Genomic DNA, 115343 nt, shown 5'->3' with positions numbered 1-115343 from the left:
CTTTAAGCAAGGCATCGGTGTACGGGTGCTTGGGTGCCGCAATGATTTTACTGGTATCGGCAGACTCCACCGACTGACCACAATACATTACCGTAATACGTCCTGCCCACTGTGTTATGGTCGCTAAGTCGTGGCCGATAAGCAGAATGGTTGTGTTATTAAGTTGGTTCATGCGGCTCAACAGACGCAAAATTTGCGATTGGGTAATCGGGTCTAAGTCGTTGGTTGGCTCATCTGCGATCAGCAACTTTGGTTTGGTCGCTATCGCCATGGCAATCATGACTTTTTGACACTCACCATCAGTCAGTTCATAAGGATAGCTACCCATTAAACGCTTGTGATCTTTAATACCCACTTTATGCAAAAGCGCGATGGCCTGTTTTTTACGCCATTTAAATCGCTCCCACCATTTCCCTTCAAATGCGCGAGATGGAATGGATTCAATCAATTGACGCCCGACTTCCTCTGAAGGGTCAAGACAAGTTGAAGGTTCTTGGAAAATCATCGCAATATCACGAGCAATGACGCGCCGACGCTCTTTTGGTGTAAGCTGAAGCAAGTCAATATTGCCAAGGCGCATACGGTCTGCGGTGATGCGCCAGTTATCTTTACTTACCCCGACAATCGCTTTTGCAACTAAGCTTTTCCCTGAACCAGACTCACCTACAAGACCACGAATTTCGCCTTCGTTCAAAGTTAGGCTCATTCGGTCAACGGCTTTGACCAACCCTTGAGGTGTTTCGATCTCAATGGTCAAATGTCGAATATCTAACAACGGCATTATTCGATCCCCGCATTAAGCGCTTGACGTACACCTTCACCTACTAAGTTTAGGGTAATAACAGTAAACATGATGGTCAGGCCGGGTAGGGTCACTGTCCAAGGTGCAATATAAATAAGCTCGACAGAGTCACCTAATATTGCTCCCCACTCGGTGCTTGGGGCCTGTGCGCCTAGGCCAAGAAAACCCAGTGCCGTAATATCTAAAATCGCAGCAGAGAGCGCGAGTGTGATTTCAGCGGCAATGACCGTCAGAATGTTAGGAAGAATTGAACTCCACAGTAAGTAGAAATCATTAGCGCCATCAAGGCGTGCTGCCATTATGTAGTCTTTTTCAACTTCGGTGTGGACTGCGATATAAACGGAGCGAATAAAACGCGGAATCAAAGCCAAGCAGATTGCGAGTAAAATATTGAACCCACCAAAGCCTAGAAATGCCACAAAAATGATTGCTAATAAGAGCGACGGGATCGACATGACGGTATCGAGCAAGTGGTTGAGAGTACTCGACAGTAAGCCTTTCGTCATACCTGCTAATACGCCAATTAAACAGCCTACAACGGCAGCAATTGCGGTGATGGCGACAGCAGCGCCAAATGTCAGCTGAGAGCCCATAATCAGGCGCGAAAGAATATCTCTACCTAAGTCATCGGTCCCCAAAAAGTAATCAACCGTTCCTGCTGGGGCCCATGACGGCGGCACAAGCAATTCACCAGACTGTGCTTGGGCGTCAAATGGTGCAAGTAGGGGGGCAAAAATGGTAATAAGGACGATAAACACCAAGCACCACAAGCCAAACATGGCTAGTCCGTTGGCGCGGTAGCTTCGCCAAAAACGCTCAAACTGTGTTGGAATGCGCTCTTCCTGATAAACGTTATTTGTTAGCATACCATTCCTTTCGAACTAAAGGGTTAATCATCGCGCCAATCAAATCCGAGAGAATGTTAGCGGTAAGAACCAAAGTCGCAAGTACCATCACGCCAGCTTGGATAGATGCATAGTCTTGGCTTGCTAGCGCATCTAAAAGCCAACGACCAATACCTGGCCAGTTAAAAATAGACTCCGTGATGATAGCTAAGGTAATCATACTCGAAAGTTGAACACCAACTTTGGGAATGATAGGCGGTATCGCATTCCGCAATACATGTTGAGTTACGATTTCGCGGTTAGAAAGACCTTTGATTCTCGCTGCACGGATGTAGTTTTGGCTCATCACTTCCGCTACCGAGGAACGCATTAGTCCGACAACCTGGGTGGTTGGAGCCAAAGCGAGCACCAAACATGGCAGCACCATATGCTCAATAACGCTTTGCAGTGCATGAGCGCGGTATTCGCCTTTCGCCATGAATGCGTCGATAATGGCAAACCCGGTTACATGATCAATTTCGTAAAGTAAATCATACCGTCCCGCAACGGGAAAGAGTTGGTATTCCAATGAAAAGACCATGATAAGTAACAGAGCTACCCAAAAGATTGGGGCGGAATAACCAGACATTGACATGAATGAAATGCTGGTATCGAGCCATTTACCTTGCTTCATCCCAGCCACGGTTCCAAGTGGAATGCCGATCAAAAGGGACACCAAAAAGGCAAAGAAACACAATTCCAAAGTGGCTGGGAATACAACGGCGAGCTCGTCGTAAATCGCATTGCCGTTTTTACTTATGCCAAAATCGAGTTGAGATAGGTTGATTAAGTAAGTTTGCCAACCAGACCAAAAATCAACGTTTGCCCAGTGCGAGAGAGGGTCAAGGCGAAGCAGAGAAAAACCCACTAATGTAAGGATCATCAAAGTGATGATAAATAGGTTAAAGCGTCGAACGGTATACCAAAACATCAGTGAATTCTCTCAACTCTATCAAACGGTTGGGCATTGAAAGGGCTTGATTTGAAGCCTGTCAGCGATTTGTCGTGCACACGGAACTGCACGCCATGCGCCAGAGGAATAACCGGGAACTCTTGATTCAAAATGTTCTGTGCTTGGCGATATAGGTTCAAACGGTAACGCGGTTCTTGAGTTTCTAACGCCAAATCGAGCAAGAAATCGAAGTCATCGTTACACCACATGGACACGTTAAGGCCAACGCGATCAGACTCGCAAGATAATAAAGGGCGGAAAAAGTTGTCAGGATCCCCGGTATCACCAATCCAACCTGTTAAAAGTAAATCGATATCGTTGATGTTCTCCAAATCCACACGTTCAAACCTATCATCGGTAAGTAGCGTTAATTTAACCCCAATATCGGCAAAATTCGCTTGGATTAGCTCCGCGGTCTTGCGAGGGCTTGGGTTAAAAGCACGTGGTTCAAGTGGTACCCACATGGTCAATTCTAGGCCGTCTTCGTAGCCTGCATCTCGAAGTAGTGCCAATGCATAATTCCGGTCATAACGAATTTTTACGCTGTCTTTTTGATAAGCCCATGAATTAGGTGGTAGCAAGGTATAAGCTTGGGAGCCAGTTCCGTAGTAAACCGAATCTAAAATATTTTGACGGTTGATCGCTAAGTTAAGAGCTTGGCGAACTCGAGCATCACTCAGCGCGGTGGTTTCTGTGTTTATCGCAATAAAGGAAACGTTGTTAGCTGGTGTAGCCGTCAGCTCAAGGTTGTCATTTTCTTGAATGACAGGTATTTGGCTCGAAATAGGTGAAGAGAGTACGTCACACTCGTTTCTTAAAAGTTTAGCTAATGTACCCGTCCCTCTGTGAGAGATATCGAACACCACTTGTTCCATTTTTGCTGGTGACTTCCAGTAATTTGAATGACGCTCTAATCGAATCAAGTCGTTCACTTGGTACTCTTTTAATTGATAAGGGCCGGTACCGATAGGAAGTTGGTCGATTTCTTCTTTATGATCTTTTGCAGCCAATTGCTGTCCATACTCCGAAGACAAGATAACCGCATGGCTGGTGGCAATATTGGCCAAGAAAGAAAAGTTTGGCTGAGATAACGTAAACCTTACCGTATGCTCATCTATTGCAACCACGTCTTGGAGTAGGTTTTGAAAATCTAACCCTGCAAACCATGGATAAAAACCACCACCTACTTGGTGAAAAGGATGGTCTACATCGATGATTCGCTTGAAGCTAAATACCACATCTTTTGCATTCAATGGGCGAGTGGGTGTGAACCAAGGTGTGGTTTGGAATTTAACACCACGTTTAAGCTTAAACGTGTATTCCGTCCCTGATTCATTTACTGACCAACTCTCGGCGATGCTTGCCACGGGCTGATGTGATTTAGGATCGAGCGTGAGCAGCGTATCGTACAGCTGCGGGCTCAGAGCCTCTGCGGTAATACCGCTATCAATAAGCTGAGGGTTAAACGTGGTCGGCTTACCTTGTCCGCAAAACACAAAGCCAGCTTTGCGAATATCATTGTGGTCAATTTCATCGCCACAAGCGGTCAGTAGGCTAATCCCAATAAGGCTCAGCGATAATCTTATAAAAGCATTCATAATATGAAATGTTCATTGGATCTTGCTCGTTTCGTTTGATCTTACTCTTTCAAAGCTAACAAGCGAAAATGATCTCGCTAATTTATCACCTTTGTGAACTCGCTCCAAACATAAAATCCATACACTGTAAGGTGTTATGCCATAAATGCATGCGAATTAGAGCGCAGTCACGAGCTCGTGTATTGATTGAGTACTCTCGGTCAAGTTAGCTTTGTCCGACCAAACCATATTTTCTAACCATCCCTCGTAATTGGTGATAGCTCAAGCCAAGTAGCTCGGCTGCTTGTCGTTGATTAAACTTGGCTTCTTCCAACGCACGATTGAGTAAATGGATATCTTGTTCCTCTTGCCATTGTTTATAGTCTAGAGGGAATTGGATGGTGTTGCTTGATGCTTCCTCTTCTTGTTGTTCTGCTTGTGTTGCACTATGGCCAAGCGCGCTGTGCCAAACCGTTTCAAAAGGATTGAAAACCAGTTCATCAATTGGGTGAGCATTCAGACCATGTTGGTAAATCGCACGTTCAATCACGTTTTTTAGTTCGCGGACGTTACCGGGCCATTCATATTCAATAAGCGACTGCTGCGCTTTTGGCGTAAAACCGACAAAGTATTCCAGTTGCAGTTCACGACACATTTTCATCGCGTAGTGCTCTGCTAAAGAGAGAATGTCCTCTTTGCGCTCGCGAAGAGGCGGTAACATAATGACATCGAAGGCTAGCCTGTCGAGCAGATCTGCACGAAAATCACCTTGCTCTGCCAATTTTGGTAGGTCGGCATTGGTTGCACAAACAAGTCGAACATCCGCATTTAGAGCGGTATGACCGCCAACTCGCTCATATTCACCATATTCAATGACACGTAATAGCTTTTCTTGAACCCAAAGTGGTGCGGTTGCCAGTTCGTCAAGAAACAAAGTACCGCCCTCGGCACGCTCGAAACGCCCTTTATGCTTACCTTTAGAGCCCGTGAAGGAGCCGGATTCATGTCCAAACAATTCGGAATCTATTAGCCCTTCGCTTAATGTCGCACAGTTGAGTGATAGTAGTGGTTTATCCCAACGTCTTGATAAATAATGCAAACGCTGAGCGATGAGTTCTTTACCCGTACCTCGTTCACCAATGATGAGGACAGGGCGCTCAATGGGTGCAAGTTGTGATACTTTATCTAGTACAGCGAGAAAAGCAGGTGATTCACCAATCAGGTTTTGCTTCATAAAGTCCTTCTTATTTAACAGCCGAGCCATGATTCAGGGATAGAGTTGGTAAATTTCACCAACAGTTGGTGAAAAACATCATAGCACAATAGTGTGTAACGACAACAAAATGAATAATACTCTGATTTAAAAGAAAATTATAAGTTGGCACGTTACTTGTTATATATTCAGGGAGACACAAGGTTAATCACCACCTTGTCGAGTTTTAATAGGAAAAAAGAGGAGTTCCGTTATGGGTATTTTTTCTCGATTTGCAGATATCGTTAACTCAAACATCAGTGCATTACTGGACAAGGCGGAAGATCCTGAAAAAATGATCCGTCTTATCATCCAAGAAATGGAAGACACACTTGTTGAAGTGCGTACTAACTCGGCTAAAGCGATTGCAGACAAGAAAGAGTTGGCTCGTAAGGTTGAAACGTTAGAAGAGCAAATTGGCGAATGGGGCCAAAAAGCGAGCTTAGCATTAGTGAAAGAGCGTGAAGATCTAGCTCGTGCAGCGTTAATTGAAAAGCAAAAGCTAGAGCAAGTGATTAAAGGCCTCCACACTGAGCAAACCTTAGTGGAAGAAACGATCGATAAGCTTACTGGCGAGATTGGTAAGTTGGAAAGCAAAATTGCCGAAACGCGCGCAAAACAGCAAGCACTAGCAATTCGTAACCAAACTGCATCTAACCGTCGTGATGTGCAAAAACACCTGCACACTAGCCGCACTAATGAAGCGATGGCGAAATTTGAGCAGTACTCACGTAAAGTGGATGAAATGGAAGCGGAAGCAGACCTGTATGCTCAAACTGGTAATGCTAAATCGCTAGAACAAGAGTTTGCAGAGTTGCAGGCACAAGACGAAATTGAAAAAGAGTTGGCAAAACTGAAAGAACAGATGTCATCGAAAGATAAATAAGAAAGGAGCCATTTATGTCGGCATTTTTTATAGCAGGACCAGTGATTGTCTTTTTAATCTTTGTCGCTCCACTATGGCTCTTCTTACACTATCGCAGCAAACGCAAAACAGATAGTGCACTGTCGAGCCAAGATTTAGAGCGCCTTCAGGTACTATCTGAAAAAGCGGAAGCGATGCAGTCCCGAGTTGATACATTGGAGCGCATCTTGGATGCTGAGTCACCAACATGGAGACGAAAGTATGAATAATCGAGAACTGTATCGTGACCCAGTAAATGGCAAAATCTCCGGTGTTTGCGCCGGAATTGCCAACTACTTTGGTGCAGAAGTTTGGTTGATTCGTATTGTAGTGATTTCTGCAGCGCTGTTAGGTGGTACGTTTTTGGTATTGTTAGCGTACATCGCGATGGCGTTTATGTTAGAAAAGCAACCAGTAACGTATTCTGAAAATATCAGAGCGCAGCAAGAGCATACGCTCAAAAGTAAGCCTTGGCAGAAAGGGCAAAGCCCTGATCAACTGCTCAGTGTGTTGGAAAGGGATTTTGACCGTCTTGATGTCAAAATTCGTAACATGGAAGCTTATGTTACGTCTGATACATATAGGGTGAACAGAGAATTCAGTAAGCTCTAGGCATTTTGTATCCAAAGAAGATTTAACTGAAGCAGGCATAAAGCCTGCTTTTTTATCACAAATTACTAATTTTAAAGCACTATTAATCTTTTCCGCTCTGGAAGTTCGTTCAAAATTCATCTACTTTAAAAATAATCCCCCAATTTTTATGGATGAATGTAATGAGAAGATTGCTCATTCCTATTGCCATCTCGGCTGTCTTGTCGGGGTGCGGTAAAGAACTTCCTCCTGTTCCTGAACCTGAATCGCGCCCTGCGAAGCTATTTACAGTATCTGTTGGCAATGCCCAGTTTGAGCGACATTTTCCTGCCACGACGGAAGCTGGCGATAGAGCAGTACTGACATTTCGAGTTCCTGGGCTTCTTCAAACGATAGAAGTGAATGAAGGTCAAGTCGTCAGTAAAGGTGATGTTTTGGCGTCATTAAACCCAGATGAATATTCTCTGCTCGAACAGCAAGCTCGGGCAAATTTTTTGCTCGCAGATGTGCAATACAAGCGATACCAAAAGCTACGTAAAGACCAAGTAGTATCTGAGCAAGATTTTGATGAGGCAAAAGCGAACCACAACTCGGCAAAAGCTCAATGGAATCAAGCAAAGGCAAACTTAAGGTATACCAAACTTGTCGCGCCATATGATGGAACCATTTCGTACATTCCAGCAGAAAACCATGAATATGTTGCCGCGAAAGAAGGGGTGATGAATATTCAGTCCAACCAACTCCTCAAAGTGATATTCCAAATCCCAGACTATCTTCTAAATCGTTACACGCAGGGGAGCGATGTCTCTGCCAGAATGATATTTGATGCGTTCCCCGAGCGAGCCTTTGATTTAACCTTTCAGGAAATCGATACAGAGGCCGATCCTAAAACGGGCAGTTACAAAGTCACGATGGTCATGGAGCGACCAGCAGAAATAGGCCTTTTGCCGGGAATGTCTGGCAATGCTTACCTCCTGTCCAAAAGTGCAGGAGCGACAAAGATTCCTAACTCCGCGTTGCTAGAAGAGAACGGCAAAACATACGTTTGGCGTGTCGATGAGCAAGGCATTGTGTCCAAAGCCGCAATTGAGATGAATGACAAAAATCAAGTGTTAGCTGGGCTTAACGATGGCGACCAAATCATTATCTCGGGTGTCAGTGTAATTGAACCCGGAATTAAGGTAAGAGCGTGGATTAAGGAAAGAGGGTTGTAATATGAAAGGAATCATCTCTCTAGCGACTTTACTTTCAACGCTTTTTCTCGTTGGCTGTGGGGATAAGGCGCCAGAAAAAGAGCTCGAAACGCCACGAGTTAGAGTTACGTCATTAGCGGGAAGCAAGGTGGATGACAACTTGTACTTCCCTGCGGTTGCGAATGCAGCGGATCGCTCTCATTTGAGCTTCAGAGTGGCAGGAGAAGTCAGCAGCATCATGGTAAAAGAGGGCGACAAAGTCACGAAGGGTGATGTTATTGCAACACTAGATCCCACTGACTATGAGTTGGATGTAGATAATGCGAGTGCGCGTTTTTCTGTTGTCGACAGTCAGTATCGCCGCTCACGCCCTTTGGTCGATAAAGGCCTATTAGCTAAGTCTCAGTTTGATGAAATTGCAGCACAACGACAAATCGCCTTAGCTGAGCTTCAGTTAGCCAAACTTCGTCTATCATTTACTGCCTTAAAAGCGCCCGTGGATGGGATTATTTCGCGAGTTAATATCGACCAATTCGAAAATGTTCAAGTCGGACAGCATATCGTTAATATTCACAGCTTGGAGCGAGTCGAAGTGTTGATTCAGCTTCCTGACCGACTCTATGTGAACCAACCGCCAACGGAAGAAAGGCTTACCGCGATCAAAGCATTAGTGCGCGTGCCCAGTGGTAACGAATATAACGCGACGGTAAAAGAATTTACAACCGAACCCGACCCAACAACAGGTACGTTTACTGTCACACTGTCGCTTCCTATGCCGGAAGAAGAGTACATCCTAGATGGGATGGCTGTTGAAGTAACGTCTAAAGACGAGAATGTTGGGCTTGATCTCAACCTAGGAATTAATGTCCCTATCGAAGCCATTTTTAATGCGGATGGTGACGAGCTGGGGCGCGAAAACAAATTTGTTTGGGTACTGAATGACGACAATACGGTATCGCGCAAACAGGTGCGAGCAGGTAAGGCATCTAAAACGTCCATTCAAATCCTTGATGGTCTCATGCTCAAAGACAAAGTTGTGATTGCCGGTGTTTCTCGATTAAGGGATGGCATGAAAGTGGAAGTGATACAGGAAATGGCTACGCAGGAGGCCGGTCTATGAGCGATCTTAATAAATCAGCGCCTCAAAGTGATGATGATGTGACCGGTATTGCTGCGTACTTCATCCGAAATCGCGTCATCAGTTGGATGTTCGCACTGATATTTTTGATTGGTGGTATCGCCGCATTCTTTGGTTTAGGGCGTCTTGAGGACCCTGCTTTTACTATTAAAGATGCGATGGTAGTGACCTCTTACCCTGGTGCGACACCGCAACAAGTCGAAGAAGAAGTGACGTACCCAATCGAAAAAGCGATTCAGCAGCTTACTTATGTTGATGAAGTAAATTCGATTTCTAGCCGAGGCTTATCTCAAATCACGGTCACGATGAAGAACAATTATGGCCCTGATGATCTACCACAAATTTGGGATGAGTTGCGCCGTAAAGTGAACGACCTTAAAGGGACGTTGCCTCCAGGTGTGAATGAACCTCAAGTGATCGATGATTTTGGTGATGTTTACGGGATTTTGTTAGCGGTGACTGGCGACGGTTATAGCTATAAAGAGCTACTGGATTACGTCGATTACTTACGCCGAGAGCTCGAACTGGTTGATGGTGTGAGTAAAGTTTCGGTATCCGGGCAACAGCAAGAACAAGTTTTCATCGAAGTATCGATGAAAAAGCTGAGCAGTATAGGTCTTGCTCCGGATACCGTGTTTAATCTTCTTTCGACGCAAAACGTGGTTTCTGACGCAGGAGCGATCAGAATTGGTGACGAGTACATCAGAATTCAGCCGACTGGCGAGTTCCAGAGTGTGGAGGAGCTGGGTGATTTGTTGATTACTGAGTCGGGTGCTCAGGGGCTCATCTTCTTGAAAGATGTGGCGGAAATAAAACGCGGGTATGTAGAAGTCCCGAATAATATTATTAATTTTAACGGCAGCCTCGCACTAAACGTGGGTGTTTCTTTTGCTGAAGGCGTCAACGTCGTTGAAGTCGGAAAAGCGTTTGATCATCGCCTTGCAGAGCTAAAGTACCAACAACCTGTTGGTATCGAAATCTCGGAAATTTACAGTCAGCCTAAAGAGGTGGATAAATCGGTTAGCGGTTTTGTTGTCAGCTTGGCTCAAGCTGTCGGTATCGTCATTATCGTACTTCTGTTCTTTATGGGGCTACGTTCAGGTCTGCTTATCGGTTTAATTTTACTGCTGACGGTGTTAGGTACGTTCATTTTCATGAAGTATCTCGCGATAGATTTGCAGCGGATTTCATTAGGTGCCTTGGTTATCGCGTTAGGTATGTTGGTGGACAATGCAATCGTCGTGGTTGAGGGGATTTTGATTGGTACGCAAAAAGGGCGAACTCGACTCCAAGCGGCGACTGACATCGTTACCCAAACCAAGTGGCCATTACTTGGGGCAACTGTGATTGCGGTAACTGCATTTGCGCCCATTGGACTGTCTGAAGACTCGACGGGCGAATACTGTGGCACTTTATTTACGGTTCTGCTGATCTCTTTAATGTTGAGCTGGTTTACCGCTATCTCGTTGACACCATTCTTTGCTGACATCTTCTTTAAAGGCCAGAAGATTAAACAAGGTGAAGGGGAAGAAAATGATCCATATAACGGGGTTATTTTCGTTATTTATAAAAAGTTTCTTCAGTTTTGTATGCGTCGTGCTTGGTTTACCGTTGTGGTGCTGATTGCGGGATTAGCGGCAAGTGTTTACGGGTTCACCTTTGTGAAGCAAGCGTTTTTCCCATCTTCGACAACGCCGATTTTTCAGTTAGATGTATGGATGCCAGAAGGAACTGATATTCGAGCAACTAACACAACGCTTAAAGAGTTAGAAAGTTGGTTAGCTAAGCAAGAGCATGTTGACCATATCACGACGACCGCGGGTAAAGGCTTACAGCGCTTCATGTTAACGTACGCGCCAGAGAAAAGTTATGCGGCTTATGGTGAGATAACCACTCGTATGGAAAACTACGAAGCGTTAAAACCATTAATGGCGAAGTTTCGAGAGTATTTAAAAGCCAACTACCCAGAAATCAATTACAAGCTCAAACAGATTGAGTTAGGCCCTGGTGGTGGTGCAAAAATTGAAGCGCGCATTATTGGTTCAGATCCAACCGTCCTTCGAACGATAGCCGCTCAGGTCAAGGACATCATGTACGCCGACCCTCAGGCAACAAATATCAGGCATGATTGGCGTGAACGAACCCAAGTTCTTGAACCTCAGTTTAACGAGAGTCAGGCTCGTCGCTATGGCATTACCAAATCGGACGTCGATGATTTCTTGTCCATGTCATTCTCTGGAATGACGATAGGCTTATACCGAGACGGCACTACGCTCATGCCTATCGTGGCTCGCTTACCTGAAGATGAACGTATTGATATTCGTAACATTGAAGGCATGAAAATATGGAGTCCAGCACAGAGTGAGTTTATTCCACTTCAACAAGTCACAATGGGTTACGACATGCGTTGGGAGGATCCTATTATTGTGCGTAAAAACCGTAAGCGTATGCTCACTGTGATGGCAGACCCTGATATTCTAGGTGAAGAAACCGCATCGACGTTGCAAAAACGTTTACAGCCCCAAATCGAAGCGATTCAAATGCCTCCTGGCTATTCACTAGAGTGGGGTGGTGAATACGAATCTTCAGGTGATGCTCAAGAGTCACTGTTTACTACTATGCCAATGGGGTACTTGTTCATGTTCTTGATCACTGTATTCCTATTTAACTCTATCAAAGAGCCACTCATTGTTTGGCTTACCGTGCCGCTGGCGTTAATTGGTGTCACTACCGGTTTGTTGGCACTCAACACGCCGTTTGGTTTTATGGCATTGCTCGGCTTCTTAAGCTTATCGGGAATGGTGCTCAAAAATGGCATCGTATTACTGGACCAAATTGAAATTGAAATGAAGTCCGGTAAAGAGGCTTATGACGCGGTCGTTGATGCTGCGGTAAGTCGCGTCCGTCCCGTTTGTATGGCTGCTATCACGACGATCCTTGGTATGATCCCACTGTTGCCAGATATTTTCTTCAAACCAATGGCGGTTACGATTATGTTTGGTTTGGGTTTTGCGACAGTCCTGACACTGATTGTCGTGCCAGTGTTGTATCGTTTGTTCCATAAAGTGGCAGTACCGAAACAGGCTTAGTGCTACTGATATAACGATGAAAAATATCGCGCCTCTAGCTCATCAGTTAGAGGCGCTTTTTAAGGAAGAATAATGACAGAACAAAAAACGTGTGCGTGGGCGATGAATCACCCATTAGAGCGCGAATATCATGATTCCGAATGGGGCGTGCCAGTATATGACGACCAAGTCCTGTTTGAATTTATTACGTTGGAAGGTGCGCAAGCTGGCCTTAGTTGGATCACCATCCTTAAAAAGCGCGAAGGTTACAGAGAAGCGTTCGAGAATTACGATCTAGATGCGTTGGAACAAAGAAATGAAGAACGCGCTGAATACATCGTGGAAAACTTCGATGTTGTGAGACATCGCGGAAAGATTAACTCGGTATTCAGTAATGCCAAAGCGGCCAAAGCGTTAATTGCTGAATACGGGAGTTTATCAGACGCGTTGTGGCAGTTCGTGGATGGCGAACCAATCGTCAATCAATGGCAACATATGAGTGACGTACCAGCTTCGACAGAGCAATCCAAAGCCATGAGTAAATTCCTAAAAAAGAAAGGCTTCAAGTTTGTCGGTGAAACCATCTGTTATGCTTTCATGCAAGCCGTCGGCATGGTGGATGACCATATCGTTGGATGTCCTAAAAAGCAGAATAAGTAACGTTTGGCTATTAAGCTAATGTTGTTAGTTCTGGCTATCATGAATACGTTCCAAAGCTTCGATTCGACGCCATTGAGTGGCATCGAAGCTTTGTTTTCTTAAAGCAATGATTTCTGCCTGTTTTTCGTCTTGCCCTAGAAAATCTCTATTCAGAATATTTTGACGCTGCTTTAAGTAAGTGGCGAGTTGAGTCTCAAATGATGCTCTTTTCTCATCAAGCTTTTGCAGCCTCTGCGCTCCGGCATCTCCTACCAGAGCAACACGGGCGATGTACTTGTCTTGTGAACCAAGCTGAGAAGCTTGCTCGAGCTGCTTTGCTAATGCGTTATTGCGTTCACTTTCTCGTATGTAATCCGGTTGTTCTGATAACGCTTGATTAAGAAGGTGTGTTTGACTCTCGATATCCGATGCCTGTGTTTTAATCGTCAGCTTTTCTAAAGCAAGTTGGCGAAGTCGGTTTTCTTCGTCAAACAATAGGGTTATCTGCACCTCGTTAAAGTATTGAAGCTGTAAGTTCAGTATTGCTTCATTCAGCATGGTTAACTGTTCAAGCGTTAGGTGGTTGTGCTGAAAAGGCTCTAATGCAGAGAGTGCTTGCTTGTAGGAAAGGTAGGTTTGAAAAAGTTGGGCATCAATATTCAGAGTTTGCTTTGCTAAAGTGTCATCATTAACTTCCGCTTTGATCGTATCGAGATCTTCTTCGCCCAGCCGGCTAAGAGAATATTCGAAGAAATCTTTTGGGGAAGAGACATCGGCGGCTATATCTTGCTGAGATGGCGAATGGTTAGAGGTTATCTCTTGTTGTTTGTCGCTTTGCAACAGAGAAAGCGCTCCCACGCCAAATATCGAGAGCAGGATAAAAGTGGTGAGAGCGACTTTCTTCATTGTGATGACCTCTTATAAACCTTGAAGTTTGAGACGATTTGCATGTTGGCGATAAAGCGTGACTGGATCGGTTTCAAAAAGATGATGAATACCGAGCAGGCCGTTAATTTCATCCAAATGGTTCATTTGATAATCATCACGTATGACTTTGCCCAAATGTGTGCTGCACGCACCAACTAAGCCATCATTTGGCCCATCAAAGGCTAAGCCAAGTACCATCATGGCAGCGTCGGTCGGATCGAAAACGTTTGTAAAAGTGGATGATCCGGTCCATGAGTAGTAATAAACGCCATTTGAAGCCAGCAAGTCACCATTACCACATTCACTGGTAGGGACCCCCTCCGGGTAGTGTTGGTTAAACGCTAATGATCCTTCCGTGGTTAATGCTGCTAGTGAGGCTAAAGGGTCTTGGTCGAGATCAGAACCACCTGATAGAAGATTAATAAGAGTAGTTAAGCCTTGCGCCAGTTTTACCGCGAGCTGCTCACTACCCGAACCCTCAGATACGGTGCCACGAACTAAATCTGCCACTTTAGACCCTTTATTAACGCCTCCTATACTCGTAACTGATGCGACTAGGTCAGGACGGACAGAGGCAACATAGCGCGTTGTTGGACCACCATGACTGTGACCAATGAGATTGACTTTCTCTGCGCCTGTTGCTGCAAGTAAGGTTTCTACTTGAGCAAGCAGTTGCTCCCCTCGAACTTCGCTGCTATTGGTCGCGGATACCTGTGCAACATAAACCGTAGCGCCATCTTTTGTTAAGGAATGTGGTATTCCGAAAAAGTAATCAACGCCTGCCAGGGTATCAAAACCAAACAAACCGTGAACCAAGACAATCGGATACTTGGTTTGGGTATAACCTGTTGCAGCGTATACGGAGGTTATTGGGACGGTAACTAAGGTAAAAAGCATTAGCGCTATAAATTTGAGTTTCAAAACTATCTCCTTGTGGTATGACCTCTTATGAATGATAAAAAGTAGGAGAGAAACTCTAAATTTGAAAAGCCTATTTATGGCACATTATTTCATTCTGTGACTGCTCAATTGAAAAACAACACAAATGATTAACATTAATTAATGGTTCGGGCGAATGTTAGTTAATTCTAATTAAGTCAGAGGGTTATAAAAACGCCCCGCAATGCAGGGCGATTCAATCATTGTTATAGGGAGGCTTCTTTTTCAAGCATTAAGGCATTATAACGCGCAAAACCAGCCTCTAAATCAGCGATCAAGTCATTTACGTCTTCTAAGCCAATATGAATACGAACCAAAGTACCTTCAAAGTGTGGGTGAGCTACGGTTCTCAGGCTGTTAAAGCTCTTAGGTTCGTTAGCTAGAATGAGGCTTTCATAACCGCCCCAAGAGTAACCCATACTGAAGTGTTTCATACCATCAAGCAGAGCCGTCGTCGCTTTTGGATAAGACGTTTTGAGAACAAATGAAAACAAGCCGTTTCCACCTGTGAAGTCTCGTTTGAAAAACTCATGGCCAGGGCTTGTTTCTAAAGCTGGATGGCGGACATGATCAACTTCTGGGCGAGAAGCGAGCCACTGAGCGACTTTTAAACTGCTTTCTGCGTGCTGTCTTAGGCGAACATCCAACGTGCGAATACCTCGAAGACCTAGGTATGCGTCGTCAGGAGAAACGCACTGACCCATCAGGTAGCTTTGTTCACGAAGCTGATCCCAATACTTTTCAGAAGCCACAGCAGTACCTAGCATGACATCTGAATGTCCAACGATATACTTAGTCGCCGCTTGAATGGAAATGTCTACGCCATGCTCGAAAGGAGAGAAGTTCACGCCAGCTCCCCATGTGTTGTCAAGCATCACAATGATATCTTGCTCGTGGGCAATGCGCGCTAATGTAGGTACATCTTGGACTTCCATGGTTATTGAACCAGGAGATTCCAAGAAAAGGACTTTGGTATTCGGCTGAATCAAGTCTCGGATACCTTCACCGATCATTGGGTCATAATAGGTGGTTTCGATGCCCATCTTTTTCATGATGGTGTTACAAAAGTCACGAGTTGGTTCGTAACAAGTGTCCACCATTAGAATGTGATCGCCAGTTTCAACGAAAGAGAGGATGGCATTTGAAATTGCTGCCGTTCCACAAGGGTAAAGCGCGCAACCAGCTCCACCTTCAATCTCAACCATTGCGTCTTGGAAAGCAAAGTGCGTGTTGGTGCCTCGGCGACCATAAAACAACGTTTTGTTTGCACGATTAATGGTGGCTTGGTTCTTTTCTGCAACTGTATTGAATACCACAGTTGAAGCGCGTTGAACGGGTGGGTTTACAACACCATTTGTCCACTTTTTATCGCGGCCAGCGGTAATGAGTTTGGTTTTTTTTCCCTCTGACATAAAAGTTCCCTGTCTTAAATATTGCGGTTTGGAATATTTAAAACATGGACGACGTAGGTTATGCAAGGGAAAAGTCAACTATCAGCCAATAACAGCCAAGATGAACAGGTAATGATGTCGAGAGGTATCGTGTAGATAGGGAGCTAAAAGAACAAACCTCCAGCAGGATGCATGTAGCGCTGGAGGTTTTTTAGCCTGTGTATTTGAGGTATTAGAGGAGTGGGTTGAAGAGATAGAACACTCGCTCTAAGAACCGAGAAAATAGGCTCCTTTTCTCCCATTCTTCCAATACAACAGTGTGAGATTGCTTAATATAGCTATCTTGTAACCAAGACATTTGCTTGGTGAACTCTTCGTCATCAACGGCGAGGGTCACTTCGAAGTTCAGCCACAAGCTGCGCATATCCATGTTTACGGTGCCAACTAAACAGAATTGGTCGTCAATTACGACAGATTTTGTATGCAGTAAACCACCATAAAACTCATAAATCTTGACCCCTGCACTCAAGAGCTCACTATAAAAAGCGCGTGACGCCCATTGCACCATCATAGAGTCATTTTTATGGGGAATAATGAGTTCAACGTCAATGCCTCGTTGTGCTGTCATCTTTAACGTTTCGAGTAAATCAGCATTGGGCACGAAATATGGTGTTGTGATTCGTACCGAGCGATTGGCTTGGTTTATTGCCAATGTTAATACTTGATAGATCAGATATTCCGGCATACCTGGGCCAGAAGGCACAACCTGAATAGGGTGTTGGAATTCACTCTCATCGATCTTGCATTCAGGTAGTCTTGGTAAATGACGCTCGCCAGTTTCGACTTCCCAATCCCAACAGTGGATGGCACTCAATACGTTTACCGTTGGTCCTGTAATGCGAACCATGATATCCACCCAATGCCCGACGCCACTGTTTTGCTTGAAGTAAGCCGGGTCAACCAAGTTCATTGAACCTGTATAAGCAATTTCATCATCAATTACGATGATCTTGCGATGTTGGCGAAGATCAAGACGACGTAAGAAAATACGCCACATCTTCACTTCTAGCGCTTGAATAACTTCAATTCCAGCATCCTGCATCATTCGATACCAAGGGCTTCTGAAAAAACGCGGACTACCTGCTGAATCGAGCAATAGCTTGACATCTACGCCGCGTTTAGCCGCTTGGATAAGTGCAGAAGCGACAGAGTCAGCCAAACCACCTGGATGCCAAATGTAGAATACCATTCGAATACTGCTCTGCGCGTTTTCGATGTCTTCAATAATGGAATGCAAAATCTCATTAGGTGACTGTTGCAGCGACAATGTATTACCGCTCAATGCGGGAAGACCAAGGCGGTTGTTACAAAGTTCATCAATTCGGTAGATGTGCCTTCCCATCGTTTCTGGGTTGTGCGCGTTACAGTCGTTCAACTGACTGAACCACTTCTCGAATGGTGTAAACATCTCTTTCGCACGTTCGGCTCGCTTTCTGCCTAAGTTCAGTTCACCGAAGAGGAAATAACATGCGACACCCAGAACGGGAAGGATATAAATGATCATTAGCCAAGCTAAAGACACGCTCACTGCACGGCGCTTTAAAACGACACGAATGGTCACACCTGCGACCAGTAACCAATATAGCCCGATGCCAGCTAAAGTAAGAAAGTGATAAAACTTGTCCATATACGCTCAGAGTAATATGCCCTTCTAGGATATTAAGCATAAAAGTGGGTTGGGGGAATAGATTTCCCATTCAGACGTGGGATTGACCTTATATGAGGAACGAATTTCATAACAGCTGATTCTGTTATTTTAATGTGAAAAATAAGGTCATTCTTTAACTTTTGAACAAAAAAACAGCATTTAACCTGCGTAACTCGACACTTGTGCGATAAATGTACTTTTTTGGGGTTCCAATTTTAAAGGGGAGCTGCTTTACTTTCTAGACATAGTGCGTCGAACGCTTATTTTATAAGTGTACAATAATTTTTACATAAACTTTTTAGACGCCTATCTCTATGCATACACAACAAACTAATTTTGGAGAAAAAGCGTGGCTACAACTAATACAGCAGCACCACGTGATACGTGGGGGTCTAAACTAGGCTTCGTAATGGCAGCAGCGGGTTCCGCTGTCGGTTTAGGCAATATATGGAAATTCCCTTACACAGCAGGTGAGAGTGGCGGCGGTGCATTCGTTGCTATCTATCTTATCTTTGTAATTTTTATCGGCTTTAGCGTGATGCTGACAGAGTTCGCTATTGGTCGTAAGACAGGTCTTTCTGCCGTAGGTGCATTCAAAACAACTGACCGACGCTGGACGTTCACTGGCGTTATGGGAGTCTTCAGTGGTCTTTTGATCATGGGCTTCTACCCTGTGGTTGGTGGTTGGGCATTGGCCTACATCTTTAAAGTGGGTGGTGGTCTACTCAGCGCGCCAGAAGCAATTGGCGACAGTTTTGGCGGTTTCATCTCAGATCCGATTCAACCTTTAATGTGGATGGGTGTTTACCTGTTCCTTAACGTCATGATCGTGATGAAAGGGATTTCGGGTGGTATTGAGAAAGCCGGTAAGGTTCTGATGCCGCTTCTGTTCTTAATCCTAATCGTTGTTTCTGTTAAAGGCTTGATGCTGCCAGGTGCAATGGCTGGCCTTGAGTTCTTATTCATGCCGGACTTTTCTAAAGTCGACAGCAACGTAGTTCTTGCTGCACTAGGGCAGGCGTTCTTCTCACTTAGCTTAGGTATGGGTTGTATGATGACGTACGGTTCTTACCTGAAGAAGAAAGAGAACCTAGTTCAAACAACCGGTATGGTTACAGCGATGGATACTGGTGTCGCGATTCTTGCTGGTGTTGCTATGTTCCCAGCAATGTTTGCCTTTGGCATGGAGCCTGCGGCAGGCCCTGGTCTTGTATTCGTTGTCGTTCCTCAGCTATTTGCTGAAATGGGCGGTGTGATTGGGTTGCTATTCGCGTTGTTATTTTTCATCGGTTTGACGGTGGCGGCATTAACTTCTTCAGTATCACTATTGGAAGTTGTCGTGTCTTACCTAATTGACGAGAAAGGCATGAAGCGCTCTAACGCAGTTCTGTCTGCAAGTGCAGTTATGGCGGCATTATGTATTTTTGCGTCACTATCGTTAGGTGGAATGGGACCAACGCTGTTTGGTACCGGTGCCTTTGATATCTTCGACTTGCTAACGGACAAAATCTTCCTAGCGGTTGGTGGTATGTTGGTTTGTATCTTTGCTGGATGGCGCCTAAGCCGTGCTGAGCTAGAAAAAGAGATCACTAATGACGGCGAAGTATCCTTCCCGTTATTTGGATTGTGGTACAACCTAGTTAAATACCTGATTCCTGTTGCGATTGCTATTGTTGCCTTCATGGGGATTAAGTCTGGCTTTGATAGTGGTAAAGGTGAAATCATGCTGCTGGGTATCGCAATCATTGGTCTTGCTGGTATTTTCTCTAGAAAGCTCTAGCTCAGGCCTTAGGGCAAGCCTCGATAGCTTTGTCCGATAACTTATGTATACTGCTGGCTCCAAACGTGGAGCCAGTTTTTTTTATGTTCGATATTCTACATACCCATCCCGATTTTCTGATCATCAATAAGCATCCCAACGTCTCTGTTCATAAAGACGATGGCGACACAATGCTGCTGCAAGAAGTGGCTAAGCAGAGTGGTGATCAGCAGCTCTATCTTATCCATCGCTTGGATAAAATGACATCGGGTATTCTGCTCCTCGGACGCAACGCCAAAGCGGCCAGTGCGTTATCGCAAGCCTTCGCTGACCGCCAAGTAGAAAAGTTCTACCTAGCGATTGGCTCTAAAAAGCCGAAAAAGAAACAAGGTTTGGTCGTTGGTGATATGGAGCGTTCGCGCCGTTCATCATGGAAGCTGGTCAACAGCAAAAATAACCCAGCCGTCACCCAGTTTTTCTCTCTTGCGGCAGAGCCCGGAGAGCGCCTATTTTTATGTAAGCCACACACTGGTAAAACGCATCAAATCCGCGTGGCATTAAAATCGGTTGGCTCAGGTATTGTTGGCGACCCGATTTACAATGCAGGCAATGAGGCTGATCGCGGTTACCTGCATGCATTTTCACTTTGCTTCCAATACCGAGATGAGCAATATCGCTTTGTTTGCGATCCACGAGAATACCAAGTGCTGGGTAACAAATGGCACAATGAAATCGTCTCTCAGGGGTTGGATACTTGGCTTTCCCCTTGGGAACTGAGCTGGCCTACGATCAAATAACCGTCACAAAGAAAACTAATAAGAGAACTCGATGCAAGTATCACAACTTCCGCTGTTTTTTCAGCATCTAGAAACCGAGCTCGCGCAAGCTCCGAACGAAATTCGTCGACTGTTTCATGGTCGTGGCCGTCGTTTTGAGGGCCTAGAGCAAATCACCTGTGACTGGTTACAAGGTCAGTTGATCATCAACTTGTTTAAAGAAGTCGACGACGCGTTTCTCGCTGAGCTGAAAAGCGGCCTCAATGCGTTGGCACTATCACCACTGTGGGCAGACAAGCAAGGTCGCACTATGGTTCTTCAGCACCGTTATGCCGATGGTGCGCCTTCAGAAGTGCTTGTCGGTGAATTAGACGCTCGCCCTGTCGTTGAAGAAAGTGGTTTGAAATACCAATTGGATATTGGCCGCAACCAAAACTTCGGTCTGTTTTTGGACATGCGCTACGGTCGTGATTGGGTACGCGAAAATGCCAAGCATAAAAACGTGCTCAACTTGTTTGCTTACACGTGTGGCTTTTCTGTCGCTGCCATTGCGGGTTGCGCAGATAAAGTGGTTAACGTCGACATGGCGAAAGCGTCGCTGTCTAAAGGTCGTGAGAACCACAAGCTAAATGGTCATAACATCAACCAGGTAAGCTTTATGGGGCACGATATCTTTAAATCTTGGGGTAAGATTAAGAAATCTGGTCAGTATGACTTGATCATTATCGATCCGCCTTCATTCCAGAAAGGCAGCTTTGCGCTGACTAAAGACTACAAAAAGATTCTACGTCGATTGCCGGATTTGTTGGCAGAAGGCGGTCAAGTGATGGCATGTGTGAACTCACCATCTGTGACAAGCGACTTCTTGATTGAAAGCATGAAAGAAGAAGCGCCAGAGTTGACATTCCGTGAGCGTCTGGATAACCCGCCAGAGTTTATGGACGTAGACAGCGAAGCAGCATTGAAAGTGTTGTTGTTTAGCGAGAAGCAATGACGACGAAACGAAAGTTGTACCTATCTATAATACCAGCCGTTTGAGTACGGCTGGCATCTCCGCGATACCCCGTCAATCTGAATAGCGAGACGCGAGTGTGATTCAGAGTCTATTATCAGAGTGAGTTATTCCTAACACGCTGATATTAGATTCCTGACCTCGCCTAGGCTCGTCGGAATGACGGGAAACAATAAAAGATCGATACCAGCAGCATTAACCGATCTGCACTTCAAGATCCGCTTCGATGATTGATGAGCAGGCGAGCACATAGCCTTGTTCAATTTCTTCTGGCGTCAATGTTTCTAGGCTAGTGGAAGAGACGTTGCCTTTACGAACCTTGCATTTGCACGAGCCACAAATTCCGCTTCGACAAGCGACGATTAATGGTAAACCTGCGCCTTCGAGCACATCGGCCAGTACCTGACCTTTTTGCGCATCGATGCTTTGAGCAAAATCAGGAACAAAAACGTTAACCGTCTCATCGGAGACCGATGTTTCTGCGCCAGTCGCTGGCGTAAAACTCTCTTGGTAGAAGTTCGTCATGTCAAAACCAAGGTCATTCAAATAGCCGTGTACATCTAGCATAAACTGGCTTGGACCACACAGGTAAACGGTGCGCTGTTTGAAATCAGGAACAAGCTCTTTAATCCAGTTGGCATTCAAACGACCTTGTGGGTGTGACGTTCCTTCGCGGTTTTTCAGCAACAGCTTTAAATGGAAGTTGGGATATACGGCGTCTAACGTTTCTAGCTGATCGTAGTAAATCGTCTCTTCTGGGCTGTGTGTGATATGAAGAAATGCGATGTCCACATCGTTGTCGTTTTCATCTTGATTACTCAGCCAGTGCTTTGCCATCGAAAATACGGGCGTGACGCCGCAACCTGCACTGATAAGCAAGGCTCTTGTTTCGCCATCACGTAAAACGGGTGGGTGGTCAATGCAGTTAAATTCGCCCGCTGGTGGTAATGCTTGAACGGTATCACCGAGCAGCAGCGAGTCAACGATGTAGTTCGATACTTTACCGCCAGATACTCGTTTGATGGTGAGTTGAAGGTGATCGTCTTCATTGATCGAGCTGATTGAATAGGCACGAAACTCCATTTTTCCATCAATTTCGACGCCCAAGTTAATAAACTGGCCAGGTTTAAACTGAAACAGAAGTGACTCGGTTAGTTCAGCCAATTTGATGCTGACGGTGTCGTGTGTTTCGAAGTATTTGTCGATGCAACGGAGTGTGACGGGTTGGTTACCTTGCCATTCAAAAAACATAACAATCTCTTTGGTTGTGGCTATTTTGGGTTCGAAATAGATAGCGCCTCCGCGTAAGGAGGCGCGTAACAAGCAAGTTTATTAAGCTGCTAGGATGGCTTTTAGATCATCCTGAACATTGCCAATACTGCGCATATCGAACTTCTCTTGGATGATGGCGATTAGGTTTGGCGTTAGGAATGCCGGTGCAGTAGGGCCTGTGTAAATGCCTTTCACGCCCAATGCAAATAGCGTTAGCAAGATAACGATCGCTTTTTGCTCGAACCAAGAAAGCACAAGCGTGAGTGGTAGTTCATTGATGTCACAGTCAAACTCTTTCGCCAGTGCAAGTGCAAGCTGGATTGCAGAGTAAGCATCGTTACATTGGCCCACATCCAATAGGCGAGGGATGCCGTTGATATCTCCGAACGTATTCTTGTTGAAGCGGAACTTACCACACGCCAAGGTCAGGATTAGCGTGTCTTCTGGCGCTTCAGCCGTAAAATCGGTGTAGTAGCTGCGTTCCGCTTTATCACCATCACAACCGCCGACTAGGAAGAAGTGTTTGATGTTGCCTTGCTTCACTTGGTCGATAACCGCAGGGGCGGCGTTCATCAGTGCATTGCGACCAAAACCAACCGTGATGTGGTGTTCGATTTCATCGTGTTGGAAACCGTCTTGCGCTAGAGCACATTCAATCACTTGGCTAAAATCATCGCCTTCGATGTGAGCCACACCAGGCCAGCCAACAATACTACGAGTGAATAAACGGTCTGCGTATTGACCCACATTTGGATTCAACAAGCAGTTTGACGTCATTACGATTGCACCAGGGAAGTTGGCGAATTCTTTCTGCTGGTTTTGCCATGCGCTGCCGTAGTTACCGACAAGATGAGAGTATTTCTTCAGCTCAGGGTAGCCGTGTGCAGGCAGCATTTCACCATTGGTGTAAACGTTAATGCCTTTGCCTTCGGTCTGTTGCAGGATTTTTTCTAGGTCATGCAAATCATGGCCAGAAACAAGAATACATTTACCTTTTACTGGCTTGACGTTCACCGTGGTTGGTTCTGGATGGCCGAAGGTCGTTGTTTCACCTTGGTCGAGCATTTCCATCACTTTGTAGTTCATCAGGCCGATGCGCATTGAGCAATCAAGTAGTTCGCCAAGATCTTCAGGGTCTGTGCCCAACCACGCCATGATTTCATGGTATTCGGCATAGATATCGTTGTTGGTTTGCTCAAGAACACGTGCGTGCTCCATGTATGCTGCGGCACCCTTAAGGCCGTATAGGCAAAGTAGGCGTAGGCCAATAACATCTTCATGTACTTGGTCCTTACCACGGTTCACCGCGACTTGAGGAGCAAAAGTTAAGATCGCTTCTGCGCTGTTTGGTAGATCGAAGTTGGCAACGGCAGGAATGTCAGTAAGGTTGGTGTTTGACAAAGTCGCAGCAGACATTACTTGCTCTTTTAACAATGCTTTGTACGTTGCGGCTTGAGAAGTTAACTCTAGGATGCGTTCAGGGTCGAAGTTAACGTTCGTCAATGTAGAGAAAAATGCCTTGGGTGCCCATTGGTTGATTTCATCGTTAATGATGTTGAATTCAAGTGCTTTTGATGCCCAAAAAGAAACCCCTTGCAGTGTGTAAACCAACACGTCTTGCAGGTCAGATACTTCAGAAGTTTTACCACACATACCTTGTGCAAAAGAACAACCTTTAACAGCAGGGGTTTGAATTGTCTGTTCACATTGAATACAGAACATATTGGGTTCTCCAGTGATTGTTTTAATAGTCGTGATGTTGACCACTAGAGAGCAGAATGCGTGCCAATTATTATCTTGTTGATTTTTAATGATTTTATTTGTTTTTGATAGGGCGAGTGATGTAATTAAGACAACGTAAATGATGTCTTAATTACATCAGCTTCTTGTGGTTGGTTATTTATTGATCCCGAGCTTTTTACCCATTCGATATAAGTTCCCGCGATCCATTTGCAAAAACTCCGCTGCTTTTGCCCAAACGCCACCAGTTTGGCTTAAAGCATGTTCAATTAAATCACGTTGATAGCTTTCTATCAGTTCTCGCATTGGTTGGCTTTCTTTGGGTAAATAATGCGATGTGTTTTTTACATCACCGAGAGCCAATGAGGTGTCGAAATGGTTAAGCATGATCGTGCTTGCACCTTGTTGAATAGCGTGTAAAGCCGCGCGAGTTAAAGTGTGTTCGAGCTCGCGTACGTTTCCGTACCAAGGTGAAGACTCCAGTTGAGCCAACACCTTAGGGTGAACGTGCAGGTTGGGCGCATTAAATTGTTGGCGTACTTTTTCTAACAGGTATCCTGCTAAAACGGGAATATCTCCGTCACGGGCACGCAGTGGGGGGACTTGGATTGGGAACACGTTTAAACGGTGGAAAAGGTCTACTCGAAACGTGCCAGCTTCGACCTCTTTTTCTAATTGTCGATTAGTCGCGGCGATGATGCGCACATTGACCATCAAATGCTGATCGCTACCTACACGTTGCAGCTCGCCTTGTTGAATCACACGTAGCAATTTTGCTTGCAAAATCAAAGGCAGTTCGCCCACTTCATCAAGGAAAATCGTTCCACCGTCTGCCAGTTCAAACTTACCGGCACGGTGGCTATTAGCACCTGTAAATGCGCCTTTGACATGGCCAAACAGTTCACTCTCAGCCAGACCTTCAGGCAGGGCCGCACAGTTGACGTAAATCATCGGCTTATCGCTACGATGAGATTGCGCGTGTACCGAGTGCGCGACCAGTTCTTTACCAGTACCGGTCTCTCCTGTGATAAGTACTGCGTAATCTGATTGAGCAACGGTCGCAATGTTGTTTCGTAACTGGTTGATCTGTGGACTCAAACCCACCATTTCACCATGTTGAGAACGGGCTTGCTGGATAAGGGTTTGAGTGACGCTTTTTTGCTTCTGGTTTTGCGCTTTGAGCGCTTTTAACTGAGCAATGTTACGCAATGTCGCAGCGGTCAAAGCCGCAAAGGTTTCGATAGCGACAGGATCGATGCCATCAAACGCGCCCACCGTTAGTGCATCCATCGTTAGTGCGCCAACAAGTTGGCCTTCGACATACAAGCTAAAGCCCATGCAATCGTGAACATCAATGCATTGGTCTTCAGTTAATAGTGTGCCGTCGAAAGGATCCGGCAGTGAACAATCGGCATCGAAACGCACCGGTTCACGGCTATGAATAATGGCATCTAAGCGAGGGTGCGCCTTGGGGAAATAGCGACGACCTAAGACCGAGCTGGATAAGCCTTTTACCGCGACAGGAGTTAGAAACCCATCCTCATCGAAGATAAACAGGCAGCTCGCATCACATGGGAATACTTGCGCGACCCCATCAATGAGATTTTGATATTGCTGCTCGTGAGAGCGATTTGAGCTGAGGTTTAGCGCGATATTAAGGAATACGTGGTCAACAGTCGGAGTCATAACAAGCCCAAAGTTATCTGGAATGGGCTCATGCTAGCAACTTGATGTCATTTGAACATCGAAAGGTGTGGGAGATTGATGTTCCATTGACGACGATCAAGTTTGATACGAAAAGAAACGCGCAAGTTAACAAGCCAGTGATGTAAGCTTGCGCGGATTAGGTGTTTGAATTAAAGCAGGCCAAAGGTTTGGTTCGTCCGAATTAACGAGGAACGACTCTGGCGTCATTACCAGAAACATTGATTTGGACCGCTTGGCCTGGTTGGAAAATCATGTTTGGATTTGCTTCTTGAACAATAGAGATAATCTTTCCGTCCTCTAAACGAATGGTCAGATTCACGCCATTTCTTTTCGCGGTTGCTTCAGCCGCTTTGCTGCCTGCATAGCCACCCAATAGACCACCACCAATGGCAGCGATATCCGAGCCAGAACCGCCCCCAACTTTTGAGCCTAAGATCCCGCCCACGGCAGCACCAGCGATGGTGCCAATGGCATTGGATTGGGTAGAGGCATCAATGGTTACGGGTTCTACTTTTTCTACTGTGCCGTAGTAAACCTGCTGAACTTTGCGAGTGTCGGATGAGCCGTATGCATCTCCGTACGGGTTAGGTGAGCTACAGCCGCCAAGCACGAGCGCACAAGTAATGGTGAGCAACATGCCTAAATTGATCTGTTTTTTCATATAGCCTCCGAATGGTTTCTTCATTCAAAGAGTATATACCCCAATTTAACCTGCGTTTTGGTGCTTTATAAAACAGTGGCTTAGCGGCCTGTCCCTTAAGGAAACGCGATTGTCTAAGCAGTATTAATGATCGTTAAGCGTATGAAACCCTGAATAAATACGTGTAAAAGTAGTAAACCAGCATGCCGCGCCAAAGATATACGCGATGACGGCAAAGTGTTGCGGTAGCAAACAAAATAAAACCAAGCAGCCAATGGTTTCTGTACCTTCGGTTAAGCCGCTCATGTAGTAAAGCGATTTGTTTTTATATACCGGATTATCGATGCCTTGTTTTCCTGCCATGATGGCAAAAGCCAAAAAGCTACTACCAGTGCCGATGAAGGAAAAAATCAAAAATGCGCCTGCAACGGCATTGTGCTCTGGGTTGGCAAGCACAAAGCCAAAAGGAATCAACGAATAGAACAAAAAATCTAAGCTGATATCAAGAAAACCACCCGCATCGGTAATGCCTTGAATCCTCGCCAGTGCACCGTCTAACCCATCACAGATTCTGTTCAGCAAAATAAACAGCAACGCCAACAAGTACTGTTCGGTGATCAAAGCCGGCAGGGCAAAACAGCCAAGTACAAAACCAAACACTGTCGTCTGATTTGCAGTGATACCACATTTATCGAGATATTTCGCACTGAGTGCCAGCGGTTTGCGGATGAGCTTTATACTCAGGCTATCAAGCATGATTTGTCTCCCACGGCCAGTTTAGGCAGCTGCTGCCATCAGGAATATCGTCTTCATCGTGCGTTACCATCAAAGTAGGGATGTTCGCTTGCTGCAATTGTTCGACCACCCAATTGCGAAATTGCACGCGCAGGTCTTTATCCAGCTTGCTATAGGGCTCATCAAGTAGCGCAACTTTTGGCTTTGCTAGCAGCATACGAGTCAATGAGATACGGGCACGTTGCCCTCCCGAAATTTGGTCAGGAAAGGACTCTGCTAGTTTGGTCAATGAAATGTTCTTCAGTGCTTGCATAGCGTGAGCTTTACGCTCTTCACCTTTGATTGAGTTTGGTAGCGCGAAGGCAAGGTTCTCCCACACCGTTAAATGAGGGAAGAGCAAATCTTCTTGGAATAGAATACCGACCTGACGCTTATGGGCAGGGAGGGCATCCAACTTTTCGTTATCAAGCGTAATGGATCCAGAGTAGTTGAACTCGGCGGATAGGTGCCCGGCAATGGCATCCAACAAAGTGGATTTACCACAACCGCTAGGCCCCATCAGGGTAACGATTTCACCTTTTTCTACGGTCATGTTGAACGCTGAAAAAAGCGCGTCGCCATTGGTTTTACGGATGGCGAGGTTTTCGAGACAAAGACTCATTCAGTAGTAAACCTTTTATAGACAAGCGGCGATACTTCCTGTGCAAGTGGCTAAGCAGTATCGCAAAAGAAAAGAACAAGAATGGCAGCAGAGCTTGCCAAATGGCGTAAATAGCGGTGACACGTCGGTCAAAACCACTGGATAGTGCAACGGCTTCGGTTGTGATGGTGCTAATGCGCCCAGCCCCTAGCACCAATGTTGGTAGGTATTGCGCCAGGCTGACACTAATACCGACAGCCCACGCGAATGCAATTGCAGGCAGGAGGATTGGCAGTTTCACTTTTAACCAAGCTTGCATCGGTGTTTTACCCAAGCTGAGTGCGACGCGAGTTAAGCTGTTATCGAAGCTGCGCCACGGCCCGTCTAGCGAGAGGTAAATAAATGGGAATGCGAAGAACACATGCGCCCAGCATACCCAAAAGAAATACGCGTTACTGTTTAAGTACAGCGTCACTACTTGCATACCGAATAGCACGGATAGCTGAGGAATCAGCATTGGGATGGCGATGATGTAACCGGGCACCTGCCAGCGATAACGAAGGCGATACTCATGTGCGATCAAGGCAAGGGCTAGAGCGACAGTCGCGCTGATAACGGCAATCAGCATGCTCTGTTCCAGCGTGCCAAGAATACTGTGCCATTCGTATTCCCAAAAACGCAGGCTGTAACGGCTTGGGAGCAAATCTGGAAAGCGCCAACGTTGAGCAAAGCTCCACACCACCATGAGTGGAATCATTAGAAGTGCAAGTAGCGCGACCAGTGAAAATAGGGTTTTACCGGGTAAACGAAAACCGTTTCGACCAGAGTACTGCCAGCGTTTGAAGCCTTTGGTAATACACCATTCCATTAAGCGTGCAAATCCAATCAAAAGGCTAGCGATCGCAAACAGTATTACTGCGCCAGCGGCAGCTCTTGGTAGGAGCGATAAATCTGGATCGTTAAACCATTGCCATACCAAAACCGCAAACGTGGGTGGGTTGGTAGGGCCAATAATCAGGGCGATATCGACAACGGACAAACTGTAAGCCAATACCGCCAGCATTGGGAAACGAAGTTTTGCTAACCATTGCGGAAATACGCATTTCCACCACGCTTGCGCGGAACTGTAGCCCATCGAGTGACTGACTTTTTCAACCTTATCGACTTTCAATTGCTGAAGGATCGGAATACTCATCAACAATAAAAACGGCACTTCTTTAATCGCAAGCATGATGACCAAACCGAGTGCATGTGGGTCCTTAATCAGCAATGCTAAGTCATTCACCGTTTGTGCATTCGGGTCGTAACCAAACAGTTGGTTGAGAACACGAACGCCCATACCAGTTGGGGCAAACAAGAACGCAAAGCCAATTGCAAACGCGACGTGCGGCATCGCGAGAAGTGGGGAAAGGCTAACTTCAATTTTTCGCCAAAACTTACTGCCCCAAGAGGCTTGTAGAATTGCAAATGCGATGAAGCAAGCCAAGTAGCTACTGAAAATGGCAGAGTAGAAAGTAAGCCCGATGGATGTCCAAACACCCTCCCAATCAAAAACAGCGTTAAAGCCATCTAAAGAAAAGTGGTGCAAGCCGATAGGAGGCACATAACCGAGCGCAGAGACCACCACTCCAAGTAGTCCCGGAATGGTAGGCAAAATACAAACTGCGATAATGACTAAATACAGCGCTCTTAACATGGATTCTTACTAATTCCCGTAGCGTTTCAACCATTCTTTTTCTAACGCCGCTTGCCAACTTGGATGTGGCTCAGCGATAGATTTGAATTGTTGAGTGTTTTTGGCCGAACCAGTTAGGTATTGGTTGCTTAGTACCGAAGGGTCGCCCCAGATGTTTAGGTTACCTTTGCGAGACTGTGCTTCAGGGCTCAATAAAAAGTTTATCGCAACTTGTGCACCAGCACTGGCATTTGCGTTCCAAGGAATCGCTAAAAAGTGGATATTTGAGAGTGCTCCTGCGTCCATTGCGTACGCTTTGGTGCTCTCTGCAAGATTACCGCTCGACTGCGCAGAGAAAACCGCGTTCGGGTTAAAGGTAATCGCCAGGTCAGTCTGACCATCATCTAGTAGCTGAAGGGTTTCTGCTGTACCACCTGGAAACTGCTTACCACCGCGCCAAGCGACTTTATGGAACTCATCTAGATAAGACCACAGCGGTTGAGTGACTTGCTCAAACGTGTTATCGGTAACTGGTTGTTGCAGCTCAGGGGCGTTGTTAGACAGTTCAATGAGTAATGCTTTGATAAAGCTTGTGCCATGAAACTCTGGTGGTCGAGGGTAAGTCAGGCGATTCGGGAACGCTTTTGCATAGCTCAGCATTTCTGCGAATGATTTTGGAGGGTTATGGAGGGTTTGCTCGTCATGGATAAACACTAATTGTCCTACTCCCCAAGGTGCTTCTAGACCTTCTGTTGGCTCGGAGAAGTCCACATCAATTGGTAGAGATTTATCCACATATTGCCAGCTTGGCAAACCTTCGACAAAAGGACCAAATAGCAATTGGTTATCCTTCATTGATTTGAAGTTTTCGCCATTGATCCAAACCATATCAACACTGCCACCGCTGTTTTTGCCTGCCGCTTTTTCTGCGATAAGTCGAGTAGTGGTCTCAGAAATATCAGTTACTTTAACGTGGTTTAGCGTCACGTTATAACGTGATTTTAGCTCTCTACTCGCCCACTGTATGTAGCGATTAATTTCTTGGCTTCCGCCCCAAGCATGAAAGTAGACGGATTGCCCGTCGGCTTGATGTTCGATTTTTTGCCATTCGCTATTCACTGATGAATCGGCAAAAGAAGGTGTCGCAAAAGTCGTGGCTAAAATGCCAATGCTGCTGAGTAGCTTTTTCATATCTATTCCGTGTTATGTCTTTTGGTTCTTGCTTTCGTTTCTATTGACGTTTTCGCAAGTCGTTCCGCTCTGTTACAAGGATAGTAATTCATCTCTCTCTATTATCAATGCCAATCCCAAACGGAATCACTCATTGATTCAAAGAATTACTCTCAATGTGAAGCAAAACGAAGAAAGGACAAATTTGGTGTCATTCTAGGAGCGGACCGTTTGTTTGAGGATATTCTTTCAAGTAATTGAAAATTATTGTCCCCAGAGATATGAATAGGTTGTTTTACAGAGCAAAATTGATGTTTAAAGCATGGAATTGAGGGCAAAAGAGAAAGAAAGTTTGTCACTTAAATGACTTTGGCATGCACGACCAATGACTCGTGGACATAAAAAAAGCAGCCGTCTGGCTGCTTTCAAAATACTATTTGGTTTACTTAGTTGGGATTAGTTTACCCAGTCACGTAGTGTAAACGTCAATTCGTGATCGGCACTTTTCAGAACAAGACCATCTTTAGTTAGCGTGATATCGCTCCAGTTAGATAGTGTTTGTGTCATTGCGTTTTCGATCTTCATTTGATCTTCCATACACATCTTCATGGTCATGCCCATTTTTTCGATGCGTAGTTGGTTGTTTTTCAGCTCGGCTTGACCGAAGAAGTTGTTACAACCTGCGTTGCCGTTTGCGGTTAGATTTTCACCGATTTCTAGGCGAGCAGCTTTTTGGTGTTCGTCTAGAACGATATTTTTGCCATCAACTTGAACAAGTTCCCAGTTGTGGTGCTGCAAATCTTGAGCCGTTATTTCTTTCACATCATCACCGTTGCTAGCACAAGCAGTCATAAGAACAGGGAGAGAGATTGCTGTAACTAACGTTTTTAGGCTAAGCTTCATTTTATAGACTCCGTTTTTATAAACGCGGTAAGTATAAGTAATAAAACACTGTTTTTGTCAGCATAAGGTTATGGTTTCGTATGTTTTTGACATAACGAAGTATATAGCAGGTTTTGTTGCTGACTAATCTTCTCATTATTTAAACTAGGCCAATACGCCCTAATATGGAAAGAGCGGTTTTAGTATGGAGCAACTGGAGTTTTTTACTGTCCCAAGCCCTTGTGTTGGAGTATGTACCTCCGATGAAAAAGGGTATTGCAAGGGGTGTATGAGAAAGAGAGAGGAAAGGTTTAATTGGCTTAACTTAACCCCCGCTCAGCAGTTGCACGTTATTAAGTTGTGTCGTCAAAGGTACGGAAGAAAGATGTTGGCAGGGAAGACGAAGCCAGAACAGCTTCAAGATGAGTCATCGCCTCAACAAGACTTATTCTAGAACTCTTGTTCAGTCTGTGGGTTACGCCTTCGCTTTCGGTTCTGATTAGGCTTTTACATATTCCCGGTCCGGCAAGGTGTCCTTTAAGAACCGGGAATCTCCTATCCATTTTCCCTATAAAGCGGTAATTGGCGTTATTTCATCGACCAACGGTCGTTAACCCAGCCTCCCGCTTGTTCGTCGAAGTGATTTCCTGAAAATCGATGATTGAATTCAACATCTAATTTACTTGTTGGGCGTTCATCCATGAGTTGATGAATGTATCTCGCCATAGGATCCGTACAAGCTTCACGCTCTCTACGGGTAACTACTTCTTTGATCATTTGGAGTCTGTAGCTATTGCTGGCTCGTTTCATTTTTGACCTCCAGAACTCGATGGCAGCAGTTTGAACACATTGACGTCCAGATCGCTGCTCATTAGTGTGCGCGTGGAGGCACATCACCATCGTTTGAAGTCCAAAGACAAATTGTTTGAGAGCAGTGTTTGTAACGCCATTCACATCTTTCTCAGAATCATTGACTGTGCGATTGAAAATGTTTCGCGAAATTTAGCCGATGAACCTGCATATTTAAAAGACCTTATCAAACATAGAAGCCCAACACAGGGGCGTCAATAACACAAATGAACAATTTTTGAACATATTGTGAAGGTGGAGAGTTTTCAGTAATTTATCGAAAATAAAAAACCGAAGCACAAAGCTTCGGTTTTAAGGAAAGCCCTGACGAAATTGCTTGTAAAAGCTCTTAGCGCCAGGGGTAAGGTGTTGAGTATTAGCTACCAGTTGCAGGACAACCTTTTACTGGTTGGCCATTACTGAAGTACTTGACGTTCTCTAAGTTATTGTTGTAGTTATCCGCAGAGATTTGTGGGTTGTTTACGAAGAACTCGCGCAAAACGTATGCATCGGTTAGCTGTGTAGATTGAACATTGATGATTGGATAGTTATCGCCACCAGCAGCACTGAAGCTGATTACAGAGAATGTGTACGTTTCGTTTAGATCGAAGCCTTTATTGTTAATATCGGTAATGGTTACTGAGCCAGCATCACAGTTTACATCTAAAGTGATGTTATCTAGTTGAGCGTAAGCTCCAGACCCTGCAGATTTCGTCGCAACCACGTCTAGGTATTCTTTAACTTCTTTACCTGTCATAGTTGCTTTAGTCACGAAGTTACCAAATGGCTGAACCGTTAGTACGTCACGGTAAGTGATATCACCATCTTGGATTGAATCACGCACGCCGCCAGAGTTCATCACACCAAAGTCAGCATTTACCGTTTTGTAAGTACGGTATGCCTCGCCGAGTAGGTGACCTAGGTTAGTTTGTTGAGAGCGAACTACGTTACGATCACCTTCTAACTTACCCGTCGTATTAGAAATCTTCTCATCTAATAACTCTTGACCTTGTTGTTGGTATGGCAGTAGTAACGCTTTTACTGTTGCATCTTGTTGAATTCGTTCACCGATAACTTCATCGTTTTCGTCTAGAAGGTTTACAGGAATCAGTGCGTAGTTCGCTAAGTGAAGCTTGCCGTCGTAGTATTCGAAGTCTGCACGACCCACATATTTACCCCACTCATGCGCTTGCATAATCCAAGTGCCTTTTTGTTGGTCTGGGGCACAATCATCCCCAGGTTTGAAATCAGCATACTCATTGGTACCTGGTTCCATACATACAGGGTTTTGTGAGTGACCACCGATGATAGCGTTTAGCTGTCCTTCTTCAAGAGAGCGAGCGAGTTTAACGTCACCTGGTGCTTCACTACCGTTTTTACCATCTTCGTAGTGACCCATGTGCGTCGTTGCAAATACTAGGTCTACCTTTTCGTTCTCTTCGATTTCCTTCAGTACCTTTTTGATTTCTACTTGAGGGTCTTCGAAGTGGATGTTTGATACGTTGTCTGGATTGACTAGCTTCGCAGTGTCTTGCGTTGTTAGACCAATAACAGCGATCTTAAGGCCGTTGATAGTAAATACTTTGTAAGGGGCGAAGTAACGCTCGTTTGTATCTTTTTTATAGATATTCGCAGCCAGCATAGGGAAGTCAGCTAGCTCGGCTTGCATATCGAGAATATCTAGTGAGTTATCAAATTCGTGGTTACCGACAGCCATTGCATCGTAACCAAGTAGGTTCATCCCTACGAAGTCTGGAACCGCATCTTGCATGTCTGATTCTGGTACACCGGTATTAATATCACCGCCAGATAGCAGAATGGTTTCACCGCCTTTTGCTTCGACTTCTGCGCGGATAGATTCGATTAAAGTGTGACGCGCAGCCATGCCGTATTCGCCGTCGCTGTTATGCCAAAAGCGACCATGGTTATCGTTAGTGTGGAGAACGGTGAACTTAGTACAAGAATCTGCAGTCTCGCAGGTTACTGGAGAATTGTCGCTGTCTGAGCCGCATCCTGCTAGCGCAGCGCCCACTGCCACTACCAAAAGAGATTTGGAAAACTTCATAAGGGATCCTTTCTTTGTGATTTTGTTATTGTTACGGCGTGAAATATACGGAATTAATGTGAAACTTTAGTGATCTATCTCTTATTTATACTTCTATCGGAGAAATGAATTAATAAGCCTGCAAACTACGTCTATAAATAAACAGAATTGGTATTTAGTATTTATTTTATATAGCTAGCTCTATTTTTTGTGAGGTAGTTAATTGAATGTGTGTTGTTTGTGTGAATCAATGCGCATTTTTGCGAAGTATTACGCTGATTTTGGTGATTATTTTGCCAAGTTTATGTTTTTCCTAATAGGTATGACACAAATCGTTATAAATTTTCGCTCTGATGATGAGGGGTGGCGGTTTGTATGCATAATGAACAGCACAGAGCTTAAACTCATTTGGTCATGGCTTTATTCTGCCAAACTCTATTAAAAATTGTATTTATCTCTTTACTATAATTGCGATCGTTTAGAAACCTTATGCTTTAAGCATCGTTTATTTATCCTCATCCGATACCTTATCGTGCTTATTCCGCATTTGACACTCGAATGTTTAAACAAATAGATTCAACCTAATGAGTCAAAATGAAAAGTAAATAATGGATCGTTCTTCTTCGAATATTATGATGTGAACTATCATTTAATTAATGAAAATGAAATGGATTAATGTAAAGCGTTGCGACTGTAACTGTTATCTTTGAGCTTTGGTTTAAAGGGTAGGGTTAAAAGAATTTGTAAGTGGTGAACGCTAATAAAGGATGCTTATGAGATACACAGTAAGGGACGCACTCAAAAAGGAAGCAGCCCAAATCGCCAAGATACACGTTGATTCTTGGCAGGTGGCGTATAAAGGATTAATGCCAAAGAGCTACATAGAGCAGTTTACGATTGAGCGTCGAGAAAGGATGTGGGCGCGAGTGATGACGGAGCAACTGGCCCAATTGATCGTAGTTGAGAGGCAAGGAGAAATTGTTGGCTTTTTAAGTTACGAGTTACCTAACCACACCAGCGAAGATAAAACGGCATTAGTGACATGTTGCTACGTTACGCCGCTACATTATGGGCAAGGAGCAGGAAGTGCACTGTTAGATGAGTTAGAGACACGTTTGCTCTCTACGTCAGTTATGCAGATCAGTTTGAAAGCACTGGATACTAATCAACAGGGGCTTAACTTTTACAAGAAGTGTGGTTTTGTGCGTACTGGAGAGGAAGAGTCGGAAGTGATTGAGAATATGACGCTGACCGATCTCACTTTAGTGAAGTATATTGCCCGTTCATAAATCAAATGCTATATGCCAAATATAGTAAAACCCCGGAGGTGGTAAGACTCCGGGGTTTTGAAATTTTGTAGATGTCTCGGTTGGTAAATCCGATTATCTTTTATGCAAAAGGTTTGGATTTAATCCGATTAATTCCTTGGTAGGGAATTAGATACGGATGAAGTCCATGTGTTCAACTTTTGGCTTGAACGCGTGACGTTGAACGTCTTGTGGCTTAACTTTAACTTCTTTGCCATCGATAACTAGAACGATGCCTTCGTAGAATTCAGGCTTGTCCATTTGGTTTACGATGTCGTCGTGGTTAAGAACGATAGCTACTGCTGCTTCTTCACCGCCGTATACAACTGCAGGGAATTTGCCAGCGTGACGTAGGCGGCGGCTCGCACCTTTACCTAGTTCAGTACGTACTACTGCTTCGAATTTCATAGTATTTACTCTCAAATTAGTAAAAATCAAATGTTCACAATCAACAATGCGACCTTGTTGTTCGTGGTAAAGCTTGAAACAGGAACTGTTCAAGCGAGCGCGGATACTATCATTCCACTTATAAATGGGCAACCCAAATCGTATCCAAATCAACAAAAAGGTATGATTTAGCGGGGTGGAAGGCTATCCCTTTTAACGCTTTGCTTGGATTTTGTTCACATCGACTTCATTTTCATCGGTTTACTGATCATGGTCCGAAAAACAAAGTTTATGTGTTATATGCTTTATGTTCGGCTGAGATGTAAGACTAAAGATGCTTTTAATCCACCTAAAGCGCTTGTATCCAATGTTAATTGACCTCGGTAACTGTGTGCCATTTCACTGACTATGTTTAGACCAAGACCTGAGCCAGGGGTTGTTTCATCCAATCTAACTCCTCTCTTGATTACTTGACTCAGTTTCTCTTTAGGGATGCCTGGCCCATCATCTTCAATAATGATGTGTATATTTTCCTTATCCTGAGAGGAGTGCACACGAATCATGCTGTTGGCCCACTTATAGCCATTTTCTAGCAAGTTACCTAGCATTTCATCGAGATCGGTCTGCTCTACTGCTACATTCAGCTCTGAATCAAGTTCATTAATTAAGGTAATGCTTCGGCTCGCATACACTTTATCAAACGCCATTGAGATAGCATCCACACGATCTGCTGGGTTCGACTTCACTGATAATATGTTCATCGATCCGGCCATACGGGCACGACCCAAATGGTAATCGATATGGTCTTGTATTTGATTGATTGGAGCTCGGAGACGGGATTGTGCCTCAGGTTCTAACGTCTGAACTTCATTTTTTAGAACAGAAAGTGGCGTTTTAAGTGCATGAGATAGGTTACCTGCATGATTGCGAGCTCTCTCTAGTAATTCTTGGTAATGGAACAGCAGAGCGTTGAGGTCGAAGATTAGAGGAGAAATCTCTTTTGGGTAGGTTTCTTCTAGACTCTTTTTATTACCAGACTTCAGCTCGGCTAATTCTTTTTGTAGCTTTGTAAGCGGACTCAATGACCAAGCAATTTGCAGTAAAATGACGGTAAGTACGCCCGCGAATAATAAACCCAAAATAAGCCAAAGTTGGCCGATTAACGTTTGAAGGGTATTTTTAATGGGCTCTTCGTCAATACCAATAATAATGTGAATAGGACCATCGTAATCAGGAAGATACAGTGCTTTTTCTAGCGTAATTAGTTTTTCGCCTCTTGCTCCATACGCATCTTTATCCAAACCTTTGTATTCGATTTTTTTGTCCCACAACGAACGAGAACGTTCGAGGCTTGCCTCTGTAGAGGCACTCCAATACAAACCACTGTAAGGTCGGTTAAATCGAGGGTCTGATAGCTGAGCTGCGAGTGAAAGATGCCCGGTGTTATCGACTTCTAACTGTGCTGCGACTTCATCCATAAAAATGCTGAGCTGTGAGCGAGTGTCATCAACCATATAGTTGTAGACCTGCGTCGGTATCGTCACACCAGCGGCGAGGATCATTGCCGTTAACCAAACGATCGCCGCTAAAACGAGGCGACTTTTGATACTCAGTCGTTTTATTGCGTTCAACGGTAGCCTGTTTCTATTCGGCATTTAATTGGTATCCCAACCCTCGGACAGTTTTGATGATCTTTGGTGCGATTTTTTTGCGAATTCGGCCGATAAAAACTTCGATTGTGTTGGAGTCACGATCAAAGTCTTGTTTGTAAATGTGCTCGACGAGTTCGGTTCGAGAAATCACTTTTTCCGGGTTATGCATAAAGTAAGCGACCACTTTATACTCTAGCGCAGTCAAGCTTACCGCTTGCCCTTGCCACATGACTTTAGAAGTGCGTGTATCCAAGCTCAAGTCGCCAATTTGCATTACAGGAGAGGCATTACCAGAGGCTCTTCGCAGCTGTGCACGAATACGAGCGATAAGCTCAACCATTTCAAATGGTTTAGTTAGGTAATCGTCTGCACCTGCGTTTAAGCCTTCAACTCGCTGCGTTAGGGTGTCGCGAGCGCTTAGAATCACGACAGGAGTATTAATGTTTTCATCTCGGATGCCTTTTAGGACGGTAAGACCATCCAGTTTTGGCAAGCCGAGGTCAAGAACAATGGCGTCCCATTCTTCCGAAGTCGCGCGATACAGAGCGTCTATGCCATCTTGGGACAGTTCTGGTACCCAGCCGGTACTTTCTAATGTTTCGATGATTTGCTCGCCTAAACGAGGATCATCTTCAACAACAAGTATTTTCATATTGATGATTCTTATTATGTTTGGATTTTTATCGAAGTAAGCTTCGCATCGCGTCTGGATTACGTATTAGACAAGTTTAGTTGTTTTGCGGCTTTAACGCTTTGTTAAAGCTGCGACCTTTGATCTCAAGCATTTCCAGCGTGGCGGCGTCGTACTCAACTTTTAGGACGCTATTGTTGTACAGAATTTTCAATTCATACACCCAAGCATCATCATCTTCTTCAAGCTCGACCTTGATGATGCGGCCGTATAGGTCGTTTTCTACTGCGGCGTAAAGTTCCGAAAATGGTCGTATATATCCTTGTTGAACCGCGCGATAGACCTCATCTTGATCTTCATCGAATTCGATACGTGTTCCTGGCTTTTCGACATCTTGCACGATGGCGTGGCCATTTTGTGATGTGTACTCGTTGCCATGCTTGGCAAAACTTGGTGCACACATGAATGTCGTGATAAGGCCGAAAAGTAACGCAGAATGTAGAGAAGTCGTTGCTTTATACATAGTCAAACCTTTTCTGGAGCGTTAGCCGCAGTATATCGGAGATAGATGAACAGAGAGTGAATCAGCTAATTAAGTTTTGCCATGTGTTGTCGATGTTATTTCAACTCATCTTCAAAAATTTTATCTCGCAGCTTCCAAAAGCGACCAGATTTTCTAGCAATAACAAACTGAGGCAAACGGAAACGATGTTGATTAGCGACAACGCGTGTCGGTGAAGCCTCTTCAAAAGGGCGATGCTTGTCTGCTAAGTGGGGGCGTACGAACTGATCTTTAAACGTTTGTTTTTGTTTTTTGGTACTCAATGTCCAAAACTCATGAACTAACGCATTGCCTTCGCCTTGGTATGGTTCACCAGAATACGTCACCTTTAGCTGAGATTTACCATCACTGGACTTAAATACAGATAGGTCCATTTCTGTGCATTCAAAGATTAATGCATCTTTGAGATTAAGGGCTTCTTTTAGCTTTTTATCTGGGTCTACGAGCGTCGCATCACACTCATGACAAATTCGTGCAGCGATATCGTTGTCCGCACCACATTCACCGCAGTATTTGGCACGAAAACGGTAGCCACAGTGTTCACGTTCGCCTGTGTCTTCATCTTCAAAGTAACCTTGGCAACGTCTGCCAAAATGTTCAACCAAGAAACCGTTACTATCCAACTTACCCCAGAAGTTGTTATTGAATCCGCAAGCCGGGCAAGGAATTGTGATAATTTCACTGTCAGAGTCTGGTTTGGGATCACCGACTTCAGGTTGGTATAAATCGTAGCTGTTGCCTGCGTAATCAAGCACTAAACATTCTGATTTTCCGTCTGATAAGCGTAATCCTCGTCCTACTATCTGTTGGTACAGACTGACTGACTCTGTTGGTCGCAAAATCGCGATTAAATCGACATGCGGCGCATCAAACCCGGTTGTCAGTACCGAAACATTGACTAAGTATTTTATTTGACGATTCTTGAACGCTTGGATGATCGCATCGCGCTCCGGCGTAGGTGTATCACCAATGACGATTTCAGTTTCGCCTTCTGGCAATAAACTGTGTATCTCCTGTGCGTGTCGAACAGTTGCAGCGAAGATCATGACACCTTGACGCTCTTTCGCATATTGCATGATTTGCTCAACAATTTGTGGAGTCGCACGTTTGGCTTTATCGATCACCATGTCCATTTCTGCTTCTTTGTAGCGTCCGGTGTTAGCGGGCTTCAGCTGAGAGAAGTCGTAAGACAAAACGGGCGCATCCATCATGCGGGCTGGAGTGAGGAAGTTTTCGTCGAGCAAGTAACGGATCGGCAGTTCGAAAATACAATCGCGGAAGAATCGAGGCTCTTCGGTTCGCACTTGACCTCGGGTGTGATACTGATAAATCCAGCCCATTCCTAAACGATAGGGCGTTGCAGTTAGTCCCAGCACCTTAATGCCAGGGTTCAGTTCTCGTAAGTGAGTAATAACTTTTTGGTAGCTGCTGTTTTTGTCATCTGGCACACGATGGCACTCATCAATAACGAGCAGAGAAAACTGGTTTTTGAACGAATCTAAGTTACGTACGACCGATTGAACCGAAGCAAACACGACTTGCTGGTCAGTTTCTTTTCGTCCCAATCCTGCTGAGAAGATGGAACCTTTTAAACCATAACCTTCATACTTTGCGTGGTTTTGCTCGACCAGTTCTTTTACGTGGGCGAGGACTAACACTCGTCCTTTCGCAAGGCGAGCAAGTTCTGCGATCACCAAGCTTTTCCCGGCACCGGTTGGCAGCACGATCACTGCTGGTGTCGAGTGTTTACGAAAGTAATGAATAACGGCTTTAACCGAGTCGGCTTGATAAGGACGAAGTGTGTACATGAAAATATGTGAAATTGCTCAACTATTCGAACGAGGAACGCTATAATACCTGACTTTTATACCCAAGTGACCTTTAAACCAAGATTTAGAGATCACTTGGGTATAATTCAATGAGGTATTCATGCGTTTAGATAAATATTTGTGTGACGCTCTGGGTGCAACACGCAAACAGGCAACAAAGATCATCAAAAGTGGAGACATCACCGTAGACGGTGAGGTTCAAAAAAGTGGTGCACTTAAAGTACCTGAAGGTGCGGAAGTGATGTGGGAAGACCGTGTTATTGGTGCTCCTGGTCCTCGTTACGTTATGTTGTATAAGCCTGCTGACTTTGTTTGTTCACATGAAGATGGCTACAACCAAACTGCATTCGCATTGCTTGATGAGCCTAAAATTGAAAACCTTCACTTTGCGGGCCGATTAGATGTCGACACAACTGGTTTAGTGTTGATTACGGATGATGGTAAGTGGTCTCACCGTATTACCTCACCTAAGCATAAGTGTGAGAAAACGTACCGTGTTTGGCTCGTCGATGCTATTCAGCCTGATTATGCGGAAAAGCTCGAACAAGGCATCATTTTGCGCAATGAATCAGAAGCAACATTGCCTGCTCGTTTGGAAATCGTGAACGAGGCCGAGAATGAAGTATTGTTAACTATCGTGGAAGGTAAGTATCACCAAGTGAAACGTATGTTCGCGGCGTTAGGAAATAAAGTTGAGTACTTACATCGTGAGCGTATTGGTTCTATCGAACTTGATGAGGCACTAGAACCAGGTGATTATCGCTACCTCACGCAAGAAGAAATTGATTCTATTTGGAATTAATTGTCGGCATGGGAAATTCTTTAGTTCCTAATAGGAACTAGTCTTTTGGTAGAAATTGGCTCAAAATAAATTTTCCTACCAAAATTAGTGCCTAGACAATTCCGGTGTGCTTACTCATCTCAGTGATATGCCTTTGCATTTAGCTGATGCATGCATACTCTTATTGCAAAGCCTTCGGCTACGGTGAATGGAATGATGGTGTCAACGCCATCATTTTTACTGCATTGTGTTTGTTTCCCATAAACACATTTCGCTTTCACATGCTTTTCTATGTCGAGTTCGTCAAGGTCACACCTTGGTACATATTTGTCCTTATGATTCTCGAACGTTGGATAGAACAGGTTTTTGGCTTCTACATTCAGCGATATGAGAACTGTCCGTTATTTTCACTTTGTTCTGCAAGTATTGACGGTAGGGCTCCAACAAGAGGTAAAAGAATGACAGAAAAAGCTCAAAGTGCTCCGCAATCCCAAATCAGTTTTCTATTGTTTCTGGTACTAGGAGCGATTGGTGCTTTGACGCCTTTGGCGATCGATATGTATTTGCCTGCGATGCCGACAATAGCGAAAGATTTGGGGGTCGCGCCTGGCGCGGTTCAGATTACGTTGACGGCTTATACCGCGGGTTTTGCGATCGGCCAGTTAATTCACGGGCCGCTTGCCGATAGCTTTGGTCGCAGACCTGTGTTGATTTTAGGCGTACTTTTCTTCGGCTTGGCTGCTGTTGTGAGTGCGACAACAAATGGCATTGATGCGCTGACCTATGTACGTACGGCACAAGGTTTTGCTGGCGCGGCAGCGGCGGTCATTATCCAAGCCGTCGTGCGTGACATGTTTGACCGTGAAGACTTTGCACGCGCAATGTCCTTCGTTACTCTGGTCATTACTATTGCGCCGTTGGTGGCACCGATGATCGGTGGCCATCTCGCGATTTGGTTTGGTTGGCGTTCCATTTTTTGGGTACTAGCTATTTTCGCTGTAGTTGTGATTTTTCTCGTACTTTGGAAAATCCCTGAAACGTTACAGCCTGAAAATCGTCAGCCTCTTCGTTTCCGCACGACGCTGAGAAACTACGCCAGATTATGCTCCAATCCTGAAGCGATCGGTTTGATGCTCTCAGGTGCGTTTTCATTTTCCGGAATGTTTGCATTTTTGACGGCGGGTTCTTTTGTTTATATTGATTTATATGGTGTTCGACCAGACCACTTTGGTTACCTATTTGGTTTGAACATTGTGGCGATGATCATCATGACCAGTATTAATGGTCGCTTGGTGAAGAAAGTTGGTTCCCATGCCATGCTTCGTTTTGGGTTATTCGTGCAACTTTTGGCGGGGATTGGTTTATTCGTAAGTTGGTTAATGGACTTCGGATTATGGGGCATTGTACCTTTTGTTGTGCTGTTTATCGGTACATTGTCGACGATAGGTAGTAACGCGATGGCGCTGCTTTTAAGTGGTTACCCATCAATGGCGGGTACGGCGTCGTCTCTAGCGGGGACATTAAGATTCGGTATCGGTTCATTGGTTGGTGCGCTGGTGGCATCACTGCCCGGGAATGTTGCATGGCCGATGATCATCGTAATGTTTGCTTGTTCTGTGCTTTCAGCACTGTTTTATTGGACTTTAGGAAGAAAGGCGTAATGTCGAATTACACCAAAGAAATTCAAAACTTGGTTAACTCAGCACTTGAAGAGTTAGATCAAGAGCATCGCTCAGGTAAGTTAGCCAATGCCCCTGTTGCGAATAACCATTATTTAGTGCGTTGGGTAACAAAGGCGCTAAAATCACAACGTTTCGGACGTACGGTAGGCGATGACTTAACGCGTTGGCAAAAAGCAGGTCGCTCAAAGGGGAACGATGCTGGTTTGTTGTTTATCTTTAAACGTATTTCTTCTTTTTATGCGCAATTCTTCCCTGAAGGTGAAGACTCCAAAGTGTTCAAAGATTCAGATATTGAGTCTTTTCTTGATTTGATGGAGCAAGCAGGCTGGGAAGTCTCAACATCTGAGCAACTGATTGGGTGCGGCAAAGTACAAATCTTCACTGAAGGTCAAAACTCTTTAGCGTTATGTGCAGACCAATGCGAAAGCTGTTTTGATGGCGAGTTGCTCGTAAAGCCAATGAGTTGGTTTGTGCGTGGCAATCATGCTGAGTTTGTTGAGAAAGCAGCGCAAGCGGGCTTTATGGTTCATAAGGTAACAGACTACAAATCGATGGTGAAATACCATGGCGAGTACCTTATTTTTCCAGCAAACGAAGGCAACCAGTTAGCCGAAATTCCACTCTCGTTCAAAGCTGACTAAAGTGACATTTTGAGTGTTTAGAAGCCCCTGTTATTGGGGCTTTTTGTTTTCTAAACGGTTTGCTTCTTTCGCGATGGCTTTGACCATGCCTTTAAATATGAAGAGATGGGCTGGCATCATTGCAAACCAATAAAGCAGCCCAAGAAACCCTTGCGGGTGCCACCAGGCGGTAATATCCAGCTCTCGTTCGTCACCGAGATCTTTGATGGTAATTTCTAAACGCCCAAGGCCTGGGCCTTTCATACCAAAAAACAGTGAAAGAAACTGATTATTATCGCAGCGAATCACTTTCCAAGAGTCAATAAAATCACCGACTTTAAGCTCTGGTCCAGGAGGAGAAACGCGAATCGGTTTTCCGCCACCAAAAAAGATATCGAGCCATTCACGTGTACGCCACAAGATGTTGGCAAAGTAATAGCCTTTTTCGCGACTCCCGATCTTTTGCGCCACTTTCCATAATGCCGCAGCGGAGGCATGAGTTTTAATGCTCGCTCCAGCTTGTTTTGGGTAATAACCATATCCTGGTTGCCATCGACGAAGCGCTGCGGGTTCAAACCCCCAGACATTACTGCGTACAAATGTGCCTTCATCTTGAATGGTATCAGTTACCGCTTGCTCGTAGCTGATCAGCGTTTGAGGAAATCGTTCTTCAATCGCTTTGGAGTTTGCAATGTAGTCGTGCTCTAAGCCCGCAAGTAATGCTTTACCGATACTAGTTGGCACTGAGGTAACTAAACCTAGCCAGTACGATGCCATTTTCGGAGTAAGTAGCGGGGTCGACCACAGCCGATACGGCTTGTTCGTGATTCGGCAAATGACTTTGAACTGTTCGCGGTAGCTAAGTGTATCTGGCCCACCAACTTCATAAATGTGACTTTCTTCTGGAGAGGGGGCTTCTGCTAACTTCAATAAATAGTGGTTGAGATTGGGCAAGGCAATAGGGTTCGCTTTTGAGTCGACCCATTTAGGCGCGATCAAAATAGGTAAGTTGTAGACAAAGTCACGCATGATTTCGAAAGCGGCAGAGCCGGGGCCGATGATAACGCCAGCACGCAATTCAGTTACTGGAACACCAGACTGTCGAATTATTTTTCCCGTGGCTTTACGAGCGGCTAAATGGCGAGAGTTTCCGGTTTGAGGTTGAATGGCGCTCAAATAGATAACATGCTCGACGGAGCTTTGTTCCAACGCAAATTTGAAGTTCAAAGCAAGGTTTAGTTCGTACTCAACAAAGTCATCACCTTGAGCCATCCCGTGCACGAGAAAAAATACTAAATCAAAATCGTTCACTACAGCCTTCGTGGTCTCTGCGTCAGCCAAGTCGAGATACCTTAACGTTAAATTAGGGTGAGGCTGAGTTCTTGACTCTAAATAATCAATATGTCGCGCCGCTGCTGTGACGGCGTAACCTTTATCTAAAAGTAACGGAAGAAGTTGAGAGCCAATGTAACCCGAGGCGCCTAGCACCAACACCTTTTTCATTATCTGTCCTTTTATCGTTGGTGGAATAAACACCACAGAGTATAATCATGAGACACTTTCCCCATTCTATCAATAAGTTGTCGTTGGAGCGCTTGTGACTTTTCTTTCTCAACTCTCAATACACGCAGATAAAGCATTCTTACGTCGTTTATTTGCAATCGCGTTACCAATTACACTGCAAAGCATGATGTTTTCAAGCCGAAGCCTCGTCGATGTTCTTATGCTTGGTCAACTTGGTGAAGCTGAAATTGCCGCTGTTGGAGTTGCTGCACGCGCGACTTTCGTCACCACCATCATGTTAGTTGGGGTGACAACGGGCGGTGCGTTGTTAACCGCTCAATATTGGGGGGCTGGCGATAAAGTTGGGGTGCGTCGCAGTACCGCTTTAACATGGATGATCGCAATGATGTTTGCTGCGATTGCTGTTGCTTTGTTTGTTGTTTTTCCACAGCCCATCATGAGTTTGACTACCGATTCACAAGAAGTGATTGAGCTAGGGGCCAGCTATCTCATTATTTCGTCGGTTAGCATGTTTGCTGTTGCATGTGTGGCCAGTATGTCGGTGGGCCTAAGGGCGATGCACCAACCAGGCCTAAGCACTTTTTTTAGTGGTATAGGCATTTTATCTAATGTGTTTCTTAACTGGGTTTTAATTTTTGGTCAATTAGGCTTTCCTGCTCTGGGTATTACGGGAGCAGCGATCGCAACGGTAATCAGTGGCGCGATCGAAGTAGGTTGCCTGTTTGGTTATCTATGGTTGAAAAAGCACATAATCGCATTTGGTTGGGATGATATACGCGCAGGATTGGTCTTAGATAAAATTACGCGTTTCTTGAGCCTCTCTTTGCCCACCACATTTAACTTCTTGGCGTGGGCTGGTGGGCTGTTTGCTTATCACGCCATCATGGGGCAAGCAGGTGTACAAGGTTTGGCGGCACTTTCCGTAATGACACCTGTTGAGTCGATCGCATTGGCGATGATGATTGGTTTATCGAATGCGGCTGCAGTTCTAGTCGGGAACCAGCTCGGCGCTCGTAATTTTGAACCCGTTTATTATCAAGCATGGGCTACGGTCATTTTGAATGTGCTTATCGCATTTGTGGTCGCCGTCTTGTTGATAGTGTCAAATCAATGGATCCTTAATGCGTTTAGTGCACTGACAACGGACACTCGCGAGCTAGCTGAACAGTTTATGGTGATTCTAGCGTTGGGTGTCGTGCTACGCTCGGTGCCGATGATGGCGATTGTTGGTGTATTACGTGCGGGCGGTGATGTTAAGTTTTGTTTGTATCAAGACATCTTGGCGCAGTGGGTGATCGGGATTCCACTCGCAGCATTTGCAGCGATTTATCTCAATTGGGACCCACAATGGGTTTACTTACTCTTTTTGACAGAAGAAGTTGTGAAGTGGGTGATTTGCTTGCCAAGAATGGTTAGCCGAAAATGGATGAAAAACCTGATTGGCCAGTAAGGAGGAACAGAGTTTATTTTGGCTGCAAAAATCTGCTCAAAACGTCAACAAAATTAGCAACAGAAAGTGAATCGAGTTGCATTTGTACTTCCATAGTGTGATCAAGCATTCAAAATACTTTCTACTAACAGGATTTTAGTGTAGATTCTGATCCCAATTTTTAAACACCATCCGAGCGGCATAATCAATGTTAAAACTGTCAGACCTATGTAAAGGCTATGTAGACGGGGGAGAGTTTCACCCTGTATTACAAGGGGCAGAATTAACATTGCAGCAAGGCGACCAAGTTGCTCTGATGGGAGAAAGTGGTTCGGGTAAAAGTACTCTGCTGAATTTAATCGCCGGATTAGATACTGCCGACTCTGGTGAAGTGCAGTTTCCAAATTTTGCTATGCATGAAGCACCGGAGCATTTAAGAACCCTTTATCGCCGTAACAATATTGGGAATATCTTCCAACAATTCAACCTGCTTCCTACACTTAATATTGCCGACAATATTCGTTTTTGTCGTCAGTTAAAAGGTCTGCCGGAAGATAAAGAGTTGTGGCGTCAAATTCTTTCTGCTTTGGACTTAATGCCATTGCTAGGACGTTATCCGGAAGAGGCGTCTGGTGGTCAGCAACAACGTGCGGCGATTGCTCGTGCACTCTATATGGAACCCAAAATCCTGCTTGCTGATGAGCCAACTGGAAGTCTAGATGAGCGAAACGCAGAAGCAGTAATGCGCTTATTAACGAGTCTCGCTCGCCAACTGGAGTGTACTTTGCTGTTAGTGACGCACAGTGAAAAAGTGGCCGCCCATATGGAAGGAAAGATTCGACTTCAAGGAGGGCAGCTACATGTTATGGCCCGTAGTTAAGGCACTACTCGGTCATTACCGTCGTTACCCTCTACAAATTATTCTTGTCTGGCTGGGATTAACTTTAGGCGTGTCCCTCCTTGTTGGTGTTACTTCTATCAACCAGCATGCAAAACAAAGTTATGCTACTGGGGAAAAGCTTTTCTCCAATCCTTTGCCATACCGAATCCGAACGAAGCACTCTGCCAATAAAATTCCTCAAGGTTTCTATATTCAGTTACGTCGAGCTGGGTTCAACCAATGTGCACCGTTTGACGTGCTGCATCTAGATGCCAAGACCGATATGAGCCTGATGTTGGTGGGGATAGATCCTGTCGCGATGATCCCACTACAACAAGGAAAATCGCTAGGTGAGATGCCTGTTTTATCACTAATGAAGCCTCCTTATCCTATTCTCGTTAGTCAAGATTTGGCCGCTTACATGAGTTGGCAGGATGGGGACTTCATTGAGATGAATGACGGAAGCCGTCTTGGGCCTATTCAAGTAGATAAGGACAAGATGCTTTCGGGTACTCGGCTGGTTACTGATATATCGTTGTTGCGTATGCTCAAGCGGAGCTCAGGTTTGTCTGCGATTTCTTGTGGCGAAATGCCAGAGGAAAAGCTGATAGCACTGAAAAACATGTTGCCAAACGGAATGACGCTCGTTAGGAATACGCGTACTGAGCTTGAGTCGCTAACTAACGCATTCCATATGAATCTCACCGCGATGGGAATGCTGTCGTTTTTGGTCGGGTTGTTTATTTTTTATCAAGCGATGTCTCTGTCTTTCATCCAGCGACAACGTTTGGTAGGTATTTTGAGACAGACTGGTGTTAACGGAACACAGTTAGCGCAAGCCTTATTGCTAGAGTTGTCTTTGCTCGTCTTTATTGCGTGGGCGTGTGGTAACTTTTTTGGCTTGATCTTAGCGAATGAACTTATCCCAGCAGTGTCTTCGAGCCTGAGTGATTTGTATGATGCCAACGTAGGTTTAACCATAGGATGGTCATGGCAATCTAGCTTATATAGCCTAATCATGGCAGCGATGGGTGCGTTGATATCGTGTCTGTGGCCATTAATCCGTTTGCTGAAGTCACAACCAATCCGCCTTTCTTCTCGACTGTCGCTAATGCGATTTGCTGGAAGAGAGTTCTCTTGGCAGGCGCTTGCGGCATGTGCGTTTTGTGTCGCTGCAATAGCGGTATATCAGGCGCCGAAAACACAAGAAACCGGCTTTGCAATTATTGCGCTGATGTTGGTTAGTGTGGCGTTGTTTATGCCATTTATTATGTGGCATATGTTCCAAAGTTTTTCTTATACCATGCGATGGGTTCGTGTCCGTTGGTTTTTTGCTGATGCAGCAGCCAGCATGAGCTATCGCGGTGTGGCTACGATGGCGTTTATGTTAGCGCTGGCGGCAAACATTGGTGTAGAAACAATGGTCGGAAGCTTTCGAGATACAACCGATAAGTGGCTAAATCAGCGATTAGCGGCTGATGTGTACATCTATCCGACCAACAATTCAGCCGCTAGGATGAGCGCATGGCTCCAGAATCAGCCAGAGGTGAACTCGGTTTGGTGGCGCTGGGAAAAAGATATGCCGACCGAGCACGGTGCTCTACAAGTTGTAAGTACGGGCTCTTCTGAAGGTGAGTTAGACTCACTTACCGTCAAGTTAGGTGTCCCAAATTACTGGTATCAACTGCACGCTACCAAGAGCTTAATGGTCAGTGAGTCGATGGCCTTGAAGCTGGATATCCGCCCTGGCGATTTCATTAACTTGCAAGAACCGCTTGGTGGTGATTGGCAAGTCGTAGGCGTTTACTACGATTATGGAAACCCATATAACCAGGTGATGATGTCGCACCGGAATTGGCTGTATGCATTTGCAGGTACGGGTAATGTTGGTCTTGGCGTAGTATTAAAAGATAACGTCAATGGAGAAGGGCTGAAAAATCGCTTAGAGAATGTATTCCGTCTCCCGCAAGATCGTGTGTTTGATAACGGTAATATTTATAGCCAAGCAATGAGAGTGTTTGATCATACCTTTGCGATAGCAGGAACCTTGGGCAATATCACGCTGATTATTGCCGTGTTTGGTTTATTCTTTGCGACGTTGGCAGGAGAACTTTCACGGCAGCGGCATTTTTCCTTATTAAGGTGCATGGGTGTGTCCGGAAAAGAACTTGTCGTATTAGGTGGTTTGCAGCTATTCGTCTTCGGAGCCATTTCTGCGATTATTGCAGTGCCGCTCGGCTTGGCGCTCGCACATTTGATCGTTGATATTATCATTAAGCAATCATTTGGCTGGTCTCTAGAGCTTCAAACGATTCCATGGGAGTATGTTCAAACCATTGCTTGGGCGATGCTTGCCATCATGGTTGCTGGCGCATTGCCAGTTATTAGAATGATCAAAAGTACACCGATGAAGTCATTAAGGGACGCGTTGTAATGAAAAAAATGGGCTCTAAAAAACGCTTGTTGGTTTCAACGCTCATTGTTGTTACGTTCGCTTTTCTGACTGGGGCTGCTTTTTACTCAACTTTTTGGTTAGAGGCGACAACAACACGAGAAAGCGAACTTGATTCTATCTTAACGCGTGAAAATCAAACGATTTTCGAGCCTGTACTACCTAATGAGCATGTCTCTTTACCCTCAGACTTTCGCTTTCATCCCGAGTATCAGCATGAATGGTGGCACTACTTTGCGAAACTAAAAGATGAGCAAGGCAAGATCTACAATGTTCAATGGAGCTATTTCAGGGTTGCGACGGACGAGCGAGAAACCAGCGGTTGGCAGAACCCTCAATTGTACATTTCACATGTTGTCGTCAGTCATGGCTCGCATGTATGGAAAGAGCAACGGGTAGCTAGAGGTGGGATAGGCCAAGCTGGTATGATCAATCGTCCTTTCAGGTTATGGATTGATAATTGGACTTGGCGATCACTCGGTGCGACGCCTTTCCCGGGCAACTTGAATGTGAATACTGATACGTTTGGACTTGAGCTCAATACCATGACAAACGGCCCCTTTGTGGTGAATGGAGACAAAGGCTTCCAAGTTAAACATGCGTTGCAATCTGTTGCTTCTTTCAGCTTCAGTGCTCCATTTTTAAAAGTAAAAGGCAGCTTAAGCTTAAATGGTAAGCGATTCTCAGTGACGGGTTCTGCTTGGGCGCAAAAAGAGTGGGGCAGCGGCTTAATTGGTGAGGGGCAACAAGGCTGGGATTGGTTTGTTTTCAATTTAGATGATGGTCGAGCATTAACTGTTAGCCGTTATCGTCACCATGGGCAAACACCGCACGTGTTTGGCACGTTGTCGACACGCTCAGGTAAAGTCATCAACCTCTCAGACGATGATATCAGTATTAAACCAATGCAAGTGACCAGTTTATCCAATGGAAGAAGGTTACCTTTGCAGTGGATTATCAATATTCCGAAGCATCAAATTAATTTGACTACCCGCATTATCAAGTCAGATATGTGGCTACCCTTTGTAATACCTTACTGGGAAGGGCCTACTTTAGCCTCCGGCTCCAATGAGGCTTGGGGCTTTATGCAGCTGACAGGCTATTGAGTTGTGAAGAAAACCACCCCCTACGGGTGGTTTTTTAGTGCGCGAAGCTTCCTAGCTTTTTCTCAAAAGTACGGGGTTATCATGATGGTACAAGCCGTGTTATGCTGATTTTCTCATCATCTTGATAAATATTTGGTGCGACAAAAACAAATACGATCTCCGATCAAAATTGAGTGTCATGTTGGAAAATACGATGTATAGTAAACTTAACATCGAAAAAACCGAAGTTTATACTCTGAAGAAGCGATTATTCTAAAGTTTTCGACAGCTATACACTCTTATCACTCTTTGTTAATCGTTTATTAAGATAATAAATATAAGGACGAAACCATGAACGATGTCATTCGTGACTTTTTCAAAATGGAATCAGCAGGTGGTATTCTTCTCGTAATTGCAGCGGCAATTGCGATGACCATTGCTAACTCACCGCTGGGCGAAACTTATCAATCTGTACTGCATACTTATGTATTCGGTATGTCAGTTTCTCACTGGATTAATGACGGCCTAATGGCTGTTTTCTTCTTACTTATTGGCCTTGAAGTGAAGCGAGAGCTACTTGAAGGAGCGCTAAAATCAAAAGAAACCGCAATTTTCCCTGCGATTGCAGCGGTTGGTGGTATGTTAGCCCCTGCTCTTATTTACGTTGCGTTTAATGCTAACGACCCAGAGGCGGTTTCTGGCTGGGCCATTCCAGCTGCGACGGATATTGCATTTGCTCTAGGTATCATGGCGCTACTAGGTAAGCGCGTACCAGTAAGCCTTAAAGTGTTTTTGTTAGCTCTCGCTATCATCGACGATTTAGGCGTGGTTGTTATTATTGCACTGTTTTACACAGGTGATCTTTCTAGCATGGCGCTGCTTGTTGGCTTCATCATGACTGGTGTCCTGTTCATGTTGAATGCGAAGGAAGTAACGAAACTGACGCCATACATGATAGTCGGCGCGATCTTATGGTTTGCGGTACTTAAATCTGGCGTTCACGCAACACTTGCAGGCGTAGTGATCGGCTTTGCTATTCCTCTTAAGGGTAAACAGGGCGAACATTCCCCACTTAAGCACATGGAGCACGCACTTCATCCATACGTGGCATTTGGTATCTTACCTCTATTCGCATTTGCAAATGCGGGGATTTCGCTAGAAGGCGTATCGATGTCAGGCCTAACTTCAATGCTGCCATTAGGTATTGCTTTGGGGCTACTGGTTGGTAAGCCTCTAGGTATCTTCACCTTTAGTTGGGCAGCTGTGAAAATGGGTGTAGCTAAGTTACCGGAAGGCATTAACTTCAAGCATATCTTTGCGGTCTCTGTGTTGTGTGGTATCGGTTTTACAATGTCTATATTCATTTCCTCTTTAGCGTTTGGAAATGTAAGCCCTGAGTTTGATACCTATGCTCGACTAGGCATCTTAATGGGCTCGACGACAGCCGCGTTACTTGGCTACGCGTTACTGCACTTTTCTTTGCCTAAGAAAGCGCAAGCGTAAGATACACACTGTTTAGTAAAGCCTCCCATTCGGGAGGCTTTTTTATGTCTGCAGATCGGCACATCAACCACTTCAGGGTGGTTACTTTTGTGACCAACTAAGGTCTAGCTTATGGAGTTGGGGCAAATCATCGAAAGAGGCGCTTGGTAAATCTATAGGCGAAAAAAAGCCCAGCCGAAAATTTGACTGGGCGGATACAAACATAGGAGTTAATAAGAAAAAAGCAGCAACGTAACAATTAGATGGAAACAAGTTTGACGGCCAGTGAAACTTCAAATGCCCTAACTGTTACGTATATTCAGACCGAGCCTTTTCCAAACAGTTCCATTTTTTTTCAAAAAATTTCTACTTAATGCTTTCTAGCTTCTTACACATCCGAAAGTAATAGAAAAATCGAGATGGATTACCAACTTGGCGAAGTTACTAACTTCTGTGTTTTTCATTTTATCTCCCCTAGAACCGAAGATGTATTTCATACTCTCTTCGCTCACTCCGAGCCGCCAACGCTATTGTTAGCGTTTCAATTGCGCTGGTCTGAGAAACTTGATCGTTTTCTTCTGACAAGCTTCACTGGAGTATTCGATTGAATTTCAAAAGATTAGATCACACCTTTTACTGTCTGGTCAGACCAATTGGTTAAAGTGTGATGTTAATCATTTGTTAATCTTAAGTTTCGGGAGTATATTTTCAAACAGTTGTTTAATACGAGTGATTAAAATGGCCCCGAGAACATCAACAAAAGAAAAAATACTCGATGTCGCAGAAGGACTCTTTGCTGAACATGGCTTTAATGATACTTCGCTAAGAACGATAACAGGTAAAGCTAACGTTAACTTAGCATCGGTAAACTATCACTTTGGCGATAAAAAAACGCTGGTTAGAGCGGTTTTAGATAGGTATTTAGAAGCACTAATGCCGAGCATTAAGACTTCATTAATTGAGCTAAACACGCGCGATAGCTACAACATGGACGATGTCTTTGAGTCATTGCGATTACCTTTACGTACATTAAATGATGTACGCCCAAATGGTACTGCGCTATTTATGTTGTTAATTGGCCGCGGTTATACAGACGTTCAAGGTCATCTACGCTGGTTCATTACCACCAGATACGAAGAGGTACTGAACCTTTTCACTTTCTCGATAATGAAGGCGAACCCGGAACTATGTGAAGAACAGTTGTTTTGGCGACTGCACTTCACGTTAGGAACCTGTGTATTTACGATGGCTTCAAGCCAAGCTCTTTCGGAGCTGGCAGAAAGTAAGTTTGAAAAGGAAGTCGATGTGAAATCTGTCGTCGATTTACTGATTCCATATTTGTCAGCAGGAATGTCAGCAAAGCAGTTGGCATAAGACAAATAAGAAAGTTAAACCAATAATAAGATTATACCCCGATCGGTTACGTGAACAAAAGGATCTGAACTATGAGCTCTCTACGAAGAAAATGGATTAGTGACCCGGCTTTTAAAGTGTTCAAAAAAGTATTGCCACCTCTGTCTAGCACCGAGAAAGAGGCGATGGAAGCGGGTAGTGTATGGTGGGATGCCGAACTATTCTCAGGCAAGCCAAACTTCACAACATTGCATCATTATCCAACGCCTACACTGACGGCAGAAGAGCAGTCATTTATGGATAATGAGCTTGAAACCCTGCTAGAAATGCTTGATGACCAGAAGATTGTCAAAGAAGACAGGGATTTACCGCCTGAAGTATGGGAGTACCTACGTAAAGAGCGATTTTTCTCTTTGATCATCTCGAAAGCATATGGTGGTCGTGAATTTTCCGCTTTGGCGAACTCAACCATTGTTTCTCGTATTGCGACTCGAAGTATCAGTACCGCGGTATCGGTAATGGTACCAAACTCTCTTGGTCCTGGTGAGCTGCTATCGCACTATGGTACGCAAGAGCAAAAAGATTACTGGTTGCCTCGTTTAGCTGATGGTACAGACATCCCTTGTTTCGCCCTAACTGGCCCTGAAGCGGGTTCTGATGCAGGTGGCATACCTGATCAAGGCGTGGTTTGTTACGGCACCCATGAAGGCAAAGAAGTGCTTGGCGTGCGAGTTAGTTGGAATAAACGCTACATCACGCTTGCGCCAGTTGCGACAGTGCTCGGGTTAGCATTTAAACTGCAGGATCCTGAAGGGCTACTTGGTGACAAGAAAGAGGTTGGCATTACATGTGCGTTGATTCCCGCTGACCATGAAGGTGTCGAGATAGGCGAGCGCCATGATCCTCTGGGGTCTGCGTTCATGAATGGTCCTACTCGTGGTGAAGATGTCTTCATCCCTATGGACTGGTTGATCGGTGGCGCTGATTACGCAGGTAAAGGTTGGCGTATGCTGGTTGAGTGTCTTTCTGCGGGGCGTGGTATCTCTCTCCCAGCGCTTGGCACAGCGATTGGTCACCTTACTACACGTACAACAGGTGCTTATGCTTACGTGCGTAAACAGTTTGGAATGTCGATCGGTAAGTTTGAAGGCGTCGCAGAAGCGATGGGGCGCATTGGTGGTCTTACTTACCTACTAGAAGCGACGCGTACGCTAACGACGACTTCTCTCGATATGAAAGAAAAACCTGGGATTGTAACCGCGATTGCCAAGTACCACATGACGGAAATCGCGCGTACCATTCTAAATGATTCGTTTGATATCCACGCGGGTCGTGCGATTCAAGATGGTCCAATGAACTATCTTGCTAAACATTACCTTGGTATCCCGGTTGCTATCACCGTTGAAGGCGCGAATATTCTGACTCGTAACCTGATGATTTTTGGTCAAGGTGCGACTCGATGCCACCCATATGTTCTAAAAGAAATGGAAGCCGCGGCGAATCCAGATTCTGAACAAGGTGCGAAAGAATTTGACAACTTACTCTTTAAACACATCAAGCACGCGCTCGGTAATACATTCGGTGCATTTGGTGCAGCACTAACTGGTTCTCGATTTGTTAACGCGCACATGAGTGGCCCAACGCAGCAATACTACAAAGACATTACTCGTCTCAGTCGTGCACTTGCAGTAAGTGCAGACTTTGCGATGTTAACCTTAGGTGGAGACTTGAAGCGTAAAGAAATGATCTCCGCACGTTTGGGTGATGGATTAAGCTATCTATACATGGCATCTGCTGCCTTGAAAAAGTATGAAGATGAAGGCCGTCAACAAGGCGATCTAGACTTCGTTCATTACGCTGTTCAACACTGTTTGTATAACGCTTCTAAGTCATTAAATGAGGCTTACACCAACTTCCCTGTGAAATACGTTGGCGGTGTGCTTAAGGGGCTATTGTTCCCGCTTGGTAATCATTTCAATAAGCCAAGTGATGAGCTGTGTGTGAATTTGGCTGAAGCGATGATGACGCCAGGCGCGCAACGTGATCGCCTCACGCATCTGTGCTACATCGGAAAATCAGAGGATGACAGCGTAGGCTTAATGGAGAATGCATTCCTTGCAATGTACGACATTAAACCTTTGGAGCGTAAACTTATGAAGGCTGCGAAGGATGGTAAAGTGGCTCGTAAAGGTCTGCTACATGATCGTTTGCAGCAAGCATTTGAAGCAGGCGTGTTAACTGAACAAGAAATTGATCAAATCATGGCTGCAGATAAATTGCGCTACAAGGCGATTCAAGTTGACCACTTTAGTCATGACTTTTCTGAAGTGCGAACTCATAGCCCAAAAAAGTCGCAGTTGAATCCGGCGGCATAATAGACAACTAATGTTAAGAAAAGCACCTCAATGAGGTGCTTTTTTGTATTCTTGGGGAGTGGATGGTGGGATAGTGCTCCAACCACTTGCCTTTTAAGAGCATTTTTACAGAAATTAGATGCGAAATCCCAACGAAACTTTTATCCTAACAAGGTTTTTTAAAGGAAGTTGAATATGATCATCAAACCTAGAATTCGTGGATTTATCTGTACTACAACGCACCCTGTTGGTTGTGAAGCTAACGTAAAAGAACAAATTGCGTACACCAAAGCGCAAGGTCCAATCAAAAACGCACCTAAGCGTGTTCTTGTTGTTGGTGCATCAAGTGGCTACGGTCTATCTTCTCGTATCGCTGCGGCATTTGGTGGCGGTGCATCAACTATCGGTGTTTTCTTCGAAAAAGAAGGTACTGAGAAGAAGCCAGGTACAGCAGGTTTTTACAATGCCGCTGCTTTTGAAAAGCTAGCGCGTGAAGAAGGTCTGTACGCAAAAAGCTTAAACGGCGACGCTTTCTCAAATGAAGCGAAACAGAAAACTATCGAGCTGATCAAAGAAGACTTAGGTCAAATCGATATGGTGGTTTACTCACTGGCATCTCCAGTACGTAAAATGCCAGAAACTGGTGAATTAGTTCGTTCATCTCTTAAACCTATCGGTGAAACTTACACATCAACGGCTGTTGATACCAACAAAGATGTGATCATCGAAGCTAGCGTTGAGCCTGCAACAGAAGAAGAAATCAAAGACACTGTCACGGTAATGGGCGGTGAAGATTGGGAACTTTGGATCAATGCGTTGTCTGATGCTGGTGTTCTTGCTGAAGGTTGTAAGACCGTCGCGTACAGCTACATTGGTACTGAGCTAACTTGGCCAATTTATTGGGATGGTGCACTAGGTAAAGCAAAAATGGACCTAGACCGTGCAGCGAAAGCGCTAAACGACAAGTTAGCAGCAACAGGCGGCAGTGCCAATGTTGCGGTACTTAAATCTGTTGTAACTCAGGCGAGTTCTGCAATTCCTGTTATGCCACTGTACATCGCAATGGTATTCAAGAAAATGCGCGAAGAAGGTGTACACGAAGGCTGTATGGAACAAATCTACCGTATGTTCAGCCAACGTCTATACAAAGAAGACGGTAGCGCGGCAGAAGTTGATGAGATGAACCGCCTACGTCTGGATGACTGGGAACTTCGTGACGACATTCAGCAGCACTGTCGTGAGCTATGGCCTCAAATTACGACTGAGAACCTAAAAGAGCTGACTGACTACGTTGAGTACAAAGAAGAGTTCTTGAAACTATTTGGTTTCGGCGTTGAAGGCGTAGATTACGAAGCGGATGTGAATCCAGCAGTTGAAGCAGACTTCATTCAAATCTAATCGAATCACAGACTAGATAACCAATAAACAAAAGGCGCTCATTGAGCGCCTTTTTGTATTTCATAGTCAAAGTGAGTATTAACTTAGTATTATCAGAATCGTACCAGCTAGCGTCATTAAAATATTCGCAATCGCATAGGTACCCGCATAACCAAGGGCAGGGATGGTGGACTTAGCGTAGTCGTTAACGACATCCATAGCCGGAGCGCAAGTACGGGCGCCAATAATGGCACCGAAGAGCAGGGCACGGTTCATCTTGAGTACGTGTGCGCCAACTAAGTAAGCCAGAACTACAGGCACAACACTGACAATAAATGCCAAACCAATGACTTTTGGTCCTACTTGCGTTAGGTGCTCGAACATCTTTCCACCTGCACTTAGACCAATTCCGACCATAAAGAACATTAACCCTAGATCTTTGACCATATTCAGCGCCCCTTGTGGGACATAACCGAAAGTAGGGTGATTTGCTCGTAAGAAACCAAGCGTAATACCGGACAACAGAAGACCCACCGCATTACCCAAACTGAAAGACACCTGACCGAACGTCATTGTGATGAGGCCAAACAGAATACCCAAAATAAAGAAGCTACAAAAAGCGAGCAAATCGGCCATTTGACTGTGGATCGAGATGAAACCGATTTTTTCCGCCAGTCCATGTACTCGGCTTTTCTCGCCGCTCACTTGAAGGACGTCCCCTTTAGCGAGCACAATGTCTAAGTCCATAGGCATTTCAATCTGAGCGCGAACTACGCGGTTTAAGAAACAGCCAAACTCAGACAAATTCAAATCCGATAAACGCTTACCAGCGATTGCGTCACTTTTTACGACGATTTCTTCTTCAACGATGCGTAAATCAAGCAAGTTACGGTCGAATACTTCTTTACCATTACGGAAGCTAGGGTCTAATCGAGCATGGCTGTCAGGGAAGCCAACCAATGCAATTTCATCTCCCTCTTGCAAGATAGCATCACCATCTGGGTGGGCGAGAATACCATTGCGGCGGATTCGTTCAATGTAACAGCCAGTTTGACGATAAATCCCCAGTTCTCGTAAGTTTTTACCATCAGTCCAGTCAATTAGCTCTGGGCCCACTCGGTAAGCTCGAATAATGGGTAAATACACTTTTCTCTGGCTTGAATTTCCAAGGCCACGCTCTTGTGCGATTTGCTGCGCGGAATCAGAAAGGTTTTGTTTTTGCAGTTTTGGCAACAATTTAGCAAACATGATCATGCTAATTAAGCCGACCAGATAAGCCATCGCGTAGCCTACGGATAGATTTTCTAATACCAGAGAAAATTCCATATTCCGCGGTATAGTCGCAAGGCCAGAGTTAAGAGCATCTTGTGCACCAACCAGTACTGGCGTTGCGGTCAATGCGCCTGCCATCATACCGGCGGATAAGCCAAAATCGAGGCCGAAATAGTGACTCAAACCATACGTTAAGCTGACCGCAGACACGAGAACAGTCATGCTTAAAATAAAATAATGCTTACCATCTCTGAAGAATATACCAAAAAAGTTTGGTCCAGCTTCAATGCCAACGCAGTAGATAAACAGCATAAAGCCAATGGTTAAAGCTTCTGCATTAAATGAGAAACCAAGGTGGCCCATAACCAAAGAGGTAATAAGAACGCCAATAGAGTTGCCTAATTGTAATTTGCCAAATCGAATTTTTCCGATGGCAAGGCCAATGGCTAATACGACGAAGATTAGAAGGATAGGGTTTTGTTCGAGAAGGTATACGACGTCTATGTTCACTGTGTGGCTCGGTAGAGTGTGTGCCAAAAAAGATTAAGAACTGTGAATTGTAACTAAATATAGCAAAAAGATAAGTGAATTTTTTTAGGTTTTACCATTAGTTGACTTAACGTAATAACCAGCTGAAAAATAATAAAAAAGCCGCATGAAGCGGCTTTTTTGAAAACAGTCTTTATTACTCGTCAAATAGACCTAGGTGCTCTTTCGCGTATGCTTCGAATTCGTCGCAGCCACCGATGTGCTCTTGGTCGATAAAGATCTGAGGAACGGTTTCAACTGGTTTACCAACTGTTTTCTCAAGATCTGCTTTAGAAATACCCTCAGCGTGAATATCAACGTAACGGTAGTTGAAGTCATCACGTTTTGCTTTTAGCGTTTCTGCGTGCTCTTTTGCACGAACACAGAAAGGACATGCAGGGCGACCAAAGATAACAACGAACATAATCTTATTTCTCCTAAATCTATTCTTTTTTGAAAGCGTACAAAACATAGCGGCTGAGTGCGCTTTCTTTTGTTGGAGTAACTATGCCCGATCCAGATACGGAAATAAAGCGGCAATTACCTCTTGGTTCTATAGGTGAAATCTATCGAATAAAAACTAAACGCGCGTGCTTATTTTACGGCTCTGAAGTATGTGAAGTGACGCATAAAAAACATACATTCTAAAGGGTTAATGATGGCAAGGTGGAATTGGTCAATTTTTTTTGTTTAAAAAAATAGCAATCTATTTTGGCTATACGCAAATAACTTCAACTCTTACATAAGTGTTAAATCAGAGGGCGAGAGGTTATTTGGGTATATTCTTTTGGGAGGGTGTGTATGTTTCAGTTTATGACTGCAACAAGGATTATATTTGGTGAAGGTGCACTTCAATCTTCATTGTCCGTTATTAACCAATTTGGCTACAGTGTTTTGCTGGTTACTGGGCAGGATACCCAACGAGCCGCCCCCATTATCCAATATCTTAAAGCTCAAAATATGCGTTACCAGCACGTAGCTATCGTTGGTGAACCATACATCACGATGGTAGAAGAGACCGCAGTGCTCGGTAGAAAATTCCAACCTGATATGGTGGTTGCGATAGGTGGTGGCAGCGTCATCGATATGGGCAAAGCCTTAGCTGCCATTATTCCCAATCAAGGCAATGTTTACGATTACGTAGAAGTGGTAGGAAGAAGCGTCCCTTTAAAAGCAAAGCCTCTTCATTTTATTGCAATTCCTACGACAGCAAGCACCGGTTCAGAAGTGACCAGAAATGCTGTGCTGAAATCTGGACAAGATAAAGTGAAAGTGAGTCTTCGAAGCCCTGATATGCTCGCAGACGTTGCCATTGTAGACCCGACACTTACTTACGGGACCGACCAATACACATCTGGACGTGGCGCAATGGATGCGTTCACTCATTTAATGGAAGCGTATGTGTGTGGTGAGCCAAACCCTCTTACTGATATGGTCTGCGAAGAGGGGCTACGCCGTTTAAGCCGTTCAGTGATTGCCGCTTGTAAGCAAGATAATCATAAGGCGCGCTCTGATTTATCGTTCGCTGCATTGCTTGGTGGTATGGCGATTACTAATGCCAAATTAGGTGCTGCTCATGGGTTAGCATCGGCGTTAGGAGGCAAGTTAGACGCCCCCCATAGCGTTATTACGGCTCGCCTAGCTCCGCACGTGATGCAGGAGAACATTAACGCTGCTAAACTCGCGGGTAGGAATGATGTGATAAGTCGTTATCGTAAGCTGGCCCAATTAGTCACTGAGCGAGTAAATGCTAACGAACACGATGGAATTCTTTGGGTAAATATGGTGCTAGATAAGTTAGCGTTACCGCTACTGGCTCAATTTGGAGTATGCCAAACCTCTTTTGAGCAAGTGGCGAATGATGCGCTTAAATCAATGGCAATCAAAGGGAATCCTTTACCTCTTAATCAGGAACGTTTGATACACATATTGCAGCAAGTCTGTGATTGTAGCGGAGAGTGCGCAGCAGAGAGTGCACAACATGTCAGTTCTGTTGAAGTACTGGAATCAAGAACGGACTTATCGAGTGTCAACGACTTAGGGTGATTGCTCCCTTAGCAGCATTAAAACAAAAGGGGAGCCTTGAGCTCCCCTAGATAAAGTATTGACTAAGCTTTAGTGCTTAGTACTGGCTTAGTTTGTCATAGCGACTGTCTTTCAACGCATCTTTTACGCGTTTTAGGTTCTCACGGAAACCTGTACCACGGCGAAGAGTGAAGCCAGTTGCTAGCACATCAATCACTGTCATTTGTACAACTCGGCTTGCCATTGGCATGTAAACGTCGGTATCTTCTGGAATATCGAGCGTGATGGCCAGCGAGCTTGCCTTTTCTAGAGGAGAATCCTTCGCTGTAATCGCAATAACCGTTGCGCCATTTTCACGAGCAAGGTTCGCTATTTCTACCTGACTCTTTGTTCGACCGGTATGAGAAATAAGAACCACAACATCATTATCACTGCAGTTGATACAACTCATGCGCTGCATAACAATATCTTCAAAACAAGTAATTGGAATATTAAAGCGAATAAACTTGTTTTGTGCGTCTCGGGCAACAGAAGATGATGCACCAAGGCCAAAGAATGAAATGCGCTTCGCTTGCGTTAGCAAATCGACCGCACGGTTCACTTGCATTGGATCTAGGCTATTTTTCGCGACATCTAAACACGCCATCGTCGATTCGAAAATCTTATGGGTGTACGCGTCTGGGCCATCGTCTTCTTCCACATTACGGTTAACGTAAGGGGTGCCGTTGGCTAGGCTCTGTGCCAAGTGAAGCTTAAAATCTGGAAAGCCCTTGGTGTCCAGACGACGACAGAAGCGGTTTACAGTGGGCTCACTAACGTCGGCCATTTTAGCCAGCGTTGCAATGCTTGAATGAATTGCAGTTTGTGGAGACGCCATAATTACTTCCGCAACTTTGCGCTCTGACTTACTGAAATTCTCCAGGTTTTTTTGAATTTTTTCTAATGTATTCATAGTGTTCACGAGGGTATAGAGAACAACTCGCTGGCTCTGCTAACGAAAGGAAATACGAAGATTCCGGAGTAGAGTGGGGCGTTAACGAAAACAACCAGCGCCATAGAATCAGTATAAACCTGATCTTCAATCAGTCTAAACCAATAACGGGTACTATTTAGTGAGAATTTGACAGGCCTCAAACAAAATGTTGTAAAAACTACAGAATTGGATGTGTAAACGAAGTTTTGTTGCGCTAGTCGCGCGATAATGATGTTTGAGTTACATCAAAACGAAAAAAAATTTCAAATTGATGTAACTCGATCTTGCTGTTAAGACGATTGAATATCAACAACCAGCTGTTGAATTCTTTTCATCAAATTTGGTGCTTGCTTGGCGATTTCGCGTTGTTCATCAAGCACTGAGCTCAAAATTTCTTTTGTGGTCAGTGGATTTGCCAAAACCACTCGAAACACTATCGTATTCATGCGTTGCCATTGGTCTGGGTTCAGTCTTGTACGTGAAACGAACGATTTGCCCGTTTCGCGCTGACGCTTTTGAATAAACTGTGTTAACTCATTGATCAGCTCATTCAGTTGTTCTTTTTGTGAGCCTTCTGCTTGTGCTAATGCTTCACGGATGAATGGCGGCAAATAACGGTATGTGAGCAGACAAAGCTCTGGTTCAGAAACTAACTCGAAATCATCTTGCTGTTTGATTAAATCCGCAAAGTATCGAGCTTTTTCAATGCTTTGGTCAATCAGAAGCTCGTAACCTGGGCGACTTATGATGTGCATTGCGGCGTAGACCAACATCGCCATCCCCGAACGTGAACCTTCTAATGTATGGCTGCCTAGGTCTTTTGAACCTTTGCGCAATATATATTGAGCGTGATGCTCTATGGATTTCATTGCGTCAGGGTCTTTGAACAGAACCATACCAGCGCCCATCGGGATGTAGAGCTGCTTGTGCGCATCAATAGTTACTGAGTCTGCCATTTCCACACCTTTAAGAAGGTGACGGTGATGGTTAGACATAAGTGTTGCGCCACCCCATGCGGCATCCACATGGAAGTGACAGCTGTGAGCTTGGCAGACTTCAGCGATTTCAGGCAATGGATCAACATTACCTGTCTCTGTTGTGCCAGCCACACCAATAACAGCAATAGGCTTGATATTTTGTTTTTCGAGCTCAACAATTTTCGCTTTCAGGTCGTTGACAATAATACGGTTGTTGGCATCGGTTTTAACCGCAACCAAGCCCTCTTGGCCTAGCCCTAATACATCGGCTGCTTTCTTAAGGGAGTAGTGACCACGCTCAGACACTAGCACCGCTAAGCCATCATAGCCATAGTGCTTCATGGCTTTAAAAAAGCCTTCCTTCTCAACGCCTTTAAATGAGCCATTGGCTCTTAACGCTTTGTTACGTGCTACCCAAAGCGCAGTGATATTGGCAATGGTGCCGCCGGAACAAAATGCGCCTAATGAGTGGTTTGCACTGTGCATCCACTGATTGTAAAAAGTATCATTCTGACCATATATCAAGCGATGCAGCATACCCAAAACTTGACGCTCAAGTGGCGTAAAGGCTTTGGAAGTCTCTATTTTTACCAGGTTTTGGTTTAAGGCGATCATGATCTTTGACAGTGGCATCAAGAAATAAGGCAGTGCCGATGTCATATGACCAATGAAGCTTGGTGAAGATGTGTGAACTGAGTGCGACACCAAAGTGTCGAGTAAGTGCTCTGTATGATCTGACACGAACTCTGGCTGCTCAGGAATCTGAGCAGAAGAAAAGTCTTTTTCGATTTCGCGTAAAGGCTTTTCTTCTGCCACGATGTGTTCACGAAGAAATTGATTTAGATTTCGCGAGAGGCTCTCGTCAATTTTAGTTAACGTTGAGTCCGGACCTTCTGGGACAGTGAAGATCTTTAGCAAGCTCTCAAAGCTAACATCAGCGGTTTTTTGTTCCTTAACCATAGCAAAGAATCTTTGTAGTTATTTTGGTAATGCGAGCGGCACAATCTAAACTAAAACGGGCGCAAAGTCCCGTTTTAATTGTTGAAACCCAAGTTGTAGAAATGAAAATTTTAGGTGAAGGTTACGATATTCACATTAAAAAATTCTAGATTGAGTACGTTAAAACACTCTGATGTTATCGAATGCTAATCAACGACTAATGCGAGCAATCTTAGTCACATTTCTGCTTTTCAATCTTTTCTATTGACTGATTGTACTTATTAAGTGCGGTATCAATTTGTTGGGGATGACTAAGCAGATCAGCGAATGCTGAACGAAGCTCGTAGTTTTTTGGATGGTTAGTTGATTGACGGTCGCTAAATGTCTGTTTTGCAACTTCACCTAACTTATCGCTTCGGGTCGCTAACTGCTTAACGTCATGTTGCTCTAGTTTTAACCATGCTTCGATTGGCTGTTCCGTCGCAACGCGGCTAGGGTCCTTCTCTAGAAAGTAGTGAACCGCTTCGCGGTTTAATTCAAAGTGATGTTTACGTCCATCCAAGAACCATTGGCTAACTTCTTTCAGATCTGGATATTGGGTAACCGTCAAATCAACAAGATCTTGATACCACTGTAGTGAGGCATCGACGTAGCCATCATATTTGCTAGCAAGACATTGTTGATCTGCGGCAAGCGTAAAAGTTGAGCTTGTAGCGAGGAGCGCTGCAACGACAAAGCGTTTCATTCTTCTTCCTTCTGGTTGTTATCCCTTTATTAACGCAATGCACATCAGTTGATGTTTCTCCCTTCTTTCTATTTGGTCGTGACAAATCGTTGGGCTGAATGACGAAAAGAAAGAGGGGTCTTGCCAAAAAATATTGACCACTTTGACGTTAACTGGGTATTTAAATTTTTGCCGTATTGTAATGGATGTTAAAGCGAAAACCTGAGATCTAGCTAGCAAGTGATACAAAGAAAAGCATCATAACTGGTACCAATAAACTCAAAATAAAGCCGCTAACGATAGCAACAGGAACACAACGCACACCACCGGTAGTTTGAATAACGGGTAGGGTGAAGTCCATTGCTGTTGCACCGGCATAACCAATTGCGGTGCACGGATAGCTACGAATAAAGAGAGGAATGGCAACCAGTGCGACTAGCTCTCTCATCAATTCAATCAAGAACGACGCGCCACCAAATACCGGACCAAAAGCGTCACCCATTAAAATACCTGCGAGGGAATACCAGCCAAAACCTGAAGCCATTGCGAGTGCTTTATAAAGAGGAAGATCCAAAAGCACCGCTGCAAGAACGCCACCAAGCATACATGTTGCGATGACAACAGCCGCAATGGCCATTCCTTGTTTATTTAATAGGATTTGACGCAGAGTAAGTCCACTATTACGCAGCTGAATACCAATAAAAAATAGAAGTAGAAAGAGTATCCATTCGCTTGCTGTATCTACCCAACTCAAATCAATGGGTAACAGCAGGCCAACCACTAACCCTCCGCCAACGACCACGATAAGCTTAACTGACTCTAAAGCCATCGAAGATAACGGTAGCTTCTTTTGATTCTGATTGGTCTGGAGTGGAATAATTTTATCAATAATAGGCAGAGCCAACAGGTTGCAGGCACTTAGACACAAAAAAAACGTACTCGCATAGAGGAGAATACTTTGTAAGTTGCTGCTTAAATTATCGAGCGCCGCCAAACTAAGACCCATCAACGACAAAATGACGTAAATAAGGTAGGACGTTGACTGATTGATCTTCTCCAATAACGAAGATCGAGATATAGGAATTAGATACCCCACCACAAGCGGAGCGAAAATAAATAGCATCCCTGAAAACATAAAGCTCAATGATTCCTTTTTGAGATAACATCAACACGCATAAATCAAATTATCTATCGGTTGAAATTAGAGACATTTCACCACATACAGCTCAGCCTTGAGCGAATCGTTTTATCACGGATAAGGTATTATCAGAAAACGATAAATTACAAACCGCTAGCATTGAGTACAGCACGGATTTGATCATTGAAGTCAGTATCACTCATGTTACTAAGTTCATACAAGACTTCTGCACCAGTTAAGTTGAATTCAACTTCGTGTTCGTCAATGCGTTCATCGTGATTGCGAAACATCAATAAATGATGCGCAATTCTAGCGATGTCGAGATAACTCACTTCTGGTCGCGTTAATTCGTATTTTTCGTTTGAGGATACTTCTCTGAAGTCGTTGTCAAATCCCCAACGCTCAAGCACTAGTTTACTTGTGGCAGAACAACGTGTTTGGAAGATTTGCAATGCAATATCTGGGTCTAAGTAATTGCCCCTATCTAAGTACAAGTGGTACTCATTAATTAGGCAAAATAACCCAATATCGGCTAATAGACCGACCAATAACGCCTTTTCTTGCTCTAGATGGCCATAAGTGCCTGGCTCGTGGCTACGAAACGATTGAACCAACATCACCATGACGGCACCGAGCTCACGCGATATCGCGGCACTCTTCACCAAGATGGCATTGCATTCTTTAGTGAGATTAACTGAGTGTTTAAGTTGCTCAATCGCTTGTGCGGTAACAATATCACGTACACGAAGTATTCCGAGACGAGATACCGCTGTAGTTAAGTCGTTGCAGGTGATATTTCTGCGATTGAAAATCACAGAGTTAGCGACTCGTAAAACGACCGCTGCTAATCCGGGATCTTCCAATAAACAGTTAGCAACATCGGCAATCGTGGTGTGTTCTTCGACACATAACTGCTGAATTTTAAGCACGACATCAGGAATAGGAGGTAACGAAATCTTACCCGTGGAGATGGACTGTTCTACCAGCTGAGCAAACTCGGATTCCAGTGCGTTTATAAGCTTATCTTTATTATTTGGCAGCCAAAAAAATGATAAATGTTCCATTGTGACGCGGTACTTGAGATCTTTCGTACAGTGTACCCTTACAGCGTATTCTTTATCAATTAAATGCGTATTATGTGCCCGTAATTGCCAGCGAGATCATAATGATGGCGCGTTTTAGGCATGCTATGCGTCAAAAAAATATCACCACACAAACAATAAGTGTGAAACTAATCACGTATGCAGAATTTATACTTTTTTATATGTGACCTATGTCCTAACTTATTTTTCAACGTTAAGTATGATTAAGCAAGTTGGTGAGCACAACTCACAAAAATATCGCCAACAAATCGACATTTATAATTCGCTATAAGCTGCTGTTTATCTGGTGACATCGCTAATCGGGGTAATTTATTCAGATTAAAGAGGTCAATGGACATGACAGACCAAGCTTTTTTTAAATATGTACGCACCTTCAGTGAGTACCAAAAACGTTCTATGTTCGGTGGTATTGGTTTATTCACCGATGATGCTATGTTTGCGCTTGTCAGCAATGATTGCTGCTACTTACGTGGTGGTAATGGGCTAGATGAAGTGTTTACTCAACTGAGCTGTGAGAAGTATAAGCACGTCAAAAAACAGACGACGGCAACCGTAAATTATTATGATGTAACCGATTTATTTGAATCCGGATATGTAGGGCTTGATGAACTGGTACAGAAATCAATTGAATACTCAATTAAGGAACGGAAATATCAAAAGTCCTCTGCCAGTAGACGCTTAAGAGACTTACCCAACATGCAACTAACCCTTGAACGTATGGTCAAGAAAGCCGGTGTTGATGACGTAGAAACCTTTTTAGAACTTGGACCTGTAAAAGTCTTCAACAAAGTTAAAACGGCTTACGGTAATGATGTTGATGTAAAGCTACTGTGGAAATTTGCTGGTGCAACTGATGGCGTACATTGGAAACTGATCCAAGAGCCGCGTAAAAAACAGTTATTGGCACTGTGTGACTAAGCGAAGCTGATCGCACAATGATTGACTCGTTTCGATGGAGTTAGCGGGTCGTAAAGGCAAGTGTGAAAAGCGGAAAAAGGACGTTGAAGTTTTTTACCACTTCATTGAGTTAGTCATTAAATTAGACAAAAAAACCGAGGCAGAGACCTCGGTTTTTGTTTTTTTAATTTGCTCTTTTCTTATAGCACAAATCTTAAAACTTAAAACGCGTAGTGAACATTACCTGATCACCGTAAAAATCGTTGATACGTGCTTCAGCACCCAAAGAGAAAAGCTCTGTTGAATGGAATCGAGCGTAGGCAGAGCCAGTCCAATCGTCATCGTTATCGATAGAAACGTAGCCGACTTTGCCGCCTACTTCTAATTGAGGGCCCAACCATTGGCGAACACCTAAGTTAAGCTCCATACCAACATCTGTGCTGCTCTCATTCGAAGGTTGCACAACGCGCATTAGCATTTCACCAGTAAGATCTGCCCAGTTGTTTAGCGGAGAATGGAAGCCAAAGCCTGCAGCTGAGTCAAAATCACTTTCAAACTCAGAGTCAATACGAGCAATAACATGCGCGTTCGGGTGAATTGATTTGCTGAATCCAGCACCAAATGTCACAGGACTTGCGCCAATACGTGCTTCGAAATAGTCGTAGCTAAAGTTGCTCATAGTTGCTGGCGCATTGCGATCGTTTGCAGCTAGGGCATGGCTTGATGCCACTAGTAAGGCAGCGGCTAATAGTGTTTTACGCATAACTAACGATAAACCTTGTTCATTATTTCCATGGATTCAAGCAACCACTTGAACCGTAATCTGATTTGTCCGACATCATAATAAAAAGGAAGGTCCACGACCAACAAAAATGTGTCGATGTTTTGTCAATTAACTTAATAGTTCCTTGGTTTAAGCAAAAACTACGCCATATACGTAGTGTCCGAGAATTTCACTCGGACAAGTAACGATGTTTTTCTAACCTCATTCGACTATGCGAGGTTAGGTGGTGCAATGAGCATCGTTGAGTTCAAGTTAGAACCAAACACTTTATTACTCGCCAAAGCTTGCTCTTCTTTCTGCCATGGCGTTGAGGATTGCCTCAGAATCAAGGATTTGAGTCCAGGATAGCAGGTTATCATCATTCTCAATCACAAACGCGGTAAGCTGAGACACGATTGCCTTTCTCAATGCTTCACCTTTCCAAGGTTTGGCAATGTAATAATCGAGACTCGCGTTATTTACGGCTTCTACGGTGTCTTCCAAACCAGCTTGTCCTGTGAGTAAAACTTTGCGCGCTGCTTTTGTGTCACCATTTTGACTGAGTTCGATTAAGAAGCTGATCCCAGTTTGTTCCGGCATAATGTGGTCACATAAAATGAGCGCAAGCTGAACTTCTTCTTCCGCCATCTCCTCAATCACCTGCCGAGCTTCAGTCACCGATTCCGCTCCTTCGACGACAAAGTTCTCCTCGAAGGGAGCAAGATCTTGGAGCACGCTATCCAAGACTTCTCGTTCGTCATCGACACATAAAATTAGATACTTGGTCATGTTTCATCTCCTTTTTCGATGACTGGTAACCAGACGGTCATTCGTGTGAACTGGCCGATCTCTGATTCGACGTCAATCCACCCTCTGTGTGCTGTTACGATTTGCTGGCAGATGGACAGCCCGATGCCTAAGCCAAAGTTACCTTCTTTTTTTGTGGTGAAGTTCAGCTCGAAAATGGCGTCTCTTTGCGATTCAGGAATGCCACATCCATTATCTTCAAATGAGATAACGGCATAATGTGTGTGCTCTTTTTCTACAAGGCGTGTTTGTATGTTTAACACCCCTTTTTCTGGAAATGCGTCAATGGCGTTAGAGACCAAATTCGTCCACACCTGTTGGAGTGCGATCGGTTGACAAAGGATGGAAGGCAAGTTTGCATAGTCGGTTGAAACTTGGTGCATTTTTAATTTGTTCTCGAAAATCACCAAGGTGTCTTCAATACCTTCATGAATATCAGCATAGTGCTGGGTCTCATCATCTGAGCGTGCGTAACCTTTAAGGCTTTTCACCATATCTGCAATTCGCGCAGCACAGACGTTAATCGAGCGAAGAGTGGAACCTGCTTTGTGGTATTGCTCAAGAGTATCGAGAACATGAGAAGACACTTGCTGTTTTTTCGTTAGTTGAGTGAGTAACTCGTGATCTGACTCTAGCCCAAGGTTCACCACTTTCTTAGCCAGTGTTCGGTCTGGAAGGGCATGATTAAGTGCTTTAACGCGTGATCTGAGCTCTGCGGTTGAAGCGGGTTTTGAGGTTTGCGCTTTGCTCAGTAATTCAATGCCTTTGGTTTGTATATCGGAACTTGGCGCATCGTTAAGTAATCGTTCTAGCGTATGCGTTAAATTCTCTACGCCCCTCAATATCGCGGCTACTGGATTGTTTAGTTCGTGGGCTACTCCCGCAACCAATTGACCAAGCATCGCCATTTTTTCTCTTTCAATGAGCTGCTGGTGGGCTGATTCTAAAGATTCGAGCGTTTTTTGAAGTTGCAGTTTGGTGTTGATGCTTCTTTGCAATCGGCGGTTGAAGTGGCGTAAAAGCAAGTTTGTAAAAAGAGGCAGTAAGTTTGAGTCGCTTTGCATCACTTTATTGAATACGTTGCGATCGAGTTTGATAACTTCTGTTTTGGTTAGTGTTAGAGCTGTCGAGAAAGAACATTCCCCAGTAACAAACGACATGCCTCCGACAATATTCCCTTTGTTATGGCGTACAACCTCTCGCTGCATGCCTTGCTCATCGCGCTTGTACAGAGCCACTTCACCTTCGGTGATAAACCACAAAAAGCAATTTGGCTCGCCTTCCACGGTTAATAAGTGTTCAGGTGAGTATGTACGGCACGCTCTTGTTTCGTCATTATCTTTGAAAAATTGTTGGAGAGCTGAGATCACTTGCTCGGCCAACTCAGCATCAGACATCGAGTGGTAGTCGTGTAAAAAGCCCGCTTGATAATGGCTCATCTGATTATTGATGTGCGCTCGCAACAAGCTGTGATGATCCAATATCTGACTGTAACTTAGCAGGTCTTCTTTACCGTTTCGCAATATAAATTGGGTTAGCTCTTTTTGCACTGTGTTAAATAAGACGTGATCTGGCAAAGGTTTAGTGAGGCAGTGGTCGAGCCTGCCCTCATTAACGGCAGTGAGAATTGCCTCTATATCAGACGAGCAGCTAATAAGAATTTTTCTTGCTTGCTCGGTATGCGGCATCCGGTCTAAACCAATAAGAAAATCCACGCCATTAAAATGAGCGTGATGGCTCGCTATGACTAAAGCAACAGTCTGTTCTCTTTCTTCCAGATACTCTAAAGCGCTTTGAGCCTCTTCTATCGATTCGACAGAAAAAATATCAAACTTACTTGAGAAGGCAGACAGCTCCAATCGAAACTGTTCAGCACTGATTGGGTTGTTGTCGAGACACAACACAGCATAACGATTCACAGATGTTTTAGCTCCGGTTAAAACTTCGCCACGCAAACTTTAACAATAAAAGGACATGATGAGTGGGAGCCAAGTATGATTCCTGATTAATGGACTAGAATAAGCATCAATAGTCTGATTTGTCTCAATGTTTTCTCCGCAGGTGGTTTGGGGTAGACTGACCGAAAATACCTAATAAGTGACGTTATGCAAAATCTTAAAAAAATCGGCGCCATTGGTGGTGCTATCTCATTAGCGCTGTGTTGGCCATTGGCTGTCGGACAAATTGGTCAGTCCATCATTGAAGATGGTATTACCAATATGAATGATGAAATGATTAAAGGCGAAGTGGTCGAGTATCAGCGTGGCTATTTGTCTTCAGTCGTGCTGACTCGTTATTCAGTTGTTGACCCTGAGCTTAAAACGCAGCTAGAGCGTGATGGTATGCCAACGACGTTTGACGTAACCAGTGATGTTAGCCACGGTCTAACAAGCCTAACAGCAGATTCAAAATTGGTGGACAATGACTTTTTGCCTCTCACGATGCATAGTCAGACTCAACTAAATGGCAATACGGCATTCACCCTTGACCTAGACAGTTGGCATTATCGTAACGAAGCGCAAGGTGTTTCTGTTTCTACAAGCCCTGCAAAAGTGACAGGGGATGTGACGGTATTGGGTGATCTCAATTACCAAGTTTCTGTTCCTTCTGTTCAAGTGGATTTTGAAAACGGTGAAGAGCTTCATCTGAATGCATTGACAGGTCAGGGTAAAGGTAAGCAAGCAAAAGGCTATTGGCTGGGTGAGCAATCTTTTTCTCTAGAGAAGCTGGATGTGGTTGATTCGAACTTAACGCCTGTCTTTTTGATTGAGAATGCGAGTTACCGTGGCAACACTACGATGAATGAGTCTGGTGATAAGCTGAACAGTCAGCTGAACCTAGATGCTAAGAAACTGCGTTTAACTGATGGTACGGATGTCGATAACTTTAAGTTGGATTTCTCAATTGCAGATGTGGATAGCCAGTCATTTGACCAAATTATGTCTATCTATCAAAGCTCTCCAATGTTAGACGAGCAGGAAATTGCGAGCTTATTGCCGCATGTTGACACGCTGTTTAGCAAAGGTTTTGATTTATCCGTGAATGAGCTTTCACTTGCGTTTGGTGACGGTAAGTTCCATAACGAGTGGCAATTATCCATTCCTGAAGGTACTGACCACATTACTCAAGACCCAATGAAGTTGATGACGGCGACTACTGGTGAGCTCAGCACTTACTTCTCTGACGAATTAGTGACGCACTACCCATTTATTCAAGAAGGAATCGATGAGCTGCTCATCATGGAGCTGATCGAGAAAGTTGAGGGCGGTTATCAACTCAAAGCAGAAATCGGTGAAGGCAAATTGAAGTTCGAAAATGGACATGAGTTCCCATTGGTGGCGCTACTTATGCCTGCCTTGATGCAACAACAGTAGCCAAGTATTGTTGCGGAATTAATCCAATTTAACGCTTAGTCTTTAAAAAGAGGTCGTAAGACCTCTTTTCTTGTTTTTATCGCTGCGAAAACGTGATATTAATTTCGTAATATTTACATAGCAGGAGCAATGAGCATCATGGAACAAAATACGGACAACGTATTTAACTTCAGTGCAGGGCCAGCAGGTCTGCCTAAAGCAGTTATGCAGCAAGCACAACAGGAACTAATTGATTGGCAAGGTCTTGGTACTTCGGTCATGGAAATCAGCCACCGAAGCAAAGAGTTCATCAAAGTTGCAGAAGAAGCCGAGCAAGATTTACGTGATCTTCTGAATATTCCGGACAACTATAAAGTGCTGTTCTGCCAAGGTGGTGCTCGTGCTCAGTTTGCTGCTGTTCCTCTAAACTTACTTGGTGATGCCGAGACGGCAACTTACATCGACGGCGGTTATTGGGCTGAAAGTGCGGTAGCTGAAGCGAAGAAATACTGCGAGCCAGACGTATTTGATGCAAAAACAGAAATCAACGGAAAAGTAGCCGTTCTACCTGCAAACGAATGGAAAATTGCTCCAGAAGCGGCTTACGTGCATTTCTGTCCAAATGAAACCATTGACGGTATCGAGATTAACGATCTTCCTGTCACCGACAAACCAATCGTTGCTGACATGTCTTCGACGATTCTTTCTCGTGAGATTGATGTATCGAAATACGGTGTGATTTATGCGGGCGCTCAGAAAAACATTGGTCCTTCAGGCATTGCTATCGCTATCGTGCGCGACGACTTGTTAGGTATGGCGAAGCAGGTACTGCCAAGTATCTTGGATTACACTGTTCTGGCTGAGAAAGAATCAATGTTCAACACGCCACCAACCTTTGCATGGTACCTGTCTGGCCTAGTTTTTAAATGGTTAAAGGCGCAGGGTGGGGTAAAAGCGATCGAGCAAGTGAACCGCGATAAAGCCGCACTACTGTATGATTACATCGATCAGTCTGATTTCTACCGTAATGGCGTGCACTCAGCAAACCGTTCTTTGATGAATGTGCCATTCCAACTTGCGAAACCTGAACTGGATGCGACGTTCCTTGAATTAGCCGATGCCAAAGGGCTGAAATCACTAAAAGGGCACCGAGCCGTTGGTGGTATGCGAGCTTCCATTTATAACGCCATGCCGCTAGAAGGTGTACAAGCGTTAGTCGATTTTATGCAAGAGTTTGAGAAAAACTACGCATAAAATCAAATTCACTGTTATTCATGAAAGCGTCGCAATTGCGGCGCTTTTGTTTATCTCAACTCACATCACTCCAGGAAGGTAAAATGACCAAGGCGAATATTGAAGCGCTGATCAAGCAGTTCCCACTCTTGGCGCCACTTATCGATCTTAAGGAGGTTTGCTGGTTTAACCCAAACATAACCTCTTTAGCAGAAGGTTTGCCCTATGTGAGGCTAGATGAGAAAGATATTCAAGCTGCGAGTGAACGGCTAGCACGATTTGCGCCTTATTTGATGAAAGCGTTTCCCGAAACGGAAGCTTCGCATGGCATCATTGAGTCTTCTGTGGTGGATGTTCCCAAGATGAAATTGCGTTTGGAGCAGCAATACGATACGCCAATATTGGGCCGTTTAATGCTCAAAAAAGACAGTCATCTGCCAATTTCTGGTTCTATCAAAGCGAGAGGTGGCATTTATGAAGTGCTCACCCATGCAGAAAAGTTGGCGTTTGAAGCTGGCTTACTCTGCGAAACCGATGATTACAGCAAATTGTTCAGCAATGAGTTTCGGCAGTTTTTTAAGCAGTACAGTATTGCGGTTGGGTCAACGGGTAACCTCGGTATGTCCATTGGTATCATGAGTGCAAAGCTTGGTTTTTCAGTCTCGGTTCACATGTCTTCTGATGCGCGGGAGTGGAAGAAAAATAAGCTCCGATCACATGGCGTCAAAGTGGTGGAGTACCAGCAAGACTATGGTGTTGCCGTTGAGCAAGGTCGTAAAGAAGCTGAGCAAGATCCTAGCTGCTTCTTTATTGATGATGAAAACTCGCAGACGTTATTTCTAGGTTACTCTGTTGCGGGTGAGCGTCTTAAGCAGCAGTTTGATGACTTGGGAATCGTGGTTGATGAGCATCATCCGCTCTTTGTTTATCTACCTTGTGGTGTTGGCGGTGGGCCTGGTGGCGTGGCATTTGGTTTGAAAGTCGCGTTTGGTGATCATGTTCATTGTATTTTCGCAGAGCCAACGCACTCTCCGTGTATGTTGTTGGGCGTGCATACCGGTTTGCATGACGAGATTGCGGTACAAGATTTGGGTATCGACAACATGACCGCTGCTGATGGATTAGCAGTAGGGCGTGCGTCGGGATTTGTCGGTAGAGCTATGGAAAGGCTAATTGATGGCTTTTACACCATTGATGATGCTCGTATGTATCACCACTTGGGTGAGTTAAGTGAACTAGAAGGCATTAACCTAGAGCCTTCTGCATTAGCCGGTATGGTTGGGGTAGTGCACGTCTCGAATAATCATGCTTATCAGTCTCGAATGCAATTTGATGAAGAAAAACTCAGAAACGCAACGCATCTTGTTTGGGCAACAGGTGGAGGCATGGTTCCGGAAGAAGAAATGGCGGCTTATCTCAAAAAATCAGGTCGGTAAATTAGCCCTGTATACGTACTTAACTAGGCAATTAACAATACAGGAATGACAAAAGGGCTCATCGTTTGATGAGCCCTTCTCGTCACTGAATATCGAATTATAGAGACTGTAATAGCTGGTAGTAACGACCTTTCTGAGCGAGTAGCGTTGGATGATCGCCTTGCTCGATGATCTCACCTTGTTCCATCAAACAGATGCTATCCATGTTTTCTAATTCTATAAGTCGGTGTGTAATGAATACCACTGTCTTATTAGCAAAGTGCTCATTGAAAAGCGTCATCACTTTTTGTTCCGTACGCTTATCAAGGCCTTCAGTCGGTTCATCTAAGAGTAGGATTGGGGCATCACGTAGCAATGCTCGAGCAATACCGATTCGGCGTTTCTCTCCACCAGATAACTGACGACCACCGTCGCCTAACCAAGCGTCTAACCCTGGAGCCTCAAGAAGGCCACCAAGTTCGACTTTTTGAAGAATCTCAGACAGTCGCTCATCACTTGCTTCTGGAGCGGCCATAAGTAAGTTGTCACGCAGTGTTCCATTCAGTACATCAACGCGTTGACTGACCACTGTCATTGCTTCTCGCAGGTCAGACTCGCTCCAATCTTGCAGTTTTGTACCACCGATTCGAACTTCACCTTGGTTAACATCCCAGTAGCGACAAAGAAGCTGAATGAGTGTTGATTTACCTGAACCTGTTTGACCTACGATGGCTGTTTTAGTGCCCAACGGTAGTGAGAGTGACAAGTCTTTCAGCACCTTTTGCTGACCGTCAGGGTAAGTGAAGCCAATGTTGTCGAATTCAATGTCTAACGTTGTGTCTTTATATTTTGATTGCTCAGGGAAGACAACGTCAGGTTCAGCCAAAATTACTTCATTTAAACGACGAGCAGAAGTCAACGTTTGACCCAGGTACTGGAACGCGCCCGCAATAGGCATCAAAATTTCAAAACTTGCCATCGTTGCAAATGCAAACAACGCAATCCAAGGATCAGGAGCACGACCTCCTACGCCGTCTGCAGCAAACCAAAGCATCACAACCAGTGTAAGACCGTTCACAAGCATAAGAAGGCCTGAAGCCATGCCCGTTAAATTCGCGTTCACAAACTGATTAGACAAAAGCTGCTTTTGCTTCTCTAGAATGAGATTGCGATAACGCTCTTCTGCTCCAAAGATACTCAGTTCGCTGTAGCCTTGAAGCCAGTCCAGAGTCGCCACTCGCAACTGCGCTTTATGATGAGTGAGGTTCTCGCCATTGTTTTTACCCAGTTTATAGAACAGCACCGGCCATACAAACAACATGACGGTAAGAATCGAACCAAGCAGCAGGGCGAGATGCCAGTCAAAAAATGCCAGGACAGCCGTTAAACTTAGTATCCCAAAAATACCAATCACGACAGGGCTGATAAGTCGAAGATAAACGTGATCCATCGCATCTACGTCCGCCACTAGGCGGTTGAGCAGATCAGCATCACGCATCGTAGAGACACGACCCGGAATCAGTGGTGCAAGTTTCTTAAAGAAGAAGATACGTAGATCGGTCAGTAACTTGAACGTCGCATTGTGGCTGACGACACGTTCTCCCCATCGACCTGCGGTTCGAGCCATTGCAGCGCCGCGTACCCCGGCACCTGGTAACATGTAGTTGAAGGTCTCACGAGCAACCGTCAAGCCTGCCACCGCTGCGGCTGAAATAAACCAACCCGATAACGTTAATAAGCCAATAGATGCAGCTAAGGTCAGAAATGCCAATAGCATACCTAGCGAAAGACCAAACCAATGTTTCTTATAGAGTTTTAGATAAGGGAGTAAATCACGCATCTAAGTTCCCCTTGTCTGTTTCACGTTGTGCGAGGTTCGCTTCCAACATGTCTTTAAATAAGCCATCTTCTGTCGACAGTGTGTCGTAATCACCACGTTGAACAATCTGGCCGTCCTGCATAACAAGAATTTGCGATACGCTTTGTAAAGGTGCCAACTGGTGAGTAATCATCAAATTCGTTGTGGCATGTGCGTACTTGTTAATGCCTTCCATGACGAGTTTTTCACTACGAGCATCTAAGCTTGCGGTCGGTTCATCTAATAACCAAAAACGACCATTTTGTAGCATAGCGCGAGCCAACGCTAAACGCTGGGCTTGGCCGACAGATAAACCACCAGAGCGGTCAGATATCGGGTAATCCAACCCATGCATTTCAACAAATTCAGCAGCATGAGAGTCATTCAAAACAGAATGAACGTCTGCATCTTGAATGTTGTGTTTGCCTAACGTGACGTTATCTCGAATGCTGCCATGTAATAGCATTGGGTTTTGACCAATCCAGCTTACGGCCTCTCGCCATGTGGCGAGATCCAGTTGTGACAATTCACAACCATTAATCTTCAAGCTACCTTGATAAGGCATGAAACCGAGGATGGTGTTTACCAAGCTTGTTTTACCTGCGCCACTTGGTCCAACTAAAGCCGTACTTTTGTTGGCTTCAAGAGAGAAGGATAGGGGACCTGCGAGCTGCTTACCTTCCGGACTAAAAATGGTTAACTCGTCCGCTTCAATATGGATGGGACTACTCTTATCTAACGCTTGGGTGCCATCTTTGACTTGATCGACTTCCAAATCCAGAAACTCGACAATGCTTTCTGCTGCGCCAACCGCTTGCTGTTTCGCATGATAGAACGTGCCCAAATCACGTAATGGCTGATAAAACTCTGGCGCAAGAATCAGAATGAACAAACCAGCAAACAGCGTAACACCTGTGCCGTAGTAGCCGAAATCGAGCTCTCCGATATAACTAAAGCCAAAGTAGACGGCGGTAATTGCGATAGAAATGGAAGTGAAAAACTCTAAAACCGCAGAAGATAGAAACGCGATTTTCAGAACGTCCATGGTGCGAGTACGAAAGACTTCCGAAGCACCCTTCAGAGTTTCAGTTTCAGATTTTGTTCTATCGAATAAGCGAATGGTCGTCATTGCTTGCAAGCGGTCATAAAAGTGACCGGACAAACGCTGCATCGCTTTAAAGTTTTTACGGTTTGCTTCTGCGGCTTTCATCCCAACCAGTGCCATGAAAATAGGCACTAGTGGTGCTGTGACGAGGAAGATCAAGCCTGCCGCCCAGTTTACTGGGAATACGACAACCAAAATAATGAAAGGCACTAGTACCGATAATGACATCTGAGGCAAGTAGCGAGAGAAGAAATCTTGCATATCTTCTACCTGCTCTAAGATGAGCGTCGCCCAGCTGCCGGCAGGTTTGCCTTTGATGTAAGCTGGCCCAAGTTTATGAACTTTATCTAAAATGAGTTGGCGAATATAAACTCGAATTTGCTCACCGCAACGGTAACCGGCAAGCTCTCGACCCCAGGTACAAGCAGCTCGACCGATAACCGTGCCACCAAGCCCAACAAAATGCCAAATGAGGTCGGCTTTGTCGACTTGGTCAATGATTAACTGGTGCAGAATGGAGGCGAGCAGGGCTGCTTGAGCCAATAAAAACACGCTTGAAAGTACGCCTAGGCCTATCGCAATCATAAGCCAGCGCTTGGCTAACTTACTTTGTTGCTTAAGCCACTTATTCAAGCTGCTTTGCTTTTTCTTATCCATCGTGAAGGCTTAATGATAATTGTTTTAATGAGGCGGTAGTATACAAAAGAAAACCCAGCGGGAATACCGCTGGGCTTTAAGGATATGACACAAATGTGAAAAGTTATTTGTCACCAAGTGAGTCTAAGAAACGCTCAGCATCTAATGCCGCCATACAACCTGTACCTGCAGATGTGATAGCTTGACGGTAGTTATGGTCCATAACGTCGCCTGCTGCAAATACACCTTCAATGCTAGTTTGTGTCGCGTTGCCTTCTAGGCCAGACTTAACGATGATGTAGCCATCTTTCATGTCTACTTGGCCTTCAAAGATTTGTGTGTTTGGCTGGTGGCCGATCGCAATAAACGCGCCCATCACTTCAAGGTCTTCAGTCGCACCTGTGTTGACGTCTTTAATACGAACGCCAGTTACGCCCATGTCGTCGCCAAGTACTTCATCGAGAGTTCGATCGGTATGAAGAACGATATTACCGCTTTCAACTTTATCCATCAGACGTTTCACAAGGATCTTCTCTGCACGGAATGAATCGCGGCGGTGGATCAGGTGAACTTCTGACGCAATGTTAGATAGGTAAAGTGCTTCCTCAACAGCAGTGTTACCACCGCCCACAACTGCAACTTTCTGATTACGGTAGAAGAAACCGTCACAGGTTGCACAAGCAGAAACGCCGCGACCTTTAAATGCTTCTTCAGACTCAAGGCCAAGGTATTTTGCTGATGCACCTGTAGAAATAATCAATGCGTCACATGTGTACTCGCCAGAATCGCCTTTTAAACGAAATGGGCGTTGTGATAGTTCTACTTCGTTGATGTGATCAAACACGATCTCAGTTTCGAAACGCTCGGCGTGCTCTTTCATGCGATCCATCAATGCAGGACCTGTCAGACCTTCAGCGTCGCCGGGCCAGTTTTCAACTTCAGTAGTGGTGGTTAGCTGACCACCTTGTTGCATTCCCGTCACAAGCACAGGGTTTAGGTTGGCACGCGCTGCGTACACGGCAGCTGTGTATCCTGCTGGACCAGAACCAAGAATTAATAGTTTACAATGTTTTACGTCGCTCATTATGGCTCCAAAAAGGGCTGAACATTTCCCTCGATTGTATGGAAATTCTTAGTGCTTTAAAAGCATAAACAACGATTGTGATCGAATAATTGGTTATAGATTAGAACCCACTAAAGATTGATAAAGAACGTTGACTTCTAGCATAAAATTCTATTCGTAGTAGAGAAGTCTAGTTTCAAATATCGCCAAAGCGCAAAAGTGAAACATGGCTCTGTATTTTTGCTTTGAATTGGTTTGTTATGTTGTTTTTGTTATTTTGTTGAAGCTATCAACGTTAAAAGCTGGCAATTGCAGAATATTTGCGTAACCTAGTGTGTAAATTAAATGTTAATTAATGTGCCTCATTAAAGGAGACAATGATGTTACATTCACGTGAGAATACTCTGCATTTAACACAGCTCAGCATGGCAGCAATAGAGCAGCTTTCCCCATCGTTTGAAGAACTGCCTCGTACCGAGCATGCAGATGGTCAGTATCGACTAAGACGTTATTCTGTGGTTGGTTTTGATAATGGCAAAGTCATTGACTTAAACAAAAACAGCTTTGTTCAATCGTCTGATATCAACCGATTCCAAGGTGATGTTGTAAGACAATTTGAGCCGATTGAGAAGGATATTCTCATCAGTGATGGTTTCCGAGAAATGTGCGAATTGTTTGTCAATGCGAATCATCTGCCTAACGGCCAGGAAATAGAAATTCACCAAATCCGAATCACAGCGCTAGAAGAAGAAACTCAAGTGGCACCTGAAGGTGTGCACCAAGACGGTTTTGATCACATTGCAATGGTTGGCGTAGGACGCCATAACATCATTGGTGGTGACATCATGCTGTACAGCAGTCATAACCAAGCCCCATTTTTCCGTAAGGTGTTAGAAACGGGTGAGGTTGCAATATTGGCAGACAGTAAACTGTGGCACAACGCGTGCCCAATCCGTTCTGTCATTGATGATGAAGCGGGTCATATGGATGTGTTTGTACTCACGGCTACGGATAAGCGCAATGAACTTCAATCTTAATCTGATCAGAGAGCAGTTTCCGGCGCTCGCTCAATACCATAACGACAAACCTGTGACGTTTTTTGATGGTCCAGGCGGGTCACAGGTACCTCAATCAGTGCTAGACAGCATGGTGGGATATTTAGGTCGTTTCAACGCCAACTTAGGCGGGCATTATTTTTCTAGCCAAAAGACGGTTGACGTGATGCAAAATGCACGCGAGTCAGCGCAAGCTCTGCTAAACGCGCCGTCATCTGGCAATATCGTCTTCGGTGCGAACATGACATCGTTAACCTTTCAGCTTAGTCGTGCGATTAGCCGAGATTGGCAAGAGGGAGATGAGATCATTGTTTCTGCTTTGGACCACTATTCGAATGTGTCCAGCTGGCAACAAGCGGCAGAAGATCAAGGCGTTACGGTTCATCAGGTTCGTATCAACGAAGATGATTGTACGTTGGACTTGGAGCATTTAAGCAGTCTTCTTTCTGATAAAACGCGCCTTGTAGCGGTGACCTATGCATCGAATACGACTGGTTCTATCGTGGATGTGCAGCGAGTAGTAAGCATGGCGCATAACGTCGGGGCACAAGTTTATGTGGATGCCGTTCATTACGCGCCGCATCACTTGGTTGATGTTCAAGCGTTGGGTTGTGACTTTTTAGCGTGCTCTGCTTACAAGTTTTTCGGCCCGCACGTTGGTATTGCTTACATTGCCGATCAGTGGCTGCACAGTATTCGTCCGTACAAAGTCGAGCCTGCAACCAATATTGGCCCAGGCCGATTTGAAACGGGGACGCAAAGTTTTGAAGGCCTTGCTGGTGTCGTTGCTGCGGTTGAGTATCTGGCTCAATTTGGTGAAGCCGGTTTACCTCTTCGTCAACGATTGGAGCAAAGTTACCAATTGTATGAACAACATGAGCAACGCTTGAGTGAGCGTTTCTTACAGCGTCTGAGTGCACTAGATGGTGTCAATCTATTTGGCATTGCGAAAGAAGATAGCCAACTCCGCACACCAACTTTTGCGCTAACATTCGACCTATATTCTCCAGAATTCATCGCGAAAACGCTGGGTGAACACAACATCTGTGTTTGGAACGGCCACTTTTATGCGCTGGGTTTAGTTCGTCAACTTGGTCTAGAAGAGTCGGGTGGTGTAGTACGAATTGGTTGCATGCATTACAACACAATAGAAGAAGTCGATATGTTGTTCGATGTACTAGAAAACATCCTTGATGCGTAACTGATCATATCTTCCTGATAGAAAAACAAAAGCTCGAGTCAAACTCGAGCTTTTTCGTTTTTATTTCAATAAACCAGCCACATACGAAACTAGGCGCTTATTTCCACTTCATAGGAAGTGAATTTTCTTACGTTGATCACGCCAGTGTCAAAAATGAGGTATTGACCTTTGATGCCTTGCAAAGTGCCAGTAACAACCGGGTTTTTATCGAAATTATGCGAGGTGATCTTAGTTGGGTGCTGTTGCACCGGATAGCTAAGGTCGGTAATGCTTTCGCTTAATATTTCAATTGCATCTTCACCGAATTGCTGTTTTATCTCAGCAATCTTGTCTTCGACTAAAGGTAATAGCTCAGCAAAACGATCTTGCAGTGCCATTGGTTCACCATCGCCTTTCAGCAGTGTGCGCCAATTGGTTTTATCTGCGATGTGTTTCGCCAGTTCAACTTCAATTAATCCGGAGATATGTCGAGTTTTTACCTTAAAAATTGGCAAACCCTGAGTCGCACCTTGATCAATCCAACGAGTTGGGATTTGCGTATGACGAGTGATACCAACTTTTAAGCTGGATGTATTGGATAGGTAGACAAAGTGATCCACCATGCAGTTCTCTTCGCCCCATTGTGGCTCGCGACAAGTCCCTTGGTCGTAGTGGCAAGTCTCTGGCTTCATGATGCACATATCGCAGCTTGCTAGCTTTTTCATACAGACAAAACAATGGCCTTGCGAATAACTCTTTTTCGTTTTCTTACCACATGAGCAACAAAAAATATTGCCCGTGTGAGTCAGTGTGAGCGTTTTACCCAGAAACGGCGATAGATCAATTTCTTCCTCACCAACAGGTAGACGGTAACTGACAGCACCGTCCAGAGATGCACGCATTTTATTTAGCGTACCAGTTGCAATTAATGACATGACATTACTCATTATTGTGTTTTTGCACAGTATATCCGAAGTGGTGATGAGATGCAGGGTTGACAGGCACATTAAAGCGAAATGTATCGCTCTGAAATGTTATGCACTGGCCTTCATGGGTTAGGAAATACGGCTGTGAAATGCTTCGCAAATAACAAGTGAACCGCATTTTTGAGAGATTTAAAAACGTGATAACGGTTCAAAACACGTTACCATGTATCGAAAGTAAGAACGAAAGCTAAAAGTAATTTTGTTTCTTGATAAATGACTTTGTTTGAAGTTCGAAAAATCATTGAGTACATTGTGTTGTATATAAGCTGAGCAGGTCACTCGCCCATGAAGTGGATCCATAAATTTATCTTTGCCCTCTCTATTTGCACTATTAGTTTGGTTGCGCTTTATAGTGTTCTTGGCGATACACGAAAGCTGACCATTACACCAGAACATTTCAATATCTATGCGACTAAAGACGCCAGCGAAGGTGGCTTGAGTGAGGCTGATATTTTTTACGATAAGCAAAGCCTAGTTCTCAGCTGTGACTTAAAGCAAAGCTCGTATGCTTGGCCTTATTGCGGAATCTCTGTTTATACCGATTCCACAACGCCAACACAGGGGATTGACCTTTCCAATTACCATACGATTCGATTGAAAGTGAGATATGAAGAGGCGGGGGTGGGGCCCAATCCGAGCCATGATTTGCGTTTATATCTGCGCAACTATAACCCTGAGTATTCCAAACCAGACGACGAGTACACTATTAAATACAATGGCATGCAGTTTTCTCCGTCCGGTTCAAACGACATCATCGAAATTCCGATTAAAAATTTACAGGTGATGACGTGGTGGTTAGTAGACAACAAAGTTGCGATTGAACACTCTGCACCTGAATTTTCAAACATCACACGTATTGATATCGCGACCGGCTCTGGTGCGGCACTTGGCGAGCACAAAATTGTGATTGATAAAATTGAGTTTGAAGGCGCTTACCTTGCACAAGAAACGTTACTGTATGCGCTCTTACTCTCTTGGATGGCGCTTGGACTGGCATTTTCGCTGCACGAATTACGAAAAAATCGAGTCGCTTATGAAAAAGCGAAAAAACGTCATCGTCATTTAGAGAAGGTGAATGGTACGTTGCGAGCTCAAAACTATGAGTTTGCAGAGTTGGCGCATCGCGATGCGTTGACGGGAGCGATGAACCGTCACGCAGTGCAGCACTGGCTTGAGCAGCAATCACGGCAAGTTCGCTGGGGGCATAGTACATTCAGTATCCTTTATATGGATTTGGATAAATTTAAGAAGGTGAATGACAAATTTGGGCACCAAATGGGGGATGACATATTGCGCGAATTTGTCATGGTGGTGGCAAGTTCCATCTACCCAGATGACCGACTTGTTCGTTGGGGAGGAGAAGAATTTGTTGTATTTTGCCCTGACACCAATATTGATCAAGCTGTGAAGAAGTCGGAAATGATTCGCAAAAATGTGGAGAGTCATTTGTGGGTACACGGTGAATCATTAACATGCAGCATTGGCGTTGCCCAAATGCAAAATGAACGCGTCTCAGAAACCATGGCGAGAGCAGACGAAGTGCTTTACCAAGCGAAGCGCAATGGTCGCAACCGGGTCGAGGTTCATTATGGTTTGCTTGCCTGCGAAAAGAAGCAAGCCTAACGATTCGTCACTCAAAGGAATAAAAAAAGGTGGCCAACTGGCCACCAAGAGGGAAACTGCTGAACACCACTTAGGGGGAAGTTTGGGTCATCGATATGATTACCGTGAGCAGCAGTGTAGTGCTAATCGAACTTGCTGTTTTTACCAGAACAACCAAGCGAAAAGCGTTAGTGCAGCAATACAGGCAATGTTTAAGACGAAACCAATTCGCATCATTTCTTTTTGCTTGATATGACCCGTACCGAACACAATCGCGTTTGGAGGTGTTGCAACTGGTAACATAAATGCACAAGATGCAGCGACGGCAATCAATGCAGAGAGAATGACCGGAGACATGCCTAAGGCCTCTGCGATGGTTGCAAATACAGGGACCAGCAGTGCAGCACTAGCGGTGTTACTTGCAAACTCAGTCAAGAAGACAACAAAAGCAACCACTGCAAGAATCGTTAGAAGAATACCGGCTTGCTCAAGGAAGCCTGACAAGCTATGAGCCAAAAATACGCTTGTTCCGGTTGCTTTTAGGACGTTACTCAAACAGATGCCACCACCAAATAGGATTAACACACCCCAGTCGGTTGTTTTCTCAATATCTTTCCACTCTACAGCGCGAGAAGCCCCAAGCAGAAGGATCGCACCTATTGCTACAAGGGTATCGAACTTAGCGAAGCCACCCAGCATAGCGTTAATAGGCTTACTGAAAATCCACAACGTGACCGTCAGTAAGAAAATCGCCAGCGTAATCATTTTGCCGTTTGTCCACTCGACTGGTTGATGGTCAAGGTCAAACTTGTGGCTAAGGTCAGGCTTAGTCATGGTGTACAAAACGAGAATAGCGATTGGCATTAGTACTAATGAGATAGGCACACCGAGCTTCATCCACTCAGTAAAACTTAGGCCGACTTCAGCTGCTGCAATGGCGTTTGGTGGGCTACCAACCAGCGTTGCAATACCACCAATCGAAGCGCTGTAAGCGATGCCGAGCAGAACAAACAAAAAGGTGTTGTGGTTTTTCTTGGCGTCTAGCTTTGTCATCACACCCAGTACAAGGGGCAGCATCATAGCGGCAGTGGCGGTGTTTGAAATCCACATTGACAGGCCAGCACTCACACCAAATAGCATGAATACAGCGACAGACATTTTGCCTCGTGCGAGTAACAGCACTTTATCAGCAATAGCTTGGTCTAACTTCTGTTTATGCAAAGCTGCAGCAAGTGCAAAACCACCTAAGAATAGAAAGATGATGGAGTTGGAGAAGTTGTTCAGTGCGGTCTGAGTGTTAAACACGCCTAAAAATACCGCAAGTAATGGTATGAGTAGCGCGGTTATGCTGACGTGAATCGCTTCGGTTAGCCAAAGAATAGCAACAAAAACTAAGATGCTCAGGCCGGTTACTACTTGTGGCTCAAAGGGTAGGGTATTAAACAAGATAATGAACAATACGATATTCGCGTTCAAAATCATGCTGTTGCGAGTGAAGAACCAGTTCTTCAATGTCACAGCGAGTGCGGTCATGGGTAGTGCTCCTTTTGCATTGCCTTTTGTCGGTTTTTTTATGGCAAAGTAACTGACTTGTAGTTATTTATTGATTAAATGTTACTTGGAATGCAAAAAAGAGTTTTGCCTGAATCGTAGAGCAAATTAGAAAATGTGATGTTGAGAATTGGAAATGGGTAGAAAACTACCCATTTGTTTTATAGAAATGTTATTAGCCTTGTGAGCTGCGTGATTCCTCTATTCGACGGGAACTTGCAGAGGCTCATTAGAGATTTTTTCAGGCTCTTTTACTGCAACGATAGGCTCTTGAGGACCAAGAAACTTGGGCTGCGTATTAATAATGTAGAGGTCTAAAAAGGCTTTCACACGGGCGAGCAACTCTCGAATACGCATTGATGTTTTTTGTTTGTTTGTCGTAGGTCCTGCTACCGCAAGACACTGCGCATCAATGTTGTAAGCATCGGCAATAAACAGCGCTCGCTCACAATGAAAGCGCTGAGTCACAATCAGAAAGCGCTCCGAAGCAAAAATCTTTTTCGCCCTCACAATCGAATCTAGAGTACGAAAGCCAGCATAATCAAGGTGAATCACTTCCTCAGGCACGCCGGCTTTAAGTAAGTCGCGTTTCATCGTCCACGGTTCGTTGTAGGAGCGATGGGCGTTATCGCCACTCAATAAAAACTGTTTTACTTTGCCTTGGTTGTAAAGCTCAATCGCTGCATTAATGCGATGAGTGTAGTAAGTGTTGAGGATCTTACCGATGTATTTACTGGTACCGAGAACCACAGCAACCTCATGTTGAGGTATTTGTTCGTATTCAGTGAAAATGCTTTCTTTGGCTTGTAAAACCACCCACCGGTCGATGGCAATAACAGAAACAAGCAGACTAAGTACAGAGATCGACAAAATCAAAGCAAGTCGCTTCCAGGAAAATTTCAGCTTCCACTTTGATCTTATGCGAGAAAACAACAAAACGTTTTATATCCTTAACTAAAAATGTAGTTCTCATCATATCTGATAGAAACAAAAAGAGAGAAGCCCATTTATGCCAAAATCTGGTTAGGATGATAAAAAATTAAAAGCCCCTACATGGTAGGGGCTAATTATTAAACGAAATGTCTCAAGCTTAGAACGCAGTGCGTTTGTAACGACGGTAAACCGGCTGCCAGAACGATTGTTCAATCGCCACGTTCAATGCTTCATCAGTAATTTCTAACGCCACACCTTGCTCGATTGCCTTCTTACCAACAGCAAACGCGATCTTTTTCGATACCGAGTGGATCTCTTCCAACGGTGGAAGTAGCGCACCACGACCATTGATTGCTAAAGGTGAGCATGTTGCGAGCGCACGGCTTGATTCCATTAGCATCTCGTCGGTGACACGTTTTGCGTTTACAGCAAGTACACCAAGGCCAATGCCAGGGAAGATGTAGCTGTTGTTACATTGTGCAATAGGGTAAGTGCGACCTTCATGAACCACAGGCTCAAATGGGCTACCTGTTGCAACCAGTGCTTCACCATTTGTCCAACGAATGATGTCGTTCGGTGTTGCTTCTACGCGGCTTGTTGGGTTCGACAGTGGGAAGATAATCGGACGTTTACAGTGTTTATGCATTTCTTCGATGACTTCTTGGCTAAATAGGCCAGGAGCACCAGAAACGCCAATTAGTACCGTTGGTTTGGCGTTACGCATAACGTCGAGTAGTGAGAAGCCATTTCCTTCATTTTCCCACTCTTTCGTATTGATATGCTTTTGCACCAAGCGTTGTTGGAAATCAAGAAGGTTAGGCATGCCTTCTTGCAACAGACCCCAACGGTCAACCATGTAGACTTGTGAGCGAGCTTGCTCGTCAGAAATCCCTTCCGATACCATTTGTGCGATGATCGCTTCTGCGATACCGCAACCAGCAGAGCCAGCGCCCAAGAAGGTGATACGCTGTTTAGACAGCTGAGTGCCTGCTGCTTTACAGGCGGCAAGTAGAGAGCCAACAGTAACGGCCGCCGTGCCTTGAATATCATCATTGAAGCAGCACACGCGATCTTTGTAACGCTCAAGAAGAGGCATCGCATTTTTCTGAGCAAAGTCTTCGAACTGGATCAAGGCATCAGGCCAACGGCGCTGTACTGCTTGGATAAACTCTTCTACAAATGCATCGTATTCTGCACCTGTAATACGAGGGTGACGCCAACCCATGTACATCGGGTCAGCTAAACGTTGTGGGTTATTGGTACCCACATCAAGCACGATTGGTAGCGTGTAAGCAGGGCTGATACCACCACACGCGGTATAAAGTGACAGTTTACCAATAGGAATACCCATGCCGCCGATACCTTGGTCACCCAAGCCAAGGATACGTTCACCATCTGTCACAACAATCACTTTAACGTTGTGGTTTGCTGCATTATTCAGCAAGTCGTCAATACGGTCACGGTTCGGATATGAAATGAATAGACCACGACCACGGCGGTAAATGTTAGAGAAGTTTTCACATGCTGCGCCGACAGTTGGCGTGTAGATGATAGGCATCATCTCAGAAATGTGGTTTTGCACTAGGCGGTAATACAGTGTTTCGTTGGTGTCTTGGATATTACGCAGATAAATGTGTTTATCCATATCGCTTTCGAAACTCTTGTATTGCTGGTAGGCACGTTCCACCTGCTCTTGGATTGTTTCGGTAGACTCTGGAAGCAAGCCTTCTAAGTTGAATGAACTACGTTCTTCAGCAGAGAATGCACTGCCTTTGTTCAAAAGAGGGGTTGCTAAAAGAGCCGGACCCGCATATGGAATATATAGTGGGCGTTTATCGTTGTTCATTGGGTGCCTTATGTAGGGTTGAAGGATGCGCACCAAATTTTAACGGGTTCACCATTTAGTTGTAAACATGCGTTGATGCACATCAATGTAATGTCGCAAAAAAACTCATATACCGCCGAAAATATCGGCAATATTGGTTGTTTAGAGATACCTAAAGCAGGATTTTTTTACTTGGGTATAATGTTCTGCATCATCAAATCAAATCCAATTTCTATGTTTCAACTACCTATCGACAGCCTGCAAGCTGAGTTTGACCAACATGTGAACCAAAACCATCTCGTGGTGGAAGCCGAAACCGGGTCAGGTAAATCTACCCGTTTGCCTATGTGGGCGACAAAACACGGACGCGTGCTGGTTATTGAACCACGTCGAATTGCTTGTACCTCGCTGGCTGAATATCTTGCGGAGCAATCTGGTGAGCCAATAGGTCGCAAAGTCGGTTACGCGATCAAGCTTCATGCCTACTTTGATGAAAAAACCGAAGTTGTATTTGTGACTCCGGGAGTCGCACTGCGTTGGTTTGCGGAAAACAAGCTAGCAGGCTTCGATATCGTGATAGTGGACGAATTTCACGAGCGACGCTGGGATATTGATCTATTAACCGCAATTTTGAAGCAAGAAAATCAGCATCGGTTGATCGTCACTTCCGCTACGCTGGAGGGTGAAAAGCTAGCGCGTTACCTGAATGCGAAGCGTCTGCGATCTGAAGGGCGTTGCTTTCCAGTCACAGTGACACATCGTTCTTTAGACAGCCGTTATTTACCGAATAAGAAGGGATGTGAACAAGAGGTTGTCAGAGCGGTAAAAGAAGCATTGGAAGATGAAGATGGCGATATTCTTGTTTTCCTGCCTGGACGCAAAGAGATCACCCAATGTGCTCAGATGTTACAAAGTTGCGGCGATGTCATGGTGGTCAAACTTCATGCCTCGGTTAGTGATGAAGAACGGCACCGCGCGTTAACTACGCAAAAACAACGAAAAGTCGTATTGGCAACCAATGTTGCGGAAACCTCCTTAACGATACCTAACATCCGAGTTGTCATTGATAGCGGCTTAGAGCGTCGAACCATTCAACGTAACAGTCGCACAGCTTTAACGCTGACCCACATTTCTAAGGCCAGCGCCGCGCAGCGAATGGGGCGGGCGGGCCGTGTTGCTGAAGGAGCTTGTATTCGTCTATATGGTGAACACGCGCCTTTAGAATTAGTGACGCCTCCAGAATTGCACAGAGAAGAGCTCGTCGAGCCCATGCTGGCAGCGGCTTGTTGTGGATATCGTCTTTCAACACTCGATTTTCTCGACTCAATTCCTCCAAAGTCGCTAGAGGCATCTCATTCGACGCTGTTATCTATGGAAGCGATTGATGAGGATGGCAATGTCACGCAGCATGGGAGAAAAGTATATCCACTACCCATTGATGCACTGTTTGCCGATCTTGTTACCAGAATTCAAGCGAAGCCAGAGAAGGAAGCAATGATTGATTTGGCTGCCGCCTTATCTGTGCCTGCGCAGCTCTATCAGCGACAAAGTGGCGAAGTCGCTGAGCTTCTATCTCAAGAGGAGCCATACGGATGTGATGCCTCTTTGCTTATCCGTTTGGTTCGGGGGGAGCGACTTCCGGGCATTGTCATTGATGCCAGCGCACTCGAAGAGGCACAAGGTTTAGCGAAACAAATGCGAGAAGTATTTGAATTACCGGAACTTGACGTTGCCTCTCGATATAACCGTGAAGCGCTCTTTTTCTCCATCGCCTCATTACACCCTGAGCTTGTGTTTGTCCGACGAGCTCGTCGAAGAGATGCTCTAGGAAATGGAGTAGTCGAGATGCTGGTTGGGCGTAACAGCCGCTTTCCTGATAAAGAAGAAGCGGCCATTGTGCTAGATAGCCATAGCGTGCCAGGACGAGGTGTTAAGCAAACACTGAACCTCGCATCGGTTATGATGCCTATCCCGCTGACGTTATTACGCGAACTTGAGCTAGGGGAGTGGCAACAAGGTGAGACGAATTATGAAGAGGAGACGCCAAGAGCAACGATGCATTTTGTCTACGCCGGACGAACAATCTGTACTGAACATCAAGCGTTAAAAGGTGATGTGGCAGTTCAGTCTATTGTCGAAATGATAGAAGACGAGACACTGTTACCAGGTTTTGCTTCTCAAAGAAAACAGCAAATACAACATTGGAAGCTCTATAACGCATTGGGCCTTAATGCCGGAGAAGAAGTTAAAGATTTGGCTTCATTGACATTTTTTAGCTGGTTAAAAGAGCAGTTGGAAACATTAGGCGTTGAAAACATCGATGATATGGCGTTGTTTGAACCAGAAGACTTAACATTTAACGGTGTTCCAGAATGGGAATACGACGATTTCACGGAGCAGTACCCTTTAGAACTTTCGCTGCCAGAACTCCAACTAGATGTCGAGTATTACGCGTCTCGCAAGCTGGTACAGGTCGTTTATCGAGAGGGAAACCGTAAGGGGGATCCAAAGCGTTGGGAGCTGCCACGCTGGGCTGGTTGGAAGATACAGTATAAAAAGGCCAGTCGAGTGATTGATGTGAAGTAGGTAGGCGGATGACGTTGTGACAAGAATTGATATTTTTTTGGTGAATCTATAATGATTTCATATTGATAGCGTTACTTACGTGTTGTTTTTAGTTTCTTAATTGAAATATTAATCAATTGAATGCTTATATATGGCGAAGCTGTACATCAGTTGTTACAAAGCTGGTTTTAATATTTCCTTTTGCATGTAAATTAGTGCATAAAAGACGAATGTTTTATATCCCATTGCTATATCAAAACAGTTGAACGATATTTGGTATATCTCATTTTCGAGTGTCGGGGGCATAGAATGGATCAACAAGGAAAGACGTGCATTGAATTCGACTACACTAGCTTTTTAGGGGCGACAGGTAGTAAAAAATGGACCTTTTTAGAGGCATTTGCCACCATCGCGCCTATTTTCGGTTTGATGTGGAAACAGAACATTGCGGAATTGAGCAAGCCTGAAGATCGGTTGTGGGATGCCGCATTAAAATCGATGTCTTCTCGTAAAAGTGATGAATCCAATTTGGTCCGCTTAACCCAGTTAGCTAAACATGAAGGGATCAATGAATTGCGAGTCGTTATGCCATATTCGCTCGATGTTCAGCAAATCGAGTACATAGAATCTCGTAGTCAGTTGAAGGTGGACACGTCAGAACAAGATGTCCTTAACATCAAGTTTTAGGCTGAGCATTTCCACTTCATCAATGTACCACTTAACAATAGTGCAATGAAAAGCGACCTCAAAGTAGGTCGCTTTTTTATTTTGAGGTTTTTGTCACAGGTCTTGGAAGTGTGATGAATATAGAGTATTTGCACTTAAATTAACAAAAATGTAACGTTTGGAAATGCAATTGTCATAACTAGCTTCTAACTTTGTGTTTTTAGGACAAATTACCGACTAAGTGGTTGGTACTGTAAGTTCGAATTAACGTCCCTTATTGGCACACAAGGATGATTGAGTCACCACGTCATTTGGGCATAAAAACAAACACAATAAGAAAGGAAGTCAATATGTCTTTGTCTCGTCGAGACTTTATGAAAGCTGCCTCTTCAACGGCTATTGTTACCGGGCTGGTGGGCTGTGGTAGCGATGCTAGTGAGTCTGTTGCGGTTACCTTTGAGCACGGAGTTGCGAGTGGAGATCCTACTCAAACACAAGTAATCATTTGGACTCGTGTTACAACCTCAGCGAGCTACGCAGATGTAAGCTGGCAAGTTTCATCTAACGAAAATTTTACTGATATCGTGCAAAGTGGCACTTTTGCCACAGACACGAGCCGAGATTTCACGGTAAAAGTCGATGTTCAAAATCTCAACGCAAATTCTCGCTACTACTATCGATTCATGGTTGGAGATGTCACTAGCGAAGTCGGGCAAACTCAAACATTACCAGAGGATGGTGTAGAAAAGGCATCCATGGCGGTTGTATCTTGTGCAAACTATCCTGCAGGCTATTTCCATGTGTATCGAGAGATTTTAAATCAACATGAGCAAGACCCGTTTGATGTGGTGCTTCATCTCGGTGATTACATTTATGAGTATGGTGCTGGTGGCTACGCTAGTGAAGATGCTGAGGCACTAGGGCGAGAGCCAAGCAAAGGCACTGAATGTATTACCTTAGATGATTACCGAAAACGGTATGCGCAATATCGCCAAGATGCTGATCTGCAAGCGTTACATGCGAACCTACCAATGATTGCTGTCTGGGATGACCATGAGCTTGCAAATGATAGTTGGAAAAATGGTGCGGAAAACCATCAAGAAGAGGAGGGCAGCTTTAATGATCGTCGTGCAGCTGCGGCTGCCGCGTGGACAGAATGGTTGCCCGTTCGTGAAAACACTTTCTCAAACATGCTGATTTACCGTCAGTTTTCGTTTGGAAGTTTAGTCAATTTGATGATGCTCGATACGCGACTTGTGGGGCGTGATAAACCGTTGGATTACTTCTCGCTCAGCTCTCCAACGATGGAAGTGATTGGCGGTTTAGTTGCTCAGTCGCGCAGTGAAGACCGAGAGCTGTTAGGCGCTGACCAACTCGCTTGGCTGATGGATGCGTTCAGTACGCACGACGCAACTTGGAATGTGCTAGGGCAACAAGTGTTAATGTCTCGTATGGAGCTGCCAAGTTCGGTGATGACCGCTATGTTTCAATTGTTTACTGCCACTGAAGACCAAAAAACAGAGGCGTTATTAGCGGTAAACTCTGCGATTACGGGTTATCTCTCTGACCCAAGTTTAGATACCATTGCTTTGCCATATAACCTAGATGCATGGGATGGTTACTACGTTGAGCGAGAGAAAGTTTATCAACTGGCCAAAGCCAGCAGTGGTAACTTTGTCTGCTTGGCAGGAGATACGCACAACGCATGGGCAAGTGAGCTTAAAGACGTATCTAAGCATCCTATCGGGATAGAGTTTGCAACTAGCTCGGTGAGTTCCCCTGGGCTAGAGGCCTACCTAGCGTTAGATCCTGTTGCGATCGCTCAAATGGAATACACGTTGCCGCACTTAGTGTCAGAATTACAGTGGGCAGATATCAAGCAGCGTGGCTTTATGCGCGTTACTTTTACGCCCGACAAAGCAGAGTCGACCTGGTATTTCGTATCAACGATTAAAGACAAAACATATCAGGTGACGACCAAGTCAGCCTCCACAACTGATGGTACTACGTTAAATATCGGCTAAAATGAGCCTAATACGAAAAAAGTCTGCAGGCTATTGCGGACTTTTTATTGGAAAGCGTTTAGCTAATCTAGCGACAGTGCTAGTCAATCAATCCGTATTCTTTGCTCAGTACTTCGATGATTTCCGCTTTCGGATTCTCACTCAAATGAATCGGCTTTCCTGTAATCTTCTCGGCAATACCAATGTAGGTGCTCGAAATCGCCATCAAAGATTCGACGGGTAAAGCATTATCACGAGCGAGTGCTTCGCGCTCTGGCATACGTTCTTTGTTTAGCAAGATATCTGGGTCAGGGAAGTGGTTAAGTAGGAACTGGCGGAAACCTTCTTTTGAGTTCTCTACGATGTGACCTGCTTGGTATTCTTTAGCATCCCATATACGAGACGAGTCTGGTGTACCCACTTCATCCATGTAAATCAGCTTTTCATTGCTAGCAGCATCATGAACATAACCAAATTCGAATTTGGTATCGACAAAGATTTGGTCGATTTCTTCTAACGCTTGGCTGATAACGTTAAAGCCTTCTTTCAGCAGTTTTTCGTAGAGTGCGATATCGTCGGCACTTGAGAAGTTAAATGCTTCGTAGTTGTCTACGATGTTTTGACGAGTAATATTTACGTCATCCGCTTCTGGCACACCGGGAATGCCTTTTAGAATGCCTTTTGTGGATGGGGTCATTAGCAATTCTGGAAGTGCTTTGTCTTTTTCTAACCCTTCAGGAAGTTGGATTCCACAAAACTCTCGCTCGCCATTTGCGTAAGCGCGCCACATCGAACCCGTGATGTATTTGCGGCAGATGGCTTCGATTTTTACCGGTTTGGCTTTTTGTACAATCCAAACAAAAGGGTGAGGAATGTCTAGAATATGGCTATCTGCTAAGCCATTTTCTTTGAATAGTTTGAACCAGTGATTAGAAATCGCATTAAGCGCAGCCCCTTTACCCGGGACACCATTAAGACCACCTTCAGCATGCCAAATACAATCGAATGCAGAGATTCGGTCGCTAATCACCATGATAGCCAAAGGCGCATCTGGAGCGACATCGTATCCTTTTTCTTTGATCAGTCGGGCGCTGTCGTCTTCAGTTAACCAGTAAACTGAACGAACTTTTCCGCTATGAACGGGTTTATGGGTGCGAATTGGCAGGTCGTCATTGACGGCAAGTACTTGATTAGCAAGGCTCATTGCGACATTCCTATCATCTTAATCAAACGTCAGAAAGAGAAGATATTCAGCAAAGTTTGGGCGCTGAATAAATCGAATGTGGGCATCATACCAGAACTATTTTAACTCGCCAGAGAAAAAGCAAACGTTTGCTTGTTTTCTTTAATACAAAAAAAGCCCCCTTAAAAAGGAGGCGAGATGCAGGATGGATAACGTCGAACTTATTAGTGGTACTTATTAACTCTGCCTTCGACGAAAAAGACTTCACACTGATAGCGCTGCGCCACGTCGCGCAACATAGATTGATTCATAAGTGCAATTTTATTGGATGCGACAACAGCACTGGCATTACCTGATCGGATGGCTTTGATCACGATCTCGACTTCTGAAAGCTGTTGAGAGGGCTTCATTTGAATAACGTTTTTACAGCAAATATTAGAAGCAGTGAGTTGTTCAAAGTCTGGACGAGGGCAGTCTGCTGTAAACAAAATCCATTGTTTCTGCTGCGATAAAACAGCCAGCTTAGATAGAAGCTGATCCGAAACGGCCATGGGCTGAGTTGCTTGTGCCAATACGTTGTAACGAGAGTATGTATGAGATTGACTTTGTAACTGCATCTTACTGTTCCTTTATACATGCTGTATGTGCATACAGTAGTTTGTTTTGGCGACCTGATCAACCCGTTTCTCAAAAGTTATTTGCGGTTTTTTGAGAAGGAAATAAAATAATTTTGTTCTAAGTGGTTGAATTTATTTGGTTGTTTTTCATTTTTGATATGTCTAACATCAATTTAAAAATGTGAGGTGAGTAGAAAGTTGGACGAGAGACATACAGGGGTTTACTACTGTATATACAGGTGTTGTTTCATGGACAATGGTTTGTATACAGTGGGAGAGGGCTGATGATGCGACATGCTGTGTAGGATAGGAGGGAATACGAGATAGATATTGGAAATAGGCTTGGGCGATCAAAAAAGCGCCTTAAAAGGCGCCTTTGAAAATCAGTTCCATTGATTCCGTCTTGCTTAGCTCGCTCGTTGCAAGCGTTCGCGCATTTGCAATTCGCCTTGGTTAAATAGGCGCACGTCGATTTTTGCCATGTCGTAACAAGCTTTACATGAGTAGTGGTGCTTGCCATCTAAATAATCGTGACGAGTTACAAGACTAGGTTTTTTACACCAATCACAGGTGCCTTCTTCATTGAACATTGATTTTCTCCCCACCTAGATTAATTTGAGTCGTTAGGTGTTATTTTGCGCCGGGCATTATGGCATAAAAGCGAGACTTAAGTTAAATGTCTGTTAATTTGTTTGAGAGGGAGATCGATTGCGGTGTTTGATTATATGGGAATAAAAGCATGGCAGCCAAAGTATTCTGACCTATTTTTACTGTTTTGTAACATTTTGTGAAACGAGCTTAAAGGCATGATTGAGTCGCTTCATTTCTTCTTCACTGCCCCTTGTGTCAGGATGATAAAGCTTTGATAATTGTCTATAGCGTAGCTTTATTGCTTGTAAATCAGGGATGTGTTGTGGTGTGTAGCCAAACATGGCGCATGCGACGCTTAGCTTATGGTTCTCTGCCTGGGTTTTGGATTTCTTAAATTCTTTGAATACTTTCTCTAGCTGGCGTTTCAGTTGCTTGTTCGTAAACTCTAGCTCTTTAACTTTTGCCGCCATTCGCTGATTTTGGTTTTCCTCTTTGGCTTCAAGCGCTTTTCTATTCTGCTTATGTTTCTTGATTACGAGGAAGCTTAAGCCGCTGATGATGAGTATCGCCGCTAGCCAGATCAGCCATAAAAATTGCGAGTATTCTACGTTGGGTTTTGCAATTGTTGTGCTTTTCTCTTCTTGTGTTTGCTCCGCCTTTTTATCGAGCGACTTTATTTGTGAGACTTGTTTAGCTCGCAGTTGATTGAAGCGCTGCTCTAACAGTTGATTATAAGCCTGTTCTGCTGCTGGATTATGCTGAGAAGCCATTTGATACAAGGCTTCAGTCAATTGAGAAGTTGTGACCTTATCTTGATTGCGCTGAATAAAGTTAGCGAGAAGAAAGCCCCGATCGGTTGGATCATTGAGTGCGATAGAGGTTAGCCAATATAACGCTTGTGTTTCATTTTTTTCGCCATTTATCCCTTTAGCAAAGTCGTTCGCGAGCTGTTTTTGCGCAGGGAGGTAACCTTGGTTGGCGGATTGCTCTAGCCAGTAACGCGTTTCTGGTGAGGCTTCAGCTTTGTTTGATGCCAATAATTGCTGTGCATACTCATATTGTTCTATGGGGTCATTTGGAGCCTGAGAGGCAAGCAGGTAACCAGAAAAGCTGAGGCTAAATAAGCAGAGTAGGGCAGACGTTTTGACAGACATTGATATGTCAGGCCTAACGATTATGGTTAGGCCTGCTCCGGTAATTTTTTATTATTACCGCTATGGTGCAACCAAATTACTTCAGTGGCAAGATCTGGATTTCAACACGACGGTTGCACGCACGACCTTCAGAAGTTTGGTTTGAGCAAATTGGGTTACGTTCGCCGTAGCCACGTGCAATTGCACGACCAGGTGCAACGTTTTGAGATACTAGGAATTGACGTACGGACTCTGCACGACGCTCAGACAACGTTTGGTTGTATGACTCACTGCCCGTGCTATCAGTGTAACCGTCGATAACAAGGCTGGTATCTGGGTATTCAACCAAGATGCGAGCAACACCGCGTAGAGTATTATGAATGCTAGCATCAAGCTGGTAAGAGCTTGAAGAGAAGCCGATACCATTTTCCATACGCAGTAAAAGCTGGTTCTCACCAACACGCTGAACCTGTACACCAGAGTTTAGCAAAGCGCGACGCAATTCTGCTTCTTGTTGGTCAAAGTAGTAACCAACGCCAGCGCCAGTCGCACCGCCTGCGGCCGCACCAATGAGCGCATGCTGACGACGTTCTTTAGCGTCATCGCCCGTTGCTAGACCGATTGCTGCACCAGCGATAGCACCAATAAGCGCGCCTTGCGTGGTTGAGTTAGTTTCGTATTCACCCGTTGTTGCATTTTGGCGTTGAGTGGCTTGACAGCCAGTAAGAGCTAGCACTAGAGCTAGTGCAATAGGCATCTTTTTCAAGGGAAAATCTCCGTATAAAACTGAGGCGAAACCATGCCTCATAATGGGATGCGAATTATGAATAAGTAAGCATTGATATTTGTTATGAGAAAGTAAGATTGATAAGAGTTTCTGTAAGAAAATTCTTATCGTTACTATCACAACTTCAAAAAGTAGGTCCCAATAACATTGGAATATTGGAACCTACGTCAATCAATTGCTGCTCTGGTTATTTCGATGGATTGCCCAACATTTTACGCGCTTGCTCGCCGCCAACACCACGGTTAACGGAGACTCTTCTACCTTTTTTCAAGCCCACTTCGTAGTCTTCGGTTAGGTTTTTCATCGCTTCTTTCAGTTGCTTCTTGAAGGTTTCGCGGTCAATGTTTTGGAATTCTTTATCAATATAATCATTGATTTTGTTGGCCGACTCTTCGTCTGGGGAAATGACTGGAAGTTTCTCTATCGCGCCCTCTACCCAACCAGATACAAATGAGTTCACACGGCGAGTCACTTCCTGAGAAGAGGTGCCGGTGCCAGCAAAGCTGTTTCGGAATTGTCCGGTACTTTCGTTCATCTCGCGATAAACAATATCGAAAGCAAATGCAGCAAAAATAGCGCGATCTGCTTCACCGATAAATTCGACACGTTTGAGCCCTTTGTGATTCAACAATACTGCTTCGACACCGAATTTTGTGTTAATGCCGCGAATCACTCGCAATATGGTAGAACTGATGTTCGCTGGTAGCAGATGAGAAGATTGTGTTTTTCCCATTCTGATGAACTCAATATCGTCTTTATCGAGACCATATTTAAGCATGAGGCGATGTGCCATTTTGATAGCATTGGCAGCCTCATTAACATTAGCGGAATTGCCCAGTTCTAAGCACTTGGCGATTTTTTTCAGAGCTTTTTGTTTATCCATCGACAACCAGTAACGAAAGCAGAAAATTTATGAAGTCAGACATATTACCTTTTTTGACATAAAAACGAAATACAAGGTGGGACTGAAGATAATTTCTGCACATAAAAAGAAGCCTCGCATTAAGCGAGGCTGGCGTTTTAGTTCGTCGTAATCAGTATGAAGTCGTACTTGTGTCTAAGAAGCCATTCTTCATTAAGATTCGTTAGAATTACAACCCGAGCTGGTTGAGCAAGTCATCGGCATCATCGTTTGATCCCGACGATTTAGATTCTTTCTCAGCCAACTGTTTACGTGTTGCCTCTAAAATGTCGTCTGGGTTTTCGTCTTCAGCAACTTCAAACTCTTCCAGTTGGATGAACTCAGTTTTATCCATTGCTAGCTCGAGATAGAAAATATTGTTGTTTTCGGTGGAGAACGTCACTCTGCGCGCTTGAGGGCGGTCAAGGTTGGTATCAACTTGTAAGATAACTTGCTTATTCAGCGCCAGCATTTTTGGTTGGTTTTGTGTGATGTTCGTTTGCAGGTCTTTACGAATTTTATTAGTGAAGTCTCCGACCAGTTGATTCATGAGTTCACCCAGAACATCGCCTACCTCGTCAGAAGTATGAGATATTGCCAGTTCTTCTTCTGGCATGCCCATATTACGCATGTAGTTGGTGTAGATCTCCAGTGCGGCTTTTGCCGTAAAATTAATCACAACTAGCCCGGTAAATCCGCCATCAAACAGAACAAAACAGCCAAAATCTGGTTTGAGGCTAGTCTTGTGGATTTTTTGCACCATTGCTGAATAATTTACTTGAGAAGATGTCGCCGAAGTAAGTACGCCAGAAACAGACTGGCAAAGTTTGAGAAGGATATCTTCAGTGGTCACAATTTTATTTTTTTTCATTCTGAAAACTCATCTAGAAACGCGATTCGTTCCCCAATGTAAGGCATCAAGCGTGAAAAAATAAAGCATAAGTTTAATTATTGTATCGAGATTCTGATTTGCTCGTCTTTTTAAATGTTGTAAAGTGACGAAATTCAAAGAATATTACTTCACTAACTCTTTTGTGGTGTTATTTTTCGCTTAGCGCCAATTTGTATGAGAAGTGAGCAAATAATTACACAACCCGCAGCTGATCGGATCAGCGTCGTAGGGGCAGGAAGCAAATGTTACCAAGATTACACTCGCAAACTGATGTCGATCCTCTTGTTCTTAGTTTTCTGAAAGAGCTTGAGCACGCCGGATTCACTGGTGATATCGAAAGCCAATATTCAAGTCGACTAGCGGTTGCCACTGACAACAGTGTTTACCAGCAACTTCCTCAGTCTGTCGTTCATCCCAAAACGACAGAAGATGTTTCTCTCCTCGGGAAACTGAGCAATAAAGAAAAGTACGAACGAATTACCTTTTCACCTCGTGGTGGCGGCACAGGGACCAATGGTCAGTCGCTTACCAAAGGTATTGTGGTGGATATGTCTCGTCACATGAACAAAGTGCTTGAGATTAATGAGAAAGAAGGCTGGGTTCGTGTACAAACTGGTGTAGTGAAAGACCAGTTAAATGACGCTGTTCGCCCTTATGGCTACTTCTTCTCTCCAGACTTATCTACCAGTAACCGTGCAACGATTGGCGGCATGGTCAACACCGATGCTTCTGGTCAAGGTTCTCTGAAATACGGAAAAACATCCGATCATGTTTTGTCGCTACAAGCGGTGTTTGCTGATGGTTCAATTTTAGAGTCGGACTTGTCTCATGGTTACCCAAAAGAAGGCGAGTTTGCTGCCAAGGCGCTACGTGTAACGGAATCCGTATGTCGTGAAAAACGCCAGCAGATCGTAGATAAGTTTCCTCCTCTTAACCGATTTTTAACGGGCTACGATTTAAAAAATGCCTTGAATGAAGAAGGTGACCGTTTCGATATCACACGAGTACTGTGCGGCGCTGAAGGTTCATTGGCATTCATTACCGAAGCGAAGCTTAACCTGACGCCAATTCCGAAAGCGCGTACTTTGGTTAACGTTAAATACAACAGCTTTGATTCTGCACTGCGTAATGCACCGTTTATGGTAGAAGCGAAGGCGCTGTCTGTAGAAACCGTTGACTCAAAAGTGCTTAATCTCGCGAAGCAAGATATCGTTTGGCACACCGTGAGCGATTTACTTACCGATGTTCCAAATAAAGAGATGCTTGGTATCAATATGGTGGAATACGCAGGTCAGGACGAAGAGGAAGTTGCTGCTCAGGTTGCAGCATTGACCGCCAAGCTCGATACCATGTTGGAAACAGAAGAAGCGGGCATTATCGGCTACCAAGTTTGTAACGATGTAGCGAGCATTGGGCGTATTTACAACATGCGTAAAAAAGCGGTGGGTTTGTTAGGCGCAGCAAAAGGTCGTGCTAAACCGGTCGCATTCGCTGAAGATACCTGTGTGCCACCAGAAAACCTGGCGGACTTCATTGTAGAGTTTCGAGAACTGTTAGACAGCAAGTCTCTGAATTACGGCATGTTTGGTCACGTCGATGCTGGGGTGCTTCACGTACGTCCTGCGTTGGATTTGTGTGACCCGCACCAAGAAGCATTGATGCACGAAGTTTCTGATGAAGTGGTCAAGCTGGTGGCGAAATACGGTGGTTTGATGTGGGGTGAACACGGCAAAGGTTTCCGTTCAGAATATGGCCCTGAGTTTTTCGGCGACGAGTTGTTTACTGAACTGAGACGTGTGAAAGCGGCATTCGATCCACACAACAAAATGAACCCGGGCAAAATCTGTACACCGCTGGATAGTGATGCAGAGCTTGTCAAAGTTACCGATACCAAACGTGGTTACTATGACCGTCAGATTGACGTTCAAGTACGTGACAGCTTTAAACAAGCGATGGAATGTAACGGTAACGGTTTGTGTTTTAACTACGATACTAGCTCGCCAATGTGTCCATCGATGAAAGTAACAGCCGATCGTCGTCATTCACCGAAAGGTCGTGCGGGTTTGGTTCGCGAGTGGTTGCGTCAGCTCACTGAACAAGGCATTGATATCCTTGACTTAGAAAAGCAAACACTAGAAAACAAAACATCAATCAAAACCATGATTGACCGCGTACGTCATTCTATCAATCGTCGTCACGAGTATGACTTCTCTCACGAAGTGTATGAAGCGATGAATGGTTGTTTGGCGTGTAAAGCGTGTGCGAGTCAGTGTCCGATTAAAGTCGATGTTCCGAGCTTTCGCTCGCGCTTTTTAAACATCTATCACTCTCGTTACCAACGTCCTGCAAAAGACTATCTGGTTGCCAACATTGAGACTATGCTGCCGATGATGGCGAAAGCGCCAGGTGTCGTAAATGGTGTTTTGAAGCAGTCGTGGGTGAAAAGTTTAACGGCATCTACGGTCGGGTATGTCGATGCGCCGTTGTTATCAGTACCCACCTTGAAACAACGAGTAGAGTCGCTGACAACGCCTTATGATCTGCAAGCGCTCAGTGGTTTGTCTTCGTCTGAAAAGAGCAAGCATGTTTTAATTGTTCAAGACCCATTCACTAGCTACTACGACGCTGATGTCGTTGAAGACTTCGTTAAGTTATTGAAAAAGCTGGGTATGCATCCGGTACTTCTGCCGTTTAAGCCGAATGGTAAAGCACAACACATTAAAGGGTTTTTACGTCAGTTTAAGGACACAGCAGCCGACACAGCGAAGTTCTTGGCGATGGTAGCGGATTTGGATATCCCATTAGTTGGCGTCGATCCTGCTTTGGTGCTGTGTTATCGAGATGAATACGCTGAAGTGCTTGGCAGTAAGCGAGGTAATTTCGATGTACTAACAGCCCACGAATGGCTTTACCCAAGACTAGAAGCGTTTGAAAGCGGAGAGCATAAGGCGCAGGAACCTTGGTATCTGTTTGCGCACTGTACTGAAAAAACCAAAATGCCCAATGCGGAAAAAGAGTGGGGCGCTATTTTTGCTCACTTTGGTGCAGTTTTGAATACGGTACCTGTTGGTTGTTGTGGTATGGCGGGTACGTTTGGTCATGAGGTTGATAAGTTGTCGATGTCGAAAGACATTTACAATTTAAGCTGGAAGCCGAGCTTAGATAAGTTGGATAACGAGAGATGTTTGATTACAGGCTATTCTTGCCGCAGCCAAGTTAAACGCTTTGAAGGAACGAAGCCCAAGCATCCCGTTCAGGCATTGTTAACTTTGTTGTAATCGGACTAGATCAAGCCCAGTTTTACTGGGCTTTTTAGAAACCGTATTTAGACCCTTTCAAAGGATATGAATCTTGAGAAAACTTGAACTCAAAGTCCCACCTGTTGTGGTGTTTTTGCTAGTCATACTTTTGATGTACGGACTTAAAGTTTTGACGCCGAGCATGAACATTCGAGTACCCTTTGTTGAATTTGTAGTAGGTGTATTAACTTTGTTGTCTGGCTACATGGGCATTGCTGGCGTGTATGAATTTCGCAAAGTAAAAACCACAGTAAACCCAGTAAAACCTGAAGCGGCATCTTCTGTTGTAAGAACAGGTGTGTTTGCCTTTTCACGCAACCCTATGTACACGGCATTATTGCTTCTAATCATAGCAACTGGTTTGTGGTGGCAGCACTTGAGTGTGGTGCTTTGTGGCGTGATATTTGTCAGTTATATGAATCGGTTTCAAATCAAGCCTGAGGAACGCGTTTTAGAGCGATTGTTTGGTGAAGAGTATGTGGATTATAAAAACCATGTTCGTCGTTGGCTCTAAGCATTGCGTTTAGTTTTGTTTGGATGAGACATAAAAAGAAAGCCCAACGGTCGACGTTGGGCTTTCTTTTAGTAAACACTTTTTTTGTGCGCTTCTGATAGGGCAGTCGACTAGGCTGCCTTAACGAACTTTGCTAGGAATGCATCCTTACGTTCATTAAAGCGGCGTACAAGGTCGTCAACCGCTTCTTGGTCATATGGCTTCAAGCCACTTGCAACCATGCGCTTAATACCTTTACCAACGACTTCACCGTCTTCTTTAAACGCAAAGTTTAAGGTGACTACACCTCGTTTTCCTTCTACGTCGAATGTTGCGCCAGTGAAATCCACCTCTGGATGCGTAAGGTCTAAGCGTGAAAATTCGACTTCCATGCTTTCATAAATAACTAATGGACGCTGGCAGTTAATCATCATTTGCTTCTCTTCCATAAGAGGAACCATGATGTGAGGGAAGTTCATACCAGAAAATTGCACGTAATTTGTCACTACATGCTCAATAAATGCCGGATCGTGGTTAGTTTCACCTTCACGGGACATGTGTAAGTATTCTTTACCTGCCTCGTCAACAACAGCGCTTTCTTTGTCACACTTATTTTCAATATGAAGTGCTACACCATCGTTTACCATGCCAGAGAAGTTAAAACGCATCTTTTGGCTAACGCCTTCTTTACTAAGAAGCACAGCGAAAAGTAAATCCCCAGGGACACAAAAGCGTTTGTTGTCTTCATCATGAATTGGGTTGTAGTCACCTGCGACACGTTTTGCAAAGTGGCTTGCTTGTTCGCGAGTGAACTGAAACTGGTGATTAGTGTTTGAAAAATAAGGTGTTAGAAACATAATTTTTACGTAGTAACCAAAACTGTGTGGGATTATATGCGAATATCTGCGTAGCAATGGTCCATCCAGTGAAAACTTCACCGTATCCTAACAATAAGACACTATTTCGGCGGATAAACCGTTAAAAACGCATACTTTAGCAACGCTTTTATTTGTTAAAACAATAAACAACGACCTTTTCGCTCGCCTATCTTGTAAAGTATAGCCATCAAAGTAGACAGGTGTTCATAAATAGTGCCATCAATATGTTTAATCGTATATAAAAAGGCTCCACGCAGAACGTAGAGCCTTCAATTCATCATCTTTTTATTCGGTGAAATGCCAGTTATGCTTAATTATTGAACACTGGGTAACAAGCTCTCTGGCATGAGCGTGTTGTGGATAGCCAGCTTAAGCAGAGTGTTTGCCTGTTCAATGTCTGGAGCAAAGTAGCGATCTTTATCGTAGAACGATACTTTTTCACGCAACATTTGTTTCGCAATCTCAATACGCTCAGAGGACTTGTTTGGCGCTCTAAAGTCTAGGCCTTGTGCTGCTGAGAGGTACTCGACAGCCAGAATACCGCGAGTGTTTTCGCCCATTTCTTTCAATCTGCGAGCCGCGAATGTTGCCATTGACACGTGATCTTCTTGGTTTGCAGATGTTGGCAAGCTGTCTACTGACGCTGGGTGAGCGAGCGTTTTGTTTTCACTTGCTAACGCAGCAGAGGTCACCTGAGCGATCATGAAACCAGAGTTCACACCACCATTGTCGACTAAGAACGGTGGCAGTTTTGATAGCGCGCTATCGATAAGTAATGCCATACGACGTTCAGACAAGCTGCCGATCTCGGCAATCGCAAGTGCTAGGTTGTCGGCTGCCATTGCAACAGGCTCCGCGTGGAAGTTACCGCCAGAGATGATGTCACCATCTTCAGCAAACACCAACGGATTATCTGATACGGAGTTCGCTTCTACTTGTAGTACTTCCGCCGCATTGCGGATTTGCTGTAAACACGCACCCATCACTTGAGGCTGACAGCGCAAAGAATACGGGTCTTGTACTTTTTCACAGTTAGTGTGCGAATCACCTATTTCACTCGATGTGTCTAACAAATGACGGTATGCGAGTGCTGCGTCCATTTGGCTGCGATGACCACGTACACGGTGAATGCGCGGATCGAATGGACGTCGGCTGCCGAGAGCGGCTTCAACAGACATTGCACCACAAACGGTTGCTGACGCGAAAAGGTCTTCCGCGATAAACAGGCCTTCCAATGCGAACGCTGTGGATGCCTGAGTCCCATTTAGTAGCGCTAAGCCTTCTTTTGGCGCCAGAGTGATAGGCTCTAGACCTGCGATTTTTAAAGCTTCTTGCCCGGAAATGATATTACCGTTGTGGCGAGCTTGTCCTTCTCCCAGTAATACTGTGCTCATATGGGCTAGAGGAGCTAAGTCACCTGATGCGCCAACAGAGCCCTTTTTAGGTACGCAAGGGTAAACTTGTGCGTTGACTAGGTCGGTCAGCATATTAATGACTTTTAGGCGAATCCCAGAAAAGCCACGAGACAGACTATTGATTTTTAATACCATCATCAGACGAACCGTTTCATCTGACATAAACTCACCGATACCTGCCGCATGAGAAAGAACGATACTGCGTTGCAGTGTTTCTAAATCTTCTGGTGCTATTCGTGTGTTAGCCAATAGCCCAAAACCAGTGTTAATTCCGTAAACCGTTCTATCTTCCGCGATGACTCGGTCTACGACTTGCGTGCTTTCTTCAATGGCCGGAATGGCTTCAGGATCCAAAGTAAGGTTGACTGGTGAACGGCTCACTTGGCGTAGTTCGTTTAAGCTAATATGACCCGGCTTTAGCGTTAAATTTAACATCTCTTTCATCCTTACTTGAGCTTCTTCAGTTCTTCGTTGAGCATTGGCAAATCTAGCCCTTGCTCTGCTGCACATTGTTTAGCGATATCGTATCCCGCATCAGCATGACGCATCACGCCTGTTGCTGGGTCGTTATGCAGCACGCGGGCAATACGTTGTGAGGCATTTTCACTGCCGTCACAGCAGATAACCATACCTGAGTGTTGCGAGAAGCCCATACCTACGCCACCGCCGTGGTGCAGTGAAACCCAAGTTGCGCCGCCCGCCGTGTTGAGTAGCGCGTTTAATAATGGCCAGTCTGATACGGCGTCAGAACCGTCCATCATACCTTCGGTTTCACGGTTCGGGCTTGCTACAGAGCCAGAGTCTAAGTGATCTCGACCAATGACAACGGGCGCTTTAAGTTCGCCATTTTTCACCATTTCGTTGAATGCTTGACCAAGACGCTCACGATCTTTAAGACCAACCCAGCAAATACGCGCAGGTAAACCTTGGAACTGAATGCGCTCGCGAGCCATATCTAGCCAGTTATGTAAGTGCGGATTATCTGGAATTAGCTCTTTTACTTTTTGGTCGGTTTTATAAATGTCCTCAGGATCGCCAGAGAGAGCAGCCCAACGGAAAGGACCGATACCTTCACAGAATAGAGGACGAATGTAGGCTGGAACGAAGCCAGGAAAATCGAATGCGTTTTCTACGCCTTCTTCCAAGGCCATCTGGCGGATGTTGTTACCGTAGTCGAGTGTTGCGGCGCCGCGATTTTGCAGCTCTAACATCGCTTGAACTTGCACAGCCATGGATTTTTTCGCTGCTTTTACGACCATTGCTTCATCTTGCAAACGCATTTCTGCTGCGTGAGACATGCTCCAGCCTTGTGGTAAATAGCCATTGAGCGGGTCGTGTGCAGACGTTTGGTCTGTTACGACATCAGGCGTGATATTACGTTCTACCAGCTCAGAGAAAACGTCTGCTGCATTACCTAGTAGACCAACCGATACTGGTGTGTCTGACTCTTTAATGATAGCTAGCGCTTCATCTAAAGAAGTCGCTTTCTTATCGACATAGCCTGTACGTAGGCGGTAATCGATACGTGATTCATCACACTCTACTGCAATCATGGAGAAGCCCGCCATTGTACCAGCGAGAGGTTGAGCACCACCCATGCCACCAAGACCACCCGTTAGAATCCAACGGCCATTTGCGTCACCGTCAAAGTGTTTTTTTGCAACAGATACGAACGTTTCGTATGTGCCTTGTACGATACCTTGCGAGCCAATGTATATCCAGCTGCCAGCGGTCATTTGGCCGTACATCATCAAGCCTTGTTTATCGAGCTCGTTGAAGTGTTCCCAGTTTGCCCAATGCGGAACAAGGTTTGAGTTTGCGATAAGCACGCGTGGGGCATTTTTATGAGTAGGGAAAACACCAACAGGCTTGCCTGATTGAACTAAAAGCGTTTGGTCATCTTCGAGTCTTTCAAGTACTTCAACAATCTTGTCGTAACATTCCCAGTTTCGCGCTGCTCGGCCAATGCCGCCATATACAACCAGTGAATGTGGATGTTCTGCAACATCAGGATCAAGGTTGTTCATCAGCATACGAAGAGGGGCTTCGGTTAGCCAAGATTTTGCGCGCAGTTTATCTCCGTGAGGTGCACGAATTGTTCTGCTTGTATCAAGTCGTGGATCTTGTCCCTGGCGCTGTATCATTTCAGACTCCTTTAGTTTCTCGTGATGACCAAGTACTTGCTTGGTCGTAATAATCAGTGGCATCTGGGATGCATTATGGTTTGTGCTGTTTTTCCGCCATTGCGTTGGCGATATCCCAACACAAACGGGCAGCTAATCGTGCTGTTTGACTATCGACGTCATAATTTGGGTTGTATTCGGCGATATCAGCCAGCATTAACTTATTTTTGTAATGAAGAATTCGATCTAAAAAGGGGGCAATTGTGTCGTAACTCACTCCCCGAGCTGCTGGTGCGCTGACTCCAGGTGCGGTTGCGGCAGGAAATACATCCAGATCAATGGTCAAATAGAGGTGGTCACAGTCGTCAATAAAATGCTGAAGCTGAGTTAAGTGATAACTGTGGTTTAAGTAGCAGAGCTGATTGTCCTCTACATACCAAACATTTAACGCATCTGCTTTTTCAAATAGCGCTTTAGTGTTGCTACTGCGGCTTACACCAATACAAGCGTAATGAAAGTCCCAATCGTTACGTTGACAAAAATGATGAATTTGGTTGAAGGGTGTACCAGAGCTCGGTCTTATGTCGGCGAGGTTACTCTCGAATGCGCGCAAATCGAAATGCGCATCGAAATTGATAATGCCGATTTTAGGCTTCTTCTCTGGATGGTGCGCTTTAAAATATTCCGCTAAGCCGGAAAACGAGGCCCACGCAATCTCATGCCCACCACCCAGCACGATGACTGGCGTATGGGGCAGTGCGCTTGAAATGGTTGCTGCACATAGAGCTTGGCTCTCTTCCAGTAAGTCGTCTTCACACACCACAGTACCTAAGTCATATAGTGGGGCGTCTTGGTGCCATGCTAAATTAGCGAGTGCTCGTCGGATTAAGTCTGGCGCTTTTTTCGCGCCAATGCGTCCTTTGTTTCTCGCAACGCCAGCGTCGGTAGCAAAACCGAGTAATGAGACGCCATGCGCAACGGCACTCAACTCATCTGCTTTTTGGCGTTGAACAACGTGATGAATTCGCTGACCAAGCTTGCCGTCCTCGGCATCATGACGGCCTTGCCAATGAAATAGGGGAGAGTGTAGGTCGAATTGAGACATATTATTGGCCTCCGTGTGAAATGTATTCACCATTTACTATACGACCTACCAGACGTTTTGCTCCGACTTGATAGCTTAAATCCGCAGGGCTTTCGATATCCCAGATAGAGAAGTCCGCATCAAACCCTACTTTGATTTCGCCACGTGAGTTTTGATAACCCAGAGCTTTGGCTGCATGTTGCGTTACACCACGCAGTGCTTCTTGCGGTGTAAGGCGAAATAGCGTGCACGCCATATTCAGCATGAGTGTGAGATCAGAAAATGGTGATGTACCTGGGTTGACGTCCGTAGCAATTGCCATCGGCACGTTATGCTCTCTCAATAACTCAATCGGTGGTAACTGAGTCTCTCTTAGAAAATAAAAAGCGCCAGGCAATAGAGTGGCGACGGTGTTTGATCGAGCAAGTGCTTTAACACCTTGCTCATCTAAAAACTCGATGTGATCCGCTGACAGACCGTTGTATTGCGCAGTGAGGGCTGTACCACCGAGATTAGAAAGTTGCTCAGTATGCCCTTTAACCTTTAAGCCGTGGCGTTTTGCAGCTACAAACACTTTTTCTGTTTGTTCAAGATTGAAACCAATCGATTCACAAAAAACATCGACACTCGTAGCTAATTCTTCCTTTGCGACAACAGGGATTATCTCCTGACAAATGTGCTCAATATAATCATCTGCACGACCTTGAAACTCTGGCGGAATAGCGTGAGCGGCGAGAAGTGTAGTGGTGATTTTAACTTTGCGCTCTTGCTCTAGCATTTTGGCGGCACGGAGCATTTTTATTTCATCATTCAGTGTCAATCCATAGCCAGATTTCACCTCGACAGAAGTGACGCCACTCGCGAGTAACCCATCTAAACGTGGTAACGCTAACTCAACTAGTTGTGCTTCGGTTGCAGAGCGTGTCGCATGTACCGTTGAGAGAATCCCGCCGCCTTGTTTGGAAATTTCTTGATATGGCACGCCGTTTAAGCGCATTTCAAATTCGTTGGCACGATTGCCCGCGTAAATAAGATGAGTGTGGCAGTCGATCAAACCTGGCAGAACTAACTGGCCTTGAAGATCGATACTCTGAGGGTAATGTTGGGCAGACAACAGAGACTCGGTTTGCGGTGCGTCTTCACCAATGGCACAGGTACTGATCGCAACGATTTTTCCAGATTGAATACCAATGCGCGCTGGAGGCGTTGGAAGGTATCCGCATTCTCCCGATTGCATGGTAACTAGACGTGCGTTTTCAATCAGCAAATCCATGTTTGTGTCCCTGTGTTTATTTGTATCATTAAATGTATATACAAATAAATAGAGCAAAATAAGAACACTGACAAGATTGATGTTGCTAAAATGTGATCAAAACGTAGATCTAGAGGACAAATCTTGTCCTTAAATGAGCACTTTTGAGCTCAGCTTATATTTGTTACCAGGGTGATAAAGTAGGGCGGTACTGATTAACTTATCTTGGCTCCACGTTCTGCGATTCAAGAGAAGGCAAGGTTCATTGGCTTGCATTTTTAAGTCTTGCTTAATACGGCTTTCAGGCACAATTGCCTCTACAGTATGTTCTATCGCGCTGAGTGGGCAATTATCTGACAGGTATTGATTTGGAGTGATTTGTGTGAAGTCTTGATTTAAATAACTCGGGGCATATTGGCTATTCACCCAGCGGAGCTCCAATTGAATCGGCGTTTGGTCTTCATAGTGAATAATTTCACTGTAAAACACTGTCGTGCCTAACATAACGCCGAGTTTTGTCGCAATGTTGTCATCTGCTTTTATAGCAATCTGTTTGAGCACTTTACTGCCATACTTTCGCCCTCTATCGCTGACTTCTTCGGCAATGTTTCGAATGTCTAGCAGGGGAGATTCTGACTTTTCACCAGGATCACACACGAACGTGCCTAAGCGTGGGCGACGTTGTAATCGGCCCTCATTAACTAAATCCCGAATTGCTTTGTTCACTGTCATTCTACTGACACCAAATTGCTCGGTAAGCTCAATCTCGGTGGCGATGCGATGACCAACTACCCACTCTCCAGCCTTAATTTTATCCAGGATAAATTGTTTAATTTGAATGTAGAGTGGTGCAGACATAATCATTTTCCTTTATTTGACTATACAAATACTGCTTAATTTAGGTACAAATTGCAAACATTTCTCGACGAATGTACCGCTTAGTGACCGAACAATCCTATTGCAGGGCTGAATGACTCTTGCTGCTGAGCATTATTTGGATTGATGATGGAATTCGAACATTTTCTTGTGGTCTATTGCTTGCAGAGTATAAAACAATTGTGTAAACAAACGATTATTAGAAGAAAAGTCGCTAAAAAGGAAAAACATGTTTAAAAAATTGAAAGCATCACTGGGGATTGGTTCTGCAAAAGTAGATACGATTTTAGACGAAATGAGCGTGTTTCAAGGAGCGACGCTGAAAGGGCATGTTCATATCAAAGGCGGAGACGTCGAACAACAAATTGATGCTATTACTATTAAGTTGAACACAGAGATGAAAGTCGAAGTGGATGATAGCGTAAGTTACCAAACGTTCACTATTGATCAGCTGAAGGCGGTAGACCCCTTTGTGATTCAACCTAATGAAGAGAAGCAGGTTCCGTTTGAGCTAAAACTGCATGATGAAACGCCAATTACTGCGGTTAGCGCACTTAAGAATCAATGCCATGTTTGGGTTGAAACGACGTTAGATATTGATTTTGCGATTGACCCGCGTGACCGTGACTATATTGAAGTGAAACCACTACCAGTAGCATCTCGGGTTATTCAAGCGATCGAGCAAGCTGGTTTCACTATGGTTAAAGCCGATGTTGAAAAAGGCTTTTTGCGCGGTGGCTCGTTTGCTTCTCGCTCTGGAATTTATCAAGAGCTAGAGTTCCGAAATAACGGCTTTATCTCATCAAAAGAAATTGAGCTTTCTTTTATTCTGGAAGGGCAGGTCATGCATTGTTTGGCAGAGATTGACCTTTCGCTCAGCTTGGCTGGTGACCAATATCGCTCGTTTACGTTACCGATCAATGCAACTGATGCTCAAGTCGCTGCCGCGGTTGCACCAACGCTAAATCTATAGTTCTCATCAACTTGATGAGAATATGTACCGATATCCTATTGTGAAAGCGATATCGGTACTGTTATCCATGTTTCGTGCGTTCTCAACGGCTAAAAACTCAAGCGCGGAGTTTTCCATGAGATATCGATAGCCTAATACCAGTTCATTAGAGGCATCAGCAAACTCTGCGGGTCCTTCTGTTGAGCCTTGATACCAATGGTATTCAAACATCAGGTGGTGGTTATCTTCCAATGCATAACGGTACCCAGCTGCAACGGCAATCGTATTATGCCGATAGGGTAGATCCAGCAAGGCGCGATCATCTGAGCGAAAAGTCATGCCAACCATCGAGTAAAATGCATGGGCGTCACTCAAATAACTGTAATTTATTTGGAAGCCTTGCTCGAAATTACTGCCTTGAAAAGTCCCGTGAGCAACATCATTAAAATATAAGCTGCCACCAATAGATAGGCCGTGATGTTCATTCTGAAACACTTGATATTGCAAATAAGTAGATAAGTTGTTGGCAAGCGTTTGTCCTTCGAAGTCGTCTTCTAGCACATCATATTGCGGCATTGAAATGTGAAAACGATCTCTGTCTACTTTGTCTCGGCCATTCTGTCCGATACCGAAAAGGTTATGGAAGCTTTTCGTCAGTCCATCTAAATGGTTATCAGCGGCAAAAACCCACCGATAATTGAGTTCCCATTGCCAACTGCTATTGATTTGCCACTTGCTGCCAATTTCGATTTGGTTGTGGTAATAATCCAGTGCGTATTCATCAGTATGAGCCCAAACACTAGCCACGGTTCCTGAGCCATAGGTTTCGACAAAGTCAGAGGGAAGGCTATGTCCTGAGCGCAGTATATTGGTATGGCTAACCACTTGCATCGGAGATTGTGCGTAAGAACGTAGCGGCCCATACAGGTCATCTGATGCCATGGCTGGTACACAGCATATCGAAATGCTTAGAAGCCCCATAAAGCGCGATTTGAAATAGATCATGATGAACACCTACATGCAAACTACTCAATAAAACAACTATATACCTAAATTGCACTTTGAGGTGGAACTAGGTGTGCTGGGTCCTGTGTTAGTTAATATGTATTAGGAACTATTATACCAGTTGTGTATTCAAGTTCTATTGGGAGGGGGTAACTCCGTTTACAAGTGATGTGAGCCCTTAAGAAGAATCATCAGATTGTCGCGGCGAGGCCTGAGGTTAAGTTCTTATGATAAAACAAAATCGCGCTTTGCAATCTAAATGTGAGCTAGGTACAATCCCATTTTCGATAACGGTCCGGTATTCGTGTTACCGAGAGGCCTTTATTGACTCTCAACTATTTTCAACAAATAGCTTCTAATTTGAATAACATGTGTTGCTTGGTGTGCAACACCACTGTAAAGGACATAGCATGCCTATTATTACTCTTCCTGAC

At 44.6% G+C, this 115343-nt stretch carries 94 protein-coding genes (1 of these 94 running past the window's edge); 37 read left to right on the top strand and 57 right to left on the bottom strand.

The features are described from left to right. From R7E00_RS13380 to pspF, 5 genes are all read right to left on the bottom strand, one after another. Positions 1 to 781: the 5' portion of an oligopeptide/dipeptide ABC transporter ATP-binding protein gene (locus R7E00_RS13380; RefSeq protein WP_005378126.1), read on the bottom strand. Its footprint begins 215 nt before the window's first position; the window shows 781 of its 996 coding nt (coding positions 1-781); the start codon lies at positions 779 to 781; its stop codon lies beyond the left edge, outside the window. After that, entirely contained in the window at positions 781 to 1668 is an 888-nt protein-coding gene (locus R7E00_RS13375) for an ABC transporter permease subunit (protein ID WP_005378123.1), read from the bottom strand. Before R7E00_RS13375 ends, R7E00_RS13380 begins: the two co-directional genes overlap by 1 nt. Next, a complete protein-coding gene (locus tag R7E00_RS13370) occupies positions 1655 to 2617 on the bottom strand; it encodes an ABC transporter permease (protein ID WP_005378122.1) in 963 nt (320 codons plus the stop codon). The genes R7E00_RS13375 and R7E00_RS13370 overlap by 14 nt, the downstream gene beginning before the upstream one ends. After that, the gene (sapA, locus tag R7E00_RS13365) at positions 2617 to 4236 is read right to left on the bottom strand and encodes an ABC transporter substrate-binding protein SapA (RefSeq protein ID WP_065274377.1); all 1620 of its coding nucleotides are present in this window, start codon (positions 4234 to 4236) and stop codon (positions 2617 to 2619) included. The genes R7E00_RS13370 and sapA overlap by 1 nt, the downstream gene beginning before the upstream one ends. Positions 4237 to 4441: 205 nt before the next feature. Further along, entirely contained in the window at positions 4442 to 5449 is a 1008-nt protein-coding gene (gene pspF, locus R7E00_RS13360; protein WP_213907829.1) for a phage shock protein operon transcriptional activator, read from the bottom strand. 232 nt (positions 5450 to 5681) lie between these two features. On the opposite strand from pspF, the gene pspA reads away from it, so the two are divergent. The 7 genes from pspA (at position 5682) to R7E00_RS13325 (ending at position 13021) form a co-directional block, all read left to right on the top strand. After that, on the top strand, positions 5682 to 6353 hold the full coding sequence (pspA, locus tag R7E00_RS13355; RefSeq protein WP_005378119.1) for a phage shock protein PspA: 672 nt from the start codon (positions 5682 to 5684) through the stop codon (positions 6351 to 6353). A 14-nt stretch (positions 6354 to 6367) separates the two neighbouring features. Continuing rightward, entirely contained in the window at positions 6368 to 6601 is a 234-nt protein-coding gene (pspB, locus tag R7E00_RS13350) for an envelope stress response membrane protein PspB (protein ID WP_005378117.1), read from the top strand. Further along, the gene (gene pspC / locus R7E00_RS13345; RefSeq protein WP_017820868.1) at positions 6594 to 6983 is read left to right on the top strand and encodes an envelope stress response membrane protein PspC; all 390 of its coding nucleotides are present in this window, start codon (positions 6594 to 6596) and stop codon (positions 6981 to 6983) included. The genes pspB and pspC overlap by 8 nt, the downstream gene beginning before the upstream one ends. A gap of 161 nt (positions 6984 to 7144) precedes the next feature. Beyond that, positions 7145 to 8176 (top strand): efflux RND transporter periplasmic adaptor subunit, encoded by a 1032-nt coding sequence (locus R7E00_RS13340; RefSeq protein ID WP_213907831.1) that lies wholly within the window; start codon positions 7145 to 7147, stop codon positions 8174 to 8176. A 1-nt stretch (position 8177) separates the two neighbouring features. Next, on the top strand, positions 8178 to 9275 hold the full coding sequence (locus R7E00_RS13335; protein WP_205460897.1) for an efflux RND transporter periplasmic adaptor subunit: 1098 nt from the start codon (positions 8178 to 8180) through the stop codon (positions 9273 to 9275). Further along, positions 9272 to 12382, top strand: a complete 3111-nt coding sequence (gene vmeI, locus R7E00_RS13330; protein ID WP_262606120.1) for an efflux RND transporter permease subunit VmeI — start codon at positions 9272 to 9274, stop codon at positions 12380 to 12382. The genes R7E00_RS13335 and vmeI overlap by 4 nt, the downstream gene beginning before the upstream one ends. A 72-nt stretch (positions 12383 to 12454) precedes the next feature. Continuing rightward, complete coding sequence (locus tag R7E00_RS13325; protein WP_005378109.1) at positions 12455 to 13021, top strand: DNA-3-methyladenine glycosylase I; 567 nt, start codon at positions 12455 to 12457, stop codon at positions 13019 to 13021. A 24-nt stretch (positions 13022 to 13045) separates the two neighbouring features. On the opposite strand, the gene R7E00_RS13320 is transcribed toward R7E00_RS13325, so the two are convergent. The 4 genes from R7E00_RS13320 to cls form a co-directional block, all read right to left on the bottom strand. Further along, positions 13046 to 13906 (bottom strand): lipase secretion chaperone, encoded by an 861-nt coding sequence (locus R7E00_RS13320; RefSeq protein ID WP_025766863.1) that lies wholly within the window; start codon positions 13904 to 13906, stop codon positions 13046 to 13048. Between the two features lie 12 nt (positions 13907 to 13918). Then, the gene (locus tag R7E00_RS13315) at positions 13919 to 14824 is read right to left on the bottom strand and encodes an esterase/lipase family protein (protein WP_017820863.1); all 906 of its coding nucleotides are present in this window, start codon (positions 14822 to 14824) and stop codon (positions 13919 to 13921) included. A gap of 248 nt (positions 14825 to 15072) precedes the next feature. Then, complete coding sequence (locus R7E00_RS13310) at positions 15073 to 16278, bottom strand: cystathionine beta-lyase (protein ID WP_042522027.1); 1206 nt, start codon at positions 16276 to 16278, stop codon at positions 15073 to 15075. Positions 16279 to 16489: 211 nt separating this feature from the next. Further along, positions 16490 to 17944, bottom strand: a complete 1455-nt coding sequence (gene cls, locus R7E00_RS13305) for a cardiolipin synthase (RefSeq protein ID WP_005378105.1) — start codon at positions 17942 to 17944, stop codon at positions 16490 to 16492. A 430-nt stretch (positions 17945 to 18374) separates the two neighbouring features. Between cls and R7E00_RS13300 the strand changes: the two genes are divergently transcribed. From R7E00_RS13300 to R7E00_RS13290, 3 genes are all read left to right on the top strand, one after another. Next, entirely contained in the window at positions 18375 to 19745 is a 1371-nt protein-coding gene (locus tag R7E00_RS13300; RefSeq protein ID WP_043884644.1) for a sodium-dependent transporter, read from the top strand. Between the two features lie 83 nt (positions 19746 to 19828). Beyond that, positions 19829 to 20521, top strand: coding sequence for a TIGR01621 family pseudouridine synthase (locus R7E00_RS13295; RefSeq protein ID WP_086046635.1), 693 nt, complete (start codon positions 19829 to 19831; stop codon positions 20519 to 20521). A 31-nt stretch (positions 20522 to 20552) separates the two neighbouring features. Next, positions 20553 to 21494: a class I SAM-dependent methyltransferase gene (locus R7E00_RS13290; RefSeq protein ID WP_213907836.1), complete on the top strand. Its 942-nt coding sequence runs from the start codon at positions 20553 to 20555 to the stop codon at positions 21492 to 21494. 213 nt (positions 21495 to 21707) lie between these two features. Here the strand turns inward: R7E00_RS13290 and R7E00_RS13285 are convergent, their stop codons facing one another. From R7E00_RS13285 to R7E00_RS13245, 9 genes are all read right to left on the bottom strand, one after another. After that, positions 21708 to 22763 carry a hybrid-cluster NAD(P)-dependent oxidoreductase gene (locus R7E00_RS13285; RefSeq protein WP_258615327.1) on the bottom strand — a complete coding sequence of 352 codons (1056 nt, stop codon included), beginning with the start codon at positions 22761 to 22763 and terminating at the stop codon, positions 21708 to 21710. A gap of 81 nt (positions 22764 to 22844) precedes the next feature. Then, positions 22845 to 24506, bottom strand: coding sequence for a hydroxylamine reductase (hcp, locus tag R7E00_RS13280; RefSeq protein WP_213907840.1), 1662 nt, complete (start codon positions 24504 to 24506; stop codon positions 22845 to 22847). A gap of 174 nt (positions 24507 to 24680) precedes the next feature. Continuing rightward, positions 24681 to 26210, bottom strand: a complete 1530-nt coding sequence (gene norR, locus R7E00_RS13275) for a nitric oxide reductase transcriptional regulator NorR (RefSeq protein WP_167415136.1) — start codon at positions 26208 to 26210, stop codon at positions 24681 to 24683. Positions 26211 to 26412: 202 nt separating this feature from the next. Continuing rightward, complete coding sequence (locus R7E00_RS13270; RefSeq protein WP_005386695.1) at positions 26413 to 26892, bottom strand: glycine zipper 2TM domain-containing protein; 480 nt, start codon at positions 26890 to 26892, stop codon at positions 26413 to 26415. A 123-nt stretch (positions 26893 to 27015) separates the two neighbouring features. Further along, positions 27016 to 27627: a CDP-alcohol phosphatidyltransferase family protein gene (locus R7E00_RS13265; RefSeq protein ID WP_042522015.1), complete on the bottom strand. Its 612-nt coding sequence runs from the start codon at positions 27625 to 27627 to the stop codon at positions 27016 to 27018. Continuing rightward, positions 27620 to 28267, bottom strand: coding sequence for an ATP-binding cassette domain-containing protein (locus R7E00_RS13260; protein ID WP_065274385.1), 648 nt, complete (start codon positions 28265 to 28267; stop codon positions 27620 to 27622). Before R7E00_RS13260 ends, R7E00_RS13265 begins: the two co-directional genes overlap by 8 nt. Then, positions 28233 to 29942: an ABC transporter permease gene (locus R7E00_RS13255; protein WP_258482042.1), complete on the bottom strand. Its 1710-nt coding sequence runs from the start codon at positions 29940 to 29942 to the stop codon at positions 28233 to 28235. Before R7E00_RS13255 ends, R7E00_RS13260 begins: the two co-directional genes overlap by 35 nt. A gap of 9 nt (positions 29943 to 29951) precedes the next feature. After that, positions 29952 to 31112 carry an ABC transporter substrate-binding protein gene (locus R7E00_RS13250; RefSeq protein WP_064353819.1) on the bottom strand — a complete coding sequence of 387 codons (1161 nt, stop codon included), beginning with the start codon at positions 31110 to 31112 and terminating at the stop codon, positions 29952 to 29954. A 435-nt stretch (positions 31113 to 31547) separates the two neighbouring features. Beyond that, positions 31548 to 31994, bottom strand: a complete 447-nt coding sequence (locus R7E00_RS13245) for an META domain-containing protein (protein ID WP_005378077.1) — start codon at positions 31992 to 31994, stop codon at positions 31548 to 31550. 184 nt (positions 31995 to 32178) lie between these two features. Between R7E00_RS13245 and R7E00_RS13240 the strand changes: the two genes are divergently transcribed. Continuing rightward, a complete protein-coding gene (locus R7E00_RS13240) occupies positions 32179 to 32427 on the top strand; it encodes a DUF1289 domain-containing protein (protein ID WP_258482044.1) in 249 nt (82 codons plus the stop codon). A 134-nt stretch (positions 32428 to 32561) separates the two neighbouring features. Here R7E00_RS13240 and R7E00_RS13235 read toward each other — a convergent pair whose 3' ends face one another. Both R7E00_RS13235 and ushA read right to left on the bottom strand, forming a co-directional pair. Further along, positions 32562 to 32783, bottom strand: coding sequence for a hypothetical protein (locus R7E00_RS13235; protein WP_258482045.1), 222 nt, complete (start codon positions 32781 to 32783; stop codon positions 32562 to 32564). A gap of 415 nt (positions 32784 to 33198) precedes the next feature. Further along, complete coding sequence (gene ushA / locus R7E00_RS13230) at positions 33199 to 34887, bottom strand: bifunctional UDP-sugar hydrolase/5'-nucleotidase UshA (protein ID WP_258482046.1); 1689 nt, start codon at positions 34885 to 34887, stop codon at positions 33199 to 33201. A gap of 752 nt (positions 34888 to 35639) precedes the next feature. On the opposite strand from ushA, the gene R7E00_RS13225 reads away from it, so the two are divergent. Next, positions 35640 to 36155, top strand: coding sequence for a GNAT family N-acetyltransferase (locus R7E00_RS13225; protein ID WP_258482047.1), 516 nt, complete (start codon positions 35640 to 35642; stop codon positions 36153 to 36155). 147 nt (positions 36156 to 36302) lie between these two features. Here the strand turns inward: R7E00_RS13225 and rplY are convergent, their stop codons facing one another. From rplY to R7E00_RS13200, 5 genes are all read right to left on the bottom strand, one after another. Continuing rightward, a complete protein-coding gene (gene rplY, locus R7E00_RS13220; protein ID WP_005378066.1) occupies positions 36303 to 36581 on the bottom strand; it encodes a 50S ribosomal protein L25 in 279 nt (92 codons plus the stop codon). A gap of 284 nt (positions 36582 to 36865) precedes the next feature. Further along, positions 36866 to 38215, bottom strand: a complete 1350-nt coding sequence (locus R7E00_RS13215; RefSeq protein ID WP_005378071.1) for an ATP-binding protein — start codon at positions 38213 to 38215, stop codon at positions 36866 to 36868. Next, a complete protein-coding gene (locus R7E00_RS13210; protein WP_005378073.1) occupies positions 38205 to 38864 on the bottom strand; it encodes a response regulator transcription factor in 660 nt (219 codons plus the stop codon). Before R7E00_RS13210 ends, R7E00_RS13215 begins: the two co-directional genes overlap by 11 nt. Positions 38865 to 38940: 76 nt before the next feature. Next, positions 38941 to 39306, bottom strand: a complete 366-nt coding sequence (locus R7E00_RS13205; protein ID WP_372008595.1) for a PepSY domain-containing protein — start codon at positions 39304 to 39306, stop codon at positions 38941 to 38943. Positions 39307 to 39461: 155 nt separating this feature from the next. Continuing rightward, positions 39462 to 41213, bottom strand: a complete 1752-nt coding sequence (locus tag R7E00_RS13200) for a DEAD/DEAH box helicase (protein WP_054729964.1) — start codon at positions 41211 to 41213, stop codon at positions 39462 to 39464. A 121-nt stretch (positions 41214 to 41334) separates the two neighbouring features. Between R7E00_RS13200 and rsuA the strand changes: the two genes are divergently transcribed. The 3 genes from rsuA to R7E00_RS13185 all read left to right on the top strand — a co-directional run bounded on the left by rsuA (position 41335) and on the right by R7E00_RS13185 (position 44338). Then, positions 41335 to 42036, top strand: a complete 702-nt coding sequence (rsuA, locus tag R7E00_RS13195) for a 16S rRNA pseudouridine(516) synthase RsuA (RefSeq protein WP_258482048.1) — start codon at positions 41335 to 41337, stop codon at positions 42034 to 42036. A gap of 437 nt (positions 42037 to 42473) precedes the next feature. Continuing rightward, positions 42474 to 43676, top strand: a complete 1203-nt coding sequence (locus R7E00_RS13190; RefSeq protein WP_017820848.1) for a Bcr/CflA family multidrug efflux MFS transporter — start codon at positions 42474 to 42476, stop codon at positions 43674 to 43676. Continuing rightward, the gene (locus R7E00_RS13185) at positions 43676 to 44338 is read left to right on the top strand and encodes a DUF2913 family protein (protein ID WP_017820847.1); all 663 of its coding nucleotides are present in this window, start codon (positions 43676 to 43678) and stop codon (positions 44336 to 44338) included. Before R7E00_RS13190 ends, R7E00_RS13185 begins: the two co-directional genes overlap by 1 nt. Positions 44339 to 44368: 30 nt before the next feature. Here R7E00_RS13185 and R7E00_RS13180 read toward each other — a convergent pair whose 3' ends face one another. Then, positions 44369 to 45820 (bottom strand): SDR family oxidoreductase, encoded by a 1452-nt coding sequence (locus R7E00_RS13180; RefSeq protein ID WP_258482049.1) that lies wholly within the window; start codon positions 45818 to 45820, stop codon positions 44369 to 44371. Positions 45821 to 45914: 94 nt separating this feature from the next. Here R7E00_RS13180 and R7E00_RS13175 point away from each other — a divergent pair, with 94 nt between their 5' ends. The 8 genes from R7E00_RS13175 (at position 45915) to fabV (ending at position 58274) form a co-directional block, all read left to right on the top strand. After that, positions 45915 to 47291, top strand: a complete 1377-nt coding sequence (locus R7E00_RS13175) for an MATE family efflux transporter (RefSeq protein ID WP_225472786.1) — start codon at positions 45915 to 45917, stop codon at positions 47289 to 47291. A gap of 187 nt (positions 47292 to 47478) precedes the next feature. After that, complete coding sequence (locus R7E00_RS13170; RefSeq protein WP_005378040.1) at positions 47479 to 48150, top strand: ABC transporter ATP-binding protein; 672 nt, start codon at positions 47479 to 47481, stop codon at positions 48148 to 48150. Further along, positions 48131 to 50584: an ABC transporter permease gene (locus tag R7E00_RS13165; protein WP_033905120.1), complete on the top strand. Its 2454-nt coding sequence runs from the start codon at positions 48131 to 48133 to the stop codon at positions 50582 to 50584. Before R7E00_RS13170 ends, R7E00_RS13165 begins: the two co-directional genes overlap by 20 nt. Further along, a complete protein-coding gene (locus R7E00_RS13160; RefSeq protein ID WP_005378036.1) occupies positions 50584 to 51708 on the top strand; it encodes a lipocalin-like domain-containing protein in 1125 nt (374 codons plus the stop codon). The genes R7E00_RS13165 and R7E00_RS13160 overlap by 1 nt, the downstream gene beginning before the upstream one ends. 330 nt (positions 51709 to 52038) lie before the next feature. Continuing rightward, positions 52039 to 53190 (top strand): Na+/H+ antiporter NhaA, encoded by a 1152-nt coding sequence (nhaA, locus tag R7E00_RS13155; RefSeq protein ID WP_005378034.1) that lies wholly within the window; start codon positions 52039 to 52041, stop codon positions 53188 to 53190. A gap of 717 nt (positions 53191 to 53907) precedes the next feature. Then, positions 53908 to 54543 carry a TetR/AcrR family transcriptional regulator gene (locus R7E00_RS13150; protein ID WP_005378033.1) on the top strand — a complete coding sequence of 212 codons (636 nt, stop codon included), beginning with the start codon at positions 53908 to 53910 and terminating at the stop codon, positions 54541 to 54543. Positions 54544 to 54614: 71 nt separating this feature from the next. Beyond that, the gene (locus R7E00_RS13145; RefSeq protein ID WP_017634878.1) at positions 54615 to 56897 is read left to right on the top strand and encodes an acyl-CoA dehydrogenase; all 2283 of its coding nucleotides are present in this window, start codon (positions 54615 to 54617) and stop codon (positions 56895 to 56897) included. A 174-nt stretch (positions 56898 to 57071) separates the two neighbouring features. Next, positions 57072 to 58274: an enoyl-ACP reductase FabV gene (gene fabV / locus R7E00_RS13140; protein WP_005388648.1), complete on the top strand. Its 1203-nt coding sequence runs from the start codon at positions 57072 to 57074 to the stop codon at positions 58272 to 58274. A gap of 78 nt (positions 58275 to 58352) precedes the next feature. Here fabV and R7E00_RS13135 read toward each other — a convergent pair whose 3' ends face one another. Continuing rightward, positions 58353 to 60035, bottom strand: a complete 1683-nt coding sequence (locus R7E00_RS13135; protein WP_005378028.1) for an aspartate:alanine antiporter — start codon at positions 60033 to 60035, stop codon at positions 58353 to 58355. A gap of 175 nt (positions 60036 to 60210) precedes the next feature. Continuing rightward, entirely contained in the window at positions 60211 to 60477 is a 267-nt protein-coding gene (locus R7E00_RS13130; protein WP_005378026.1) for a GrxA family glutaredoxin, read from the bottom strand. A 377-nt stretch (positions 60478 to 60854) separates the two neighbouring features. Here R7E00_RS13130 and R7E00_RS13125 point away from each other — a divergent pair, with 377 nt between their 5' ends. Then, positions 60855 to 62099 carry an iron-containing alcohol dehydrogenase gene (locus tag R7E00_RS13125; protein ID WP_017820842.1) on the top strand — a complete coding sequence of 415 codons (1245 nt, stop codon included), beginning with the start codon at positions 60855 to 60857 and terminating at the stop codon, positions 62097 to 62099. 76 nt (positions 62100 to 62175) lie between these two features. Here the strand turns inward: R7E00_RS13125 and R7E00_RS13120 are convergent, their stop codons facing one another. From R7E00_RS13120 to R7E00_RS13100, 5 genes are all read right to left on the bottom strand, one after another. Next, complete coding sequence (locus R7E00_RS13120; RefSeq protein WP_005378021.1) at positions 62176 to 63030, bottom strand: MurR/RpiR family transcriptional regulator; 855 nt, start codon at positions 63028 to 63030, stop codon at positions 62176 to 62178. A 311-nt stretch (positions 63031 to 63341) separates the two neighbouring features. Continuing rightward, positions 63342 to 64988 (bottom strand): pyridoxal-dependent aspartate 1-decarboxylase PanP, encoded by a 1647-nt coding sequence (panP, locus tag R7E00_RS13115; RefSeq protein WP_262606119.1) that lies wholly within the window; start codon positions 64986 to 64988, stop codon positions 63342 to 63344. 211 nt (positions 64989 to 65199) lie between these two features. Then, entirely contained in the window at positions 65200 to 65712 is a 513-nt protein-coding gene (locus R7E00_RS13110; RefSeq protein WP_213907851.1) for a hypothetical protein, read from the bottom strand. Between the two features lie 208 nt (positions 65713 to 65920). Further along, positions 65921 to 66826: a lysine exporter LysO family protein gene (locus R7E00_RS13105; RefSeq protein ID WP_213907853.1), complete on the bottom strand. Its 906-nt coding sequence runs from the start codon at positions 66824 to 66826 to the stop codon at positions 65921 to 65923. Positions 66827 to 66972: 146 nt separating this feature from the next. Next, positions 66973 to 67893: an HDOD domain-containing protein gene (locus tag R7E00_RS13100; RefSeq protein ID WP_025766846.1), complete on the bottom strand. Its 921-nt coding sequence runs from the start codon at positions 67891 to 67893 to the stop codon at positions 66973 to 66975. 369 nt (positions 67894 to 68262) lie between these two features. Between R7E00_RS13100 and R7E00_RS13095 the strand changes: the two genes are divergently transcribed. Next, positions 68263 to 68850, top strand: a complete 588-nt coding sequence (locus R7E00_RS13095) for a TfoX/Sxy family DNA transformation protein (RefSeq protein WP_005378007.1) — start codon at positions 68263 to 68265, stop codon at positions 68848 to 68850. 193 nt (positions 68851 to 69043) lie between these two features. On the opposite strand, the gene R7E00_RS13090 is transcribed toward R7E00_RS13095, so the two are convergent. The 3 genes from R7E00_RS13090 to R7E00_RS13080 all read right to left on the bottom strand — a co-directional run bounded on the left by R7E00_RS13090 (position 69044) and on the right by R7E00_RS13080 (position 72318). Continuing rightward, entirely contained in the window at positions 69044 to 69592 is a 549-nt protein-coding gene (locus tag R7E00_RS13090) for a hypothetical protein (RefSeq protein ID WP_005378006.1), read from the bottom strand. A gap of 291 nt (positions 69593 to 69883) precedes the next feature. Continuing rightward, entirely contained in the window at positions 69884 to 70381 is a 498-nt protein-coding gene (locus R7E00_RS13085; RefSeq protein ID WP_005378005.1) for a response regulator, read from the bottom strand. Next, on the bottom strand, positions 70378 to 72318 hold the full coding sequence (locus R7E00_RS13080) for an ATP-binding protein (protein WP_262606118.1): 1941 nt from the start codon (positions 72316 to 72318) through the stop codon (positions 70378 to 70380). Before R7E00_RS13080 ends, R7E00_RS13085 begins: the two co-directional genes overlap by 4 nt. 186 nt (positions 72319 to 72504) lie before the next feature. Between R7E00_RS13080 and R7E00_RS13075 the strand changes: the two genes are divergently transcribed. The 3 genes from R7E00_RS13075 (at position 72505) to R7E00_RS13065 (ending at position 76421) form a co-directional block, all read left to right on the top strand. Next, positions 72505 to 73773 carry a DUF945 family protein gene (locus R7E00_RS13075; RefSeq protein ID WP_005393205.1) on the top strand — a complete coding sequence of 423 codons (1269 nt, stop codon included), beginning with the start codon at positions 72505 to 72507 and terminating at the stop codon, positions 73771 to 73773. Between the two features lie 138 nt (positions 73774 to 73911). After that, a complete protein-coding gene (gene serC, locus R7E00_RS13070) occupies positions 73912 to 75006 on the top strand; it encodes a 3-phosphoserine/phosphohydroxythreonine transaminase (RefSeq protein WP_074191151.1) in 1095 nt (364 codons plus the stop codon). A gap of 83 nt (positions 75007 to 75089) precedes the next feature. Beyond that, complete coding sequence (locus R7E00_RS13065; protein ID WP_074191152.1) at positions 75090 to 76421, top strand: D-serine ammonia-lyase; 1332 nt, start codon at positions 75090 to 75092, stop codon at positions 76419 to 76421. Between the two features lie 97 nt (positions 76422 to 76518). Here the strand turns inward: R7E00_RS13065 and cydC are convergent, their stop codons facing one another. From cydC to trxB, 3 genes are all read right to left on the bottom strand, one after another. Continuing rightward, positions 76519 to 78240: a heme ABC transporter ATP-binding protein/permease CydC gene (gene cydC / locus R7E00_RS13060; RefSeq protein WP_074191153.1), complete on the bottom strand. Its 1722-nt coding sequence runs from the start codon at positions 78238 to 78240 to the stop codon at positions 76519 to 76521. Then, positions 78233 to 80020 (bottom strand): heme ABC transporter permease/ATP-binding protein CydD, encoded by a 1788-nt coding sequence (gene cydD / locus R7E00_RS13055; protein WP_046874822.1) that lies wholly within the window; start codon positions 80018 to 80020, stop codon positions 78233 to 78235. The genes cydC and cydD overlap by 8 nt, the downstream gene beginning before the upstream one ends. 103 nt (positions 80021 to 80123) lie before the next feature. Further along, positions 80124 to 81083, bottom strand: coding sequence for a thioredoxin-disulfide reductase (gene trxB / locus R7E00_RS13050; protein ID WP_005393195.1), 960 nt, complete (start codon positions 81081 to 81083; stop codon positions 80124 to 80126). Between the two features lie 359 nt (positions 81084 to 81442). On the opposite strand from trxB, the gene R7E00_RS13045 reads away from it, so the two are divergent. Both R7E00_RS13045 and R7E00_RS13040 read left to right on the top strand, forming a co-directional pair. After that, the gene (locus tag R7E00_RS13045) at positions 81443 to 82099 is read left to right on the top strand and encodes a 2OG-Fe dioxygenase family protein (RefSeq protein ID WP_074191154.1); all 657 of its coding nucleotides are present in this window, start codon (positions 81443 to 81445) and stop codon (positions 82097 to 82099) included. Then, positions 82083 to 83318 carry a cysteine desulfurase-like protein gene (locus tag R7E00_RS13040; protein WP_074191155.1) on the top strand — a complete coding sequence of 412 codons (1236 nt, stop codon included), beginning with the start codon at positions 82083 to 82085 and terminating at the stop codon, positions 83316 to 83318. The genes R7E00_RS13045 and R7E00_RS13040 overlap by 17 nt, the downstream gene beginning before the upstream one ends. Before the next feature lie 89 nt (positions 83319 to 83407). Here the strand turns inward: R7E00_RS13040 and R7E00_RS13035 are convergent, their stop codons facing one another. Next, positions 83408 to 84232 carry a DUF2797 domain-containing protein gene (locus R7E00_RS13035; RefSeq protein ID WP_074191156.1) on the bottom strand — a complete coding sequence of 275 codons (825 nt, stop codon included), beginning with the start codon at positions 84230 to 84232 and terminating at the stop codon, positions 83408 to 83410. Positions 84233 to 84568: 336 nt separating this feature from the next. Between R7E00_RS13035 and R7E00_RS13030 the strand changes: the two genes are divergently transcribed. Continuing rightward, positions 84569 to 85906, top strand: coding sequence for a GGDEF domain-containing protein (locus tag R7E00_RS13030; RefSeq protein ID WP_006742609.1), 1338 nt, complete (start codon positions 84569 to 84571; stop codon positions 85904 to 85906). A gap of 141 nt (positions 85907 to 86047) precedes the next feature. Here the strand turns inward: R7E00_RS13030 and R7E00_RS13025 are convergent, their stop codons facing one another. The 3 genes from R7E00_RS13025 to R7E00_RS13015 form a co-directional block, all read right to left on the bottom strand. Next, the gene (locus R7E00_RS13025) at positions 86048 to 87418 is read right to left on the bottom strand and encodes an SLC13 family permease (protein ID WP_005395853.1); all 1371 of its coding nucleotides are present in this window, start codon (positions 87416 to 87418) and stop codon (positions 86048 to 86050) included. A 219-nt stretch (positions 87419 to 87637) separates the two neighbouring features. Next, complete coding sequence (locus tag R7E00_RS13020) at positions 87638 to 88372, bottom strand: vancomycin high temperature exclusion protein (protein ID WP_031780501.1); 735 nt, start codon at positions 88370 to 88372, stop codon at positions 87638 to 87640. 154 nt (positions 88373 to 88526) lie between these two features. Further along, positions 88527 to 90215 (bottom strand): NAD-dependent malic enzyme, encoded by a 1689-nt coding sequence (locus R7E00_RS13015; RefSeq protein ID WP_074191157.1) that lies wholly within the window; start codon positions 90213 to 90215, stop codon positions 88527 to 88529. Positions 90216 to 90428: 213 nt separating this feature from the next. Here R7E00_RS13015 and R7E00_RS13010 point away from each other — a divergent pair, with 213 nt between their 5' ends. The 3 genes from R7E00_RS13010 (at position 90429) to R7E00_RS13000 (ending at position 95449) form a co-directional block, all read left to right on the top strand. Further along, positions 90429 to 92780, top strand: coding sequence for a helicase-related protein (locus R7E00_RS13010; protein WP_074191313.1), 2352 nt, complete (start codon positions 90429 to 90431; stop codon positions 92778 to 92780). A gap of 288 nt (positions 92781 to 93068) precedes the next feature. Beyond that, a complete protein-coding gene (locus R7E00_RS13005) occupies positions 93069 to 93446 on the top strand; it encodes a hypothetical protein (RefSeq protein WP_005377965.1) in 378 nt (125 codons plus the stop codon). Positions 93447 to 93775: 329 nt separating this feature from the next. Beyond that, entirely contained in the window at positions 93776 to 95449 is a 1674-nt protein-coding gene (locus tag R7E00_RS13000; RefSeq protein ID WP_318124433.1) for an alkaline phosphatase D family protein, read from the top strand. Positions 95450 to 95528: 79 nt separating this feature from the next. On the opposite strand, the gene R7E00_RS12995 is transcribed toward R7E00_RS13000, so the two are convergent. The 7 genes from R7E00_RS12995 to R7E00_RS12965 all read right to left on the bottom strand — a co-directional run bounded on the left by R7E00_RS12995 (position 95529) and on the right by R7E00_RS12965 (position 101511). Next, positions 95529 to 96632, bottom strand: a complete 1104-nt coding sequence (locus R7E00_RS12995) for a phosphoribosylaminoimidazolesuccinocarboxamide synthase (RefSeq protein ID WP_256936197.1) — start codon at positions 96630 to 96632, stop codon at positions 95529 to 95531. Positions 96633 to 96835: 203 nt separating this feature from the next. Then, positions 96836 to 97228, bottom strand: coding sequence for a cell division inhibitor SulA (locus R7E00_RS12990; protein WP_054576436.1), 393 nt, complete (start codon positions 97226 to 97228; stop codon positions 96836 to 96838). Between the two features lie 407 nt (positions 97229 to 97635). Further along, positions 97636 to 97818 carry a hypothetical protein gene (locus R7E00_RS12985; RefSeq protein WP_074191160.1) on the bottom strand — a complete coding sequence of 61 codons (183 nt, stop codon included), beginning with the start codon at positions 97816 to 97818 and terminating at the stop codon, positions 97636 to 97638. A gap of 177 nt (positions 97819 to 97995) precedes the next feature. After that, a complete protein-coding gene (locus R7E00_RS12980; RefSeq protein WP_256936199.1) occupies positions 97996 to 98973 on the bottom strand; it encodes a J domain-containing protein in 978 nt (325 codons plus the stop codon). A 76-nt stretch (positions 98974 to 99049) separates the two neighbouring features. After that, complete coding sequence (locus tag R7E00_RS12975; protein WP_005377956.1) at positions 99050 to 99709, bottom strand: OmpA family protein; 660 nt, start codon at positions 99707 to 99709, stop codon at positions 99050 to 99052. A gap of 217 nt (positions 99710 to 99926) precedes the next feature. Then, positions 99927 to 100622: a DUF2786 domain-containing protein gene (locus R7E00_RS12970; RefSeq protein WP_262606116.1), complete on the bottom strand. Its 696-nt coding sequence runs from the start codon at positions 100620 to 100622 to the stop codon at positions 99927 to 99929. Positions 100623 to 100830: 208 nt separating this feature from the next. Beyond that, positions 100831 to 101511 (bottom strand): DUF3334 family protein, encoded by a 681-nt coding sequence (locus tag R7E00_RS12965; RefSeq protein ID WP_005388843.1) that lies wholly within the window; start codon positions 101509 to 101511, stop codon positions 100831 to 100833. Between the two features lie 263 nt (positions 101512 to 101774). Between R7E00_RS12965 and R7E00_RS12960 the strand changes: the two genes are divergently transcribed. Together R7E00_RS12960 and R7E00_RS12955 are read left to right on the top strand one after the other, a co-directional pair. After that, the gene (locus R7E00_RS12960; protein ID WP_017820825.1) at positions 101775 to 104810 is read left to right on the top strand and encodes an FAD-binding and (Fe-S)-binding domain-containing protein; all 3036 of its coding nucleotides are present in this window, start codon (positions 101775 to 101777) and stop codon (positions 104808 to 104810) included. A 73-nt stretch (positions 104811 to 104883) separates the two neighbouring features. After that, positions 104884 to 105345: a methyltransferase family protein gene (locus R7E00_RS12955; protein ID WP_005377951.1), complete on the top strand. Its 462-nt coding sequence runs from the start codon at positions 104884 to 104886 to the stop codon at positions 105343 to 105345. A 110-nt stretch (positions 105346 to 105455) separates the two neighbouring features. On the opposite strand, the gene R7E00_RS12950 is transcribed toward R7E00_RS12955, so the two are convergent. The 6 genes from R7E00_RS12950 to hutC all read right to left on the bottom strand — a co-directional run bounded on the left by R7E00_RS12950 (position 105456) and on the right by hutC (position 112934). Further along, positions 105456 to 106181, bottom strand: coding sequence for a DUF3581 domain-containing protein (locus R7E00_RS12950; protein ID WP_017821813.1), 726 nt, complete (start codon positions 106179 to 106181; stop codon positions 105456 to 105458). A gap of 335 nt (positions 106182 to 106516) precedes the next feature. Beyond that, positions 106517 to 108052, bottom strand: coding sequence for a histidine ammonia-lyase (hutH, locus tag R7E00_RS12945; protein WP_017634855.1), 1536 nt, complete (start codon positions 108050 to 108052; stop codon positions 106517 to 106519). Positions 108053 to 108063: 11 nt separating this feature from the next. Beyond that, positions 108064 to 109761, bottom strand: coding sequence for a urocanate hydratase (hutU, locus tag R7E00_RS12940; protein WP_262606115.1), 1698 nt, complete (start codon positions 109759 to 109761; stop codon positions 108064 to 108066). 73 nt (positions 109762 to 109834) lie between these two features. Further along, complete coding sequence (gene hutG, locus R7E00_RS12935) at positions 109835 to 110845, bottom strand: formimidoylglutamase (protein WP_170897140.1); 1011 nt, start codon at positions 110843 to 110845, stop codon at positions 109835 to 109837. A 1-nt stretch (position 110846) separates the two neighbouring features. Next, positions 110847 to 112097 (bottom strand): imidazolonepropionase, encoded by a 1251-nt coding sequence (gene hutI, locus R7E00_RS12930; RefSeq protein ID WP_238966563.1) that lies wholly within the window; start codon positions 112095 to 112097, stop codon positions 110847 to 110849. Positions 112098 to 112226: 129 nt separating this feature from the next. Further along, positions 112227 to 112934 carry a histidine utilization repressor gene (gene hutC, locus R7E00_RS12925; RefSeq protein WP_158173817.1) on the bottom strand — a complete coding sequence of 236 codons (708 nt, stop codon included), beginning with the start codon at positions 112932 to 112934 and terminating at the stop codon, positions 112227 to 112229. 247 nt (positions 112935 to 113181) lie between these two features. On the opposite strand from hutC, the gene R7E00_RS12920 reads away from it, so the two are divergent. Continuing rightward, positions 113182 to 113925, top strand: a complete 744-nt coding sequence (locus tag R7E00_RS12920; RefSeq protein WP_262606114.1) for a sporulation protein — start codon at positions 113182 to 113184, stop codon at positions 113923 to 113925. 6 nt (positions 113926 to 113931) lie between these two features. Here the strand turns inward: R7E00_RS12920 and R7E00_RS12915 are convergent, their stop codons facing one another. Continuing rightward, on the bottom strand, positions 113932 to 114909 hold the full coding sequence (locus R7E00_RS12915; protein ID WP_074191167.1) for a DUF3187 family protein: 978 nt from the start codon (positions 114907 to 114909) through the stop codon (positions 113932 to 113934). Between the last annotated feature and the right edge of the window lie 434 nt (positions 114910 to 115343).

Source organism: Vibrio sp. Vb1755, assembly GCF_033338635.1.
In the GTDB taxonomy this organism is placed as follows: Bacteria; Pseudomonadota; Gammaproteobacteria; order Enterobacterales; family Vibrionaceae; genus Vibrio; species Vibrio alginolyticus.
Note: the sequence above shows the minus strand (reverse complement) of the source record. Positions and strands in the feature narration are given on the sequence as shown.

Bases quoted from the DNA above. Each gene is read 5' to 3' on its own strand.
- R7E00_RS13375 (WP_005378123.1), bottom strand. From the start codon at position 1,668: ATGCTAACAAATAACGTTTATCAGGAAGAGCGCATTCCAACACAGTTT.
- R7E00_RS13370 (WP_005378122.1), bottom strand. From the start codon at position 2,617: ATGTTTTGGTATACCGTTCGACGCTTTAACCTATTTATCATCACTTTG.
- sapA (WP_065274377.1), bottom strand. From the start codon at position 4,236: ATGAATGCTTTTATAAGATTATCGCTGAGCCTTATTGGGATTAGCCTA.
- pspF (WP_213907829.1), bottom strand. From the start codon at position 5,449: ATGAAGCAAAACCTGATTGGTGAATCACCTGCTTTTCTCGCTGTACTA.
- pspA (WP_005378119.1), top strand. From the start codon at position 5,682: ATGGGTATTTTTTCTCGATTTGCAGATATCGTTAACTCAAACATCAGT.
- pspB (WP_005378117.1), top strand. From the start codon at position 6,368: ATGTCGGCATTTTTTATAGCAGGACCAGTGATTGTCTTTTTAATCTTT.
- pspC (WP_017820868.1), top strand. From the start codon at position 6,594: ATGAATAATCGAGAACTGTATCGTGACCCAGTAAATGGCAAAATCTCC.
- R7E00_RS13340 (WP_213907831.1), top strand. From the start codon at position 7,145: ATGAGAAGATTGCTCATTCCTATTGCCATCTCGGCTGTCTTGTCGGGG.
- R7E00_RS13335 (WP_205460897.1), top strand. From the start codon at position 8,178: ATGAAAGGAATCATCTCTCTAGCGACTTTACTTTCAACGCTTTTTCTC.
- vmeI (WP_262606120.1), top strand. From the start codon at position 9,272: ATGAGCGATCTTAATAAATCAGCGCCTCAAAGTGATGATGATGTGACC.
- R7E00_RS13325 (WP_005378109.1), top strand. From the start codon at position 12,455: ATGACAGAACAAAAAACGTGTGCGTGGGCGATGAATCACCCATTAGAG.
- R7E00_RS13320 (WP_025766863.1), bottom strand. From the start codon at position 13,906: ATGAAGAAAGTCGCTCTCACCACTTTTATCCTGCTCTCGATATTTGGC.
- R7E00_RS13315 (WP_017820863.1), bottom strand. From the start codon at position 14,824: ATGCTTTTTACCTTAGTTACCGTCCCAATAACCTCCGTATACGCTGCA.
- R7E00_RS13310 (WP_042522027.1), bottom strand. From the start codon at position 16,278: ATGTCAGAGGGAAAAAAAACCAAACTCATTACCGCTGGCCGCGATAAA.
- cls (WP_005378105.1), bottom strand. From the start codon at position 17,944: ATGGACAAGTTTTATCACTTTCTTACTTTAGCTGGCATCGGGCTATAT.
- R7E00_RS13300 (WP_043884644.1), top strand. From the start codon at position 18,375: ATGGCAGCAGCGGGTTCCGCTGTCGGTTTAGGCAATATATGGAAATTC.
- R7E00_RS13295 (WP_086046635.1), top strand. From the start codon at position 19,829: ATGTTCGATATTCTACATACCCATCCCGATTTTCTGATCATCAATAAG.
- R7E00_RS13290 (WP_213907836.1), top strand. From the start codon at position 20,553: ATGCAAGTATCACAACTTCCGCTGTTTTTTCAGCATCTAGAAACCGAG.
- R7E00_RS13285 (WP_258615327.1), bottom strand. From the start codon at position 22,763: ATGTTTTTTGAATGGCAAGGTAACCAACCCGTCACACTCCGTTGCATC.
- hcp (WP_213907840.1), bottom strand. From the start codon at position 24,506: ATGTTCTGTATTCAATGTGAACAGACAATTCAAACCCCTGCTGTTAAA.
- norR (WP_167415136.1), bottom strand. From the start codon at position 26,210: ATGACTCCGACTGTTGACCACGTATTCCTTAATATCGCGCTAAACCTC.
- R7E00_RS13270 (WP_005386695.1), bottom strand. From the start codon at position 26,892: ATGAAAAAACAGATCAATTTAGGCATGTTGCTCACCATTACTTGTGCG.
- R7E00_RS13265 (WP_042522015.1), bottom strand. From the start codon at position 27,627: ATGCTTGATAGCCTGAGTATAAAGCTCATCCGCAAACCGCTGGCACTC.
- R7E00_RS13260 (WP_065274385.1), bottom strand. From the start codon at position 28,267: ATGAGTCTTTGTCTCGAAAACCTCGCCATCCGTAAAACCAATGGCGAC.
- R7E00_RS13255 (WP_258482042.1), bottom strand. From the start codon at position 29,942: ATGTTAAGAGCGCTGTATTTAGTCATTATCGCAGTTTGTATTTTGCCT.
- R7E00_RS13250 (WP_064353819.1), bottom strand. From the start codon at position 31,112: ATGAAAAAGCTACTCAGCAGCATTGGCATTTTAGCCACGACTTTTGCG.
- R7E00_RS13245 (WP_005378077.1), bottom strand. From the start codon at position 31,994: ATGAAGCTTAGCCTAAAAACGTTAGTTACAGCAATCTCTCTCCCTGTT.
- R7E00_RS13240 (WP_258482044.1), top strand. From the start codon at position 32,179: ATGGAGCAACTGGAGTTTTTTACTGTCCCAAGCCCTTGTGTTGGAGTA.
- R7E00_RS13235 (WP_258482045.1), bottom strand. From the start codon at position 32,783: ATGAAACGAGCCAGCAATAGCTACAGACTCCAAATGATCAAAGAAGTA.
- ushA (WP_258482046.1), bottom strand. From the start codon at position 34,887: ATGAAGTTTTCCAAATCTCTTTTGGTAGTGGCAGTGGGCGCTGCGCTA.
- R7E00_RS13225 (WP_258482047.1), top strand. From the start codon at position 35,640: ATGAGATACACAGTAAGGGACGCACTCAAAAAGGAAGCAGCCCAAATC.
- rplY (WP_005378066.1), bottom strand. From the start codon at position 36,581: ATGAAATTCGAAGCAGTAGTACGTACTGAACTAGGTAAAGGTGCGAGC.
- R7E00_RS13215 (WP_005378071.1), bottom strand. From the start codon at position 38,215: ATGCCGAATAGAAACAGGCTACCGTTGAACGCAATAAAACGACTGAGT.
- R7E00_RS13210 (WP_005378073.1), bottom strand. From the start codon at position 38,864: ATGAAAATACTTGTTGTTGAAGATGATCCTCGTTTAGGCGAGCAAATC.
- R7E00_RS13205 (WP_372008595.1), bottom strand. From the start codon at position 39,306: ATGTGTGCACCAAGTTTTGCCAAGCATGGCAACGAGTACACATCACAA.
- R7E00_RS13200 (WP_054729964.1), bottom strand. From the start codon at position 41,213: ATGTACACACTTCGTCCTTATCAAGCCGACTCGGTTAAAGCCGTTATT.
- rsuA (WP_258482048.1), top strand. From the start codon at position 41,335: ATGCGTTTAGATAAATATTTGTGTGACGCTCTGGGTGCAACACGCAAA.
- R7E00_RS13190 (WP_017820848.1), top strand. From the start codon at position 42,474: ATGACAGAAAAAGCTCAAAGTGCTCCGCAATCCCAAATCAGTTTTCTA.
- R7E00_RS13185 (WP_017820847.1), top strand. From the start codon at position 43,676: ATGTCGAATTACACCAAAGAAATTCAAAACTTGGTTAACTCAGCACTT.
- R7E00_RS13180 (WP_258482049.1), bottom strand. From the start codon at position 45,820: ATGAAAAAGGTGTTGGTGCTAGGCGCCTCGGGTTACATTGGCTCTCAA.
- R7E00_RS13170 (WP_005378040.1), top strand. From the start codon at position 47,479: ATGTTAAAACTGTCAGACCTATGTAAAGGCTATGTAGACGGGGGAGAG.
- R7E00_RS13165 (WP_033905120.1), top strand. From the start codon at position 48,131: ATGTTATGGCCCGTAGTTAAGGCACTACTCGGTCATTACCGTCGTTAC.
- R7E00_RS13160 (WP_005378036.1), top strand. From the start codon at position 50,584: ATGAAAAAAATGGGCTCTAAAAAACGCTTGTTGGTTTCAACGCTCATT.
- nhaA (WP_005378034.1), top strand. From the start codon at position 52,039: ATGAACGATGTCATTCGTGACTTTTTCAAAATGGAATCAGCAGGTGGT.
- R7E00_RS13150 (WP_005378033.1), top strand. From the start codon at position 53,908: ATGGCCCCGAGAACATCAACAAAAGAAAAAATACTCGATGTCGCAGAA.
- R7E00_RS13145 (WP_017634878.1), top strand. From the start codon at position 54,615: ATGAGCTCTCTACGAAGAAAATGGATTAGTGACCCGGCTTTTAAAGTG.
- fabV (WP_005388648.1), top strand. From the start codon at position 57,072: ATGATCATCAAACCTAGAATTCGTGGATTTATCTGTACTACAACGCAC.
- R7E00_RS13130 (WP_005378026.1), bottom strand. From the start codon at position 60,477: ATGTTCGTTGTTATCTTTGGTCGCCCTGCATGTCCTTTCTGTGTTCGT.
- R7E00_RS13125 (WP_017820842.1), top strand. From the start codon at position 60,855: ATGTTTCAGTTTATGACTGCAACAAGGATTATATTTGGTGAAGGTGCA.
- R7E00_RS13120 (WP_005378021.1), bottom strand. From the start codon at position 63,030: ATGAATACATTAGAAAAAATTCAAAAAAACCTGGAGAATTTCAGTAAG.
- panP (WP_262606119.1), bottom strand. From the start codon at position 64,988: ATGGTTAAGGAACAAAAAACCGCTGATGTTAGCTTTGAGAGCTTGCTA.
- R7E00_RS13110 (WP_213907851.1), bottom strand. From the start codon at position 65,712: ATGAAACGCTTTGTCGTTGCAGCGCTCCTCGCTACAAGCTCAACTTTT.
- R7E00_RS13105 (WP_213907853.1), bottom strand. From the start codon at position 66,826: ATGTTTTCAGGGATGCTATTTATTTTCGCTCCGCTTGTGGTGGGGTAT.
- R7E00_RS13100 (WP_025766846.1), bottom strand. From the start codon at position 67,893: ATGGAACATTTATCATTTTTTTGGCTGCCAAATAATAAAGATAAGCTT.
- R7E00_RS13095 (WP_005378007.1), top strand. From the start codon at position 68,263: ATGGACATGACAGACCAAGCTTTTTTTAAATATGTACGCACCTTCAGT.
- R7E00_RS13090 (WP_005378006.1), bottom strand. From the start codon at position 69,592: ATGCGTAAAACACTATTAGCCGCTGCCTTACTAGTGGCATCAAGCCAT.
- R7E00_RS13085 (WP_005378005.1), bottom strand. From the start codon at position 70,381: ATGACCAAGTATCTAATTTTATGTGTCGATGACGAACGAGAAGTCTTG.
- R7E00_RS13075 (WP_005393205.1), top strand. From the start codon at position 72,505: ATGCAAAATCTTAAAAAAATCGGCGCCATTGGTGGTGCTATCTCATTA.
- serC (WP_074191151.1), top strand. From the start codon at position 73,912: ATGGAACAAAATACGGACAACGTATTTAACTTCAGTGCAGGGCCAGCA.
- R7E00_RS13065 (WP_074191152.1), top strand. From the start codon at position 75,090: ATGACCAAGGCGAATATTGAAGCGCTGATCAAGCAGTTCCCACTCTTG.
- cydC (WP_074191153.1), bottom strand. From the start codon at position 78,240: ATGCGTGATTTACTCCCTTATCTAAAACTCTATAAGAAACATTGGTTT.
- cydD (WP_046874822.1), bottom strand. From the start codon at position 80,020: ATGGATAAGAAAAAGCAAAGCAGCTTGAATAAGTGGCTTAAGCAACAA.
- trxB (WP_005393195.1), bottom strand. From the start codon at position 81,083: ATGAGCGACGTAAAACATTGTAAACTATTAATTCTTGGTTCTGGTCCA.
- R7E00_RS13045 (WP_074191154.1), top strand. From the start codon at position 81,443: ATGTTACATTCACGTGAGAATACTCTGCATTTAACACAGCTCAGCATG.
- R7E00_RS13040 (WP_074191155.1), top strand. From the start codon at position 82,083: ATGAACTTCAATCTTAATCTGATCAGAGAGCAGTTTCCGGCGCTCGCT.
- R7E00_RS13035 (WP_074191156.1), bottom strand. From the start codon at position 84,232: ATGTCATTAATTGCAACTGGTACGCTAAATAAAATGCGTGCATCTCTG.
- R7E00_RS13030 (WP_006742609.1), top strand. From the start codon at position 84,569: ATGAAGTGGATCCATAAATTTATCTTTGCCCTCTCTATTTGCACTATT.
- R7E00_RS13025 (WP_005395853.1), bottom strand. From the start codon at position 87,418: ATGACCGCACTCGCTGTGACATTGAAGAACTGGTTCTTCACTCGCAAC.
- R7E00_RS13015 (WP_074191157.1), bottom strand. From the start codon at position 90,215: ATGAACAACGATAAACGCCCACTATATATTCCATATGCGGGTCCGGCT.
- R7E00_RS13010 (WP_074191313.1), top strand. From the start codon at position 90,429: ATGTTTCAACTACCTATCGACAGCCTGCAAGCTGAGTTTGACCAACAT.
- R7E00_RS13005 (WP_005377965.1), top strand. From the start codon at position 93,069: ATGGATCAACAAGGAAAGACGTGCATTGAATTCGACTACACTAGCTTT.
- R7E00_RS13000 (WP_318124433.1), top strand. From the start codon at position 93,776: ATGTCTTTGTCTCGTCGAGACTTTATGAAAGCTGCCTCTTCAACGGCT.
- R7E00_RS12995 (WP_256936197.1), bottom strand. From the start codon at position 96,632: ATGAGCCTTGCTAATCAAGTACTTGCCGTCAATGACGACCTGCCAATT.
- R7E00_RS12990 (WP_054576436.1), bottom strand. From the start codon at position 97,228: ATGCAGTTACAAAGTCAATCTCATACATACTCTCGTTACAACGTATTG.
- R7E00_RS12985 (WP_074191160.1), bottom strand. From the start codon at position 97,818: ATGTTCAATGAAGAAGGCACCTGTGATTGGTGTAAAAAACCTAGTCTT.
- R7E00_RS12980 (WP_256936199.1), bottom strand. From the start codon at position 98,973: ATGTCTGTCAAAACGTCTGCCCTACTCTGCTTATTTAGCCTCAGCTTT.
- R7E00_RS12975 (WP_005377956.1), bottom strand. From the start codon at position 99,709: ATGCCTATTGCACTAGCTCTAGTGCTAGCTCTTACTGGCTGTCAAGCC.
- R7E00_RS12970 (WP_262606116.1), bottom strand. From the start codon at position 100,622: ATGGATAAACAAAAAGCTCTGAAAAAAATCGCCAAGTGCTTAGAACTG.
- R7E00_RS12965 (WP_005388843.1), bottom strand. From the start codon at position 101,511: ATGAAAAAAAATAAAATTGTGACCACTGAAGATATCCTTCTCAAACTT.
- R7E00_RS12960 (WP_017820825.1), top strand. From the start codon at position 101,775: ATGTTACCAAGATTACACTCGCAAACTGATGTCGATCCTCTTGTTCTT.
- R7E00_RS12950 (WP_017821813.1), bottom strand. From the start codon at position 106,181: ATGTTTCTAACACCTTATTTTTCAAACACTAATCACCAGTTTCAGTTC.
- hutH (WP_017634855.1), bottom strand. From the start codon at position 108,052: ATGTTAAATTTAACGCTAAAGCCGGGTCATATTAGCTTAAACGAACTA.
- hutU (WP_262606115.1), bottom strand. From the start codon at position 109,761: ATGATACAGCGCCAGGGACAAGATCCACGACTTGATACAAGCAGAACA.
- hutG (WP_170897140.1), bottom strand. From the start codon at position 110,845: ATGTCTCAATTCGACCTACACTCTCCCCTATTTCATTGGCAAGGCCGT.
- hutI (WP_238966563.1), bottom strand. From the start codon at position 112,097: ATGGATTTGCTGATTGAAAACGCACGTCTAGTTACCATGCAATCGGGA.
- hutC (WP_158173817.1), bottom strand. From the start codon at position 112,934: ATGTCTGCACCACTCTACATTCAAATTAAACAATTTATCCTGGATAAA.
- R7E00_RS12920 (WP_262606114.1), top strand. From the start codon at position 113,182: ATGTTTAAAAAATTGAAAGCATCACTGGGGATTGGTTCTGCAAAAGTA.
- R7E00_RS12915 (WP_074191167.1), bottom strand. From the start codon at position 114,909: ATGATCTATTTCAAATCGCGCTTTATGGGGCTTCTAAGCATTTCGATA.